Source organism: Devosia aurantiaca (assembly GCF_011058215.1).
In the GTDB taxonomy this organism is placed as follows: domain Bacteria; phylum Pseudomonadota; class Alphaproteobacteria; order Rhizobiales; family Devosiaceae; genus Devosia; species Devosia aurantiaca.
This window is the reverse complement of the sequence record NZ_JAALFG010000002.1, coordinates 1-113,230: the sequence shown is the minus strand read 5'-3', so window position 1 is coordinate 113,230 and position 113,230 is coordinate 1. Positions and strand designations below refer to the sequence as shown.

At 62.0% G+C, this 113,230-nt stretch carries 109 protein-coding genes, 2 tRNA genes and 13 pseudogenes (1 of these 124 cut by a window edge); 28 read left to right on the top strand and 96 right to left on the bottom strand.

The genetic code is table 11. The features are described from left to right. From lpdA to aspS, 11 genes and pseudogenes are all read right to left on the bottom strand, one after another. Window positions 1–1,079: pseudogene (lpdA, locus tag G5575_RS08005) on the bottom strand (dihydrolipoyl dehydrogenase) (it extends 360 nt beyond the left edge of the window). Between the two features lie 3 nt (window positions 1,080–1,082). Beyond that, a complete protein-coding gene (locus G5575_RS08000; RefSeq protein ID WP_164533881.1) occupies window positions 1,083–1,670 on the bottom strand; it encodes a GNAT family N-acetyltransferase in 588 nt (195 codons plus the stop codon). 9 nt (window positions 1,671–1,679) lie between these two features. Beyond that, on the bottom strand, window positions 1,680–3,065 hold the full coding sequence (locus G5575_RS07995; protein WP_164533880.1) for a pyruvate dehydrogenase complex dihydrolipoamide acetyltransferase: 1,386 nt from the start codon (window positions 3,063–3,065) through the stop codon (window positions 1,680–1,682). Window positions 3,066–3,076: 11 nt separating this feature from the next. After that, window positions 3,077–4,465: a pyruvate dehydrogenase complex E1 component subunit beta gene (locus tag G5575_RS07990; protein WP_164533879.1), complete on the bottom strand. Its 1,389-nt coding sequence runs from the start codon at window positions 4,463–4,465 to the stop codon at window positions 3,077–3,079. Window position 4,466: 1 nt separating this feature from the next. After that, entirely contained in the window at window positions 4,467–4,811 is a 345-nt protein-coding gene (locus tag G5575_RS07985) for a hypothetical protein (protein WP_164533878.1), read from the bottom strand. 8 nt (window positions 4,812–4,819) lie between these two features. Beyond that, complete coding sequence (pdhA, locus tag G5575_RS07980) at window positions 4,820–5,839, bottom strand: pyruvate dehydrogenase (acetyl-transferring) E1 component subunit alpha (protein ID WP_164533877.1); 1,020 nt, start codon at window positions 5,837–5,839, stop codon at window positions 4,820–4,822. Between the two features lie 113 nt (window positions 5,840–5,952). Then, window positions 5,953–6,300: an FtsB family cell division protein gene (locus G5575_RS07975; protein WP_164533876.1), complete on the bottom strand. Its 348-nt coding sequence runs from the start codon at window positions 6,298–6,300 to the stop codon at window positions 5,953–5,955. Between the two features lie 112 nt (window positions 6,301–6,412). Next, window positions 6,413–6,703, bottom strand: a complete 291-nt coding sequence (locus G5575_RS07970) for a Dabb family protein (RefSeq protein ID WP_164533875.1) — start codon at window positions 6,701–6,703, stop codon at window positions 6,413–6,415. Further along, on the bottom strand, window positions 6,700–8,985 hold the full coding sequence (locus G5575_RS07965; protein ID WP_164533874.1) for an NADP-dependent malic enzyme: 2,286 nt from the start codon (window positions 8,983–8,985) through the stop codon (window positions 6,700–6,702). Before G5575_RS07965 ends, G5575_RS07970 begins: the two co-directional genes overlap by 4 nt. A gap of 82 nt (window positions 8,986–9,067) precedes the next feature. Next, window positions 9,068–10,669 (bottom strand): EAL domain-containing protein, encoded by a 1,602-nt coding sequence (locus G5575_RS21655; RefSeq protein WP_164533873.1) that lies wholly within the window; start codon window positions 10,667–10,669, stop codon window positions 9,068–9,070. Between the two features lie 121 nt (window positions 10,670–10,790). Then, a complete protein-coding gene (gene aspS / locus G5575_RS07955) occupies window positions 10,791–12,581 on the bottom strand; it encodes an aspartate--tRNA ligase (RefSeq protein WP_164533872.1) in 1,791 nt (596 codons plus the stop codon). A gap of 183 nt (window positions 12,582–12,764) precedes the next feature. Between aspS and rnd the strand changes: the two genes are divergently transcribed. Continuing rightward, entirely contained in the window at window positions 12,765–13,934 is a 1,170-nt protein-coding gene (gene rnd / locus G5575_RS07950; RefSeq protein WP_164533871.1) for a ribonuclease D, read from the top strand. On the opposite strand, the gene G5575_RS21650 is transcribed toward rnd, so the two are convergent. From G5575_RS21650 to G5575_RS07925, 6 genes and pseudogenes are all read right to left on the bottom strand, one after another. Continuing rightward, complete coding sequence (locus G5575_RS21650; RefSeq protein WP_328766068.1) at window positions 13,935–14,498, bottom strand: hypothetical protein; 564 nt, start codon at window positions 14,496–14,498, stop codon at window positions 13,935–13,937. Between the two features lie 39 nt (window positions 14,499–14,537). After that, window positions 14,538–15,323, bottom strand: a pseudogene (locus G5575_RS21645) (Ppx/GppA phosphatase family protein); the annotation flags it as partial. A 147-nt stretch (window positions 15,324–15,470) separates the two neighbouring features. Beyond that, entirely contained in the window at window positions 15,471–17,636 is a 2,166-nt protein-coding gene (locus G5575_RS07940; RefSeq protein WP_164533870.1) for an RNA degradosome polyphosphate kinase, read from the bottom strand. After that, complete coding sequence (locus G5575_RS07935) at window positions 17,629–18,360, bottom strand: P-loop NTPase family protein (RefSeq protein ID WP_164533869.1); 732 nt, start codon at window positions 18,358–18,360, stop codon at window positions 17,629–17,631. The genes G5575_RS07940 and G5575_RS07935 overlap by 8 nt, the downstream gene beginning before the upstream one ends. Beyond that, window positions 18,341–18,568, bottom strand: a complete 228-nt coding sequence (locus tag G5575_RS21045) for an AI-2E family transporter (protein WP_164533868.1) — start codon at window positions 18,566–18,568, stop codon at window positions 18,341–18,343. The genes G5575_RS07935 and G5575_RS21045 overlap by 20 nt, the downstream gene beginning before the upstream one ends. After that, window positions 18,514–19,431, bottom strand: coding sequence for an AI-2E family transporter (locus tag G5575_RS07925; RefSeq protein WP_164533867.1), 918 nt, complete (start codon window positions 19,429–19,431; stop codon window positions 18,514–18,516). Before G5575_RS07925 ends, G5575_RS21045 begins: the two co-directional genes overlap by 55 nt. Window positions 19,432–19,564: 133 nt before the next feature. On the opposite strand from G5575_RS07925, the gene purM reads away from it, so the two are divergent. The 4 genes from purM to G5575_RS07905 all read left to right on the top strand — a co-directional run bounded on the left by purM (window position 19,565) and on the right by G5575_RS07905 (window position 22,479). Further along, window positions 19,565–20,638 (top strand): phosphoribosylformylglycinamidine cyclo-ligase, encoded by a 1,074-nt coding sequence (gene purM / locus G5575_RS07920; RefSeq protein ID WP_164533866.1) that lies wholly within the window; start codon window positions 19,565–19,567, stop codon window positions 20,636–20,638. 44 nt (window positions 20,639–20,682) lie between these two features. Then, window positions 20,683–21,234, top strand: a complete 552-nt coding sequence (gene purN / locus G5575_RS07915; protein ID WP_207633067.1) for a phosphoribosylglycinamide formyltransferase — start codon at window positions 20,683–20,685, stop codon at window positions 21,232–21,234. A gap of 97 nt (window positions 21,235–21,331) precedes the next feature. Further along, complete coding sequence (locus G5575_RS07910; RefSeq protein ID WP_164533864.1) at window positions 21,332–22,222, top strand: DMT family transporter; 891 nt, start codon at window positions 21,332–21,334, stop codon at window positions 22,220–22,222. A 47-nt stretch (window positions 22,223–22,269) separates the two neighbouring features. Beyond that, on the top strand, window positions 22,270–22,479 hold the full coding sequence (locus tag G5575_RS07905; RefSeq protein ID WP_164533863.1) for a hypothetical protein: 210 nt from the start codon (window positions 22,270–22,272) through the stop codon (window positions 22,477–22,479). A gap of 195 nt (window positions 22,480–22,674) precedes the next feature. Here G5575_RS07905 and gatB read toward each other — a convergent pair whose 3' ends face one another. The 3 genes from gatB to G5575_RS07890 form a co-directional block, all read right to left on the bottom strand. Then, window positions 22,675–24,174: an Asp-tRNA(Asn)/Glu-tRNA(Gln) amidotransferase subunit GatB gene (gene gatB, locus G5575_RS07900; RefSeq protein ID WP_164533862.1), complete on the bottom strand. Its 1,500-nt coding sequence runs from the start codon at window positions 24,172–24,174 to the stop codon at window positions 22,675–22,677. A gap of 80 nt (window positions 24,175–24,254) precedes the next feature. Next, entirely contained in the window at window positions 24,255–24,764 is a 510-nt protein-coding gene (locus tag G5575_RS07895; protein ID WP_164533861.1) for a GNAT family N-acetyltransferase, read from the bottom strand. Window positions 24,765–24,774: 10 nt separating this feature from the next. Further along, a complete protein-coding gene (locus tag G5575_RS07890; protein WP_164533860.1) occupies window positions 24,775–25,089 on the bottom strand; it encodes a chorismate mutase in 315 nt (104 codons plus the stop codon). Between the two features lie 115 nt (window positions 25,090–25,204). On the opposite strand from G5575_RS07890, the gene G5575_RS07885 reads away from it, so the two are divergent. Continuing rightward, window positions 25,205–25,864 carry a DUF998 domain-containing protein gene (locus tag G5575_RS07885; RefSeq protein ID WP_164533859.1) on the top strand — a complete coding sequence of 220 codons (660 nt, stop codon included), beginning with the start codon at window positions 25,205–25,207 and terminating at the stop codon, window positions 25,862–25,864. Here G5575_RS07885 and G5575_RS07880 read toward each other — a convergent pair. The 7 genes from G5575_RS07880 to G5575_RS07850 form a co-directional block, all read right to left on the bottom strand. Then, entirely contained in the window at window positions 25,851–26,168 is a 318-nt protein-coding gene (locus G5575_RS07880) for a hypothetical protein (protein ID WP_164533858.1), read from the bottom strand. The genes G5575_RS07885 and G5575_RS07880 overlap by 14 nt on opposite strands. 120 nt (window positions 26,169–26,288) lie before the next feature. Next, on the bottom strand, window positions 26,289–27,773 hold the full coding sequence (gene gatA / locus G5575_RS07875; protein ID WP_164533857.1) for an Asp-tRNA(Asn)/Glu-tRNA(Gln) amidotransferase subunit GatA: 1,485 nt from the start codon (window positions 27,771–27,773) through the stop codon (window positions 26,289–26,291). Window positions 27,774–27,781: 8 nt separating this feature from the next. Continuing rightward, window positions 27,782–28,321: a hypothetical protein gene (locus tag G5575_RS07870; RefSeq protein WP_164533856.1), complete on the bottom strand. Its 540-nt coding sequence runs from the start codon at window positions 28,319–28,321 to the stop codon at window positions 27,782–27,784. Next, window positions 28,318–28,800, bottom strand: coding sequence for a GNAT family N-acetyltransferase (locus tag G5575_RS07865; protein ID WP_164533855.1), 483 nt, complete (start codon window positions 28,798–28,800; stop codon window positions 28,318–28,320). Before G5575_RS07865 ends, G5575_RS07870 begins: the two co-directional genes overlap by 4 nt. Then, window positions 28,801–29,088, bottom strand: coding sequence for an Asp-tRNA(Asn)/Glu-tRNA(Gln) amidotransferase subunit GatC (gatC, locus tag G5575_RS07860; protein WP_164533854.1), 288 nt, complete (start codon window positions 29,086–29,088; stop codon window positions 28,801–28,803). It lies immediately after the preceding gene. A 35-nt stretch (window positions 29,089–29,123) separates the two neighbouring features. Beyond that, window positions 29,124–29,693, bottom strand: a complete 570-nt coding sequence (locus G5575_RS07855) for a hypothetical protein (RefSeq protein ID WP_164533853.1) — start codon at window positions 29,691–29,693, stop codon at window positions 29,124–29,126. Further along, window positions 29,690–30,166: a DUF2442 domain-containing protein gene (locus G5575_RS07850; RefSeq protein WP_235935885.1), complete on the bottom strand. Its 477-nt coding sequence runs from the start codon at window positions 30,164–30,166 to the stop codon at window positions 29,690–29,692. The genes G5575_RS07855 and G5575_RS07850 overlap by 4 nt, the downstream gene beginning before the upstream one ends. A gap of 351 nt (window positions 30,167–30,517) precedes the next feature. Between G5575_RS07850 and ruvX the strand changes: the two genes are divergently transcribed. Together ruvX and G5575_RS07840 are read left to right on the top strand one after the other, a co-directional pair. Next, window positions 30,518–30,973 carry a Holliday junction resolvase RuvX gene (gene ruvX / locus G5575_RS07845; protein ID WP_164533851.1) on the top strand — a complete coding sequence of 152 codons (456 nt, stop codon included), beginning with the start codon at window positions 30,518–30,520 and terminating at the stop codon, window positions 30,971–30,973. A 166-nt stretch (window positions 30,974–31,139) separates the two neighbouring features. Further along, a complete protein-coding gene (locus G5575_RS07840; RefSeq protein WP_207633065.1) occupies window positions 31,140–31,547 on the top strand; it encodes a VOC family protein in 408 nt (135 codons plus the stop codon). A gap of 133 nt (window positions 31,548–31,680) precedes the next feature. Here G5575_RS07840 and G5575_RS07835 read toward each other — a convergent pair whose 3' ends face one another. Then, window positions 31,681–32,076 (bottom strand): pseudouridine synthase, encoded by a 396-nt coding sequence (locus tag G5575_RS07835; RefSeq protein WP_207633064.1) that lies wholly within the window; start codon window positions 32,074–32,076, stop codon window positions 31,681–31,683. A gap of 122 nt (window positions 32,077–32,198) precedes the next feature. On the opposite strand from G5575_RS07835, the pseudogene G5575_RS07830 reads away from it, so the two are divergent. Then, window positions 32,199–33,421: pseudogene (locus G5575_RS07830) on the top strand (MFS transporter). Window positions 33,422–33,443: 22 nt separating this feature from the next. Here G5575_RS07830 and G5575_RS07825 read toward each other — a convergent pair. Continuing rightward, window positions 33,444–34,796: an MFS transporter gene (locus tag G5575_RS07825; RefSeq protein ID WP_164533849.1), complete on the bottom strand. Its 1,353-nt coding sequence runs from the start codon at window positions 34,794–34,796 to the stop codon at window positions 33,444–33,446. A 233-nt stretch (window positions 34,797–35,029) separates the two neighbouring features. On the opposite strand from G5575_RS07825, the gene G5575_RS07820 reads away from it, so the two are divergent. Next, the gene (locus G5575_RS07820) at window positions 35,030–35,200 is read left to right on the top strand and encodes a DUF2934 domain-containing protein (RefSeq protein WP_164533848.1); all 171 of its coding nucleotides are present in this window, start codon (window positions 35,030–35,032) and stop codon (window positions 35,198–35,200) included. A 24-nt stretch (window positions 35,201–35,224) separates the two neighbouring features. On the opposite strand, the gene G5575_RS07815 is transcribed toward G5575_RS07820, so the two are convergent. Further along, window positions 35,225–35,512 carry a hypothetical protein gene (locus tag G5575_RS07815; protein ID WP_164533847.1) on the bottom strand — a complete coding sequence of 96 codons (288 nt, stop codon included), beginning with the start codon at window positions 35,510–35,512 and terminating at the stop codon, window positions 35,225–35,227. 112 nt (window positions 35,513–35,624) lie between these two features. Between G5575_RS07815 and G5575_RS07810 the strand changes: the two genes are divergently transcribed. After that, a complete protein-coding gene (locus tag G5575_RS07810; protein WP_235935883.1) occupies window positions 35,625–36,209 on the top strand; it encodes a 5'-methylthioadenosine/S-adenosylhomocysteine nucleosidase in 585 nt (194 codons plus the stop codon). On the opposite strand, the gene G5575_RS07805 is transcribed toward G5575_RS07810, so the two are convergent. Next, the gene (locus G5575_RS07805) at window positions 36,200–36,529 is read right to left on the bottom strand and encodes a hypothetical protein (protein WP_164533845.1); all 330 of its coding nucleotides are present in this window, start codon (window positions 36,527–36,529) and stop codon (window positions 36,200–36,202) included. The genes G5575_RS07810 and G5575_RS07805 overlap by 10 nt on opposite strands. 104 nt (window positions 36,530–36,633) lie before the next feature. Here G5575_RS07805 and G5575_RS07800 point away from each other — a divergent pair, with 104 nt between their 5' ends. Together G5575_RS07800 and G5575_RS07795 are read left to right on the top strand one after the other, a co-directional pair. Next, window positions 36,634–37,083 carry a hypothetical protein gene (locus tag G5575_RS07800; RefSeq protein WP_164533844.1) on the top strand — a complete coding sequence of 150 codons (450 nt, stop codon included), beginning with the start codon at window positions 36,634–36,636 and terminating at the stop codon, window positions 37,081–37,083. Between the two features lie 203 nt (window positions 37,084–37,286). After that, window positions 37,287–37,640: pseudogene (locus tag G5575_RS07795) on the top strand (cell wall hydrolase); the annotation flags it as partial. A gap of 12 nt (window positions 37,641–37,652) precedes the next feature. Here G5575_RS07795 and G5575_RS07790 read toward each other — a convergent pair. The 7 genes from G5575_RS07790 to G5575_RS07760 form a co-directional block, all read right to left on the bottom strand. Then, a complete protein-coding gene (locus tag G5575_RS07790) occupies window positions 37,653–38,237 on the bottom strand; it encodes a DUF2076 domain-containing protein (RefSeq protein ID WP_207633063.1) in 585 nt (194 codons plus the stop codon). Window positions 38,238–38,293: 56 nt separating this feature from the next. Continuing rightward, window positions 38,294–38,566, bottom strand: a complete 273-nt coding sequence (locus G5575_RS07785; protein WP_164533842.1) for an EscU/YscU/HrcU family type III secretion system export apparatus switch protein — start codon at window positions 38,564–38,566, stop codon at window positions 38,294–38,296. Further along, entirely contained in the window at window positions 38,563–38,958 is a 396-nt protein-coding gene (gene fliK / locus G5575_RS07780; protein ID WP_164533841.1) for a flagellar hook-length control protein FliK, read from the bottom strand. The genes G5575_RS07785 and fliK overlap by 4 nt, the downstream gene beginning before the upstream one ends. A gap of 197 nt (window positions 38,959–39,155) precedes the next feature. Then, window positions 39,156–39,572: a hypothetical protein gene (locus tag G5575_RS07775; RefSeq protein WP_164533840.1), complete on the bottom strand. Its 417-nt coding sequence runs from the start codon at window positions 39,570–39,572 to the stop codon at window positions 39,156–39,158. A gap of 49 nt (window positions 39,573–39,621) precedes the next feature. Next, window positions 39,622–40,272 (bottom strand): exopolysaccharide biosynthesis protein, encoded by a 651-nt coding sequence (locus G5575_RS07770; RefSeq protein WP_235935881.1) that lies wholly within the window; start codon window positions 40,270–40,272, stop codon window positions 39,622–39,624. Window positions 40,273–40,323: 51 nt separating this feature from the next. Then, window positions 40,324–41,067: a glycosyltransferase family 2 protein gene (locus G5575_RS07765; protein WP_164533839.1), complete on the bottom strand. Its 744-nt coding sequence runs from the start codon at window positions 41,065–41,067 to the stop codon at window positions 40,324–40,326. Window positions 41,068–41,145: 78 nt separating this feature from the next. Next, window positions 41,146–41,646, bottom strand: a complete 501-nt coding sequence (locus G5575_RS07760; RefSeq protein WP_164533838.1) for a DUF1993 domain-containing protein — start codon at window positions 41,644–41,646, stop codon at window positions 41,146–41,148. Between the two features lie 74 nt (window positions 41,647–41,720). Between G5575_RS07760 and G5575_RS07755 the strand changes: the two genes are divergently transcribed. Beyond that, window positions 41,721–42,533 carry a potassium channel family protein gene (locus G5575_RS07755; protein WP_164533837.1) on the top strand — a complete coding sequence of 271 codons (813 nt, stop codon included), beginning with the start codon at window positions 41,721–41,723 and terminating at the stop codon, window positions 42,531–42,533. Here G5575_RS07755 and G5575_RS20215 read toward each other — a convergent pair. Genes G5575_RS20215 through G5575_RS07735 form a run of 5 tightly spaced genes read right to left on the bottom strand, consistent with a single transcriptional unit; the run spans window position 42,530 to window position 47,501 of the window. Further along, the gene (locus G5575_RS20215) at window positions 42,530–44,095 is read right to left on the bottom strand and encodes a sensor histidine kinase (RefSeq protein ID WP_328765929.1); all 1,566 of its coding nucleotides are present in this window, start codon (window positions 44,093–44,095) and stop codon (window positions 42,530–42,532) included. The two genes, G5575_RS07755 and G5575_RS20215, sit on opposite strands and share 4 nt — an antisense overlap. After that, window positions 44,092–45,234, bottom strand: a complete 1,143-nt coding sequence (locus G5575_RS20210; RefSeq protein WP_235935879.1) for an SLC5/6 family protein — start codon at window positions 45,232–45,234, stop codon at window positions 44,092–44,094. The genes G5575_RS20215 and G5575_RS20210 overlap by 4 nt, the downstream gene beginning before the upstream one ends. After that, window positions 45,235–45,456 carry a hypothetical protein gene (locus tag G5575_RS07745; protein WP_207633062.1) on the bottom strand — a complete coding sequence of 74 codons (222 nt, stop codon included), beginning with the start codon at window positions 45,454–45,456 and terminating at the stop codon, window positions 45,235–45,237. It lies immediately after the preceding gene. A gap of 1 nt (window position 45,457) precedes the next feature. Further along, entirely contained in the window at window positions 45,458–45,823 is a 366-nt protein-coding gene (locus G5575_RS07740) for a response regulator transcription factor (protein ID WP_164533836.1), read from the bottom strand. Window positions 45,824–45,878: 55 nt separating this feature from the next. Then, a complete protein-coding gene (locus tag G5575_RS07735) occupies window positions 45,879–47,501 on the bottom strand; it encodes a helix-turn-helix transcriptional regulator (protein WP_164533835.1) in 1,623 nt (540 codons plus the stop codon). Window positions 47,502–47,680: 179 nt separating this feature from the next. On the opposite strand from G5575_RS07735, the gene G5575_RS07730 reads away from it, so the two are divergent. The 5 genes from G5575_RS07730 (at window position 47,681) to G5575_RS07710 (ending at window position 52,903) form a co-directional block, all read left to right on the top strand. Further along, on the top strand, window positions 47,681–49,039 hold the full coding sequence (locus G5575_RS07730) for a substrate-binding protein (RefSeq protein WP_164533834.1): 1,359 nt from the start codon (window positions 47,681–47,683) through the stop codon (window positions 49,037–49,039). A gap of 148 nt (window positions 49,040–49,187) precedes the next feature. Beyond that, the gene (locus G5575_RS07725; RefSeq protein ID WP_164533833.1) at window positions 49,188–50,219 is read left to right on the top strand and encodes a branched-chain amino acid ABC transporter permease; all 1,032 of its coding nucleotides are present in this window, start codon (window positions 49,188–49,190) and stop codon (window positions 50,217–50,219) included. A 1-nt stretch (window position 50,220) separates the two neighbouring features. Further along, the gene (locus G5575_RS07720) at window positions 50,221–51,357 is read left to right on the top strand and encodes a branched-chain amino acid ABC transporter permease (RefSeq protein ID WP_164533832.1); all 1,137 of its coding nucleotides are present in this window, start codon (window positions 50,221–50,223) and stop codon (window positions 51,355–51,357) included. A gap of 11 nt (window positions 51,358–51,368) precedes the next feature. Continuing rightward, window positions 51,369–52,133: an ABC transporter ATP-binding protein gene (locus G5575_RS07715; protein ID WP_164533831.1), complete on the top strand. Its 765-nt coding sequence runs from the start codon at window positions 51,369–51,371 to the stop codon at window positions 52,131–52,133. Between the two features lie 14 nt (window positions 52,134–52,147). Further along, complete coding sequence (locus G5575_RS07710) at window positions 52,148–52,903, top strand: ABC transporter ATP-binding protein (RefSeq protein ID WP_207633123.1); 756 nt, start codon at window positions 52,148–52,150, stop codon at window positions 52,901–52,903. A gap of 82 nt (window positions 52,904–52,985) precedes the next feature. Here the strand turns inward: G5575_RS07710 and G5575_RS07705 are convergent, their stop codons facing one another. The 8 genes from G5575_RS07705 to G5575_RS07670 form a co-directional block, all read right to left on the bottom strand. After that, entirely contained in the window at window positions 52,986–53,747 is a 762-nt protein-coding gene (locus tag G5575_RS07705; protein ID WP_268904403.1) for a LamB/YcsF family protein, read from the bottom strand. Next, window positions 53,744–54,640, bottom strand: coding sequence for a 5-oxoprolinase subunit C family protein (locus G5575_RS07700; protein WP_164533829.1), 897 nt, complete (start codon window positions 54,638–54,640; stop codon window positions 53,744–53,746). The genes G5575_RS07705 and G5575_RS07700 overlap by 4 nt, the downstream gene beginning before the upstream one ends. Beyond that, window positions 54,637–55,290, bottom strand: coding sequence for a 5-oxoprolinase subunit B family protein (locus tag G5575_RS07695; protein WP_164533828.1), 654 nt, complete (start codon window positions 55,288–55,290; stop codon window positions 54,637–54,639). Before G5575_RS07695 ends, G5575_RS07700 begins: the two co-directional genes overlap by 4 nt. Window positions 55,291–55,420: 130 nt before the next feature. Continuing rightward, window positions 55,421–55,597, bottom strand: a complete 177-nt coding sequence (locus G5575_RS07690; protein WP_164533827.1) for a hypothetical protein — start codon at window positions 55,595–55,597, stop codon at window positions 55,421–55,423. A gap of 202 nt (window positions 55,598–55,799) precedes the next feature. Then, window positions 55,800–56,036: a hypothetical protein gene (locus G5575_RS07685; protein ID WP_164533826.1), complete on the bottom strand. Its 237-nt coding sequence runs from the start codon at window positions 56,034–56,036 to the stop codon at window positions 55,800–55,802. Window positions 56,037–56,056: 20 nt separating this feature from the next. Next, window positions 56,057–56,145, bottom strand: a tRNA-Ser gene (locus G5575_RS07680). A 54-nt stretch (window positions 56,146–56,199) separates the two neighbouring features. Then, the gene (locus tag G5575_RS07675) at window positions 56,200–57,171 is read right to left on the bottom strand and encodes a quinone oxidoreductase family protein (protein WP_164533825.1); all 972 of its coding nucleotides are present in this window, start codon (window positions 57,169–57,171) and stop codon (window positions 56,200–56,202) included. Next, complete coding sequence (locus G5575_RS07670; protein WP_164533824.1) at window positions 57,168–58,100, bottom strand: TerC family protein; 933 nt, start codon at window positions 58,098–58,100, stop codon at window positions 57,168–57,170. Before G5575_RS07670 ends, G5575_RS07675 begins: the two co-directional genes overlap by 4 nt. A 179-nt stretch (window positions 58,101–58,279) precedes the next feature. On the opposite strand from G5575_RS07670, the gene G5575_RS07665 reads away from it, so the two are divergent. From G5575_RS07665 to G5575_RS07655, 3 genes are read left to right on the top strand one after another with little or no spacing between them, the layout of a single operon-like run. Next, complete coding sequence (locus G5575_RS07665) at window positions 58,280–58,732, top strand: YeeE/YedE family protein (protein ID WP_164533823.1); 453 nt, start codon at window positions 58,280–58,282, stop codon at window positions 58,730–58,732. Beyond that, on the top strand, window positions 58,732–59,184 hold the full coding sequence (locus G5575_RS07660; protein ID WP_164533822.1) for a DUF6691 family protein: 453 nt from the start codon (window positions 58,732–58,734) through the stop codon (window positions 59,182–59,184). The genes G5575_RS07665 and G5575_RS07660 overlap by 1 nt, the downstream gene beginning before the upstream one ends. Further along, window positions 59,181–60,335: an FAD-dependent monooxygenase gene (locus G5575_RS07655; RefSeq protein ID WP_164533821.1), complete on the top strand. Its 1,155-nt coding sequence runs from the start codon at window positions 59,181–59,183 to the stop codon at window positions 60,333–60,335. Before G5575_RS07660 ends, G5575_RS07655 begins: the two co-directional genes overlap by 4 nt. A 57-nt stretch (window positions 60,336–60,392) precedes the next feature. On the opposite strand, the gene G5575_RS07650 is transcribed toward G5575_RS07655, so the two are convergent. The 3 genes and pseudogenes from G5575_RS07650 to G5575_RS07640 form a co-directional block, all read right to left on the bottom strand. Next, window positions 60,393–61,193, bottom strand: coding sequence for an invasion associated locus B family protein (locus tag G5575_RS07650; protein ID WP_164533820.1), 801 nt, complete (start codon window positions 61,191–61,193; stop codon window positions 60,393–60,395). A 145-nt stretch (window positions 61,194–61,338) separates the two neighbouring features. Continuing rightward, a pseudogene (gene mfd, locus G5575_RS07645) lies at window positions 61,339–64,825 on the bottom strand (transcription-repair coupling factor). Next, on the bottom strand, window positions 64,822–65,100 hold the full coding sequence (locus tag G5575_RS07640) for an FAD assembly factor SdhE (protein WP_235935877.1): 279 nt from the start codon (window positions 65,098–65,100) through the stop codon (window positions 64,822–64,824). Before G5575_RS07640 ends, mfd begins: the two are co-directional and overlap by 4 nt. 112 nt (window positions 65,101–65,212) lie before the next feature. On the opposite strand from G5575_RS07640, the pseudogene recG reads away from it, so the two are divergent. Continuing rightward, window positions 65,213–67,319: pseudogene (recG, locus tag G5575_RS07635) on the top strand (ATP-dependent DNA helicase RecG). A 107-nt stretch (window positions 67,320–67,426) separates the two neighbouring features. On the opposite strand, the gene glmS reads toward recG, so the two are convergent. After that, complete coding sequence (gene glmS, locus G5575_RS07630) at window positions 67,427–69,253, bottom strand: glutamine--fructose-6-phosphate transaminase (isomerizing) (RefSeq protein ID WP_164533818.1); 1,827 nt, start codon at window positions 69,251–69,253, stop codon at window positions 67,427–67,429. Between the two features lies 1 nt (window position 69,254). After that, window positions 69,255–70,607, bottom strand: a complete 1,353-nt coding sequence (glmU, locus tag G5575_RS07625; protein WP_164533817.1) for a bifunctional UDP-N-acetylglucosamine diphosphorylase/glucosamine-1-phosphate N-acetyltransferase GlmU — start codon at window positions 70,605–70,607, stop codon at window positions 69,255–69,257. A gap of 139 nt (window positions 70,608–70,746) precedes the next feature. On the opposite strand from glmU, the gene G5575_RS07620 reads away from it, so the two are divergent. The 4 genes from G5575_RS07620 (at window position 70,747) to G5575_RS07605 (ending at window position 72,478) form a co-directional block, all read left to right on the top strand. Continuing rightward, entirely contained in the window at window positions 70,747–71,541 is a 795-nt protein-coding gene (locus tag G5575_RS07620; RefSeq protein WP_164533816.1) for a hypothetical protein, read from the top strand. 75 nt (window positions 71,542–71,616) lie between these two features. Continuing rightward, window positions 71,617–71,691 (top strand) — tRNA-Lys (locus G5575_RS07615). 57 nt (window positions 71,692–71,748) lie between these two features. Next, window positions 71,749–71,898 (top strand): hypothetical protein, encoded by a 150-nt coding sequence (locus G5575_RS07610; RefSeq protein WP_164533815.1) that lies wholly within the window; start codon window positions 71,749–71,751, stop codon window positions 71,896–71,898. Window positions 71,899–71,950: 52 nt separating this feature from the next. Then, window positions 71,951–72,478, top strand: a complete 528-nt coding sequence (locus tag G5575_RS07605; protein ID WP_164533814.1) for a hypothetical protein — start codon at window positions 71,951–71,953, stop codon at window positions 72,476–72,478. On the opposite strand, the gene map is transcribed toward G5575_RS07605, so the two are convergent. The 37 genes and pseudogenes from map to putA all read right to left on the bottom strand — a co-directional run. After that, window positions 72,475–73,230 (bottom strand): type I methionyl aminopeptidase, encoded by a 756-nt coding sequence (gene map / locus G5575_RS07600; protein WP_164533813.1) that lies wholly within the window; start codon window positions 73,228–73,230, stop codon window positions 72,475–72,477. The two genes, G5575_RS07605 and map, sit on opposite strands and share 4 nt — an antisense overlap. 4 nt (window positions 73,231–73,234) lie before the next feature. After that, window positions 73,235–74,875: a glucose-6-phosphate isomerase gene (pgi, locus tag G5575_RS07595; RefSeq protein WP_164533812.1), complete on the bottom strand. Its 1,641-nt coding sequence runs from the start codon at window positions 74,873–74,875 to the stop codon at window positions 73,235–73,237. Between the two features lie 11 nt (window positions 74,876–74,886). Further along, window positions 74,887–76,014 carry a tRNA guanosine(34) transglycosylase Tgt gene (gene tgt, locus G5575_RS07590; protein WP_164533811.1) on the bottom strand — a complete coding sequence of 376 codons (1,128 nt, stop codon included), beginning with the start codon at window positions 76,012–76,014 and terminating at the stop codon, window positions 74,887–74,889. Between the two features lie 42 nt (window positions 76,015–76,056). Then, a complete protein-coding gene (locus tag G5575_RS07585; RefSeq protein WP_328765925.1) occupies window positions 76,057–76,719 on the bottom strand; it encodes a mechanosensitive ion channel family protein in 663 nt (220 codons plus the stop codon). Window positions 76,720–76,898: 179 nt separating this feature from the next. Next, a complete protein-coding gene (locus G5575_RS07580; protein WP_164533809.1) occupies window positions 76,899–77,522 on the bottom strand; it encodes an exopolysaccharide biosynthesis protein in 624 nt (207 codons plus the stop codon). Next, a complete protein-coding gene (gene queA, locus G5575_RS07575; protein WP_164533808.1) occupies window positions 77,519–78,598 on the bottom strand; it encodes a tRNA preQ1(34) S-adenosylmethionine ribosyltransferase-isomerase QueA in 1,080 nt (359 codons plus the stop codon). The genes G5575_RS07580 and queA overlap by 4 nt, the downstream gene beginning before the upstream one ends. A 4-nt stretch (window positions 78,599–78,602) precedes the next feature. After that, the gene (locus G5575_RS07570) at window positions 78,603–79,052 is read right to left on the bottom strand and encodes a DMT family transporter (RefSeq protein ID WP_164533807.1); all 450 of its coding nucleotides are present in this window, start codon (window positions 79,050–79,052) and stop codon (window positions 78,603–78,605) included. 39 nt (window positions 79,053–79,091) lie between these two features. Then, window positions 79,092–79,526 (bottom strand): hypothetical protein, encoded by a 435-nt coding sequence (locus tag G5575_RS07565; RefSeq protein ID WP_164533806.1) that lies wholly within the window; start codon window positions 79,524–79,526, stop codon window positions 79,092–79,094. Then, window positions 79,504–80,016, bottom strand: a complete 513-nt coding sequence (locus tag G5575_RS07560; RefSeq protein WP_164533805.1) for a peptidylprolyl isomerase — start codon at window positions 80,014–80,016, stop codon at window positions 79,504–79,506. The genes G5575_RS07565 and G5575_RS07560 overlap by 23 nt, the downstream gene beginning before the upstream one ends. An 80-nt stretch (window positions 80,017–80,096) precedes the next feature. After that, window positions 80,097–80,681 (bottom strand): peptidylprolyl isomerase, encoded by a 585-nt coding sequence (locus G5575_RS07555; RefSeq protein ID WP_164533804.1) that lies wholly within the window; start codon window positions 80,679–80,681, stop codon window positions 80,097–80,099. Further along, the gene (gene coaD / locus G5575_RS07550; protein WP_164533803.1) at window positions 80,678–81,172 is read right to left on the bottom strand and encodes a pantetheine-phosphate adenylyltransferase; all 495 of its coding nucleotides are present in this window, start codon (window positions 81,170–81,172) and stop codon (window positions 80,678–80,680) included. The genes G5575_RS07555 and coaD overlap by 4 nt, the downstream gene beginning before the upstream one ends. Window positions 81,173–81,742: 570 nt before the next feature. Then, the gene (locus G5575_RS07545) at window positions 81,743–82,429 is read right to left on the bottom strand and encodes an ABC transporter ATP-binding protein (protein ID WP_164533802.1); all 687 of its coding nucleotides are present in this window, start codon (window positions 82,427–82,429) and stop codon (window positions 81,743–81,745) included. After that, window positions 82,422–83,793 (bottom strand): annotated as a pseudogene (locus G5575_RS07540) (ABC transporter permease). The gene G5575_RS07545 and the pseudogene G5575_RS07540 overlap by 8 nt, the downstream one beginning before the upstream one ends. Beyond that, the gene (gene proS / locus G5575_RS07535; protein ID WP_164533801.1) at window positions 83,790–85,139 is read right to left on the bottom strand and encodes a proline--tRNA ligase; all 1,350 of its coding nucleotides are present in this window, start codon (window positions 85,137–85,139) and stop codon (window positions 83,790–83,792) included. Before proS ends, G5575_RS07540 begins: the two are co-directional and overlap by 4 nt. A 281-nt stretch (window positions 85,140–85,420) precedes the next feature. Then, a complete protein-coding gene (locus G5575_RS07530) occupies window positions 85,421–85,672 on the bottom strand; it encodes a DUF1467 family protein (protein ID WP_164533800.1) in 252 nt (83 codons plus the stop codon). Window positions 85,673–85,900: 228 nt separating this feature from the next. Beyond that, window positions 85,901–87,574: a ribonuclease J gene (locus G5575_RS07525; protein ID WP_164533799.1), complete on the bottom strand. Its 1,674-nt coding sequence runs from the start codon at window positions 87,572–87,574 to the stop codon at window positions 85,901–85,903. A 71-nt stretch (window positions 87,575–87,645) separates the two neighbouring features. Continuing rightward, the gene (locus G5575_RS07520; protein ID WP_164533798.1) at window positions 87,646–88,476 is read right to left on the bottom strand and encodes a biotin--[acetyl-CoA-carboxylase] ligase; all 831 of its coding nucleotides are present in this window, start codon (window positions 88,474–88,476) and stop codon (window positions 87,646–87,648) included. After that, window positions 88,477–89,870, bottom strand: a pseudogene (gene nuoN / locus G5575_RS07515) (NADH-quinone oxidoreductase subunit NuoN). It abuts the gene before it with no gap. Between the two features lie 60 nt (window positions 89,871–89,930). Beyond that, on the bottom strand, window positions 89,931–91,514 hold the full coding sequence (locus G5575_RS07510; protein ID WP_164533797.1) for an NADH-quinone oxidoreductase subunit M: 1,584 nt from the start codon (window positions 91,512–91,514) through the stop codon (window positions 89,931–89,933). Continuing rightward, a complete protein-coding gene (gene nuoL, locus G5575_RS07505; protein WP_164533796.1) occupies window positions 91,514–93,640 on the bottom strand; it encodes an NADH-quinone oxidoreductase subunit L in 2,127 nt (708 codons plus the stop codon). The genes G5575_RS07510 and nuoL overlap by 1 nt, the downstream gene beginning before the upstream one ends. Before the next feature lie 12 nt (window positions 93,641–93,652). Continuing rightward, entirely contained in the window at window positions 93,653–93,970 is a 318-nt protein-coding gene (gene nuoK, locus G5575_RS07500) for an NADH-quinone oxidoreductase subunit NuoK (protein WP_164533795.1), read from the bottom strand. Next, complete coding sequence (locus tag G5575_RS07495) at window positions 93,970–94,581, bottom strand: NADH-quinone oxidoreductase subunit J (RefSeq protein WP_164533794.1); 612 nt, start codon at window positions 94,579–94,581, stop codon at window positions 93,970–93,972. The genes nuoK and G5575_RS07495 overlap by 1 nt, the downstream gene beginning before the upstream one ends. A 12-nt stretch (window positions 94,582–94,593) precedes the next feature. Further along, window positions 94,594–95,082, bottom strand: a complete 489-nt coding sequence (nuoI, locus tag G5575_RS07490; RefSeq protein WP_164533793.1) for an NADH-quinone oxidoreductase subunit NuoI — start codon at window positions 95,080–95,082, stop codon at window positions 94,594–94,596. Beyond that, window positions 95,082–96,179: an NADH-quinone oxidoreductase subunit NuoH gene (gene nuoH / locus G5575_RS07485; protein ID WP_164533792.1), complete on the bottom strand. Its 1,098-nt coding sequence runs from the start codon at window positions 96,177–96,179 to the stop codon at window positions 95,082–95,084. The genes nuoI and nuoH overlap by 1 nt, the downstream gene beginning before the upstream one ends. 9 nt (window positions 96,180–96,188) lie before the next feature. Beyond that, entirely contained in the window at window positions 96,189–98,291 is a 2,103-nt protein-coding gene (gene nuoG, locus G5575_RS07480; RefSeq protein WP_164533791.1) for an NADH-quinone oxidoreductase subunit NuoG, read from the bottom strand. Window positions 98,292–98,295: 4 nt separating this feature from the next. Then, the gene (gene nuoF / locus G5575_RS07475; RefSeq protein WP_164533790.1) at window positions 98,296–99,603 is read right to left on the bottom strand and encodes an NADH-quinone oxidoreductase subunit NuoF; all 1,308 of its coding nucleotides are present in this window, start codon (window positions 99,601–99,603) and stop codon (window positions 98,296–98,298) included. After that, window positions 99,603–99,929, bottom strand: a complete 327-nt coding sequence (locus tag G5575_RS21640) for a hypothetical protein (protein ID WP_207633060.1) — start codon at window positions 99,927–99,929, stop codon at window positions 99,603–99,605. Before G5575_RS21640 ends, nuoF begins: the two co-directional genes overlap by 1 nt. Window positions 99,930–100,016: 87 nt before the next feature. Next, a pseudogene (gene nuoE, locus G5575_RS21635) lies at window positions 100,017–100,924 on the bottom strand (NADH-quinone oxidoreductase subunit NuoE); the annotation flags it as partial. Beyond that, window positions 100,924–102,114 (bottom strand): NADH-quinone oxidoreductase subunit D, encoded by a 1,191-nt coding sequence (locus G5575_RS07465; RefSeq protein WP_164533789.1) that lies wholly within the window; start codon window positions 102,112–102,114, stop codon window positions 100,924–100,926. The gene G5575_RS07465 and the pseudogene nuoE, both read right to left, overlap by 1 nt. Further along, the gene (locus G5575_RS07460; RefSeq protein ID WP_164533788.1) at window positions 102,114–102,731 is read right to left on the bottom strand and encodes an NADH-quinone oxidoreductase subunit C; all 618 of its coding nucleotides are present in this window, start codon (window positions 102,729–102,731) and stop codon (window positions 102,114–102,116) included. The genes G5575_RS07465 and G5575_RS07460 overlap by 1 nt, the downstream gene beginning before the upstream one ends. 9 nt (window positions 102,732–102,740) lie before the next feature. After that, a pseudogene (locus G5575_RS07455) lies at window positions 102,741–103,321 on the bottom strand (NuoB/complex I 20 kDa subunit family protein). Then, entirely contained in the window at window positions 103,312–103,677 is a 366-nt protein-coding gene (locus G5575_RS07450; protein ID WP_164533787.1) for an NADH-quinone oxidoreductase subunit A, read from the bottom strand. The pseudogene G5575_RS07455 and the gene G5575_RS07450 overlap by 10 nt, the downstream one beginning before the upstream one ends. 311 nt (window positions 103,678–103,988) lie before the next feature. Continuing rightward, window positions 103,989–104,540, bottom strand: a complete 552-nt coding sequence (locus tag G5575_RS07445) for an outer membrane protein (protein ID WP_164533786.1) — start codon at window positions 104,538–104,540, stop codon at window positions 103,989–103,991. Between the two features lie 208 nt (window positions 104,541–104,748). Further along, complete coding sequence (locus tag G5575_RS07440; protein ID WP_164533785.1) at window positions 104,749–105,090, bottom strand: outer membrane protein; 342 nt, start codon at window positions 105,088–105,090, stop codon at window positions 104,749–104,751. A gap of 510 nt (window positions 105,091–105,600) precedes the next feature. Then, window positions 105,601–106,302 carry a peptide-methionine (S)-S-oxide reductase MsrA gene (msrA, locus tag G5575_RS07435; protein ID WP_164534712.1) on the bottom strand — a complete coding sequence of 234 codons (702 nt, stop codon included), beginning with the start codon at window positions 106,300–106,302 and terminating at the stop codon, window positions 105,601–105,603. A gap of 93 nt (window positions 106,303–106,395) precedes the next feature. Beyond that, window positions 106,396–106,653, bottom strand: coding sequence for a hypothetical protein (locus G5575_RS22485; RefSeq protein ID WP_328765922.1), 258 nt, complete (start codon window positions 106,651–106,653; stop codon window positions 106,396–106,398). Window positions 106,654–106,775: 122 nt separating this feature from the next. After that, window positions 106,776–109,786 (bottom strand): annotated as a pseudogene (gene putA, locus G5575_RS22155) (bifunctional proline dehydrogenase/L-glutamate gamma-semialdehyde dehydrogenase PutA); the annotation flags it as partial. 117 nt (window positions 109,787–109,903) lie between these two features. Here putA and G5575_RS07425 point away from each other — a divergent pair. Further along, entirely contained in the window at window positions 109,904–110,386 is a 483-nt protein-coding gene (locus G5575_RS07425; protein ID WP_207633121.1) for an Lrp/AsnC family transcriptional regulator, read from the top strand. Between the two features lie 336 nt (window positions 110,387–110,722). Here the strand turns inward: G5575_RS07425 and G5575_RS20205 are convergent. From G5575_RS20205 to G5575_RS07410, 3 genes and pseudogenes are all read right to left on the bottom strand, one after another. Continuing rightward, window positions 110,723–111,232, bottom strand: a pseudogene (locus G5575_RS20205) (HpcH/HpaI aldolase/citrate lyase family protein); the annotation flags it as partial. Continuing rightward, window positions 111,229–112,331 (bottom strand): annotated as a pseudogene (locus G5575_RS07415) (CaiB/BaiF CoA transferase family protein). The pseudogenes G5575_RS20205 and G5575_RS07415, both read right to left, overlap by 4 nt. Before the next feature lie 89 nt (window positions 112,332–112,420). Further along, window positions 112,421–112,702, bottom strand: coding sequence for a TOBE domain-containing protein (locus G5575_RS07410; protein ID WP_164533784.1), 282 nt, complete (start codon window positions 112,700–112,702; stop codon window positions 112,421–112,423). Window positions 112,703–113,230: the final 528 nt, after the last annotated feature.

Genomic DNA, 113,230 nt, shown 5'->3' with positions numbered 1-113,230 from the left:
GACCTTGGTCTTATCAAGGCCATGGACGTTGAGGCCGGCGATTCTTTCAACGGTGATGACGGCCTCGTGCTCGGCCTTGTGCGCCAGCATGGGCGGGCCGGCAACGTCGCCGATGGCCCAGATGCCGTCGATATTGGTTTTGCCGTAGTGGTCGATGACAATGGCGCCGCGCTCGGTCTTGACGCCGACCGTCTCGAGGCCGAGGCCTTCAATGTTACACTGAACGCCGACGGCGGAGATCAGTTTGTCGCTGGCGACCTGCTGGGTCTTGCCGTCCTTGGTCTCGACATGCGCAACAATGCCGGAGACGGTTTTCTCGACCTTGGCGACCTTGGCTTCGGTCAGGAACTTGATGCCGCGCTTTTCGAGGCGCTTGCGCGCGAGGCCGGAGATTTCGGCATCTTCGACCGGCAGGATCTGCGGCAGGAGTTCGATGACGGTGACGTCGGCGCCGAGCGAGCGGTAGAAGGAGGCAAATTCGATGCCGATGGCGCCTGAGCCCATGACGACAAGCGACTTGGGCATTTCAGCCGGCTTCAGCGCTTCGAAATAGGTCCAGATCTTGTCTCCGTCCGGCTCGATGCCCGGCAGCACGCGCGGGCGGGCGCCGGTGGCGATGATGATGTTCTTGGCCTTGTAGGTGCCTTCGCCGAGCGCGTTCTTGGGCACGGGACCCTGAGGCTGCACCACCGGCTTCTTGCTGGGCGCGACCTTGATCTCGCCGGGCTTGGTTATGGTAGCTTGCCCCAGATGATGTCGATCTTGTTCTTTTTCATCAGGAACTGAACGCCATTGTTCATTTGCGCCGCGATGGCTCGCGAACGCTTGACGATGCCGTCGAGGTCGAAGCCGAACTGGGTGGCGGTGAGGCCATAATCCTTGGCGTGGCTCATGTGGCCGTAGATTTCGGCCGAGCGCAGCAGCGCCTTGGTGGGAATGCAGCCCCAGTTGGAGCAGATGCCGGCCATGTGCTCGCGCTCTACGATGGCCACCTTCATGCCCAGCTGAGCGCCGCGAATGGCGGCGACGTAACCGCCGGGACCGGCGCCGATGACGAGAAGATCGTATTGGTCAGCCATGGTTTATTCCTTCACCATCAAGAGCCAATTGCTGCCGTCCTGCTTGCTGTCGGGAAAGGGGACGATCGGACGGCTGTCGCGTACAACGAAACCGCGGCCCTCATATAATTTGCGTGCACCGCCGTTGCCGTCGTCGACGACGAGGGCGAGGCCCCGGGCGTTCGTGCGGCGCGCTTGCTGGTCGGCATGTTCGAGGAGGGCCGAGCCCGCACCCTGGCTGCGCCAGTTCTTGTGGACACCGAGCATGGCGACATACCAAAGCCCGGCGCTTTCGGCTTCGAGTTCCTGCAGGGGCACAAGGGGCGCCCAGAGGTTTGGGGGCGCCGGCTGGCGGGCGTCCGGCTTACGGTAGCCGAGGATCATGCCGGCGACTTCGCCATTGGCCTCTGCCATGAAGGCGTCCGACCAGGAAAAAGTACCGTCTTCACTGAGGAGATCGAGACGACCGACCTCGATCGGGCCCGAGACTTCGCCGGCCTGCTCGTCCTTTTCTTCTTCCCACATGTCGCCATGCACCGCGATGCTGATCAGCAGCGCGATCTCGGCGGCGTCGGACTTGCGGGCCGGCCGGATGTCATAGGGGATGGTCATCGCCCTGCCTTAAGCCAGCATCATCACCGGGTTTTCGATCAGGCCTTTGAACACGCCCAGCACCTCGGCACCCAGGGCGCCATCGACGGCGCGGTGGTCGCAGGAGAGCGTGGCGGTCATGAACTGGCCGATCTTGATCTGGCCATTTTCGGGATAAACGCGCTCTTCACCGGCGCCGACCGCAAGGATGGTGCCATGCGGCGGGTTGATCACGGCGGCGAAGTGCTTGATGCCGAACATGCCCAGGTTCGAAACCGAGGTCGATCCGCCCTGGTATTCATGCGGCGCGAGCTTCTTGTTACGGGCGCGGGTGGCGAGGTCTTTTACTTCCTCGGAAATCTCGCGCAGGGTCTTGGTGTCGGCCGATTTCACCACCGGGGTGAAGAGACCACCGGGCACCGAAACGGCGACCGCGACGTCGGAGCGCTTGTGATAGAGGATCGAGTCGCCGGCCCAGGTGGCGTTGGCGGTGGGCACACGCTGCAGCGCGATGGCCCAGGCCTTCATGATGAAGTCGTTGACCGAGAGCTTGTAGGCGGGCTTGCCGTCCTTGGACTTGGGGGCACCGGCATTGATCTGCTCGCGGGCGGCCATCAGCGCGTCGATCTTGCAATCAAGCGTCAGGTAGAAGTGCGGAACGGTCTGCTTGGACTCGGTCAGGCGGGCGGCGACGACCTTGCGCATGCCGTCATTGGGGACGACTTCGTAGGTGCCTTCCTCATAGAGCGCCATGACCTGGTTTTTGCTCATGCCGGTAGCCGGCGTGGCAGAAGTCGCGGCTGCGGAGGCTGGGGCAGATTTGGTTGCGCCCTTGCCGGCCTTTGCCGCTTCGATGTCGGCCTTGACGACGCGGCCCTTAGGACCGGAACCGGCAACGGTCGAGACGTCGATGCCGGCGTCCTTGGCGAGACGACGGGCCAGCGGGGACGCGAAGACACGACCGGCTTCGGCTTTAGCTGGTGCAGGAACAGGCTTGGGAGCGCTCGAACCGCTATTGCTGTTGCCAACAGGGTCGGTGGAGGTTGTCGACGTGCCCTTGTCATATTGCAGCGTGCCGGCATCGCCCTTGGCAGTTTCGGCCGCTGGCGCTTCCGATTTGGCTTCAGGCTTGGGCGTTTCTGCCGGCTTGGAGCCGATAGAGGCAGCATCTTCGCCGTCTTGCAGCAGCACGGCGATGACGGCGTTGACCTTAACGCCTTCCGAGCCTTCGGCGACGAGGATCTTGCCGATCTTGCCTTCGTCGACGGCTTCGACTTCCATCGTGGCCTTGTCGGTTTCGATTTCGGCGATCACGTCACCGGAGGAGACGCTATCTCCTTCCTTGACGTGCCACTTGGCGAGCTTGCCCTCTTCCATCGTCGGGGAGAGCGCCGGCATGGTGATATCGATTGGCATCCCGGATCTCCCTAAGACCGATACGTCACGGCGTTGACGGCCGCGATCACTTCATCAACGTTGGGCAGCGCCAGCTTTTCGAGGTTGGCGGCGTAGGGCATGGGAACGTCCTTGCCGGTGACGCGCAGGACCGGGGCATCGAGATAGTCGAAAGCCTGTTCCATGACGCGGGCTGAGATGTCGGCGCCGATGCCGTTCTGCGGCCAGCCTTCTTCGACGGTCACGAGGCGGCCGGTCTTCTTGACCGAGGCGATGACCGTATCGATGTCGAGCGGGCGCAGGGTGCGCAGGTCGATAAGTTCGACGTCGACGCCGGCGCCAACCAGCTTTTCAGTCGCCTGGGTCGCGTAGCGCATGCCCATGGAGAAGGAGACGATGGTCACGTCCTTGCCTTCGCGAGCAATGCGGGCCTTGCCGATCGGCAGCACGAAATCGTCCATCTTGGGGACAAGGCCGGTGGAGCCGTACAGGATTTCGTTTTCGAGGAAAACGACCGGGTTGGGCGAGCGGATGGCGGCCTTGAGCAGGCCCTTGGCGTCGGCGGCGCTATAGGGCGCAATCACGGTGAGGCCGGGAACCGAGCTGTACCAGGCCGAATAGTCCTGGCTGTGCTGCGCACCGACACGAGCGGCAGCGCCGTTGGGGCCGCGGAACACCATGGGTGCGGTGACCTGGCCGCCGGACATATAGAGCTGCTTGGCGGCCGAGTTGATGATCTGGTCGATTGCCTGCATGGCAAAGTTCCAGGTCATGAATTCGACGATCGGCTTGAGGCCGGCAAAGGCGGCACCCACGGCAAGACCGGCAAAGCCATGCTCGGTGATCGGCGTATCGATGATGCGTTCGGGGCCGAATTCTTCCAGCAGGTTCTGGGTGATCTTATAGGCGCCCTGATACTGGGCGACTTCCTCGCCCATGACGAAGACGTCCTTGTCGCGGCGCAGCTCCTCGGCCATGGCTTCGTTGAGCGCCTGACGGACGGTCATTTCGACCATTTCCACGCCTTCGGGAAGATCGGGATCGCTCTGCGCCGTGAACTTGGGGGCTTCGGCGGACGAAGACTTGGGCTCGGCGTGGGTGGTGGCGACGACCGGCGACTCCTTTTCCGGGTCCGAGGTCGAAACCTGGGCGGCGGGCCGATTGCCTTCGCCCACTTCTTCGCCTTCGCCCTGAATGAAGGCGATCGGGGCGTTGACCTTGACGCCTTCGGTGCCTTCTTCGATCAGGATTTCGCGGACCACGCCTTCATCGACCGACTCGACCTCCATGGTCGCCTTGTCGGTTTCGATTTCGGCCAGGACGTCGCCGGACTTGACGGTGTCGCCGACCTTGACCAGCCACTTGGCGAGCTTGCCTTCTTCCATGGTGGGCGACAAAGCGGGCATCAGGATTTGGGGCATATCAGCTCTCCAGCGAGGTCGCGCCGGGCATGGTGGCCACAGAGCGGAGATTGAGGTTTGTTGCGGCGGCAAGACCGCCATCAGAACGTTGGCTGGTGGCCCAGCCGCTAAGAATCAGGCCGAAGACGACAAAGATCAGGCAGGCGATGACGGCGCGCTTGTAGATGTTAACCCGGCTGGCTTCGGCAGCGCCGGCGCGCTGCTCGATTTCGCCGAAGCGCCACCAGCCCAGAAGCCAGCCCCGCCATTGCCCGGCGGGCACGCGGTTGATCGCCACGGCCTGGGCCGCGGCAACAGCCCCGGACAGAACGGCAAACACCATTACGACGCCAAGCAGAATGCTCATCGAGGCGGCTATGCTTCGATCGTGATATCGGTCCAAAGCTCGGACGGGTTGGGCTCGGGATCGTTGGTGGCGAAATCGGCGGCCTCGGTGACGATGGCGCGGATTTCGGTCTCGATATCCTTGAGCTGTTCCTCGGTGATCTTGCCACCTTCGAGGAGACGAGCACGAACCTGCTCGATCGGATCGCGTTCCTGGCGATACTTGGTCACTTCGTCCTTGGTGCGGTACTTGGCCGGATCGGACATGGAGTGACCGCGATAGCGGTAGGTCAGCATTTCAAGGATGTAGGGACCCTTGCCGGAACGGGCATGTTCGATGGCGCGCTGGGCGGCATCGTAGACCATGCGCACATCCATGCCGTCGACCTGCTCGCCAGGGATATCGAAGGAAGCGCCGCGCATGGAGAAATCAGTCGTCGCAGCGGCGCGTTCGATCGAGGTGCCCATGGCGTATTTATTGTTTTCGATGATGTAGACGACCGGCAGGTTCCAGAGCTTGGCCATGTTGAAGCTCTCGTAGACCTGGCCCTGGTTGGCCGCGCCGTCGCCGAAATAGGCGATCGAAACGGAGCCATCGCCCTTGTACTTGCTGGCAAAGGCAAGGCCGGTGCCGAGCGAGGCCTGGGCGCCGACGATGCCGTTGCCGCCATAAAAGCGATGCTCGTTGGAGAACATGTGCATCGAGCCGCCCTTGCCCTTCGACAAGCCGCCCTGGCGGCCGGTGAGCTCAGCCATGACGCCCTTTGGATCAAGACCCATGACCAGCATGTGGCCGTGGTCGCGATAGCCGGTGATCTGGGCATCCTTGCCCTTTTCGGAGGCCATGGTGATGCCGGTGACGACGGCTTCCTGGCCGATATAGAGGTGGCAGAAGCCGCCGATCAGGCCCATGCCATACATCTGGCCGGCCTTTTCCTCGAAGCGCCGGATCAGCAGCATTTCGCGGAACGCGGCGAGATCCTGCTCCTGGGTGAACTGGGGAACGTTGGGCTGCGTGGTGGCCTTGGTGGCCGTCGCATTGCGCGCCATGATGCACTCCGCTTAAGATCAGGAAACCGCTAGGGGCCAATCAGGCCATGCGGCGCACTATACTGCAAGCTTTGTGGCAATAACATTGCGGCCGCAGCCAGTGCCATAAGCGACTAGAGCGTTGAATCCGCTTGTATTATCTGCATTAACTGATCATCGATTAATTCTTCGAATTGACCAGATATTGGTTTACCGCTCTTTGGGTCGACCATGATCAGCAAATCGTCGGCATGCGCCATATTGAGCAAAGCGCGTGCGCGCTCGGTGACGAGATCAGGATCGAGGTGCTTGGGGTTCATCAGGTTGACCCGATGCTCGAAGGCGTCGATTTCGGCCTGGAGCGCGGAGCTGCGATCCTGCAGAACTTCGATATCGGCTTCGATCTGGGCTCGGTTTTCGATGCCGAACTGCCCGTTGAGCGCCGAATAGCCGAGGTAGCCCTGGCACGCGAGCAAGGTCACCGTCAGAGCCAGCGGTCGCCAGATGGATGGACGTTTAAGACGGGTGGGCATTGGCGAACCAGGTAGAGACGGTTCACTATGGCTGAGAATGGGTTAAGGGCGGGTTGAAGCGCTAGAGCGCGACGTAGTCTATCTCTTGAAAACTTGCCACTTCCGGCACCCAGCGGTCACGCACGAAGCCCACGTGGTCGGGATGATCGTTGTAGGCCGCGTAGGCTGCCTGGTCGGCGAATTCCATGGAGAAGCCGAAGGCGTAATTGGCCTTGGGGCTGACTTGCCGGAGGCGCTCGAACTTCTCGACGCCGGGAATATCGGCCAGCACCAGGGCGGCGTCGAGGAAAGCCTGTTCGTCAGCTGAGCCCGATGCGTGCTTGAGGCTGAAGACGACGGTGTGGCGGATCATGCTTCGGCACCCACGGCTTCATTGGCGGCAATGGCAGCCATGTTGACGATGCCGCGGCTGGTGACGGACGGGGCAAGGATATGGGCCGGCGCGCGGGTGCCCATGAGGATGGGGCCGACGGCGAGAGCGTTGTTCATTTCCTTGAGCAGCGTCATGGAAAGGTTGGCAGCATCGAGATCGGGGAAGATCAGGAGATTGGCTTCGCCTCGGAGTGCTGTGTCCGGGATGTAGCGCTCGCGCAGCGTTTCGTTGAGCGCCAGGTCACCCTGCATTTCCCCTTCGACGATGAGGTCGGGCGCGGCGGCTTTGAGCTTTTCGTAGACCTCGCGCATCTTGTAGGCGCTGTCGCCGTCGCGCGAACCGAAGTTCGAGTAGCTGAGGAGCGCGGCGCGGGCTTCCAGGTTGAAGCGCTTGAGGTGGTCGCGGGCCTGGAGCGCGATGGAGACGATCTCGTCGGCGCTGGGGTTCTGATTGACGTATGTGTCGGTGAGGAAGAAGGCGCCGCGCGGCATGATCAGCATGGAAAGCGCTGACGCGTCGCTGACGCCGTCCTGCAGGCCGATGATCGAGCGGATGTCGCGGACGTGCTTGATGTAGCGACCCTGGAGGCCGCAGATCAGGCCATCGGCTTCGCCGCGCTTGACGGCCAGGGCGCCGATGACGGTGGTGTTCGTGCGAACGATGGTGCGGGCGGTGTCGGGCGTGACGCCGTTGCGGCCGACCAGCGAATGGAAAAGGCTGACATAATCGCGGTAGCGCGGATCGTCTTCGGGGTTGATGACCTCGAAATCGACGCCTGGGCGGATGCCGAGACCGAAGCGTTCGATGCGGGCTTCGAGCACTTGCGGGCGGCCGATCAGGATGGGGCGCGCAATGCGCTCTTCGAGCAATACCTGGGCGGCGCGCAGCACGCGCTCGTCCTCGCCATCGGCAAAGGCGATGCGCTTGCCCTGCCCCTGCGCGCGGTCGATGATCGGCTTCATGACGAGGCCAGAGCGGAAGACGAAGCGGTTGAGGCTATCGAGATAGGCGTCCCAATCTTCGATCGGCTTCTTGGCGACGCCGGACTCCATAGCCGCACGGGCGACGGCCGGCGCGATGCGCAAGATCAGGCGCTGGTCGAAGGGATTGGGAATGATGTGCTCGGGACCATACACGGCCGGCTGGCCGGAGGGCGACACTTCGAGTCCCGGCTCATGCGCCAGCTTGGCGATGGCGCGCACGGCAGCGAGCTTCATTTCTTCATTGATCGTCGTCGCATGCACATCGAGCGCGCCGCGAAAGATGAAGGGGAAGCAGAGGACGTTGTTGACCTGGTTGGCGTAGTCCGAGCGACCGGTGCAGACCATGGCGTCGGGGCGCGTGGCCTTGGCGAGTTCGGGCATGATCTCGGGGTTGGGATTGGCCAGCGCCAGGATCAGCGGCTTGGGCGCCATCTTGGCCAGCATTTCGGGCTTGAGCGCACCGGCAGCGGAAAGGCCGAGGAAGACGTCGGCGCCGTCGATGACTTCCGCCAGCGTCGTCGCTTCGCTGACACGGCGGAATTGACCGCGCCACTTGTCGTTGACGTCATTGCGCTTGTGGGTGACGAGGCCATCCTTATCTGCAACCCAGATGTTTTCGTATTTGGCGCCCAGGGCGACAAGGACGTTGAGGCAGGCAATGGCCGCTGCCCCTGCCCCGGATGTGCAGATCTTGACGTCTTCGATGCGCTTGCCGGAAAGCTCGAGACCGTTGAGGACGGCGGCGCCGACGATGATGGCGGTGCCATGCTGATCATCATGGAAGACCGGGATCGGCATGCGCTCGCGCAAAGCTTCCTCGATCTCGAAGCAGTCGGGCGCGCGGATGTCTTCGAGATTGATGCCGCCGAAGGTGGGCCAGAGCGGCGCCACGGCTTCGATGAACTTGGCCGGATTGATCTCGTCGATTTCGAGATCGAAGACGTCGATGCCGGCGAACTTCTTAAAGAGGACGGCCTTGCCCTCCATCACCGGCTTGGAGGCCAGCGCACCGATATTGCCCAGGCCGAGAACGGCGGTGCCGTTTGAGATGACGGCGACGAGGTTCTGGCGCGAGGTGTAGCGGGCGACTGATTCCGGATTTTCTGCGATTTCCTCGCAGGGCGCAGCGACGCCGGGGGAATAGGCGAGCGCCAGGTCGCGCTGATTGCCGAGCGGCTTCAGCGGCTGGATCTCGAGCTTGCCAGGCTTGGGAAACTCATGGAAATGCAGCGCCGCCTCACGAAGCACCCTGCGCTGTTCGTTGATGTCGCTCGACATGCGAAACCTTCCTCCGGCCTAGTGGTCGCGTACGTGCCACCAAATGCGAGGAATGAAAAGTGCTCGCCAGCGAAATACGACTTTAAGCGGCCTTGGCAGCGGGGGCGACGATGCGCGGCTGCGGGCTGGTGGTAGCATGGAGGGCCAGCGCCAGGTCCTTATAGGCACCGATCCTGAGTGCGGGGGCGAAGATATAGCCCTGGGCATGAAGCACGCCGCGGGAACGCAGGTATAGCGCCTGTTCTTCAGTCTCGACGCCTTCGGCAATGATTTCGCAGTCAAGATCCTTGCCCATGGCGATAAGGCCATCGAGCACCGGGACCTGGGTGGTGCCGGGCTTGATCATGTCGACGAAGATGCGGTCGATCTTGATGACATCGACGCCAAGCGTGGCGAGGTAGGCGAGGTTCGAGTGACCCGTGCCGGCGTCATCCATGGCAAGGCGGGCGCCGAGGGCATGGAGGCCGGAGATGACGCTGGTGGTGACGCTGGAATTGTTGAGCGGGCGGCGCTCGGTGATTTCGAACACGAGCTGACGGAAGCTGATCGGTGAGGAGCCGAAGATTGCCTGCACGTCCTCGACGATGCCGACGTCGCGGAAGTGGCCTTCGAAGAGGTTGATGGAGATCTTCATGTCGGGGATGGTTTTGGAGAGCTCCCCGAGGTCGTTGCGGACTTGCTCCATCAGCGACACGGTCATCGGAATGGCAAGGCCCGTGACTTCGGCATAATCGATGAAGGCGCCCGGTGGGATGACCTGGCCGTTCTTCTTTTCCCAGCGGCAAAGGACTTCGCAGCCGACAAGGCCGCCGGTGCGCAGGTTGATGACCGGCTGGTAGTAGGGCTTGATCTCGTTGCGCTCGATGGCGCGTTCGAGATTGAAGGCCGGCACGCGGGAGCGGCGCACGTAGCGGAGGCTGAAAAGGAGGAAGGCGGCGCTGGCGATGCAGGCAAGGACGGTGAAGGCGACGTCGAGATCGGCATAGCCGGCTCGGGCCATGGCGAAAGGAACGGCTTCTTCGACGCGGATCGGGAATTGGCCGGCGTAACCCTGGGCGCTGATATAGTCGGCATTGCTGTCACGGCGGTCGAAGGCTGCCGGATCGCCGATGGTGACGATGTCGAGCCCGTTGGTCAGCGTCACGCGCATCATGGCGGCGGGGCGCATGGTGGCGGAGATGGCCGCTTCGCTTTGGCCGAGGAGTGGCACGAACGCGGAGATGCGGCGGGTCTCGCCGAAGGTCTGGGTGATCTTGAGCGCTGGCATGGCCATGTCGCCAAATTTTACCACCGAGATGGTTTCGGTGAGGCCCGGTACCGGCAGGGGCTGGCTTAGGGGCGAGTGGCTGACAATGCGGCCATAGGCGTCGCAATACTGCACGCCATCCATGTTCTCGACCAGGAACTGCTTGATGTTGATGCTGCTTTCGATCGCAGCCTGGGCATTGGTAACGAAGGTCGGGGTGCAAAGCGAGGGGCTGTCGGCGATGACCTTGCGCAGCGCCGACACGGCGTCCATCGCCGAGGCGTCGATATGGGCGCTGACCGTCGCCACATACTCCTGGACGACAGCCTTTTCGCGATAGCGGATATAGGTATCGAGCAAATAGTCCACGGCAACGATCGGCGCGAACGCCAGGATGGCGCCGATCAGCATCAGGACATTGGTCAGCTTTGACTTCACGCCGCGAATCCGCCCGGAACTTTGTTTCCGAGGATTAGCGCCGCAGGCTTTAACGGACGATTAATGCTGGTTAATCGCCGCTAACCATGATGGGGCCCGTGGCCCCACCATGTGGTTCAAGTCAGCTCTGGACGTTGAGACGGATGCTCAACTCACGCAGCTGCTTGTTGTCGGCCGGGCTCGGCGCGCCCATCAACAGGTCTTCGGCCTGCTGGTTCATCGGGAAGGCCGTTATTTCGCGCAGGTTCGCGACACCGCAGAGCAGCATGACGATGCGGTCGATACCGAAGGCAGCGCCGCCATGCGGCGGGGCGCCATACTGGAAGGCACGGTAAAGGCCACCGAACTGTTCCTCGACCTCGGCCCGGGACTTGCCGGTGAGCTCGAAAGCCTTGACCATGGTTTCGGGCTCCTGGTTACGGATCGAACCGGAGGCGATTTCAAAGCCGTTGCAGACGGCGTCGTACTGGTAGGCCTTAAGCGAGAGCGGGTCGGGACCGTTGAGGCCTTCTATGCCACCCTGCGGCATGGAGAAGGGGTTGTGCGCAAAATCGATGCGCTTTTCTTCCTCGCTCCATTCGTAGAACGGAAAGTCGACGATCCAGCACAAAGCATACTGTTCGGTGTCGACGACGCCGAGATCAGTACCGACCTTGGTGCGGGCCTCACCAGCAAACTTGTAGAACTTTTCCGGGCGGCCAGCGACGAAGAAGACGGCATCGCCGTCGTCGAGGCCAAGCTGCGCCTTGAGTGCGGCGGTACGCTCTTCACCGATATTCTTGGCAATCGGGCCAGAGCCCTGCCCTTCCTTGAAGAAGATATAGCCAAGGCCGGGCTGTCCTTCGCCCTGCGCCCAGGCGTTCATGCGGTCGCAGAAGGCGCGGCCGATCGGCTCCGCGCCGGGCTTGTTCCTGGCCGGAATGGCCCAGACTTCGACCTTTGGATCGGCTTCGATCTGGTTGGCGAATACCTTGAAGCCGGAGCCGGCAAAATGCTCGGTGACGCCTTCGATCTCGATCGGGTTGCGCAGGTCCGGCTTGTCGGAGCCATACTTGCGGATGGCCGTGTCGTAAGGGATGCGCGGCCAGTTGCGGGTGACGCGCTTGCCTTCGGCAAACTTTTCGAACACCTCGGTCATCACCGGCTCGACCGTGGCCCAGATGTCTTCCTGGGTAACGAAGCTCATTTCGAGGTCGAGCTGATAGAATTCGCCCGGCAGGCGATCGGCGCGCGGGTCTTCGTCTCGGAAGCAGGGCGCAACCTGGAAGTAGCGGTCAAAGCCGGCGACCATCAGAAGCTGCTTATATTGTTGGGGCGCCTGCGGCAGGGCAAAGAACTTGCCGGGATGAATGCGGCTGGGCACAAGAAAGTCGCGCGCGCCCTCGGGCGAAGACGCCGTGAGAATCGGGGTCGAGAACTCGGTAAACCCTGCCCCACCCATGCCAGCGCGCATGGCCGAAATGATCTTGGTGCGTTTGACGATGTTGTTGTGGAGCTTCTCGCGGCGCAGATCGAGGAAGCGATAGCGCAGGCGAATGTCTTCGGGATATTCGGCATCGCCAAAGACCGGCAGCGGCAGTTCCTTGGCGGCGGACAGCACTTCGATGTCGCGGATGAAGACTTCGACGGCGCCGGTCGGGATGTTGGTGTTCACCGCAGCGGCGTCGCGCAGCTTCACCTCGCCATCGATGCGCAGCACCCATTCCGAGCGCACCTTTTCAGCCGCCGAGAAGGCAGCAGAATCAGGGTCGATGACGCATTGGGTAATGCCATAGTGGTCGCGCAGGTCGATAAAGAGCAGGCCGCCATGGTCGCGCACGCGATGCACCCAGCCGGAGAGGCGCACGCTATTGCCAGCATCATTCGCCGTCAGAGCGCCACAGGTGTGGGAACGGTAGCGATGTAGGGTCATGATGTGCTCGAAACGCTAGGAAAAAGGCCAGATTCTCGGGCGGGAAAAGCGCATGGCAGTCCCCGCTTGTCAAGCGAGGCGGCATACCGGCTTTAGGCCGCTAACCGCAAGGGAAATCCGCGGTAGTGCTCGGGCGCGCCACCTGCTAAGGAGAAACTTGACTATTTTGAGACGGTAGACGGTATGGATGTGATTGTTTCCACAGACGCACTCGCCGCTTTCTGCGAGCGCGCTGCACAGTTTGAATTCGTGACGGTCGATACGGAATTCCTGCGCGAAACCACATACTGGCCCCGCCTCTGCCTGATTCAGGTCGCCACCGACGATGAAGCGGTGCTGATCGATCCGCTGTCCCCCGACATAAAGCTCGCGCCGTTCATGGCGCTGCTGGCCAATCCGAACGTCACCAAGGTGTTCCACGCGGCGCGGCAGGACATCGAAATCTTCGTCAAGATGACGGGGGCTGTGCCGCATAATATCTTCGACACCCAGGTGGCCGCGAGCGTCTGCGGCTTTGGCGACAGTGCGTCCTATGACAGCCTGGTGCGGGCGATCTGCAAGGTCGAGCTCGACAAGTCGTCGCGCTTTACCGACTGGTCGGCACGGCCGCTCAGCGAAAAGCAGATGACGTATGCCTTGGCGGACGTCACCTATCTGCGTGACATTTATCGCGAGCTGCGCCAGCAGGTCGAACAGACGCGGCGCTGGGACTGGGTCGAGGACGAACTCGCAATCCTGCGCAGCATCGACACCTATGTGGTGCAGCCCGAGCAGGCCTGGGAACGGCTCAAGATGAAGTTCAACCGGCCGCGCGATCTTGCAGCGGTCAAGGTCCTGGCGCAATGGCGCGAGCGGCGTGCGCAGGAAACCGATCAGCCGCGCAGCCGTATTCTTAAAGACGATGTGCTCAATGAACTGGCGACTCAGCGTCCGCTGACGCCGGACGCCTTCGAGAAGCTTCGCGCCGTACCGCGTGGCTTCGGCCGAAGCGCTGCCGCCGCCGAGATCATCGCGCTGATGAAGGATGTCGAGGCGCTGCCCAAGTCGGCCTTGCCCGACATGCCGGAGCGCTATCGCGGCCCCTCGCCTAAGGGCGCGGTGGGCGATCTCGTGCGTGTTCTGCTGAAGGCCGTCGCCGAGCAGCATGGCGTGGCCGCCCGGATCATCGCCACCTCCGATGAAATCGATGCCTTGGTGCTGGACGACGACGCCGACGTGCCGGCGCTCAAAGGCTGGCGCCGGAAGTTGTTTGGCGAAAAGGCTTTGGCGATCAAGCACGGCCGCATCGGGCTCGTGGCCACCCGCAAGGGCGTGATCGAGTTCGCCGTCGGGCAGACCGAGGCCGCCGAGTAGCTAGCCGACCTGCACCTTTGAAGCGTCGTAGCCGGCTTCTTCTGCGAAGTGGCGGAGGCGGTTGCGGAGGTGGTCGCCGTTGAGAAAGGCGAGATCGGTCGGCAGGTGCAGGAGCAGCGTCTTGCCGTCGATGGAGAAGCGGATGCGCGGCAGGATGCCAGGCATGGCAGCGGTCATCGGATAGGCAACACGGAACATCGCGCCGATCAGGCGGGCGCGTGCAGTTAATGCCGGCGCCCCGAGACCGATGAGATCATGCGCCGATTTGCTCTTCAGCCCGTCGTAGCGAATAGCCATGACCTGGGCGAGAAACGAGCGGCCCGGGTGATCGACGCCGGTCAGCGAGCCATACGCGACATTGTCGACGCTTTGGGGGCCGCGGTAGTCGGGATGGGAGCGCCAGCCGATGTCGGCCAGGAGGCAGGAAACGATGCGCAGCCGACGGTCTGCGCCGGTTTCCTCCAAGCCGGCCACATTGATGTACTGGCCGGTGAATTCGATCAAATCGTGGGCGTGGGCAGGCGAGCGCGAGCGCAGGGTAGAGAGCTCTTCGGCGCCCTGGATCAGGGGGTCGATGTTCTGCTCGCGTTCGTCGAGCAGGCCATAGAGGAAGCCTTCGCGGACCCCAAGCGCTGAGAAGACGACGCTTTCGAACCGACCGGCTTTCAACAGTTCACTCATGGCGGCGGCGCCGAAAGGCACGAGTTCCCGGCGGGAACTGCTGACGTCGCTAGCACCGGCATAGTTCTTGGTAGAGTTGTTCGCGACGATGCTGTCGCAGAACGAGATCATTTCAGCGGCTGGGACGGTGTAGTCCTGCACCATGTGCAGCGGATAGCCGGTCGATATCTGGTGCAGCTTGGCAAGAGAACGCCAAGTGCCGCCGATGGCCGCAAACTGCAGGTCCGGTTCTGCCTTGCTCAGAATGGAGTGCTTGAGCTTGCCGCGCACGAGCTCGGCGGCACGGACAGGCGATGAATCCGAGTCGTCCTGAAGGCGGATGGCGCCGAGTTCGAACGATTCACCGCTAGCGTCGTGGCCCGCATCGATGGCCGAAAACTCAAGGCTGCCGCCGCCCAGGTCGCCGACAATGCCGCTGAAGCCGGGAATGCCGGCGACGGCGCCCAGAGCTGCGAAATGGGCCTCCTGCTCCCCGCTCAACACATTGACGTCGGTTTCCATGATCGCTTCGACTGCGGAAACGAATTCGGCACGGTTGCTGGCGTCACGCACGGCGGAGGTCGCCAGGATATAGACCTTGCCGACGCGCATCATGCGCGCCACGAGTGCGAAGCGTTTGATGGCTTCGATGGCCTGGCTCATGCTGGCTTCGGAGAGCTTGCCGCTCTTGGCGATCCCGCGTCCGAGGGCGCAGGCGGACTTCTCGTTGTAGAGGGGGTGAGCGAACGGGCGTGCCGCTCATAGACTACAAGACGAACCGAGTTGGACCCGATGTCGAGCACGGCAACGGGACGAGCACCTTTGATGCGGCCCTGCGCAGTCGGGTCGGCGTCGACCCCCAAAATTGCGTCAAACTCAGCCCTCGTCGCTTTCATCCGAACCTGCCCGGCCGCGACCGGACAGTGATGGGTTCGTCATGAAATAGTTATGTGCGTTGAAGGGTTCCTCACCCTCGGCCAACCGGACGCGGTGCGAACTTCCATCCGGCAGCACTTCCCAGCTTTGCTGATTGTCCTTGAGATAGGCAACCAGGATTTGATCGAGGATCTGCTTGTGCACGGTCTTATTGAGGATCGGCACCATGACTTCGACGCGGCCATCGAGGTTGCGGCCCATGATGTCGGCTGAGGAAATATAGACCTTGGCACGCGTGGACGGCATGGCCTCGCCATTGCCGAAGCAATAGATGCGACTGTGTTCGAGGAAGCGACCGACCACGGACTTGACCCGGATATTGTCGGAAAAGCCTGGAATTCCGGGGCGCAGGCAGCAAATGCCGCGGACGATAAGATCGACCTTCACACCAGCTTGGCTGGCATCATAGAGCGCGTCGATAACCTGCGGATCAACCAGGGAATTCATCTTGAGCAGGATATGTGCTGGCTGACCGCTGCGGGCGAGTTCAATTTCGCGGGCGATGTTGTCGACCAGTGTCTGGCGCAGGTTGACCGGCGACACGGCAATGGTCTCGAGTTCGGTTGGACGGGCATAGCCGGTGATGAAGTTGAAGACGCGGGCCACGTCACGGGTCACCGAGGGGTCGATGGTGAAGTAGCTGAGGTCAGTATAGATCTTGGCCGTGATCGGGTGGTAGTTGCCGGTGCCGATATGGCAGTAGCTGACGAGCTTGCCCTTTTCGCGCCGCACCACTTGGCTGAGCTTGGCGTGGGTCTTGAGCTCGATGAAGCCGAAGACGACTTGCGCGCCGGCGCGTTCGAGGTCGCGGGCCCAGCGGATATTGGCTTCTTCATCGAAGCGCGCCTTGAGCTCGACGAGGCAGGTCACCGACTTGCCGGCTTCGGCGGCCATGATCAGGGCGCGCACGATCGGGCTATCGGCGGAGGTGCGGTACAGGGTCTGCTTGATGGCGACGACGTCGGGATCGCGCGCCGCCTGCATCAGGAACTGCGCGACGACGTCGAAACTTTCGAACGGATGATGGACGAGGATGTCCTTGGCGCGGATAGCGGCAAAACTGTCGCCATTGTAGTCGCGGATGCGTTCGGGGAACCGGGCGTGATAGGGCGGGAATTTGAGGTCGGCGCGATCGACATCACAAACCTTGCGCGCGTCGGCGAGTCCGAGGAAGCCCTGGACCTCGAAGACGTCGGCTTCTTTGACGCCGAGCTGTTCCCCGATCTGGCGCTTGAGCGCGCGCGGCATGGAGCGTTCGATTTCGAGCCGGATCACCTGTCCGCGGCGGCGCTGGCGCAGGGCCGTCTCGAATTCGACCACGAGATCGGCCGCTTCGTCGTCGATTTCGATTTCGCTGTCGCGGATGATGCGGAAGGCGCCGGAGCCGACGACCTCGTGGCCCGGGAACATCTTGTGGAAGAAGAGCTTGACCAGCGTGTCGATGGTCACAACCTCGCTCCGGCCTTCGGAGACGAGGCTCGAGGGCAGGCTGATGAAGCGGTCAAGATTGCCGGGGATACGCACTAGAGCAGTCAGCGGCAGGTCGCTGTCTGGACGCTTGAGCTCGAAGGCCAGCGCTAGGCCTAAGTTCGGAATGAAGGGGAAAGGATGCGCCGGATCGACGGCGATCGGCGTCAGAACCGGAAAGATTTCTTCGCGGAACAGCTTTTGCAGGTAGGCGATCTGCTCGGTGGTGAGATCGTCGCTTTCATGAATGACGACGTTCTGCGCGAACAGCTCTTCGCGCAGGTTCTGCCAATGGTCCTGCTGCTCGAGCTGGAGGTGCTGGGCCAGCGTCGCGATTTCCTCGAGCTGTTCGGTCGGCGAAAGGCCGTCGGCGCTTTGCTTGGCAAGGCCAGCTCGAATCTGGCCTTTCAGGCCAGCGACGCGGACCATGTAGAATTCGTCGAGATTGTTGGCCGAGATCGAAACGAAACGAAGCCGCTCCAAAAGCGGATGGTTTTCATTTCCGGCTTCTTCGAGCACGCGCATGTTGAACTGAAGCCAGCTGACTTCACGATTGACGAACCGTGCCGGGCTTTTGCGCAGCGCCTCGATATCCGGCACCGCGCCTTCGGCTTCGGCGAATTCGCTCATCTCATTCATCGTCTGCGTCCCAATCCGTTTGCCGGTCAGTCCCCAGCGCATCCTGCCGATGCGCCAAGGCTTCCGCCGCTATAGTGCGGGTAATTGCCCCGCCCTTGGCAAGGGCGAGCTTGTCCATAAGATCGACCAGGGCAGCGGCTTCCTCGGCGCTGCGCTCCATGCGCGGCACCACGTAGCCGATGACCTTGGGATCGACCTTGATCTGCCGATCGGCGAACAATTTCACGAACATCTGTGACAGTTCGATGTCGTCACTGATCTCGAGGCGAAAAACTGGTGCGCGGCGAATGCGTGAACGCACGTCGTCGGTGGCCAGCGGCCAATGCACAACCTCGTCACGCGCTGTCAGCAACAGCGTGCGTTCGCCGCGCAAAGCCTGGTTGAGAAGATGGAAGAGGTGGTGCTCGTCGTAGTCAAGCGCATCTGCATCTTCGATCAGCAGCGGCTGACGCCCCTGCCCCGCTGCAATTTCGGCAATCGATTCTGGCGTGACGGCCAAGGCACTACTGCGCTCGGCGAAGATGCGGCCGAGATGGGATTTGCCTGACGCGGTCGGCCCGATCAGCAGGGTTACGCCGTCGGGCCAATGCGGCCAGGCGAGGATGCGGGCATGCGCCAGGGCGTTGCCGTCACCGACCAGGAAGTCGTCTTCCGCGTGGGAAGGTTGATGGCCGAAGTCCAGCGGTAGCTGGCGGGGGCCGCCTTCAGGCAGCGGCATCGTCATGCGTCGCCGCTTCGTCAGGACCGAGATAGAGCATGCTCTCCTTGTACTTGCGCACGCCATAGCGCACCAGCACCGAAGCGATCGCCGCCATCGGAACGGCCAGCAACAGGCCGACAAAGCCGAAGACGGCGCCGAGGGCCAGGAGGGCAAACATCATCCAGACCGGGTTGATGTTGATCGAGGATCCGACAAGCTTTGGATAAAGCACGTTGCCCTCGATGAACTGCCAAAGAGGAAGATGCCGGCGACGAGCCCCACCATCCACCAATTGGGCGCGAACTGCACGAAGGCGATGCCGACCGACAGGCCCAAACCAACGGCAAATCCCACGAAGGGAATAAAGCTCATCAGCCCGGCGATGAGGCCGACCGCGAGGCCGTAGTTGAGGCCCACGAGGCTCAGCGCCGTTGCATAGAAGGCTGCGTCGATCAGCAGCACGCCGCCCTGCCCGCGGATAACACCGGCCATGGAGCGGTCGATCTCGAGCAGGATGCCCTTGATCTCGCCCTTGTGCACCTTGGGCAGGAGACTATCGATGCCGCGCACCATGCCTTCCCAATCGAGCAGCAGGTAGAAGGCCACGACTGGGGCAAGCACGGTGAAGCCGACGACGGACGCGCCGGTGAGGCCGATGTTCACCAGTTCGGCTGGCAGGGTGGCGATAAAGCCCAGGGCCTGTCGGGTGAGGTCGTTGATGCTGGTCTGCAATTGCGCAGCGCGCTCGGGCCCGAGCCAGGCGTTGATTTCGGGCGAGTAGCGTTCGACGAGCGCCTGAAGATCACGCACCAAGGCTGGAAGACGCTGGATGAGGCCGATGATCTGCTGGCCGATCAGCGGCACCAGCATGAAGAAAAGGCCGACGACGATGGCCAGCATGCACAGCAGGACCACGACGGTCGCCCAGGCGCGACTGAAGCGCCACTTCTGCAACTGGTTGACCAGCGGGTTGAGGAGGTATGCGAGCGCCGCGCCCACCACGAAGGGCAAAAGCACGCCGCGGAATATCCACAAGGCAAGGATCAGGGCGACCAGCAGGGCAATCCAGATCGCGACTTGATTTCTAAGTGTCATGGCGCCGGCCGGCCCTTGCGTCTAGGTATGCGAAAAGCTATCAGGCCGCATAACGGCCAGCACCGAAAAGCTCAATCAACCCGGGTCGCGCGCGTCAGCTTTCGCCCGCAATCCCCAGCATGGCAAGAGGCTCATGTCGGACGCATCACACCTGCCATCAAACGGGCTGTCGTACAAGCAGGCTGGCGTCGACATCGATGCGGGAAATGCACTTGTCGAAGCGATCAAGCCGGCGGTGCGCTCCACCCGCCGTCCCGGCGCAGATGGCGAGATCGGTGGCTTCGGTGGGCTATTCGACCTCAAGGCCGCCGGCTTCAAGGATCCCGTCTTGGTCGCGGCCAATGACGGTGTCGGCACCAAGCTCAAGATCGCGATCGACACGGGCAAGCACGACACGATCGGCCAGGACCTTGTCGCCATGTGTGTCAACGACCTGATCGTCCAGGGCGCCGAGCCGCTGTTCTTTCTCGATTACTTCGCCACCGGCAAGCTCGATGTGGCGCAGGGCACGGCAATCGTTACCGGCATTGCCGATGGTTGCCGCCTCGCCGGCTGCGCCCTGATCGGCGGCGAAACGGCTGAGATGCCGGGCATGTATCACGGCAATGACTATGATCTTGCCGGCTTTGCCGTCGGCGCCGCGGAGCGCGAAAACCTCCTGCCACGCAAGGATATCGCGGCTGGCGACACGCTGGTCGCGATCGCCTCGTCGGGTGTGCATTCCAACGGCTATTCGCTGGTGCGCAAGATCGTCGAACTCTCGGGCCTGGCCTGGACGAACAAGGCGCCGTTTACCGAGGCTTCGCTGGCCGAAGCGCTGCTCGAGCCGACGCGCATTTACGTCAAGCCACTGCTCGCAGCGCTCAAGGCCGGGCTCGGCATCAAAGCCATGGCGCACATCACCGGCGGCGGCTTTATCGACAATATACCTCGCGTGCTACCCGATGACCTGGCAGCCGATGTCGATCTTTCGGCCATCACCGTGCCACCGGTCTTCGGCTGGCTGAGCAAGGTGGGCGGCATGAGCGAGCGCGAAATGCTGCGCACGTTCAATTGCGGCGTGGGCATGCTGGTCGCCGTTGCCCCGGAAGATGCCGAGGCGCTGGTTGCGAGCCTCGTCCAGTCGGGCGAACAGGCCGCCATTGTCGGGCGACTGACCGAACGCAGCGGCGAGCCGGTGACCTTCCGCGGCGCGCTGGCGCTGTGAAGAAGGCAAAGGTCGCGATCCTTATTTCCGGGCGCGGATCCAACATGTCCGCGCTCATTGAGGCCGCCAAGGCACCGGACTATCCGGCCGAAATCGTCGGCGTTTTGTCCAACAAGGCGGCGGCGCCCGGGCTCGACATTGCCGCGTCGCATGGCATCGCCACGGCCTCGCTGGCGCAGAGCAAGTTTCCGATCCGGGAAATGTTCGAAGACACGATGACCCAGATCCTTGAGAGCTGGGGCACGGACATTGTGTGCCTCGCCGGCTTCATGCGAATTCTCGACGAAAGTTTCGTCGATCACTGGCTGGGGCGGATGATCAACATCCACCCTTCCCTGCTGCCGACCTACAAAGGTCTCCATACTCACGAACGGGCTCTTGCCGACGGCGCCACCGAGCATGGTTGCAGCGTCCATTTCGTGACGCCCGGTCTCGATGAGGGACCGGTGATTCTGCAGGCCAAGGTTCCGGTACTGGCTGGCGATACGGCCGCAACGCTTTCGGCGCGCGTCCTGGTCGAAGAACACCGGATCTATCCCGAGGCCCTGCGCATGCTGGCCAATGGCATGGCCAGGATACCGGCGACGCTTCACTAGCGTCCATCACCGCAATTGATGCGGGCCATCGTCAAAATCGGTTCGACCTCTGTTCTCCCCGGGCGTAGCGTGCGGCCTCTTCTGCTTGAGGCCTGCCATGAGTCTGCGCGACTGGTTCTGGATCATCCTTCTCGGTGCGATCTGGGGATGCTCTTTTGTCTTCAACGCCATCCTTATTCGTGAGATCGGCCCGACCTGGGTGACGGCACTTCGTGTGTCCATCGGTGCCCTTGGCTGCTGGCTGGTGATGCTGGCCTTAAAGAAACCGGTGCCGCGCGATCCCAAGCTCTGGCTGCAGTTGGCAGGCCTTGGCGTTATTGCCTACGCCATTCCGTTCGCGCTGTTTCCGCTGGCGCAGGCGCATCTTGCCAGTGGCATTGCGGCGATCATCAACGCGTTGACGCCCATGGTCACCGCGGTCATTTCGCATTTCTGGATCGGCGGGGAAAAGTCGACACCGACAAAATTCACCGGCGTGGCCATCGGTTTCGTGGGAGCGGCAATCCTTGTGTCGCCTGCATTGAGCGGCGGCGGCACTTCGGCTGCCTGGGCGATCGCGGCCTGCCTTAGCGCCACGCTTTGCTACGCGCTGTCGCTCAACATCACACGGTCGTACAAGCATATCGAGCCGACGGCGTTTGCCTCGATGGCGCTGACGGGAGCTGCTGTTGTCGCCGTTCCGCTGGCCTTTCTTACCGAAGGGGTGCCGGTGATGACGCGGCCGGAAACCTACGGTGCGGCGCTTGCCATCGGCTTGCTGTCGACGGCTTTCACCTTCCAGATTATGTACCGCATTCTGCCTCGCGTCGGTGCCACCAACTTTGCCACGACCACGTTTATCGCGCCGATCTCGGCGCTGATCATCGGCGTCACCGTGCTGGGCGAAACAATCCTGCCGATCCAGCTTTTGGGGATGCTGGTGATCTTTTTCGGGCTGCTGTTTATCGACGGGCGCATTCGCCAGGTCTGGCGCCGCTCGCCTGCCTAACCGGAACGATCGCACCCTCCTCCCGTTCAGATGGGAGGAGGTCCATCATGCCCGAACCCACGACGCCCGACATCGACCCGCGCCCGGTGCCCGAGATCACGCCGCAGCCCGAGCCACCCCAGCCACAACCGGTTGATCCCATTCCGCCCCAGCCGGCTGAAGTTCCGACGCCCGATCAGCCGGTCGAAGATCCTGATCCGGTGGTGCCGGAGATCGAGCCTGAGCCAGGGCACGAACTGCCACCGCGGGAGGTTTGAGATGCGCGATCATCTGGAACGCCGCCCCGAAAACCGGGAACTGCCACTCGATCATGCGCCCACCATGCCGGTGCATTTGCCGACGGAAGATACGGACAACCCCCACTCGACGCCATTGCGGCGCGAGCAGGATCCCGATCTGCCCGTCGACCCGGACCTGCCCCCGAGCCGAGCCGCGACCCGGCGCCCTAGCGCTTACTCAATACCAAGCTTGCGCTTCATTAGGTCGTTGAGGGCCTGCGGGTTGGCCTTGCCGCCCGAAGCCTTCATCGCCTGACCGACAAACCAGCCGATCATGGTCGGCTTGGCGAGAACCTTGGCGACCTGGTCCGGATTGGCGGCGATGATCTCGTCGACGATCTTCTCGATGGCGCCAAGGTCGGTGACCTGCTTAAGGCCGCGGCGTTCCACGATCTCCGCCGGGTCGCCTTCGGGCTCTTCGGCGATCATGATCTGCAGCACGTCCTTGCCGCCCTTTGACGAAATCGTGCCGCTGGCGATGAGGTCGACAAGTCCTGCGATCTGGGCTGGCTGCAGGTGCGTTTCCCAGACGGCGAGACCCTGGCTATTGGCGAAGGCGGCGACGTCGGCATTGAGGATATTGGCGACGGCCTTGCCGTCGCGCTTGCTGCCGCCATGGGCAACGCAGGCTTCGAAATAGTCGGCAGTTTCGCGATCCAGCGTCAGCACGTGGGCGTCGTATGCGGTGACGCCATAGTCGCGCACAAAGCGCTGCTGCTTTTCGTCCGGCAGTTCCGGCAGGTTCTCGGCCAGCGAGGCGATGAAGGCGTCGTCGAATTCGAGCGGCAGCAGATCGGGGTCGGGGAAGTAGCGGTAATCGTGCGCTTCTTCCTTGGAGCGCATGGAGCGCGTTTCGCCGTTCTTGGGGTCGAACAGGCGGGTTTCCTGATCGATCGAGCCGCCATCCTCGAGAATGTCGATCTGGCGGCGCGCTTCATACTCGATCGCCTGGCCGGCAAAGCGAATGGAATTGACGTTCTTGATTTCGCAGCGCGTGCCGAACTCGCCACCGGGCTTGCGCACTGAGACGTTGACGTCGGCGCGCATCGAGCCCTGCTCCATGTTGCCGTCGCAGGTGCCCAGATAGCGCAGGATCGTGCGCAGCTTGCCAAGATAGGCCTTGGCCTCTTCGGACGAGCGCAGGTCGGGCTTTGAGACGATTTCCATCAGCGCCACGCCGGAGCGGTTGAGGTCGACGAAGCTCATGTTCGGGTGCTGGTCGTGGATCGACTTGCCGGCATCCTGTTCGAGGTGGAGACGCTCGATGCCGATCTCGATCTCCTCGCCATCGACCGATAGCAGGATCTTGCCCTCGCCGACGATGGGGTCCTTGAACTGCGAGATCTGATAGCCCTGCGGCAGATCGGGATAAAAGTAGTTCTTGCGGTCAAAGACCGAGCGTTTGTTGATCTGCGCCTTGAGGCCCAGGCCGGTGCGAACGGCCTGGCGGACGCATTCCTCGTTGATGGTGGGCAGCATGCCGGGCATGGCCGCATCGACGAAGCTGACATTGGAATTGGGAGGATTGCCGAAGGCGGTCGAGGAGCCGGAGAAAAGCTTCGACTCGCTGGTGACTTGCGCGTGCACTTCCATGCCGATGATCACTTCCCAATCGCCGGTCGAGCCGGAGATCAGGCGTTTCTTGTCGGGGGTGCGGGTATCGACGAGGGTCACTGGGCAGTCCTGAAAGACACATGCAAACTGGCTATGTGCTTAGCCGCCTTGCCCCCATGATGCAACGGTTCGGACGTGCTTCAGTCGTCGTCGCCGATATCGCCGACAAAGGGCGAGAGGCGCTTTTCGAGATGCACGCTCATCAGTGGATGGTGACCGCGGCCATCGGGCTTCATCGCGAGGATCTTGTAGCCCTGCCGCTCATAGAAGCGCACCGCTCGCACGTGGTCTGCGGGTGTTTCGAGATGGATGCGCTCGGCGCCTTCGAGCTCCAGCATCGCTTCCATACGGTTGAGCAGCATGGCCCCGATGCCGTGGCCTTGCATGTCGTGCTCGACGAAGAGGTAGGGAATGTAATTGCGGCCCTTGGCGCGTGAGCACCAGCCGATGACGATGCCCTGCATGTCGGCAACGATGGAGTCCGGCCAGCCGGCGCCGACGGCCTGCGACAGGCGCTGGCGCTCCCGGTCGCGCTGGCCGGGGCGCGGCGTCAGGATCGGCAGGATGCCGGTCGACCAGGCATCGAAGGCAATTGCCGCCATTCGGGGAGCATCGGAGATGGTCGCTTTGCGTATCCGGATGCTCAACATGGTTTGGCTCCTACCTGGCGCGGCGCCGCGCAGCGATGATGCCCTTCTCGTAATTGATGTTCCAATCGATCAGGGTTCGCCAGATAAGTTCGGCCTGATCCTCGTCGAGATCAAGGTCCAAACTGCGCTCCCGCACCTTCTTGATCACGGCCTCGATCCGCACCGGATCGTGGGCCTCATGCGGATCGGTTTTGATCTCGGCCATGCGCGTCACATAGGCGTGCCGCTCCGCAAACAGGGTCAGCAGCGCCTGATCAATCCGGTCGATCTCGGCGCGGACATCTTCCTTGCTCTGGCAGTGTGCGGGCATTTTTGCAGCGGTCACGGGATCGATCCTCGACGATTTGGGTGACTGTGGTGTGCACTGCCCGTCTGGCGATTTCAACCCGCGGAACGCAGCTCGCCCTTGAGGCATTTTAGCGGCGAACAGGGAGAGTTTGATGGGGGACAGCATACGAATTGGGGCGGTCTGCATGATGATGCTGACCGTCTTGTTTTTTCCCGCGCAGTTCGTGACGCAGCTCTTTTCCCCTGGCTACGACATCTTCCTCTACGACATCAGCCTTCTGGGCGTTTCGAGCTGCCAGGTCTGGTCTATCGCGACGTCAGGCGGCAGCGATCCGGTGTGCTCGCCGCTGCATCTGCTGTTCAACATCGGCATCATCATGCATGGCCTGCTCAGCATCGCCGGCATCTGGCTGACCCGCCACCTCTGGCCCACCGGCGGCCTGGCGTCGACGGCGCTGTTCCTGATCGCAGTGGGCGGGGTCGGCGCGATGATGGTCGGCGCCTTTCCGCTCGACGACTACATGCTGATCCACGTCATTGGTGCAGTAATCGCCATTGCGGCGCCCGGCGTCGGCTTCGTGTTGCTCGCTTGGGTATTGCGGGACCTGCGACCGAGGCTAGCCTTCTGGACTGTGCTGACGGGATTTGTGATCCTGTTGTCCGGCCTGGGGCACGCTTTGGGCGGCTTGCCCTTTGGGCGCGGCAGCATGGAGCGGCTCGCGGTCTGGCCGCAGACGATCTGGTTCGTCTGCGTCGGCATCACGCTTTATCGCAAGCCCGGGCCGCTCGGCCGTGCTGTCAGTGGCGCGTGACGTCGCTCAAAGCTGCCGCGATATGTTCCCATTCGGCGGAAACGCTGGCGGTAGCGCGGCGCTTGCCAGCGCGGCGGTACCAGTAATCGGCATTGCCCATGTCGGCTTCGATCCAGTGCATCAGGGCATGGACCCAGTCGAAGGCCTGCACGCCTTCCATGGACTGGACGATGTTGTGCGCCTTTTCCCATTCCGGCCCGATGCGGAACTCGCCTTTCTTGAGCCACCAGAGCGCCTGCAGCGGCTTACTCATATCCTTGGGCGGCTCGGACCAGTCGAGCGAGGAGAAAAGATCAATGGCCATCGGCAGATTTCCTGTTGGCCCGGACGCGGCAACGGGGCGCGTCACTACCAGTTTTAGTTTGTGCATAAGGCGCAAATAGTGCGGATCGGCAGCGCAAGCAAGCGCCGCCGCCCCTCGTGATTACCACCAGCGCTTAGGCGCGAAGTCGCCACCGGCGCTCTTTTCTATGACGCGCGCCGCGGCAAACAGCGTTTCTTCGTCGAATGGCTTGCCGATCAGCTGCAGCCCCAGCGGCAGTCCAGCGGCGTCCTTGCCCGCAGGCACCGCGATGCCCGGCAGGCCTGCCATGTTCACCGTGACGGTGAAGACGTCGTTGAGATACATGGCCACGGGATCCGCCGCCAAAGCCTCGTCACCGATGCCAAAGGCCGCCGATGGCGTCGCCGGGGTCAGGATCGCGTCGACACCGCTGTTAAAGGCGTCTTCGAAATCCTTCTTGATCAGCGTGCGGACCTTTTGTGCCTTGACGTAATAGGCGTCGAAATAGCCAGCGCTCAGCACATAGGTGCCGATCATGATGCGACGCTTCACCTCGCGGCCGAAACCGGCGGCGCGGGTCAGCTCATACATGTCCGTGATGTCTTTGCCCGAAACGCGCAGGCCGTATTTGACGCCATCGTATCGCGCGAGGTTGGACGAGGCTTCAGCAGGAGCCACGATATAATAGGCTGGGAGAGCGTATTTGGTGTGGGGCAGCGAGATGCCCTTGACGGTCGCGCCTTCGGCTTTAAGCCATTCGAGGCCTTCGGTCCAAAGCCGCTCGATCTCGGCCGGCATGCCATCCATCCGGTATTCCTTGGGAACGCCGATGGTGAGACCCTTGACGCCGCGCTCGACGGCCGCCGCAAAGTCCGGCACCGGCAGGTCGACGCTGGTCGAATCCTTGGGATCGAACCCGGACATCGACGTCATCATGATGGCCGCATCTTCAACCGTGCGGGCGATCGGGCCGGCTTGGTCGAGCGAGGACGCAAAGGCGACGGTGCCCCACCGCGAGCAGCGGCCATAGGTGGGCTTGATGCCGACAGTACCGGTAAACGCCGCCGGCTGGCGGATCGAGCCGCCCGTGTCGGTCGCGGTCGCACCCGCACACAGCCATGCCGAAACCGCAGCGGCAGAACCACCGGAGGAGCCCCCAGGCACCAGATTGGCATTGCTGCCTTCGGCGCGAAACGGGCTGACGACGGGCCCGTAATAGGAGGTCTCGTTTGACGAGCCCATGGCAAACTCGTCCATGTTGAGCTTGCCCAGCATGACGGCGCCATCGCGCCAGAGATTGGCGGTGACGCTCGATTCGTATTCCGGCTTGAAGCCATCGAGAATGTGGCTCGCTGCCTGGGTATGCACGCCCTTGGTCGCGAACAAATCCTTGATGCCAAGCGGCACGCCCTCGAGCGGGCCACCCTGCCCTTGCGCGAGCTTTGCGTCGCTGGCTCTGGCCATGTCGCGCGCCTGGTCGGCGGTCACGGCGACATAAGCGTTGAGCGACGGATTGGCGGCCTCAATCGCGCCAAGGTAGGCGTCGGTCAGCTCAAGCGCGGTGAAGCTTTTTTCGGTAAGCCCCTTGCGGGCGTCTGCGAGGCTCAGCTTGGTCAGGTCAGTCAACAGAAAACTCACTTATGCTTTGGCAGGCGCAGATCATGCAGCCGGTCAGTTGGTCGCATCGGCAAAAGGAAGTCGGCCGCCGTCAGCCCTTCGCAGATCGTATAGACGCCGGCATAGCTTTCGGGGTCGCGCTCAGCATCCGTCGACTCGCCATGCAGCACCGAGAGGATTTCAACGCTTGCGGGCGGCTCCCCTTCCTGGTCGCCCCAGGCCAGATTGATGTTGCTCGAGTCCGAGGTGATCGCAACCGGATCGATGAAGGCGCGATAAGGACCATCACAGCGCGCCGTCGCGTAGACTTCTTCGACCTCGCCCCAATTGGACGGGTTCATGCGAACATCGTTGAGGATGCAGTCGAGCTCACCCATCCAGATGCCGACGCGCGGCGACACGGCCGCCGCGCTCAGATCGAAAAGCACATCGCGCACGCTTTCGGTCTTTGCCCGCTCGCACACGACCGGATCAGAAACATAGACGGCATCATACTGATCAGCGCACACGGCACCGGTCGCGAGCAGCAACATCGACGTCGCCAGAATGTTTCTCATGCGTCCTGCTCCACCTTGATCGGCATTTCAAAGAATGCGGACCATTCACTATCCGGGTAATCGAGAAAGGGTCCGCGCGGCATGAAACCGTAGCGGGTGTAAAGGCGGTGCGCTTCCGCCATGCCGTCGCCGGTTCCGGTTTCCAGCATGACAATTGGCAAATTGCGCTGGCGCGCGAGGTCGACGATGCGTTCCAGCAGCTGCCGCCCGACTCGCTGTCCGCGAACTTCGGGTACAGTATACATGCGTTTGACTTCGCCAAGTTCGGGACCGTGCTGCTTTAACGCACCCATGCCAACGGCCTTGCCGCTCTCGTCGCGCGCCACGAAGAGCGTGGTCTCGCTGTCGGCCATCTGCTCGACCGTCATCTTAAACTGAAATTCCAGTGGCGAGAGTGGCAAGAGGTGATCGTTGAGGCGCTCGACCAAAGCTCGGACATCGTCCTGGAGCGGCGTTTCGACCGCAATGGTGACGGCCATTTACTCGACGACCTTCGGCACCATGAAGAAATTGTCTTCGGTAAGCGGCGCGTTGCCGACGATTTTCTCGGCATAGCCGCCATCGCTCACCACATCGTCGCGCCGCCGCAGCTGCATCGGCGTGACCGAGGTCATGGCGTCGACTCCGGTGACATCGACTTCGCTCAGCTGCTCGACAAAACCGAGAATGGCATTGAGTTCATCCTGGTAGCCGGCGACTTCGCCCTCCTCGATGCGGATGCGGGCAAGGCGCCCGATACGCTTGACGGTGGCGGCATCGACGGACATGGCAAACTCAAGGCAAAGGCGTGGCTTTTGGCGTTCTAGCAATGCGCTCGGGCAAAAGACAATGAAAATGGCGGCCGAAGGTCAGACTTCGACGGCAAGGCCGGGCTCGAGGGCGACAAGGCCGGTATTATCGCGCCTGTCGCGAAGGACGGCAAAGCGGCATCGATCTCGGGCTCGGATCCGGCCAATGCGATCAGGGGCGGTGCGAAAGACTCGACCAGCTGGACAGCGCGACCGCCAAGGTCACGGCCGACCAAAATGATCACGGCTTTTCCCGCCCAGCGACCGAGTGCCCCAATGCTCGACGTGAGGATCAGAAGCGGACGCTCGTCTTCCGCATCGATCAGGATCGATCCGTCGCCGACCGACACGATGTCCGCTGGGCGCAGGTCCGCACCCGCATCGAGCAACCTTTGCGGCGCCCGCGGCCGCCATGTGAGGGTATCGGCACTCGGCAAAGCAGTGTCGAAGCCAACCAACACATCGGCTCCACTGGTCAGTTCGGCGCGGTCGACCTGGTGGGGAGCCGAGTCCGCCTCGACCACAACGATCTGACCACCGAGGTGAAAACGGAAGCTGCGATCGCCAAACCAAGTGAGCTTCAAGGCGTCTCGCCATGCTGTTCCAAGCCGCGATGTCGTTGCACCAGAAAACGCGTTGCCATAGCAATCGCTGGCGGAATCGGTTTGTCCTTGCGGTATTCAGCGATCAGCCGCCGAGCGACACCTAGGCGAGCGGCCATACCATCCAATGAAAACCGCAGTTCATCCATGGCGTCGCGGAATTCCGCGTTATCGAGCGCGAGAGGCGCCAACTCCTCAAGCCAATCTGCCGAAAGCTCTTCGCCAGTTGGCCAAATTAAAGAGTCAGATGTCTCGCTGACTTTAAGCGCGGCAAATAAATTTGGATCATTACGAAGCCGCACAAAGTGGCGATGACCCAAGATCGCCGGGCTGATATCGATCATCTGCCGATTACCGTCGGCCCAGTCAACTTCCACCAGCCGATCCTTGATGAACCGAACGGCTGCTATGCGTGGAAACCGTCGCCCCACCACCACACGTTCACTTCCGGTCATTCAGTTCTACCCAGTACTGCTGTAAAAGTTCCAAGTTCTGGGACGCCCATTCGAGAGCCTCCTGCAGATCGCGTCTATCAATGTCTCCTGCCATTATGCTTAATCCATCGATAGCCACTGAATACCTCCCCGTCCGGCGTCCATACGTGAAAGTGCGGGGGGCGGTGATCATCGGCAAACATTCTGATCCTACTCCTCGTAAGTCTCACCAAAGTTGCCAATGACCCTCTCCCAAATAGTGCGCCCAACGCACTATTTCAACTGAAATCGTATGATTCCAGATGGTAGTAGCACTATTGGTGTTACTACGTAGATTTGATCTTGTTTTGTTCTCCTTAAGTAGGCGGTTCTTTGAACAACGACAACCCCCTTGCCAACATTCCCCCGTCCGGCCGCATCATCGGGCTCGACCTTGGCACCAAGACCATTGGTGTCGCGGTGTCCGATGCCATGCGCTATTCGGCGACGCCGCTCGAGACGATCAAGCGTACCAAGTTTACGCAGGATGCGGAACGGATTGTCGAGCTAATCGGACAGAATTATGTGGTGGCGGTTATCCTGGGGCTGCCGCTTAATATGGATGGCTCAGAGGGGCCACGGGTGCAGTCGACGCGGGCTTTTGCGCGCAATCTCGCGCCGAAGGTCGGCCTGCCGATTGCGTTCTGGGACGAGCGGCTTTCGACCTCGGCGGTGACGCGGATGATGATCGAGGCTGATCTTCGGCGCGATCGGCGCGCCGAAGTGGTGGACAAGCTGGCGGCGAGCTACATCCTTCAGGGCGCACTGGATCGTCTGCGGAACAGCTAGCGTCGACGGTAGCGGTCGATACCGACAGCGAGAACGGCGCCAAGAAGAACCGAAGCGTCGATTCCAAGGGACGGCGTGGTCTGCGCCTTTGTGGTTACGCTCCGGGCAACGGCTCGGATGACTTCCAGTTGCCGCACACAAATGAGAGCGCTAGGCTAGCCGAGACATGGAGGATTTCATGAGCGAGTATCGTCCAAAATCTGGCGTCACCCCGTACATCAATGTCGATGGCGCACGCGAGGCGATTGCTTTCTACAAGCAGGCGTTCGGCGCGAAGAGCGCGAGCATGCCGGCGGAAGGTTCAGACAAGCTGATGCACGCGCAGATCGACATCAATGGCAGCCCGATATTTTTGTCGGACTTCTTCCCGGATTACGGGTTCAAGTCCGTGGCGGCGCAGGGCTTCAACCTTCACATCCACGTCGACGATGCGCAAATGTGGTGGGATCGAGCGGTAGGCGCGGGTTGCACAATCGCGCAGCCGCTAAAGACCGAATTCTGGGGCGACATCTACGGTCAGCTGATCGATCCCTTCGGCGTCACCTGGGCAATCGGACAGTCGGTGAAAGCCTAGGCGTCCCGCCACGCGCCAGGTTGCAGACCGTCCAGCGTCCAATCGCCGACTGACCAGCGCACCAGCCGGAGCGTCGGCACGCCGACGGCCGCCGTCATCCGACGCACCTGGCGATTGCGACCCTCGGTGATGGTCAGCCGGATCCAGCTGTCGGGCACGCTCTTGCGGAAGCGCACCGGGGGTCACGGTCCCACAGGGCGGGTGGTTCGATAACGGTAGCCTTGGCGGGGCGCGTCATGCCATCCTTGAGTTCGACGCCCTTGCGCAGCTGTGCCAACTGCGCAGGGTCCGGTATGCCCTCGACCTGCACCAGGTAGGTCTTTTCCTTGTTGAACTTGGGCGACGAAATCTGCGCCTGCAGGCGTCCGTCATCCGTCATTACCAGAAGGCCCTCGCTGTCCTTGTCGAGCCGGCCGGCCGCGTAGACGCCCGGCACCTTGATAAATTCGGCCAGGGTGCGATCTCCCGGCTCACCGGTGAATTGGGTGAGGACGCCATAGGGTTTGTTGAAGAGGATAAGGCGCGACATCATCGATCCGGAGGTGACTGGCTCTTTTGGGCGAGCCGGCTGCAAAAGAAAAGCTTGTCAGTGTCGAAACAGCGGCGCTCCATTCGTCGGGCAGCGAGAACCTGCGAGGAGGAGAGCTCCAAATGGAACGCAATTACGGTTGGGTGATCGTTGCGGCGGGGGCTGTGATCACCTGTCTTGCCATGGGCGCGATGTTCGCCCTGCCCGTTTATCTTCAGCCCATGGCCGATGACACCGGGTGGTCGCGCGCCGGCATTTCCGGAGCCATGACCGTCGGCTTCATCGTCATGGGCGTGGCCGGCTTCCTCTGGGGCACGTTGACCGACCGCATCGGCGCCCGCCCCGTCGTGCTGATCGCCGCGGTGATCCTGGGGCTCGGGCTCTTCGTTGCGAGCCGGGCCAACGACATCCTGGTCTTTCAGATCGCCTATGGCGGGCTGGTGGGTGCTGCAGGTGGTGCATTCTTTGCGCCGCTGATCGCAACGACGCTAGGATGGTTCGACAAGCATCGCAGCCTTGCCGTTTCGCTGGTGTCGCTCGGCGGCGGCATCGCGCCGATGATCATCACGCCGCTTGCGACCGTACTGATTGCGAATTACGGCTGGCGGCAATCGATGCTGATGACGGCCGTCGTCGCCACCGCCTTGATCATCCCGGCTGCCTTCCTGATCCGCCGCGCGCCTGCTGCCTTGGCGGAAGCGCCGAGCCCCGCCAGCGATGTGGTGCCCGCTGAACCAAGGCCCACCAATATGGGCGCGATCTTCCGCACTCCGCAGTTCTTCGTCCTGGCCGGCGTGTTCTTTCTTTGCTGCGCGGCTCATTCCGGACCGATCTTTCACACCGTTAGCTATGCCATGCTGTGCGGCGCCTCGGCGCTGGCGGCGGCGAGCATCTATAGTGTCGAGGGCGTCGCGGGGCTTTTCGGGCGCGTCTTCTTCGGACTTCTGGCCGACCGGATCGGCGTCAAACGCGTGATCGTTGGCGGCCTCGCGCTCCAGGCCATCGGCATCTACAGCTATATCTATGTCAGCCAGTTGCCGCATTTCTACTTGCTGGCCTTGGTGCTGGGGCTGGTTTATGGCGGCGTCATGCCGCTCTATTCGGTGCTGGCTCGCGACTATTTCGGACCCAATGTCATGGGGACGGTGCTGGGGGCATCACCATGACTTCATCGATCGGCATGGCTTTCGGTCCGGTGGGCGGCGGCTATCTCTATGACACCTTTGGCGACTACCACTGGCTCTATGTGGCTTCCGCCGGTGTCGGACTTGCCGGCGCGGCCCTGGCGCTGGCCTTCCCGCCCAAGACGCAGAGCGAACCGCCGGCAGATGCACTGCCGGCGTAAGCGGTAACAACGAGGTTTCCGATCAGGCGGGGTTGGCCACTGCGGCTGCCCCGCCATTTTCGTCGTCATCGTTGGCGCTATTGGCATAGGCGGCCGACAATTGCCTGTAGTAGCGTGAATTGAAGGCGAAGATCGTGACGATCAGGCCGATGAAGCCAGCCACGGTAAAGACCAGGGCGATACCCCGATCCGGTCCCGTGCCGAACCAGGAGCCGATGGCGTCGGCCCCTGCCCCATCGGTCATGAACGGAATGACCACGAACTGCGTCAGCGGCCCGATCAGGAATGCGGTAAGTGGTGAAGCCGATTGCTCGACCGATTGGGCAAAGCCGAAAACGCGGCCCTGGCGCTCCAGCGGCACGACCTTTTGCAGCGTCGTGTGCTCGGCCGCTTCCGCATAGGGCCCGAGCAGCATCCAGATGAAGCAGCCGAAGGCGAGCAGCCAGATGGAGGACTGCAGCGTGAAGACGCAGCAGACCGACCAGGTGATAACGTTGACGAGCAACAGCGTACGGATCGGGTTCTTGCCCAGCCCGGTCTTGGAAATGACGATGCCGCTGATGATGAACGCAGTGGAGAGGCCGCCGAACAACAGCCCCCAGACCTGCACCGAAACCAGCGACAGGCCATAGGCATCGAGCAGCGCCATGAAGACGCCACCAAGAAAATTGTTGAAGCAGGCAAACAGGATCAGCGCGAAGAGGCCCGGCACCGCGCCGATAATGCGGATCGTGCCGGCAAGGTCGACGCGCTTCGGTTCCGCCTTCTCACCGACAGCGGCCTCGGCTCGGCCCTCGTCGACTTTGACGAAGCTGAGATGAATGAAGACGAGAACGGTGAGGCTCAGCGAAAAAGCGAGCACGCCCAGAATGCCAACATAGGCGACGAGGAACCCCGAGATCACCGAGGTGGTGAGAAACCCGATGCCGGTGACCATGCCGACAAGGCCGTTCGCCTTGTCGCGCTCGCTTTCCGGGATCAGGATAGTGACAAGCGTCGCAAGGGCGATCGAGCGAATGTTTCCGGCAATGACGCCGAGCATCACCAGCAGGATGAAGCTCCAAAGGTATGGGCCATAGGGGTTGGTGAAGCCGCCTTCCGGTTCGAGCAGAACCATGACAAGGCTGAGTGCGTAAAATACAGCCGAGACGACGCTCGAGCCCATCATCACCAGGCGTTTGGAATTATGGTCGACGATCGAGCCGAGCCAGATGCCGAGTGCTGCGGTCAGCACGAGGTAAACGCCGGCGATCATACCCGTGGCGAACACCGATTCGGTTTCGATGAAGACCCAGAAGGTGACGGCGAACCACACTGTGTAGTTGGTGATATTAGCGACGAGGTTGTTCGCAAGAAGATGGTGAAATGGCTTCATGGTCGTTTCCTTCCGCGCGCAGGCGCATGAGCCTAAGCGGGTGCGGGCTGATGCTCAATCGATAGCTGCTGACGATGACAGGAGATGTCAGCTTCATCGGGTTTCACCGCCTCGACGAAGCGCTCGTCGTGGCTTCGACATGGCACCCCTGCGCAAAGATGCGCGCGATCTTCACACTGCGTAAACCATAAGCTCGCAGGCTGAGGGCATCCTTGAAGATCGGAGACTTTCGCATGCACGATGAAATTCAGCGCCGCGCCTATGCTCTTTGGGATGCCGATGGGCGTCCTCATGGCCAAGACCAGGCCTATTGGTTCAAGGCTGCCGCCGAGCTTGCTTCAGCTGCCGCAAAGACCATTGCCCAGCCGCGCAAGCGCGCGCCTCGCGCCAAGAAAGCTGCCTAATGTGACTGGCCGGGGTGACCCGGCCTACCACATGCGCGGCCAATAGATGTCGTCGGCAAAGTTCGTTGGGATCGGCGACATGCGCGAAAGAGCTGCCGACGCCAGATCGATCTGCCGGCAAAGCTGCACCAGGCGATCGGGAAGCGGGACGCCGCTGACAAATTCGCGCAACTGCCATTCGTCGATCGCCAGACCCTGTTTACGGCGCCGCGCTTCCTGCTCGACATCGGCCTGCATGACGACGCGAACGGGCTCGCGACGCGGCGGGACTTCGCTCCAATCCAAACTGTCTTCAACTCGGGCAAAACGCATACTGGCCGTCCATGCACCGCCTTCTGCGGTGAAGCGATTAGAATGGTCATGACAAGGTTACCGAAGCGCAAACAAGGGCTTGGCCGGTAGCCAAGTCATGGTAGTTTCCCCCATGACCATTATTTACCTCATGGCCGCGGAGGCCGAGTACGGGCCACACCTGCGGGCGCGCATCCGTCCGACCATTATTGGCGTGGGCCCGGTGGAGGCGGCGGTCAACGCAACCCGCGCGCTTGCGGCCTGCCAGGGAGAATTGCCGAGGCTGGTGGTGTCGCTCGGTTCGGCAGGGTCGCGGGTGTTGACGCAATGCGACGTCTATCAGGCAATCTCGGTGTCTTATCGAGACATGGATGCGTCGGCCTTGGGCTTTGCAAGGGGCGAAACGCCATTCACGGGTCTGCCGGCGACGCTTCCGCTGGAGCCGTTAGTGTCCGGGCTGGACGGGGCGACACTTTCTACCGGTGCGAATGTCGTTTCGGGAGCGGCCTATGATCGCATCGAGGAAGACATGGTCGATATGGAAACCTGGGCCGTGCTGCGGGCCTGCATGGCGTTCGATGTTCCGCTGCTGGCGCTGCGCGGCATCTCCGATGGCAAGGAAGAACTGACCGGCATGGCGAGTTGGACGCAATACCTGCACATCATCGACGAAAAGCTGGCCGAGGTCGTGGACCTGATCGAAAAAGCCTACGGCTGATTTTGCCGATTGCGCTTGTCACGCCGACCACGCTGCCAAGTCGTCCACTTGCGTCCGCCGCGAACGATGGCGGTGTTGACGGGCGCCTGCAGGAAGATCAGGTCAAGCGCCAGTAGCAGCAGGCCCAGAGGCAGCATCCAGATGCCGAGGACCGGCAAGAAGCTGAAAATGCCACCGAGCACGAGCAGGATGCCGAGTGGAATACGCACCAGCCGCGCTTCGGGGCGCCTCATCCAGTTAAGCCAACCGGCAACCACGGGAGGCACGCGTTTTTCCAGCTTGTCGAACAACCGGTTCAAACGGTCGGCACTTTTGCTCATTGGCACCTCCAAGAGCCTAGAAATGGCGCGTGACGAAAACGCTTCAAGAGGGCGCGGGAACTTGCCGAGATTTATTTCCGTTTAGCTGAAAATCGGAGCGTCACATGAACATAGATCAATTGTTGTCCCAGCTTACCGGCCGGCGGCAAGAAAGCCCGTTGGAAGCGCGACTGCGCGAGTTGCGTCGCGAGATCAGCCGCGTCAGCGAAGCCGTGTCCCATCAGGCGGGCCACACAGCCCATGACTGGGGCAAGCAGGCAAGCCATACGGCCAATGACTGGGGCCGCACCGCCGGAACCGCCGCCACCGACTGGAGCCGATCGGCCGGCCATGCCGCCGACGACTGGAGCCACAAGGCAGGCGATCTGGCCAGCGAATGGGGCGACGAGCTTACCGTACTCGGCCGCGAGGCCGCACGGCGTGGGGCCGAGATCGCTGAATTTGCAGCCTACAAGGCTGGCCGCAGTGCCAAGGCGCTGCGAAGCGATCCGCTGCCGGCTATCGTCATCATCGGCACCGCCCTGCTTGCCGCGCAGCTGTTCAAGCGCCGGTAAGACTTCATTCACCCTGCGGCTCAGGGCTTCCTTAAGCCTGTGCAGGCATTTTCGGGACAAGCGGCGTTTTCGCCACAGCCCGGAGTGCCTGCATGTTTTTGTCCGCCAGATCGATCATCCGCTTCGCAGCACTGGCCGTTGCGGCCACGAGCTTGGGCGGGTGCTCCTTCCTGGGCATGAACTTCGCCATGAACCAGATGAGCGAAAAAGAGTGCCTGATGCGGGCGATGTATTTCGAGTCGAACCGCTCGAGCGCGGAGGGAATGCTCGCCGTTGGCACCGTGGTGATGAACCGCATGCATGACAGCCGCTATCCGAAAACCGTTTGCGGTGTGGTCGGGCAGAAAAACCAGTTTGCGCAGGGCGTGCTGAGCAAGCCCATGACGGATAGCGGTGCCGTGCTTGCCTCGCAGGTTGCTGATCAGGTCATGCGGGGGCAGCGCCACCCCGGCGTGCAGAATGCTCAGCATTTCCACACAGCCGGGCTGCGCTTTCCCTACAACAATATGTTCTATGTCCTTGAAGCGGGCGGCAACGAGTTTTACGAGAAGCGCTCGGTACGCTAGGCGCTAAAAGTCGCCGCCCATATCGAAGTCGCCGCCGTCCCCACCGAAATCGCCGCTACTATCGTCCATGGTGTCATCGGCTCCAGTGTCTTGCGGCTCCTCCGCGGGAAGCTCCCCGGCTTCAGCCGGCGTGCTGAACATGCCGGCGATCGCTGACCCAAGCAGCACACCACCGGTCACACCCAGCGCGGTCTGCGCGGCGCCAGCCAGAAAACCACCGCCGCCAGGTTGTCCGCCCCAGGGTCCTCGACGGCCCTCTACAGGCGCCTGCTGCGGCTGCTGGTATTGCCGTGCCGGTTGACGGCGTTGTTCGTCATTGTTGCCGCCGCCGAAAATGCTGTCGAGAAAGCCGCCGCGACCTCGCTCCTGTCGCTGTTCGGCCTGCTCGAGCTGCGCCTGCTGCTCGCGCAACGCTGCTTCCTGGACGATGATGGTCTGCGCCATGAAATAGGCGGCGCCGGGATTTTGCCGAAGCTTTTCGCGGATCAGCGCTTCGGCTTCTTCGTCTCTCGGCGCGCTGTTGCGCTCGACGTTTTCAAGGCGATCGAAGAGGTCTTCGATGGCGCGCTGGTCTTCCTGTCTCATCATTGGCCTTCTCCCTTGCTGTTGCTACGACATGGGAACGCCATTGACCGCGTGCAAGTTCAGCGACCCGTTTGACGCAGCACGTAGCCGATGACGACGGCGACCGCTTCGTAGAGTTCGAGTGGGATAGTGTCGTCCAGATCGACGCCGCTGAGGGCTTCGGCCAGCATTGGATTGGTCTCGATGATCACGCCGTTTTCTTCCGCTAGTGCCACGATCCGGTCGGCCACGAGTCCCCTGCCCTTGGCCACGACCTTGGGCGCCTCGCGCGAGCCTTTTTCATAGGTGAGCGCGACGGCAAGAGCACGAGCCTTGGCGGTGTCATCGCTCATCGGCTTTCGTCCAGGATATGCTGTGTCGCGCGATTCGCCGCCGCGGGTGGAGCGCCGTTGCGCACCAGGACGGAGCCGGGCTGTAGCCCGACTGCCAGGAGGTCCTGTCGCAAACCCGCAAGATTGCCGGTCAGCAGCGATGCCGTGTGCGGATCGTCAGCCCAGATCATGACGCCCGTCGAAGCTCCCCGTTGAGCGATCTGTGCGCTCACCTCGCCCGTGTCGCCAAGGTGGATGGCAAAGCGCATCTGCCAGCCGCGCTCACTCGCCTCAGCAGCGGCGTTTTCGGCATCCCGGTGAATCTGGATGTGCAGGAGATGCTGTTGGCCCGCAATGACTGTGGGCAGGTCAAGGCTCCACTGCGCGTCGTGTGTCTGACCCTCCTCGGGCAAGGAAGCGCTCTGGTGAAGGCGCAACCGTGAAAGGGCGCCTTCAGTTCGCTCCTGCAGCACCTTTCCCGCCTTGATGGGGTCATCGGGAAGGTCGGGTGCCGGTGCATCCGCAGAGCGAGCTCTAGGCGAAGTCCCTCTGAGCGGCGGCGGCAAGGTCGACAAACGACTCTGATGTGTCGGCGGGCCCAGCCAAGCCATCAGACTTTTTGCAAGCCAAGCAGCGTCGCCTTCAGGTCGGTGGCGGCCGAAGGAGCCTGTCCTGCAGCAAGCTTGGCTTCCTGGAAGAGACCCGAATTCAGGATCGCCTGCTTGACGGCGGCTCCGTTTAATTTGCCGCTGTTGAGCTGGAGTTGGTGCGCGATTATTTGCTGGGCTGCCTGCAGAACCGGCTCCGGTAGCGCCGTCTTTCCCGCGGCAGCGGTCAGCGCCGAGGTCAGCCCAACAATGCTGTCCTGTGCGCCCAGCGCCTGTTGGATCATCTGCGCCAAAGCTGTTTGCCGCGATGATGCAGGTGCCGCGCTTTGAACAGGCTGGGCGGGTGAGGCCGCCGTGTTGGGCGCGAGCGCCTTGCCCGTGGTAAGTTGAACGGGCGGAAGGCGCGAGGAGATGCTCATCTGCGCGCCCGGCTCTAGATCGGCAGCGTCCAGTTGAAGACGTTGGAGATCACGAAGAGCGCGCTCCACAACAGCGCCAGCACGACCCCCAGACGATCAGCACCGCCACGATGGAGCAGATGACGCCGATGCTAACCCAGAGCCCGTCGCGCTCCAGCACGCCCAGCGCCAGCACGCAGATGGTGAAAGCCGGCAGCATGTTGCCCAGCGGGATCGGCAGAAACAGGATGATCGAAAGCAGAAGGCAGATCGCGCCCACCACATACTCCATCGGCGGGCGCGCCAAAAAGCTCAAACGCGGCCGCATCAGCCGCTCGGCACGCGCCAGCCAGGGGGCGGTAAGACTCACAACCTTTTCGAACTCGCCGCGCGACAAAGAGCGATTCGTGATGATCTTGGGCAGCCATGGCCGCTGTCCGAGCATCATCTGGAAAGACAGGAAAATCAGCGGTGCGCCAAGCACGGCGGAAACGCCGGGCGGCACCGGTATGGCATTGGGGATGGCGAAGATGAACATGAGCGCGCCGACGGCACGATGTTCGAGCGCCTGCAGCAGATAGCCGATCGAAATCCGGTCGCGCTGCGTATCCGAGGCGATGGCCGTCAAAATATCGGAAAGCCGTTCCGCCGGTTCATCGGGCGCAAAACCAATCGGCGCAGAAGATGCGCTTAGTTCATTCGTCTCGCTTGCGTCTGCCATTGCCACCCCACCACCGCATGACGAGCAGCGGTGCATTGCAGGAGATTACACCTAGTGCGGGCGGATGTCGGTATACTTTTTCGTGGCCGGCTTGCCGCGGAAGGTGACCCAGAAGAAGTTGAGCGTGTAAGTACCGGCGGTGCGGAACACGCCCTCTTGTTCAAGCCGCCTTCCGGAGGTCATCATCTTGAGCGCAAAGGTCCATTTGACCTTGCCGACCTTGCTCAGGCGCACCGCGACGTCGGTATCCTCGCCGAAGAAGTCGATGCTGCGGTCATAGCCGCCTACCGAAGCCCAGGCCTCGCGACGGAACACGAAATTTCCGCCCTGCACCACCGAGCCCACGCGCAGGATGAAGCGGTTGAGCACGTAAATCAGCCAGGTCAGCCCATAGAACATGCCGATCAACAGCCGATTATGCGGCTTCATGTCGTAGTAGACGTAGGGACCGCTGAGGCAGACGAGCTTGGGATCCTTGCCGAACTCGCTCAGCACTGTATCCAGCCAGCCTTCGGGCACGATCGTGTCGCTGTCGATATTAGCGACCAGCTCATAGCCTTCGCTGGCGGCAAAGCCGGCATCGCGGGCGTTCACAAGACCCTTCTTGGGCTCGTCGACGACGCGCACGCCGGCAAAGCTGCGGGCGATCTCACCGGTCCGGTCCTTGGAGGCGTTGTTGACGACGATCACGTCCGCATCGGCGCCGGAGCGCTTGATCTCGGCCAAGACCGAGGTCAGGCATTTGCCGATCAGCGCTTCTTCGTTATACGCCGGAATGACGAAAGCAAGCTTCATGCGGTCCCCTTGCCGATGCGATCCCGGCGCGTCCTGGCGCTGCACATAGCGCGGTCGCCGTTGCGCGGCAACACCGCCTCAGCCGATGAAATCCGACTTGCCCAGCGGCACGCCATTGTGGCGTAGGATGTCATAGGCCGTGGTGACGTGGAAATAAAAGTTCGGCATGGCGCGCTGGTTCACGTAATCGAGGCCGCTGAGCGTCACCTCGCCGGTGCGGGTCTTGAGCGTCACCTCGCGCGTCTCGCTGCCCTGCATAGCCTCTGGCGTGATCGTGACGAGAAGATCGAGCGCCTTCTGCACGCGGGCCCGCAGTTCGTCGAAGGTCTTTTCTTCGTCCGGCCATGACGGCACGGGCTGCCCAGCCAGGCGGCTGACGCAGCCTTTGACGTGATCGGTCGCGATCATCACCTGCCCGCGAAACGGGATCATGTCCGGCGCAAGCCGCGCATCTGCAAGCGCCTCGGTCGAGTACTTGCGTGCAGCCGCATCGGCCTCCGCCTTGTCGAGAAAGACCAAGAGATTGGCCAGCATGCGGGTGAACACCGGCAACGTGACGTCGTAAAGCGACAGGCTCATAGAAGATCCTTCAGCGAGAGCGCGGAACGGTCCATCATCTGTCTCGTTTCTCTGCGACTCGCAGATTGGACTTCATGTCGGACACTCTTAAATCATCGGCAAAGAGCGATAAAGGCCGCAGCTGGTTCGACCATCTCCGATCGAAGCTCCGAATTCTCTACCATGGTCAATCCGCAGGTGCACTGCGCTTCCAGGCAACGATCCTGATCGTCGATCTCGCGATTATTGCTTTCTTCATCGCCTCGCCATTGATCCGGGACACAGAAACCTTCCTTTGGGTCGACTACTCCATTGCCGCCATACTGGCGTTGGATCTGGTCGCTCGAGGCCTGGCAACAAGCCACCCCATGCGCTGGTTGCGTCAAATGCCGGTCCTGATCGACATAGTCATTCTGGCGACGCTGCTCTTTCCCACCTTTTTCTTTAACTTTGGCTTCCTGCGCATCTTGCGCCTCTGGACGCTAACGCGAACGAGCCTCGTTTGGCGACCTTTGGAAAAGAGAGGGCTTGCGTCTAATCGCGATACCATACAGGCGGTCATCAACCTGCTGGTCTTCATCTTCGTCGTCACCGGCTTCGTCTACACCGCCTTCACAGGGCGCGAAGGCATCGACGGTTATGTCGACGCGCTCTACTTCACTGTCACAACGATGACGACGACCGGTTTCGGCGACATCACCCTGCCCGGAACCTTCGGTAAACTGGTGTCGATCGTCATCATGATCATCGGCATTTCGCTCTTCGTTCGCTTGGCGCAGCTGATCTTCCGCCCCAACAAGATCACGTTCCCTTGCCCGCAATGCGGCCTCTCGCGCCACGAGCCTGATGCCGTTCATTGCAAAGCCTGCGGGCACCTGCTCAACATTCCCGACGAGGGCCAGGGCTAAGCGCGACCGGCGAGCGGCAGCTTGACCCGGAAGCACGCCCCGGGAAGCTTGCCGGGCACGAGTTCAAGCGTGCCATCCATTCGGGCAACGATTTGGCGGCTGATCGCAAGGCCAAGTCCCGCCCCGCCCTGGTCGCCACTGCCGGAAACGCCGCGCCAGAACTTTTCGAAGATAAGCTTGCCTTCGCTTTTGCTTATCCCCGGACCGTTGTCGGCGATATCCACGACATAGCTGCCGCTGCGCAGCGCAGAGCTGATCCGCACCACTGGATCGGCAGCATCGTTGTATTTAACGGCATTAGAAATGAGGTTGATGAAGACCTGGCAGAGCCTGTCGGCATCGCCGTCGACCATTGTCGCCCCCGCCCTCTTGCCTGTATCGACCCGCATTCCCTTTTGTCGAAGCAGCGCGTCGCAAACGAGTATGGCGCGGTCGAGGGCTGCCTCGGCGTCAAACGGCGCTGCCTGCCAATTGCGCTCGCCTCGTTCGAGAGCACTAAGATCAAGGATCTCATCGAGTAGCTTGGTGAGCCTCAGGCTCTCCTGGTGAATAGTCGAGACAAAGCGCTGCCGCTGGCCTTGGTCCAAGTCATCAGGCTCGAGCAGGATTTCGGAAAACGACCGGATGGACGTCATCGGCGTGCGCACTTCGTGGCTGACCTGGCTCAGAAATTCGTCCTTCTGGCTGTCGAGTTCGCGCAACTGCGCATTGGCGTCCTCGAGCTTGCGTGCGGTCAGGCGCAATTCGGCGGAGGTCCGCTCGAGCTGCTGGGAATATTCGATGGCCTGCTGGGTCTCGTCGGCCATCTGCATCATTTCTTCTAGCGACACGTCGCTTCCCGCCACAACCTTGGACAGCATGACATGGGCCGATGCGGCGCCAATCGAGCCCGCGAGTTCGCGCTCCAGTCGGCCGATAAAATGCGGCGTCGGATCGAGCACGGCCGGGTCGACACCAGTCTCCAGCGCTTCCGCTTCGAACAAGGCAGCCGCCCGTCGCTCGCCCAGCACGCGTTCGGCGATGAAATAGAGGTCGTTGGCCGTGGCAGAGCCGCGAACGAAATTGTGCTGCGGCGTCGAGCGGCGGAACACATCGACAAAAGCATTGGCCTGGATGCGCTCGAGCGCCGATGGCGTCGTGAGCAACGAGCCAAGCGTCAGGATCAGCACATTGGCGGAAAGGCTCCAGAACGCGGCGTGAGCCAGCGGATCCCAGCCTCCGAGCCCAAACATGGCCTCCGGCCGTAGCCACGAAATGCCCCATGGCCCGGCCTGCAACAGGTCCGACACTGCTGGAGAGACCGATTCGAACGAAGGCAGAAAGCAGCACCAGGCCCAGGCGATGAAACCGACGAGGATCGCCGCCGAAACAGCCTTCAGCGATGCATCGCGCCAGAAGATCGCTGCGAGCAGCGCCGGGAAAAATTGAGCAATGGCGGTGAAGGAGATCAGCCCGATCGGCGCCAGAGCGTCTGAGTCCCGCGTGAAGAAGAAGTAGAAGAAACCGAGCGACAGGATCAGCACGATGGAGATGCGGCGGGCGGTCAGCAGCAGGCGGCTCACCCCCTGCCCCTCGCCCCCTGCGGCGCCGCACTGAAGCGCAGGACCAGCGGCATGATGATGTGGTTTGAAACCATGATCGAGAGCGCGATCGATTCCAGAATGATCATCGAGGTCGCCGAGGAAAAACCGCCGATAAAAGCAAAGAGCGCCAGGCCATTCTGCCCGGCGGCCAGAGGCACGGTCAGCGCGAACATGTCCGGGTTCGATCCCGCCGGCATCACGGTCAGCCCGTAGATGGCGATCGGCAGGATGAAAACGCTCATCAGCATCATGTAGGCTGGAAAAGCCCAGCCGGCGACGCGCAGATGGTTCTCGTCGGAGTTTTCGACCACGGTCACCTGGAACTGGCGTGGCAGGCAGACGATCGCAGCGATCGAGAGCACCAGCGTGGTGATCCAACGGCTGTCAAAGCTCGAGCTTGTGTCGACGGCGATGCCCTGCTCCGCTGCACGGCTGAAGATGGCTTCGAAGCCACCGCCGATGAAGACAACGAAAACGCCGACTGCCACGAGCGCGGCCAGCTTCACCACGGCTTCAAAGGCGATGGCGGCGACGACGCCGTGATGCTGTTCCTTGGCATCCACATGTCTTGTGCCGAAAAGGATAGTGAAGAGCGCCATGCCTGCGGCCACGCCGAAGGCAAGGCCAACATCGTCGATACCTGCAAGCCTTCCCTGGCCAAATTCTGAAAAGCCGGCAATGGCCTGGATCGACGACGTGACGGCTTTGAGCTGCAGTGCGATGTAGGGTGCGATACCGACGACCGCAATGCAGGTGACGAGCACGCCGAGGCGGCTGGATTTGCCGAAGCGCGAGGACAGGAGGTCGGCAACGGAGGTGATGCGATGGAGGTGGCTTATGCGGACCAACCGTCGCAGCAGAAAGTACCAGCCGACGAAGACCAGCGTTGGGCCGAGATAGATGGTGAGGAATTCAAGGCCGCTGCGGGCTGCGTTTCCGACCGCGCCATAAAAGGTCCAACTGGTGCAATAGACCGATATCGATAGCGTATAGACCGCGGGCGAGTTGAGCCAAGATCGGGGATTGGCGCGCGCACGCCGGTCGCCGAAATAGGCCGCCACGAACAGGAGGCACACATAGCCAATTGCTGTGGCGATGACGAAATCTGCCGACAGCATCTATCCTTCATCCTCGGCGCGATCTGGCTCAAGCCGCGCCGTTAGCGCCGCCGTCCCGCCGATCAGCGCCAACCAGACACCGAAGAGGTAGAAGACGATCTGCGGAATGCCGAAGACTGTGCTATCGCGGTTGAAGATGTAGACCACGGGCGGCAGCAGCAGCAGCAGCCCCGCTGCCGTGAGCAGGAACATACCGCCGACGAGCCTGCGACGGTCATGCATTTCAGCCCAGCAGCCGCCGCACGGCCTCGACGACCTCGGCATTGGAATAGGGCTTGGTGACGAAGCCGCTGGCCCCAAGGTCTTCCGCCACGCGCCGATCCTGCTGCTGGCCCTTGGCGGTGAGGATCAGCACCGGCATGTCGCGTGTCGCCGCATCGGCGCGCAATTGCTTGAGCACATCGAAGCCGCTTGCCTTGGGCAGCATGACGTCGAGCACCACCATGCGTGGCTGCAGGCGTCGCGCCTGTTCGAGCGCGGCTGCGCCGTCGGTCACCGCTTCTATGCTCCAGCCGGCGCGCCGCAAGATGAAGTCGAGCGATTCCATGATGCTCGGCTCGTCCTCGGCAATAAGGATGTCGATCGGCAATGTCTCCCCCAGTGCAAGCGGTCTCCCCTCCGCCAGCGCAAGCAATAGAACCCAATCAGCTCAAATCGCCAAGACCGAATTCTTTGGGAAGGAGCGGCAGGCGCGTCACCGAGGCTTCGCCGCCGGGCGTCAGCATTTCCTCCTGGCGTGCAGGACAGGCGCGACGTGGACACAGACGGCAACTTGGGCCAACCGGAACGTCGGCACTCTGATCCATCAGATCGAGCCCGGAGCCATAGACGGTGCGATCGGCGTGTCGGACGTCACAGGCCAGCATGATGGAGATAAGGTTCGGCTGCGCGCGATAGGAACCCGGCCGGTGCTGCAGCGACCGCGCAAGGAACAGATAGCGCGAGCCGTCGGAGAACTGCACCACCTGACGTATGATGGAGTCGGGTTGGCGGAAGGCAGCATAAATCGCCCAAAGCGGACAGGCGTGGCCGGAATTCGGCAGCAACAGTCCAGGCAGCGGGAAATGCTTGGTGAGGCGACCGGCAGGATCGGAGCGCAGGAAGCCAAACGGGATGCCCTCTGCCCCCGGGCGCCGCAGTGACACGAGCCTCTGCGCCACCTGTTCGAAGCTGCCGCCAAATCTTTCTCGCAACTGGTCGATGTCATAGGCAACAGCTTCAGCCGCAGACAAAAATGACGCGTAGGGAAAAACCATGGCGCCCGCGAGGTAAGACGCCAAGGCTCGCGCTGCGAGGCGTCGCGACGCCGGGTTGCTCAGCACTGCGCTGTCGAGCACATCGCGCATCCCATCGGCGGCAGACAGTTCGCCGAGCAATCGTGCCAACTGGAACTGCCGAGTGGCCAGCGTCGTCGTGCCCTGAAACCACATAGTGCGGCTCTCGGCATCGAAGCGATACTGGCCCGGAAAATCCGGAACGGTCGGGCGTCCCCCGACCTGGGTCACGATGCCGAACTGCCGCCCCAGCACCTCCACCAGCACAGCTGGTCCGAAACTCCCATGTGCTTCGACGCTATGCCGGAGATCGTCGGCAGCGGCCTCCAACTGCGGAAAGTAGTTTTGCCGCTCGATGATGAGATCGTCGATCTCGCGCAGGGTCGACACGGTCTTTGCCGCCTGACTGGTAACCTCGAACTGACCGATCAGACTGCGCGCCACGTCGCTCAGCACGCGCGCCTCCCGGCCGATCGCCCTCAAGAATTTTTGCCGCTCGTCTTCCCCAAGATCGGACACATCCTCGAGGATTTCCGCGCTCGACCGCACGGCGGTGATGCCCGAGAGGATTTGATGCAGCATCTGGTTCAGCAGTGGATCGGACCTCAGCCGATGGGCATAAGCATCGGCGCTACTGCGGGCATCGACATAGGCCCGGTGCATGCGCGCGATGGCCATGGCACTTGCCGGATATTGCGCTACCACCTGCCGCCGCTCTTCGTGCTGGAACGGCAGCGACTCGATCATCGGATCGGCATAGGCCTCTTCGAGATCTTGCAGCAGCTTTTGTTCATCCGAGCCGTCCAGGCTGTTGACCTCGATGCCCAGATGCTGCGCCACCCGCTGCAGCAAAGCACCGCCAATATCACGCTTATTGTTCTCGATAAGGTTCAAATAGGATGGCGAAATGCCAACCAGCCGGGCCAGTTCCGCCTGCGAAATCCTGAGCGATTTCCGCCTGTTGCTGATGCGAAAGCCAATCGGCGCACGCATGCTTCACCCTCTCCCATGTCAATGAATTGACGCCTCCACATCAATCCGAGATCAAGAATTTACAGAATTTTCGTTGTTTAACAATGGTCTATTGCCCGCCTTTTCAAATGCATCGAATACTGGACGCGCGGTGAGCCACTGGCAAAGCATCAGCAGCCCCGCGCCAAAGGAGGAAATCGATGACACTTTCCACGCGCGGCCCGACCCGCCGCAGGGTTCTGCAAACCGGCATGGCCGGCATTATCGGCTCGGGCATCGCGCCCATGATTTTCACCAAGGGTGCCTGGGCGCAGGAGTTCTGCAACAACCCCACCGGCGACACCGTCACCTTCGGACTTAATCTCCCACTGACAGGCACTTACGCCGAGGAAGGCGCCGACGAACAAAAGGCCTACGAGCTCGCGATCGCCCACCTCAATGGCGAAGGCGACGGTGGCCTCCTCAACGTGCTGCAGCCGTCAGCGCTCAAGGGCAATGGCATCTTAGGCAAGAAGGTCGCCTTCGTTTCTTCCGATAGCCAGACCAAGTCAGACGTCGCCCGCGCCGGCGCCACTCGCATGATCGAGCGCGATGGCGCCATCATGATCACCGGCGGCTCGTCCTCCGGCGAAGCCATCGCCGTGCAGGGCCTTTGCCAGGAAATGGGCGTCATCTTCATGGCCGGCCTCACCCATTCCAATGACACGACCGGCAAGGACAAGCGCCGCTACGGCTTCCGCCACTTCTTCAACGCCTACCAGTCCGGCATCGGCCTCGCGCCCGTTCTTGGCCAGGAATATGGCAGCGACCGCGTCGCCTATCACCTGACCGCCGACTATACTTGGGGCTGGACCCAGGAAGAATCGATGAAGAATGCCACCGAAGCGCTCGGCTGGCAGACTGCCGCAGCGGTTCGCACGCCCCTGGGCGCGACCGACTATTCGCAGTACCTGACGCCGATCCTCAACTCCGGCGCCGACGTGCTGATCCTCAACCATTACGGCCTCGATATGGTCAACTCGCTGACCCAGGCCGTGCAGTTCGGCATGCGCGACCGCCAGGCCAACGGCAAAGACTTCCAGATCGTCACCCCGCTCATTTCGGAGCTCATGGCAAAGGGCGCCGGCGAAAGCGTCAAGGGCATCTTTGGCACCTCGAACTGGCACTGGAACCTGCAAGACGCCGGCTCCCAGGCTTTTACCAAGTCCTTCGGCGCCGCCTACGGTTCTCCGCCGTCGCAGGCTGCGCACACCGCCTATGTCCAGGCGCTGCTTTATGCCGATGCCGTGGAACGCGCCGGCACCTTCTACCCGCCCGAAGTCATCAAGGCGCTGGAAGGCCATGAGTTCGACGGCATGGGCAATGGCCCAACCATTTACCGCGCCGAAGATCACCAGTGCATCAAGAAGGTGCTTGTGGTGCAGGGTAACGAGAGTCCGACCAGCGAGTTCGACGTCCTCAACGTGGTCCAGGAAATCGACCGCGATACGGTCACCTACGATCCGGCCATTTTCGGCGGCGACCTAGGCCCGGCAGAACCCGTGCCGATGTGCGCATAACGCCGGTTCTTTGAACCAGCCCTATCAATAGACCTCATCCTGAGCCCGTCAAAGGGTGGGGTCGTGCCTCCAGAGCCTGCCGTACCACGCCTCGTGGTTCGACAGGCTCACCATGAGGCTACTGGATGCTCGATTCCCTGGAGCCCCTATGTTCGACGTTATCTTTCTTCAATTTCTGAACGGGCTCGACAAAGGCGCCGCCTATGCCCTGATCGCTCTTGGACTGACCTTGGTCTTCGGCACGCTGGGCGTCGTCAACTTTGCCCATGGCGCGCTCTTCATGCTTGGCGCCTTTTGTGCGGTCACGGTGCGCATGCTGCTCACCATGGAAACGGTGACCATCGATCCCGAACAGCTTTCGCCGTGGGGATCGCCGCTCGAAATCCGGGAGCCGCTGGTGCAAGCCTGGCTCGGCGATTTTGGTGCGGTCCTCGTCAATTATTCCGTCCCGCTCTCGATCCTGATCACCATCCCGATCATGCTCTTGGTGGGCATCGCGCTTGAGCGCGGCATCATCAAGCACTTCTACAAGCGCCCGCATGCCGAGCAGATCCTCGTGACCTTCGGCCTCGCCATCGTGGCGCAGGAAGTCATCAAGTCCGTCTTCGGACCCAATCCCATTCCTCAGCCCATGCCGACCGACCTGCGGGGCGCAGCCGATATCGGCGCTTTCCTCGGCATGCAGGCAAACATAATCACCTACCCGATCTGGCGCCTGATCTATTTCGTCTTCGCTGCGGTCGTCATCGGCGGCGTCTTCGCCTTCCTGCAATTCACGACGTTCGGCATGGTGGTACGCGCCGGCATGGCGGACCGGGAAACGGTTGGTCTCCTCGGCATCAATATCGATCGCCGCTTCACCATCATGTTTGGGCTCGCGGCGGTCGTCGCCGGCATGGCAGGCGTCATGTATACGCCGCTGCTGCCGCCCAATTACCACCTCGGCATGGACTTCCTGGTCCTCAGCTTCGTCGTGGTCGTGGTGGGCGGCATGGGCTCGCTGCCGGGCGCCGTGGCGGCAGGTTTCCTCCTTGGCATCCTCCAGTCCTTCGCCTCGATGAACCAGGTCAAGGCCATCGTCCCGGGCATCGACCAGATCATCATCTACCTGGTCGCCGTCATCATTCTTCTCGTTCGTCCGCGAGGCCTCTTCGGTCGCCGTGGGGTCATGGAGGCCTAAGATGACCAATTTGATGTCCCGTAACGACCTGCTGCTGTTTGCCGGTTTTACCCTGGTCGTCCTCACCATGCCGATCTGGCTGGCGCCCTTTGGCGCCGGCTACCCGGACCTGCTGCAGCGTTTCATGATCTTCGGCATCTTTGCCGTCGGCTTCAACATCCTCTTTGGCCTCACCGGCTATCTGAGCTTCGGCCACGCAGCCTTCTTCGGCGTCGGGTCCTATGCCGCCGTTTGGTCGTTCAAGCTGCTGACGCTCGATGCCATTCCGGCGATCCTTTTCGCCGTGATCATTTCCGGGCTCTTTGCTCTCGTCATCGGCTATCTCTGCCTCCGCCGCTCCGGCATCTATTTCTCGATCCTGACGCTCGCTTTCGCGCAGATGAGCTACAATCTGGCCTATTCGGTTTTGACGCCGATCACCAATGGCGAGACCGGGCTGCAGCTGACCCTCAACGATCCGCGCAGCCTCGACGCCGTTCTCGGCCAGAGCGTTGCCGGCCAGCCGGTACCCAATCTTCTGGGCCAGCCGCTCTCGGGCTATGCCGGCTTCTACTTCTGCGCCGGCTTCCTGATCCTCGCCTTTTTCCTTGCGCAGCGCATTGCCGGTTCGCCCTTCGGCATGATGCTCAAGGCCATCAAGTCGAACCAGACGCGCATGCAGTTCACGGGCTTCAACACGCGGCCCTACGCGCTCTCCGCCTTTGTCATTTCCGGCATGTATGCGGGTCTGGCCGGTGCGCTCCTTGCCGTCACCGATCCGCTTGCCGGCGCCGAGCGCATGCAATGGACCGCCTCGGGTGAGGTCGTGCTGATGACCATTCTCGGTGGTGTGGGTACGCTGATCGGGCCGGTCATCGGTGCCTGGCTGATCAAGTATTTCGAGAACATCCTTTCGGCGCTCAACGACCAGATCCTCGCCCGCTTCTGGAGCTTCCTTCCTGACGGTGCAGCAGACACGATGGTTGCCATCACCGGCAAGTTCGTGGGCGATGGATGGTTCCTGACGCTTGGCCTCGTCTTCGTCATCGTCGTGATTTTCCTGCCTGGTGGCATCATGGAAGGCGTGCGGAGGATCGCGGGCATGTTCCGGCGCCGCTCCGGCAGCTCTCCCGCCACCCGCACGCAGCCGGCAGAATAAGGATCCTCGCGATGACCAATCCAAACGTCGTCCTTCACGTCGCTGACGTCCACAAGCGCTTCGGGGGACTTCATGCCCTGGCCGACATCGATCTTCAGGTCGAAGAAGGCAAGACCCATGCAATCATCGGGCCAAATGGCGCCGGCAAGTCGACGCTGCTCAATGTGATCATCGGCAAGCTGGCACCGTCGAGTGGTCAGGTCGTGTTCGATGGGGCTGTGCTGACGGGGCGGAAGCCGTTTCAGATCAACCAGCTCGGCATTGCCCGCGTGTTCCAGACGCCGGAAATTTTTGCCGACCTCAGCGTGCTGCACAATGTGATGATCCCGGCCCTCGCCAAGCGCGACGGCATGTTCAAGCTCAACATGCTGCGCGCTCTCGATAGCGAAACCGGCATCCGTGCCGAAGCCGAAGACATGCTCGAGGATGTCGGCATGCTTGCCCGCCGCGACATGCTGGCCGGCAGTCTCAGTCGTGGCGACAAGCGCCGGATGGAACTCGCCATGTGCCTGATCCAGCATCCGCGCCTGCTGCTGCTCGATGAGCCAACCGCAGGGATGAGCCGCCATGACACCAACACCACGATCGAGCTGCTACAGAAGATCAAGGCGCGCGGCATGACCAAGGTCATCATCGAGCACGACATGCATGTGGTGTTCTCGCTAGCCGATAAGATTTCCGTACTCGCCCAGGGCCGCATCATCGCCGACGGCAGCCCCGATGAGGTGCGCGGCAATCCCAAGGTCCAGGAAGCCTATCTCGGAGGCACCCACTGATGAGTGCTATCGCCATGACGACCGACCATGCCGGCGTGAGCCAGGCTGCGGAGATCGAAACGACACGCCCGTTCTTTTCCGTGCGCGACATGCACGCCTATTATGGGGAGAGCTATATCGTCCAGGGCGTCTCACTCGATGTGCGCAAGGGCGAGATCCTGGCGCTGCTCGGCCGCAACGGCGCCGGCAAGACCTCGACCCTGCGGACGATCGCGCGCACCGACAATCCTGAAATGCGGCAGGGCGAAATCTGGCTCGACGGTCAGCCCATTCACAAGATGAAGAGTTTTGAAGCCGCGCGCTCCGGCATTCAGCTAGTGCCGGAAGATCGGCGCATCATCCAGGGTCTAACGGTCGAGGAGAACCTTACGCTTGCCAAGGTGGCACCGGGCAATGGCTGGAGTCTTGAGCAAATCTACCAGAGCTTCCCGCGGCTGGCCGAACGACGCAAGCAGGATGGCGTGACGCTTTCCGGCGGCGAACAGCAGATGCTTGCCATTGCCCGAGCGCTGGCGCGTGACCTCAAGCTTTTGCTGCTCGACGAACCCTATGAGGGGCTTGCCCCGGTCATCGTTCACGAGATCGAACGCATTCTCCACTCCATCAAACCGCTGGGCATCACCACGATCATCGTCGAGCAAAATGCAGTCGCTGCGCTGAAATTAGCGGACCGAGCCCTGATCCTCGATACCGGCGAAGTGGTCTTTGCCGGCACCGCCAAGGAAGTGCTCGATAACGCCGAGCTCCGCCACGAATATCTGGCAATTTAATCCGGCCTAGCGCCGCCCAAGTTACTCTGAGACCTTCGTCCTAAAGGCATAATGCCGATCTCACCCTCTCCCTTCGGAGGTCTCAGAGTACGCCTGTTTCCGGGAGGGCCGCAGCGATCGTAATGTCCTCACCCTCGAGTGCGTCGCGAACCTCACGCGCCATGTCGACCGCGCCGGGCGTGTCGCCGTGCAGGCAGATCGACCGCGCCGACGAGCGCAGCACCGTTCCGTCAACGGCGATAATCTCGCCTGTCTTGGCCAGCCGCACGCAGCGCTCGACCACGGCGTCCATATTGTGGATGACGGCTCCTGGCTCGGCTCGAGAAACGAGCATTCCGTCCGCGGTGTATGTCCGGTCTGCATAGGCTTCTCGAATCACGGGCAGCCCGAGCGCTTGCGCGGCGCGCACCTGTTCGCTGTTGTCGAGTGCCAGGATGGCAAGTTTGGGATCGATCGCTTCTATGCCGGCAAAGATGCCAACGGCGAACTCAAGCGACTCTGCGGCCTGATTGGCAAGCGCGCCATGCAGCTTCACATAAGAGATCGGCAGCCCGACTTCTTCGGCAATGAAGCGCACGAGAAAGAGCTGCTCCTGGATCTGGCCCTGCATCTGCTCTTGCGTCAGGTCCAGCCGAAAACGACCAAAGCGTTGGCGGTCGGCGTAGCCGGGATGCGCGCCTGCCTTGACCCCACGCGCCTTGCAGAGTTTGAGCACATGCCGGATCGTCGCCGCATCGCCGGCATGGCCGCCGCAGGCAATTGACGCGCTTGAGACAATGCTGAGCAGGTCATCGTCCGAGCCCATGCCTTCGCCAAGATCAGCGTTGAGATCGATGCTGTTCATAGGGAGCTCCGCAACAACTGATGCGCATGCTCGACCGTCACGGGTGCAAAGGCAACCGAACTGCCGCTGCGCAGCTGTGCGAAACGGTCAAGATCGGCGCTGATGACGGTGCCGATGCGCGGATAACCGCCGGTCGGTTGATGGTCACGCATAAGGACGATCGGCGTGCCGTCGCCAAGAATCTGGATGTCGCCCGGCATGACTGGTTCGGAAACGAGCGAGAGAATGCTGGCGCCCTTAAAGACGTTTTCCGCGTCGATCAGGCGCACGCTCATCCGGTCCATGGCCGCGCTGACCCTGAAGGTCGCGGTGGCAAAGTGTTGCCGGACGTCGCGGCTAAAATGCTCGGAATGTACGCCCCAGATGAAGCGGATGGGCCCATCGGTTCCCGGGTCGTCCGTGATATGTTGCGGCGGCAAACCTTCGCCTATCAAGGTGAGTTCGTTACCCGCCTGCAGCATGCGGCCGCCGAGTCCGCCCAACCTTGATCGTGAACTGGTAGCCCGGCTTCCTAGGACGCTTGGCAGCTCTAGCATCTTGCCGAAACGAAGATAGCCATAGACGCCGCTCGGGCCTGGGATGATCGACAGGCAATCGCCTTTAGAGACCACAGTAGAATGTGGCCACGGCACGTCGAGTCCGTTGATCCGTGCGCGAAAAACGCCGCCATCCCAACCTATACGAACTGGCTCTCCAGCTACGGTCAAGTCCAGCGTTTGCGTGAACTCGATGCCGCTATCGTCGGCAGCTCCCGCGCGGCGGCCGGCGCGATCGAAGGCGCCGCGGTCCATCGGCCCCGAAGCGCTGATGCCGTGCTGCAGCAGGCCAAAGCGGCCATGGTCCTGAATCGTGGTCAGTGGCCCTGCCCGCTCGATTTGCAGCAGCGTGGTCATCCGGCGCTAACGAACTCGACCAGGTCGCCGACCCTCAAGCTCGTGGGCGGCATTCGGGCAGGATCGAAGTTGCGAAAGCTGGTACGGCCGATGACGTGCCAACCAGTGGGAATATCGGTAGCAGCGATGGCTGTTTGCCCCGCCGCAAAGAGAATGCTTCCAGCGGTCACCAGCGGCCGCACACTCGCGCGGCGAGGGACGACCATGTGCTCGGGGTGAAAGCCGCAATAAACGAAGCCGGGCGCAAAACCTGTCGTCAGCACGCGAAGAGACGCTGCGTTATGGTGTTCGACGAAAGCTTGGGTCGATAGGTCCAGCTTGGACGCAACGTCTTCCAGGTCCGGACCATCTTCGCCACCAAAGTGGACGTCGATCCGGTGAAGATGATTATCGCCAACGACCGGGTTTGCGCGCAGGCGAAGAGACAATTCTCCGGCGAGACGCGTTGGATTGGCCTTGCGAGGGTCGTATCGAACCAAAACTGACACAAGGCTGGGCACGACGTCGAGGACGTGCTCGATCGCATCGTTTTCCAGCGCATGCGCAAAACTGACGGCGCGCCGATTAGCCTCGTCATCGAGCGTGTCGCTGAATCGGACCAGCAGCGCACTGTCGCCCAGCGGCATGATCGTGGCGCGATCCTGTGTCACGGACCTTCCGACTTTCTCAATGAAGACTTCGGCATAATAGCTTGATCCAAGGACCTTACCTTCTACGCCGAAGCCTGATCGTCAACCGCACTTAAAATTGCGGGCTATCTGATAATAAAGGTGTGTGGGTTCAATTGGGGTCGCGGCCCTCCTGCTCAACCACGGCCTCGAAGAGAAGGCGGGCTTGGCCGGAACCGATGGTCTCGATGGCCACGGCAGCTATGGCTGCGAACAGCTCGGCAATTTCCTGGGGATCGGTGATTTCTGCGTCGTCTTCGTCGGCGTCGGCGTTGATGAGAGTAAACACGGTAAAACGCGCCTCCACACTAGAGCAGGATGTGAAGACAAGGATTCCTGTCTGCACAGAGTTCCCGCAGCCACACAAGTCCAGGGCCATACGCCCTGAACGAGCCTACAAGGACCAGTGTGGGACGATTCCTGTTACGTTTTAAATAACGTTATCTTGGGCGAGCGGCTGAAGTCGGCCTTGAACAGAAGGTCAGCAACGCTTACGCTTCGCCCGCTTCCAGCTTTTCGAGATAGATCTCGATATCGTCGAGCGACGCGGAAAACGGCTTCGGGATATCGCCATAGACGATCTTGAACGTCTCGTCGTCCCGTAGCTGATGGCCGCCAGGCTGACCCAGCACCTTGAGCTTTTCTGCCGTCAGGATCGTCAGCTTGTGCCGTCCGGCGACCCGCTTCATCCGGCGCATGCGCGATGCATCAAACTCTTTGCGGCTCATCGAAAATGCCTTGGACACTGTGGCGGGCAGGGAGGGATTCGAACCCCGGAAGGCTTTCACCTTCGCCGGTTTTCAAGACCGGAGCAATCAACCGCTCTGCCACCTGCCCGTGTCTGTGCGTTTAGCGGCGACACGCCGAACTGTCTAGGGGTCGCCGTGCCGTTTAGATCGTGAAGACGACCGACCCCGTGGTCTCGCGTGCCTCCAAGGCGCGATGCGCCTTGGCGACGTCGCCGAGGCTATAGGTGCGACCGATTTCGACCTTGATCGCGCCGGACTGAATGGCTCCAAAAAGCGCCGTCGCCCCTTCCAGAAGCGCCGTGCGATCCGGAAAATAGTGCATGCTGGTGGGCCGCGTCACGTAGAGCGAACCCTTGCGGGCGAGAATGCCGAGATCAGGCACCGTTACGGGGCCGGAAGCATTGCCGAAGCTGACCATGAGCCCGCGTGGCCTCAGGCAATCGAGCGAGGGTTCGAAGGTGGCCTGCCCGACCCCGTCATAGACGACATCGACACCCCTGCCCCCGGTGATGTCCTTGACCCGAGCGACAAAGTCTTCGGCCCGGTAGTCGATCACATAGTCGCAGCCATGCGCTTTGGCTAGGGCGACCTTCTGAGGGCCACCTGCCGTACCGATCACCGTCGCACCGAGCGACTTTGCCCACTGCGTCGCGATGAGGCCAGTGCCACCGGCGGCGGCGTGCCAGAGAATGGTTTCACCTGCCTGCAAAGGCCAAGTCTTGAACAGCAGGTAATAGGCAGTCAGCCCCTTGAGCAGAACTGCCGCCGCAATCTGTTCATCGAGACCGTCCGGAATGGGCACCAATTTGGCGGCCGGCGCGAGCCGTTCATCGGCATAAGCACCAGGCGTGCCCTGATAGCAGACGCGGTCGCCGACCTTCACCTCGGTCACGCCTTCGCCGACGGCCGTCACCACGCCGGCGGCTTCATTGCCGGCGACGAAGGGCAGCGGCAGCGGGTAAAGGCCGGTACGCTGATAGTTGTCGATGAAGTTGAGGCCGATTGCCGTCTGCCGTAGCTTCACCTGTCCTGGGCCGGGTTCGCCAACGGTCCAGTCCTCGATACTAAGGACGTCCGGTCCGCCGGTACGGTTGACTGCAACGACCCGTGTCATCGTGGTGCCTTCGGCTTGCGCGGCGCCGACTTCGGTCGCGATTGCGATGGGTTCTTGGGCCGTGCTGGCTGAACGGCGGGCGCGACCGGCGATGTCGTCGCTCGCGTCGCACTCACCGCCGAACCACCGAGGGCGGCCAGCGCTGCGTCGGACGAGACCGAACCGGTATCACCGGTGAAGGGCGTAAAGGTGTTCTTGTGTCCGGCGCGCCTTGCCTTGCGGCTCTTGGCGAAGACGTTGAACGCTTCAACCAGTACCGAGAAGGCCATGGCCGAATAAATGTAGCCCTTGGGAATATAGAAGCCCAGGCCATCGGCTACCAACGTCGTGCCGATGAGCAGGAGGAAGGCCAGCGCCAGCATCTTGGTGGTCGGATGATCGGCGACGAACTTTGCGATCGGGCCAGAGGCGACGAACATCACCGCCACAGCAACGAGCACGGCCGCGACCATGACGAACACCTGGTCTGCCGGCACCATGCCGACTGCAGTGATGATCGAGTCGATGGAGAACACCATGTCGATGACGACGATCTGCAACAGGATTGCCTGCAGCGACGCCTTGACCGCGTCGCCAGGGCCGACCTCATGATCGTCTTCGATCGCGGCATGCATTTCGTGCGTGGCTTTATAGATCAGGAAGCCGCCACCCGCGACGAGGATGATGTCCTTCCACGAAAAACCGCGGCCAAAGGCTTCGAAAACAGGGTCTTGCAGCTGTACGATCCAGCTGATGAGGAACAGCAGAACAATGCGGAATGCGAGGGCCAGGCCGATGCCGAGCTTGCGAGCGAATTCGGCCTGTTCGCGCGGCAGGCGCGACACCAAAACGGAGATGAAGACGATATTGTCGATGCCGAGCACGATCTCCATGATCGTCAGCGTCGCAAACGCGATCCACACATTGGGATCGGCGAGAAGTTCAAGCATCGTAGGCTCCATCCGAGTCTGGTCGTCGACAATCTAGGGGCAGCTCTTCCGCGGTGAAGGGCCTGCAAGAGAATTGTTGGGCCGCGACACTGCGCGCCATCTCCGTTTCCTGGCACTGCTGGCTTCGGGGCAGTTGCGGGTGATAGTCTTGGGGCAACGCAATCGATCCGAGATCGACCATGAACTCTTTTACACCTTTGACTGCGGCGCTTGGCGGCACCCTCGTCGGCCTTGCGGCCGCCGTGTTGTGGCTGGGCAATGGCCGCATCGCCGGCATATCCGGCATTTTTGGTAACTTGCTTCCGCCGGCACATACTACGCTGTGGCGCGCCGTGTTTCTCGTCGCCCTTGTCGCTGCTACCTGGCTGACAGCGCGTGCTTTTCCGCAGCTAGGTGTCGGTGGCGCATTGCCCGCCGAGCTTGTTGCGCCGCCTGCCGGCTGGTCGGTGCCCATGCCAGTCTGGCTTGTAATCGCTGGATTGCTGACCGGCCTGGGAACGCGCATCGGCAATGGCTGCACGTCTGGTCATGGCGTTTGCGGCCTTGCGCGATTGTCGCCGCGATCCATGGTCGCCGTCGCGATCTTTTTCGGTGTCGCCATTTTCACGGTTGCTGTGACGGGGATCGTCTGATGCGCGTGGCCCAGCTTGTTACCGCTGCAGTCAGCGGTGCCCTTTTCGGCGCAGGCCTCTATGTCTCGCAAATGGTCGACCCGCTGAAGGTTCTGCGCTTTCTCGATTTCACCGCAATCCCGACCGGTGGCTGGGATCCGAGCCTAGCCTTCGTCATCGTGCCCGCCATCCTCGTCATGTTCGTTGCGGTGCAGATCGGCAAGCGGTGCCAGGCTCCCGTGTTCGACGCGCGCTTTCACGAGCCGGCACAGACCCGGATCGACGCCCCGCTCATCGGTGGGGCTGCGCTTTTTGGCCTCGGCTGGGGCATGTCCGGCATTTGTCCCGGCCCTGCCCTGTCGCTGATCACCTTTCAACCGGACGGACTGTGGCTTTTCCTGATCGCCATGTTCGTAGGCTCATTCGCCGGCGGCATTATGCTGCGACCACGCCTTAAGGAGCTGCCTGCATGACCCAGGATGCCGATGTCATCGTCGTTGGTGGCGGGCTGGCCGGCCTTGCGGCGGCTGTCGCGCTGGCCCGTGCCGGTCTCGACGTCATTCATCTCGCGCCGGTCGCGCCACCGGATCGCCGGACATCGGCGCTGATGATGCCGAGTGTCGACTTTCTGCGTGACAGTGGCCTCGTCGATGATCCCGCAGCCATCGGCCATCCGCTCAGCGCCATCCGCATCATCGACGCCACACCTCGGTTGATCCGGGCGCCGGAGACTCTATTCGACGCTGCTGAAACAGGTCTGGCAGCCTTCGGCTGGAACTTCGCCAATGCGACGCTGCTGGCCCAGTTTGATGCGGCTGCACCTGAGACCCTTAAGACTCGCAACGCCGCGGTTACCGCTTACATGCGCGAGGACAATGAAGGCCTCGTTACACTCGTCGATGGCTCCGAGCTTCGGGCGCCGCTCGTCGTGGGGGCGGATGGCAAGAAATCCCTGATCCGGGCTGCGGCCAATATCGGCACGCGAGAGCATCATTTCGAGCAGGCGGCGCTGGTCGCTGATCTCGACCTTGGCCGCCCGATCGGCAACACGTCGGTCGAGTTCCACTACCCCAATGGACCATTCACCCTCGTTCCCGCCGGAGGAAAGCGCGCCAATCTGGTGTGGATCGAACAGGAGCAAAGGCTTCGGCAGGTGCAGGCAGAAGGTCCGGAAGCCCTCACCGCCACTTTGAACGAACGATCGCAACGCCTTTTTGGCGCGATAATGCTCGCTTCGCCCAGCTTTGTCTTTCCACTCAGCACCTTAACCGTCGATGAGGCTGGACATGACGGGACGATGCTGGTCGGCGAAGCGGCTCACGCCTTTCCGCCTATCGGCGCGCAGGGTTTGAACCTGGGCCTTCGCGATGTCGCCGATATGCTGGAGGCCGTTATGGCGACCGATCGTAGCCTGCCCAATTGGGCGCTTACCGCGTCAACCGGCTATGCTCAGCGTCGGGCTGGCGATCTTGCTCGCACCGGCGGCATGGTGGACACGCTGTTCCGTTCGTTGCTGGCCGAGATGCTGCCGACGCAGGCGCTTCGCGCCGGAGGCCTTTGGGCACTCAAGCTCCTGCCACCCCTGCGCCGCCAGGCTTTCGCCCTCGGCATGGGACAGCGGTGAGTGGCAAAGAAAAGGGCGCGGTCCCCCGCGCCCTCGATCAAACTATATAAGCCTGGCTTACTGAGCCGGAGCGGCTGGAGCGGCGGCATCAGGAGCAGCCGGCGCGGCGGCGCCGTCAGCGGCCGGAGCCGGCGTTGCTGCACCATCGGCCGGCGGCGTGGCCGCAGTGCCGTCGGTGGAAAGTTCCTGGCGAAGCTGTTCGGCGCGATCCTGAAGGACCTGCTCAAGCGCGTTCTGGCCCGATTCCTGCTGCTGCAGCTGTTCGAAGGTCAGCGCTTCGTCACTGTCATAGCTGGCGGTGAAACCGGAAAGGTTGATCTCGATAGCAAGATCTTGGTTCTGGCGGTTCTTGGCAGTCAGCACCAGCTTACCGCCGCGCTTGAGCGAATTGACATACTGCTCGTTGATCACGAGTTGCGCCGAGCACGACATGGTGTCGCACAGCATGTAGGGCACGCGCACCGGCTTGGCATTGTCGATCTGCCAGGTGAGGCCAAAAGGCAGCAGCACCCCGAGCGGAACCGCGGCAACGGCGAGCAGGCGCGATTCCTGGCCCGGATCGTCGCGCAGGAGGAACGAGCCGAGGAATTGGCCATTGGCGAGCACGACCTGACGCAGAAGGCATGCCTTCTGGCCGTCTTCGAGCGGGTCGCAAACCTTGAGCCAGTTCTGCGAAGCAAGATTGTTGACGGCTGCAGCGACGTCATCCGAAGCGCCTTCGGCAGGCGTTGCGGCAGCTGGGGTTTCAGCGGCAGGCGTCTCAGTGGTGTTGGTGGTTTCCTGGGCGAAAACCGACAGCGGGGACAGCATGAGCGCGGCGGCCGTAAAACCCGCAACGAGAGGTTTGCTGAAGTTCATCAAATGTCCTTGCCTTCCATGGCGGTCGCGGCGGCTCCTCGCCACCTCGAGAAATGTCATGCCCTTCAAGGGCTCAAATCGGGCAATAACATGACCGAGGACCCTTGCTAAAAGATTATGGTCAGACGGCTTTACTCCCGGGCTCTCAAGCCCCGATTTCTGCCAGTCTTGCAAGCTTGGAGAGGATGGCCGCGGCCCCCTTGAGACGCTGTTCCGCCGAGGGCCAATTGCGCACGAACACGAGTTTCTGATCGGGTTTGATGCGAACCTGGTTGGCTGGATCGCTCACCAGCTTCACCAGTCCTGCCGGATTGGGGAACTCGTTATTGCGCAGGGTGAGCACGGCGCCCTTGGGGCCGGCATCGACCTTTTCGACATTGGCCTGGCGGCACAGCGCCTTGACCAGGATGACCTTGAGGAGCGACTCGACTTCCTCCGGCAGCGGCCCGAAGCGGTCGATCAGTTCTGCGCCTGCCGCGTCGATGTCGCGAATATCGTCGAGATCGCCGAGCTTGCGGTAAAGCTGCATGCGCAGCGTCAAGTCAGGCACGTAGTGCTCGGGGATCATCACCGGCATGCCCAGCGAGATCTGCGGGCTCCACTCGTTCTGGTCTTCGTATTCCTCTTCGCCGGACTTAAGGTTTGCCACGGCCTCTTCGAGCATCGACTGATAAAGCTCGTAGCCGACTTCGCGGATGTGGCCGGACTGCTCGTCGCCAAGCAGGTTGCCGGCACCACGAATATCGAGGTCGTGACTGGCCAGCTGGAAGCCAGCGCCAAGTGTTTCCAGCGATTGCAGCACGCCCAGTCTCCGCTCCGCCGTGTCGGTAAGCTTCTTGTCGGCCGGCACGGTGAACAGGGCATAGGCACGCGCCTTGGCACGGCCGATGCGGCCGCGGATCTGGTAAAGCTGGGCCAGGCCGAAATTGTCAGCCCGATGCACGATCAGGGTATTGGCGTTGGGGATATCGAGGCCCGATTCGACGATCGTCGTCGCCAGCAGGACGTCGAATTTGTTGTCGTAGAAGGCGTTCATGATGTCGTCGAGTTCCCCGGCGCCATCTGGCCGTTGGCGGCAACGAACGAAACTTCCGGCACCTGGGTGCGGAGGAACTCGGCAATGTCCGGCTGATCCTTGATCCGCGGCACGACGTAAAAGCTCTGCCCGCCACGATATTTTTCACGCAACAGCGCTTCGCGGATGGAGAGCGGATCGAAGGGCGAGATGAAGGTGCGGATCGCCAGGCGATCGACCGGCGGGGTGGCGAGCAGCGAGAGGTCGCGGACGCCGGTGAGTGCCAGTTGCAGGGTGCGCGGGATGGGCGTTGCGGTGAGCGTCAGCACGTGAACGTTCGCCTTGAGCTCCTTTAGGCGCTCCTTGTGAGTAACGCCGAAATGCTGTTCTTCGTCGATGATGAGGAGGCCCAAGTCCTTGAACTTGATTGTCTTCGACAGCAAAGCATGGGTGCCGACGACGATGTCGACCTGACCATCGGCCAGCCCGTCCTTGGTGGCCTTGAGCTCGGCCGCGGGTACCATGCGGGAGGCATGGCGGACGCGGACCGGGAGGCCCTGGAAGCGCTCGGAAAAAGTCTTAAAATGTTGACGCGCGAGCAGCGTCGTGGGGACCACCACGGCAACCTGCTTGCCCGAAAGTGCGACCGCAAAGGCCGCTCGGAGTGCCACTTCGGTCTTGCCGAAGCCAACATCGCCGCAAACGAGGCGATCCATGACCTTGCCCGAGGTAATGTCGTCAAAAACGGCATCGATCGCGGTCAGCTGGTCCTCGGTTTCTTCGTACGGGAAACGCGCGGCGAACTCGTCATAGGCGCCGGCATTGATGTCCATGACGTCGGCTTTGACCAGCAAGCGTTGCGCAGCAAGCTTGATGAGCTGCTCCGCCATCTCGCGAATGCGCTTCTTGAGCTTGCCCTTCTTGGCCTGCCAGGCGACGCCGCCGAGCTTGTCGAGCGTCACATTGCCGTCGTCCGACCCATAGCGGGTCAGGAGTTCGATATTTTCGACCGGCAGGTAGAGCTTGGTGTCACCGCCATATTCGAGTTCGACGCATTCGTGCGGCGCGCCGCCAGCCTCGATGACCTTGAGCCCGAGGAAGCGGCCGATACCGTGATCGACATGGACCACGAGGTCGCCGGCATTGAGGCTCGCGGCCTCTGTCAGCGCGTCGGAGGCCTTCTTCTTGCGCTGCGGGCGGAGGATACGTTCGCCGAGGATGTCCTGTTCGGAGAGAACAAGGAGGTCTTCGGTTTCGAACCCTGATTCGAGCGGCAAAACCACAAGCGATGTCGTGGCGGCGCTGGTGGTTTCGGCATCGCGCCAGTTTTCGGCAAGGCGCGGATTGGTGAGGCCATGATCCTTGAGAACCTGGGCCATGCGGTCGCGCGTGCCGGCGCTCCAGCAGGCAATGATCGCCCGGCGGCCTGCCTTGCGCTCGGCCAGAAGCCGATCGACTACGGCCTGGAACAGGTTGACGTCGGAGGCGACGCGCTCGGCGGCAAAGCTTGGGGCAATGCGACCCCGGCATCGTCACCCTTTCGCGTCTGCGGCGACAGGAAGGGCGAAAACTGGATGACGGTCGTGCCGGCAAGTTCGGTCGGCTCCACGTCGATGTCATAGAGCAGCTCGGGCTTTATCGGCTTGTATGGGGCCCCTGCCCCGGCCACCGGCGGCGCCAGCCGCGCGGTTTCGCGCGCTTCGTAATAGTCGGCGATCTGGCCGGCGCGGTCGGCGAAGGCTTCCTTGACCTGATCGTCGAAGACGAAGGGCGCGTCGCCCACGTAATCGGCGAGCCGATCCATGTGTTCGTAAAAGAACGGCAGCCAATGCTCCGTGCCGGAATAACGAGAGCCGCCGCTGACCGAGGCATAAAGCGTGTCATCGACGGTATTGCCACCGAAGGCGGCGGTGTAGTTCTGCCGGAAGCGACGGATGGTCTCTTCGGTCAGAACCACTTCGCTCATCGGCGTCAGATCGATGCGTTTCAGCGTTCCGGTCGTGCGCTGCGAGTCGGGATCGAAGGTGCGGATCGTTTCCAGCTGACTGCCAAAGAAATCGAAGCGGAGCGGTGCCTCGGCGCTGGCCGGGTAAAGGTCGACCAAGCCGCCGCGCACAGCATATTCACCGCTTTCCCGAACCGTCGGCACCCGCAGATAGCCGTTGTTGGACGCCCAGGCGATCAGCTTTTCGCTATCCACCACGCGTCCCACGGCAGCCGAGAAACTCATCTTTCCGACGACGTCGCGCGGCGGCAGTTTTTGGATGAAGGCGTTCACCGCCGTCAGCACGACGGCGCCCTTGGCGCCGCTGGTTAACGCGGCCAAGGTGTTCATGCGCGCAGCCAGCGTCACATTGTTGGGCGAGACCCGGTCATAGGGCAGAGAGTCCCAGGCGGGCAGCGTCAGGATCGTGTGTCCCGGCAGCATGGCGCCCAGGATCTCGGCCATGCGCTGCAATCGCCGGCCATCGCGTGCCACGAAGACGACGCTTGCCGGATCATCGGGCGCCGCCTTGATGCGGTCTTCGACCAGCTTCGCCAATGCCATCGGCTGCATGCCATCGGGTACGTTGGAGATGGTGCGGACCGGGGTCTTGATGGGTGATTGTTCGTTCATTTTCCGATCCGGGCCTGGTGATCGGCGATAACGAGGTCGAGGAAGTTGCGATCCACAGACGCCGGCGGCTGTTCCTGGCGCATCACCCATTTAAGCAGAGGCGGATCTTCCTCGTTCATCAGCGCCTCGAGCCGATCGAGTTCAGCGGCGCCATAGCTTTCGATGTTGGCATCGGCAAACGGACCCAGGATCAGGTCCATCTCCTTGGTGCCGCGATGCCAGGCGCGATAGCGCAGGCGCTTGCGCCGAATAGCAATGTCCTCACCGGCCGTCATATCGACTTCCATGATCAAATTTTGTTCTCGATTTGGACATGTCTCTTACGCGGCTTGTTGGGGATTGTCAGCCCTCCCGACGCACGCCACTTTCGCGTCATGAGAATCGCCGGTGTCTAGACCCGAAACGCTTCAACCGCTGTTCCGTTCGCTCCATTCCATCAAAGGCGTGGGCGACAAGCTGGCTGCCCTGCTGACGCGTTTTTTCGGCGCACCCGAGGGTCAGGAGGCAATCGTCCTCGACATCCTGATGCATATGCCCTCCGGCGTCGTCGACCGGCGGCGACAGGTCGGCATTGTCGAAGCCTATATGAACCAGGTGGTGACCCTTCGCCTCCATATCGACCGGCACCAACCGCCGCCGCGCGGCAAACCGCACATTCCGCACCGGGTCTTCGCCCACGATGAGACCGGAGACATCAGCCTCGTCTTCTTTCGTGCACAAGGCGGCTGGGTCGAAAAGGCTCTGCCCGTCGGCGAAGAGCGATGGGTTTCAGGGCAGATCGCCTTCTTCAACGGTGAAAAGCAGATCACGCATCCCGACTACATCGTCGAAGCCGACAAGTTCGCCACCCTGCCCCTCGTAGAGCCGGTTTATCCGCTCACCAATGGCTTAAACTCCAAGGCACTTGCCAAGCTGGTGCGGCAGGCGGTCGATAGCGTCCCGGCGCTGCCCGAGTGGATCCCGGCGGACACATTGTCGGGACGCAAGTGGCCACCCTTTGCCGAGGCCATGCGGCAGGTGCATTTGCCGGACGATCCGGACCAGGGACAGCTCTGGTCCCCAGCCCGGCAGCGGCTGGCGTATGACGAATATCTGGCCGGGCAGATCACGTTGCAGCTTGTTCGCTCGAGCATGGTTTCGGCCCATGGCGTGGCGCGGCAGTTCAGCGGCGAACTCACCGATAAGGTGCGTAGCCTCTTGCCGTTCGAGCTGACCGAGGGGCAAGAACTGGCGCTTGGGGAAATACGCGCCGACCTTGCGGCGCCCGAGCGCATGTCACGCCTGCTGCAGGGCGATGTCGGCTCGGGCAAGACCGTCGTTGCGCTGATGGCGATGGCCGCCATGGCGGAAAGCAGCGCGCAATCGGCATTGATGGCACCAACGGAATTGCTGGCCTCCCAGCATTTCCACACCATCCAGCCGATCGCCGAACAGGCCGGGCTCGGCATTGCGCTGCTCACCGGCAAAATGTCGGCGCCGGAACGGCGCGCCATCCGGGCAGGCCTGGCGGATGGCACGATTCATATCGCCGTCGGCACGCATGCGCTGTTCCAGTCGGATATCGAGTTCAAGGACCTGGGTCTCACCGTGGTCGATGAGCAGCACCGGTTCGGCGTGCACCAGCGCCTGGCGCTCTCCGACAAGGGCCGACACACCGACCTCCTGGTGATGACCGCGACGCCAATACCGCGCACGCTTGTTCTGACGCATTTCGGCGACATGGCCGTCAGCGTGCTTCGGCAAAAACCCAAGGGGCGCCAGCCGATCGACACCGCCGTGCTTTCGATCGGGGACTATTCTCGCGTCGTCTCCCGGTTGCAGGCGCGATTGGCGGAGGGTGCGCAGGCCTATTGGGTTTGCCCCCGTCGAGGAAAGCGAGACTTTGGACGTGGTCAGCGCCGAGGATCGCTTCGCCGAGCTGCGGCAGGTATTCGGCGATCAGGTCGCCCTGGTGCATGGCCGTATGTCGGCAGCGGCCAAGCAGGAGGTCATGGCGCGGTTTAAGGCCAACGAGATCAAGTTGCTGGTCGCGACGACGGTGATCGAGGTCGGGGTCGATGTGCCCAATGCCACGATCATGATCATCGAGCATGCGGAACGCTTTGGCCTCGCGCAATTGCATCAGCTGCGTGGACGGGTGGGCCGTGGATCACAGCGCTCGGCCTGCCTGTTGCTGTTCAAGGACCCGCTGAGCGAAACCGCGCAAGCGCGGCTCGAGACCATCAAGTCGACGGAAGACGGGTTCGAGATCGCCGAGAAGGATCTAGAGCTGCGTGGTCAGGGCGACCTGCTGGGCACGCGCCAGTCCGGCATGCCGGGCTATCGGCTGGCCGTGCCGGATGTCCACCGGCACCTGCTGGAATTTGCCCATGACGACGCCAAGGCCTTGATGGAGCGCAACCCGGCGCTGAAACGACCGGACGGAGAAGCAGCGCGAACGCTGCTTTACCTCTTCCGCAAGGACCTCGCGCTGCCGCTGATCCGGGCCGGGTGACTGGCCTCCAAGACCTCATGGTGAGCTTGTCGAACCATGGGGTCGGGCAAACGATTATGCCACGACCTCTTCCTTCGACAGGCTCAGGATGAGGTCTACTGAAGAAGCTACTCGACCGTCACGGACTTTGCGAGATTCCGCGGCTGGTCGACGTCGGTGCCCATGAACACGGCGGTGTGGTAGGCCAGAAGTTGCACCGGGATGGTGGCGAGGATCGGCGCCACGAAGGGGTGCACGTGCGGAATTTCGATGATGTCGGCGACACCATGCCCGACGGTCTTGGCGCCTTCGGCATCGGTGATCAGGATGATCTTGCCGCCTCGGGCCGCGACTTCCTGCATGTTGGAGAGGGTCTTGTCGACCAGCTCGTTGGAGGGCGCGACGACGATCACCGGCATGGCTTCATCGACAAGCGCGATCGGTCCATGCTTGAGCTCGCCGGCGGCATAGCCTTCGGCATGAATGTAGCTGATTTCCTTAAGCTTCAACGCGCCTTCCATGGCAACCGGGAACATCGGGCCGCGGCCGAGGTAAAGCACATCCTTGGCCTTGGAGAGGCGCTTGGAAATGTCCATGATCTGCGTTTCGGCCGAAAGCGCCTGCGACACGGCTGAAGGAAGTGCCGTCAAGGCACGAACCAGCTCCGCTTCGAGTTCAGCCGTGATGACGCCACGGGCACGCCCGGCGGCAATCGAGAGGCTGGCCAAAGCCGTCAGCTGTGCCGTTAGCGCCTTGGTCGATGCGACGCCAATTTCGGGACCGCACAGGATCGGGAAAACCACGCCGGATTCACGGGCGATCGTGGACTCCAGCGTATTGACGAGGCTCGCGACATGCTGGCCCTGCCCGGCGCAGTAGCGCAGCGCGGCAAGCGTATCTGCAGTCTCGCCCGATTGAGAGATAAAGAGCGAAAGACCGCCCTTTTCCATCGGCGGCTCGCGGTAGCGGAATTCGGACGCCACATCGATGTCGACAGGCAGCCGCGCGTAACGCTCGAACCAATATTTGGCGACAGCCCCGGCATAATAGGCGGTGCCGCAAGCGCTCATGGTGAGACGCGTCAGCTCGGCAAAGTCGAAGGGCAGAACCTCGCGCAGCGAGACCTGCTCGCTGCCCATGTCCACATAGTGGCTGAGCGTGTGCGAGATGGTCTCGGGCTGCTCGTAGATTTCCTTGGCCATGAAGTGGCGGTGATTGCCCTTGTCGACCAGAAGCGCCGAGGCCTGCGACACCATCTGCTCGCGCTGAACAAGCGCATCCTGGCCGTCGCGGATGGTGACGCCATTGGGCGTGATCAGGGCCCAGTCGCCGTCCTCGAGATAGGTCAGACGCGAGGTGAAGGGCGCCAGCGCCATAGCGTCGGAGCCAAGATACATTTCCGTTGCGCCATAGCCGACAGCGAGCGGCGCACCGTGGCGAGCAGCAATCAGCAGCCCATTCTCGCCCTTGAACATGAAGGCCAGCGCGAAGGCACCCTTGAGCACTTTCAGCGTGCGCGCGACCGCCAGTTCGGGATTGGCGCCGCGATCCAGTTCGCGCGTCGCCCAGAGCGCGACGGATTCCGTGTCGGTCTGCGATGTCGGCCGGTAACCGTCCTTGGCAAGGTCGGTCAGCAGCTCGCGAAAGTTTTCGATAATGCCGTTGTGGACGACAGCGACGCGATCGGTGGCATGCGGATGGGCATTGGTTTCCGTCGGGGCGCCGTGGGTGGCCCAGCGGGTATGGCCGATACCGATATGGCCATCGAGCGGCAGCATGCCGAGCTTTGTGGCGAGATTGCCGAGCTTTCCTTCGGCGCGGCGCCGGGCGATGGTGCCGCTTTCGAGAGTTGCGACGCCGGCGCTGTCATAGCCGCGATATTCGAGGCGCTTAAGCGCATCCACCAAACGACCGGCAACGGGTGCATCGCCGACAATGCCAACAATTCCACACATGTTATTTTCCCTTCGCCGCTTTCTTGGCCAGCGCCTTTTCGCGCAGCTTGGGCGCGTAGCCCGTCTTGTTTTCCTGGCGCGCCCGACCCAAAGCCAGGGCATCTGCCGGCACATCCTTGGTGATGACGCTGCCTGAGGCCGTGTAGGCGCCATCGCCGATTGTCACGGGAGCAACCAGAGAAGCGTTCGAGCCGATGAAGACGTTGTCGCCGATCACCGTCTTGTCCTTGTTCACGCCGTCATAGTTACAGGTGATGGTGCCTGCGCCGATATTGGTCTTTTCGCCGATCTCCGCGTCGCCGAGATAGCTTAGGTGCCCGGCTTTGGTCCCGGCGCCGATCTTGGTTTTCTTGACCTCGACAAAATTGCCCAAATGGACGTCGGGGCCGATTTCGGCACCGCCGCGGATGCGGGCGAAGGGGCCGATCGAGGCGCCCTCCCCGATCACCACGTCTTCGATGTCGCAGAAGGCGCGGATTTCGACGTTGGAGGCGATCTTGACGCCTGGGCCGAAGACCACATTGGGGAAGATGGTGACGTCGCGGGCGATCTCGGTGTCCCACGAGAACCAGACGCTTTGCGGATCGCGCAAGGTGACCCCGGCTTTCATGAAGTCGTCGCGGCGCAGCGACTGAAATTGCGCTTCGGCTGCGGCAAGGCGCGAGCGGTCGTCGACGCCCATGACCTCTCCCGCGTCGGCCTCGATGAACTCGACGCGCCTGCCATCGGCATTGGCCAATTCCACGGCATCGGTGAGGTAGTACTCGCCCTTGGCGTTCTTGTTGTCGATGCGGTCGATGATGCCGCGCAGTGTCTCGGCGCGGAAGCCGATAATGCCGGAATTGGCGAGGCCGATCTTGCGCTCTTCCTCAGTGGCGTCGCGGTGTTCGCGTATCGCCAGAAGCCGCCCGCCTTCGGTCAGCAGCCGGCCAAGATTGGTCGGATCTTCTGGCCGGTAGCCGACGACGACGATATCGGCGCCGGCGTCGAGACGGCTGGTGATGGCATCGACCGTGAGGCTCGAAACAAGCGGGTTGTCGGCATAGAGGACGACGACATGGCCTTGAGCCGCTTCATAGGCTTCGCGGGCCTGGCGCACCGCGTGTCCGGTGCCGAGGCGATCCAGCTGGCTGAAGAAGCGCGTCCCCGAACGATGGCGGGAGACCTCCGCCTGCACCGCTTCATGATTGGGTCCGACGACGACGCAGATGTCGGTCGCGCCCGACTTCAGGGCTGTGCGCATCACGTGCCCCACCATCGGTAGTCCACCGACTGGATGGAGCACTTTTGGCAAGGCAGACTGCATTCGCGTCCCCTCGCCGGCGGCGAGAATGATGGAAAGCAGGTCGGCCATAGGTCAGGTCTCCGGGATGGCAGGTCGTGCCGGCAATTTTACAAATTTATGGCAGCCAAGAGTTGGCGAACCGATAACAAAAGGACCACTCTCAGCCCGTGTCGCGCGCGATTCGTGGCCTCTTTACGGGATTATTGGCTTGGCTAAAGCATCCGAACAGTTCCGGCAATCGGACGTCACCCTGTGGGGCGTGGTGGCGTTGCTTCTGGCTGGGCTGGCCGTATTCGGGTCCAACATTTCCCTGCTGGTGCCGCAGTCGATCATTGGCGGCCTCCATCAGCCGCGCGTTGCTGGCTCATCGATCGAAACGCTGCGGCAGGAAGTGGCGCGGCTGCAAAACGAGACCGGGCAGTTGCGGCGCGACAATGACCTCTTGGTCAGCCGCTTCACGCTGCAGGAACGCAGCGGCACCGAACTGGTCAGGCGCGTTGGCGCCCTGGAGGTCAGCGTTCCCAAGCTGCTCGAAGCAATCCCCGAGACGGCCCTGGTGGATCGGCAAAATCTTACCGCTTCGATTGGCACCAATCAGGTGCTGACCTTTGACGCAGATGGCGGCTCGGTGGCGGTCCGCCAGACGCCCCTCCCCGGCCTCCCGCCTTCGCCGAACCTCGACCAGCCGCTGCCAGCACCAGTCGAGCAGGTTGCGGCGCTCGAAACGCCCGAGCGCGTCGGCTATGGTATCGCCATTGGCGCTGCCGTACCGGAGACGGAGACCGCGGCGCTATGGACGGATTTGACCGTCAAGCTCGGGCCGTTGCTGTTCGGCCTTTCGCCGGTCGTTGCCAACGAAACCGATGGCGACGGCAAGCGCATCGTGGTCGGCCCGATCACCGAACTGGCAGAAGCACGGGCGCTTTGCGAGCGCTTCGAGCGCGTCTCCATTGCCTGCATGCCGGCTCCCTATGACGGCGTGCCCTTGAGCCAGCCGGAATAAGCGGGCCAAGGCGGTTGACACCGGACCAAGTCCGGCTATGTTCCGCCGCGACGCCATAGGGCGTGTTCAGCGTGCGCGCCGGTAGCTCAGTGGTAGAGCATTCGACTTTTAATCGAATGGTCCTGGGTTCGAATCCCAGCCGGCGTACCACCTGATTTCCCGTTTCCCGCCATGCATCCGGAATTGGCAGAACCCGTTCCCAGAGCAATGACGCACGACCCCGACCCCTATGCCGATCTCGATTACCGCGCCGATGCGGGCGAACTCTCCGAAGAGTTTCGCAAGCCTGTGCGCGTGCTGCTGGCGCGCCGGCCGACGAAACCCGCGCGGCACAGACCGGCACGCAATAGCGTTTGAGAATCAGCCTGGCCTCGTCATAACGGCTAGGGCCACGCCAGGGGGATAAGGCATGTCAAAGGATACGACGGACCTGCTCAAGGTCCTTGCCGTCACGTTGGTGCTGTTCGCAGCGACGACGCTCGTGATGCTCTACGGCATTGCTTTGCTGGCCCAATATGGTGCCAACCTGCCCATGGTGGGCTCCCTGCCGCTCAACGCGCCGCCAGAGCTGATACCGCTTCTGGCCGACAGCCGGGTTTTTACGACCCTTGCGGCCGTTCATGTCACCGCCACTGGCCTCGCGCTTCTTGTGACGATCGGCATGCTGGACATGGCGCTCCTGATCACCGCCAAGGCCGTGGCTGTCGTGATCGCGGCGCTGCTCGGCTTCGCCCTTGGGCACATGATCTATCTGCAATTGACTGAAAACACTCAGCTTAATCTTAATCCGCTGCTGCCGTCGCTCGTCGCCCTGATCGGCTTTCTGGTGCTGTCGACAGTATTGGCCGTCTCAGCCCTGCGAGGCCTTGGTAATCTGAGGTTCGTCGTTGGCCTGGGTCTTGTGGTCCTCGGGCCAGTGCTTCTGGTCTGGCTCTAGGCCGCCAGGGTCACGACCAGGGCCCCGCGTGGCGTCGCAACGATGGTGTGCTCGTACTGGACGCAAGGGGCCATGGGATCGGCCACCAGCGTCCACTCGTCGTCTTCCGACTTCTGCTCGGCATATTTGCCGCCCAGCGACAGGAAGGGTTCGATGGTGAAGACGAGGCCGTCGGAGATCTTGCGGCGTTCGGAGCGGTCGGGCCAGGTCGGGATTTCACCCGGCTGGTCGTGGAGGCTGTCGCCGACGCCATGGCTGGCAAGGTTCTGGATCAGCGTATAGCCACCGCGCTTGGCGACCTTGCCGATGGCAGTGCCGATATCGGCAAGCGGCGCGCCTGACTTGACGGCGCCGATACCAGCCCACATCGCCTTCTTGCCATCGCGGCAGAGCGTTTCAAGACGGCGATCTACCTTGCCGAGGATAAAAGACGCGCCGCAATCGGCAAAGACGCCGTCCTTGGCGGCGGACACGTCGATATTGACCAGATCGCCGTCATTAAGCACCCGGTCTCCCGGAATGCCATGGGCGATTTCTTCGTTGACCGAAATGCAGGTGTGGCCGGGAAAGTCATAGGTCAGGATCGGCGCCGAGACGGCACCGTTCTCTGCCAGGATCTTTGCGCCGATCTCGTCAAGCTCTGCCGTGGTCATGCCGACGCGCATGGCGGAGGCCATGGTGTCGCGCGCTACGGCGCAGATGCGGCCGATGGCCTTGAGCTTTTCGAGCTGTTCTTCGGTGGTGATGGTCAAGCGATCAGGCCTTATTGGCAAGGTAGTATTTAAGGAGGCCCTGGGTCGAGCTATCGTGGTCTTCGCCACTCGCCTCGCCCTTGACCTTGGGCAGCAAAGCCTTGGCCAACTGCTTGCCGAGTTCCACGCCCCACTGGTCATAAGAATTGACGTTCCAGATGACGCCCTGGACGAAGACCTTGTGCTCGTAGAGCGCGATCAGCGAGCCTAGCACCTCTGGCGTCAGCTGCTTGTAGAACAGAGTGTTGGACGGTCGATTGCCGGGGAACACCTTATGCGGCGCCAGTGCCTTGATATGGTGCTTGTCGAGGCCCTGGGCCTCAAGTTCGGCAACGACCTCGGCCTTTGTCTTGCCCAGCATCAGCGCTTCCGATTGCGCGAGAACATTGGCCACCAGCTTGTCGTGATGCGGCGGCAGCTGTTCGTGCGGCTGCGCGGCGATCAGGAAATCGGCCGGAATGACATCGGTGCCCTGATGGATCAGCTGGTAGAAGGCGTGCTGGCCATTGGTGCCCGGCTCGCCCCAAACGATGGGGCCGGTCGACCACTCGGCCTTCTTGCCGGCTAGGGTCACGGACTTGCCGTTCGATTCCATGTCCTGCTGCTGCAGATAGGCGGCAAAGCGGCTGAGGCGCTGATCGTAGGGCAGGACGGCATGGGTCGAAAAGCCCCAGGCATTGCGATACCAGACGCCCAGGACTGCCATGATGACCGGCAGGTTTTCCTCGAGCGGCGCCGTGAGGAAGTGCCGGTCCATGGCGTCGGCGCCCTGAAGGAACTTCTCGAAATTGTCGTAGCCGACGGCCAGCGCGATCGGCAGGCCGATGGCCGACCATACCGAATAGCGACCCCCGACCCAATCCCAAAAGCCGAAGATGCGGTCTTCGCGGATGCCGAACTTGGCGCAGGCTTCGAGGTTGGTCGAAACCGCCGCGAAGTGGTTGGGCACCGCCTCTTCGCCCAGCGTATCGGCAATCCATTCGCGCGCCGAATGGGCGTTGGTCATGGTTTCGTCGGTGGTGAAGGTCTTGGACGCGACGATAAACAGCGTCTTTTTGGGATCGAGGCGCTTCAGCGTGTCGTGGATGTGCGCGCCATCGACATTGGAGACATAATGCGCGCGCAGGTCGGCGCGGGTATAGGGCTCGAGCGCCAGGGTCACCATTGCGGGGCCGAGGTCCGAACCGCCGATGCCGATATTGACGATGTCGGTGAACTGCTCGCCGCCATGGCCCCGGATCTGGCCGGAACGGACAGCGTCGGTGTAGTTGGCGATGGCCTTGAGCACGGACCGAACGTCGGGCATCACGTCCTTGCCGTCGACCGGCACCGGTTGATTGCCCTGGTAGCGCAGCGCCATATGCATGACGGCGCGATTTTCGGTGATGTTGATGTGCTCGCCCTCGCACATCTGGTCACGCCTCTCCTCGACCCCGGCCGCACGGGCCAAGTCGAACAAGGCGTCCATCACCTCTTCGTCGATGCGGTTCTTAGAATAATCGAGAAGGATGCCGGCACCGCTGGCCGAAAAGCGCTGGAAGCGGTTGGGGTCTTCGGCGAACATTTCGCGCATCGTTGTCTTGTTGATGCGCTTGCGCTGCGCTTCGAGCGGGATGAGTTCGTCGCCGCGTGAGCTCTTGGCCATAGCTATGTTCCCTAAAGCACAGGCAGATCGCCAGCGGCCCAGGCCGCCCGCGTTTCTGCCGCAAAATCGGTCATGCGGCCCGCTTCGATGGCCGCCCGCGCTCTCGCGGTCAGCTCTTGATAGTAGGCCAGGTTGATCTGCGAAAGCACCATCGCGCCCAAAATCTCTTCAGTCTTAACGAGGTGATGGAGATAGGCGCGGCTCCAGCGCCGGCAATTGGGGTTGGGCGATGCCTCGTCCAAGGGCCGGTGATCATCCCTATGACGAGCATTCTTCAGATTGATGACGCCGAAGCGCGTATAGGCGTGGCCGTGCCGGCCGGCACGCGTGGGATGGACGCAGTCGAACATGTCGACGCCACGCTCGATGCCACCCAGGATATCGTCCGGCTTGCCGACGCCCATGAGGTAGCGCGGCTTGTCGGCAGGTAGTTCGGGGGTGATGTCGGAAAGAACGCGGAACATTACCTCCTGCGGCTCGCCGACGGCAAGGCCGCCGATCGAATAGCCGTCAAAGCCGATGGACTGCAGCCCAGCCGCCGATCGGGAGCGCAGCTCGGCATCGTCGCCGCCCTGCACGATACCGAACAGCATGCGGTTCTGCTGGTTGTTGAAGGCAGTCTTGGAGCGATCGGCCCAGCGGATGGAGAGCTCCATGGCCCGTTCCATCTCCTTGCGCTCGGCCGGCAGCGCGATGCACTCGTCGAGCTGCATGATGATGTCGCTGTCGAGCAGCGTCTGGATCTCGATCGAGCGCTCCGGCGTCAGCTCGTAAGCAGAACCGTCGATATGCGACTTGAAGGTCACGCCGCGCTCGGTGAGCTTGCGCAGTTTGGCCAGCGACATCACCTGGAAACCACCGCTATCGGTGAGGATCGGCCGTTCCCAGTTCATGAAGGTGTGGAGGCCGCCCAGCGAGGCGACGCGCTCGGCGCCGGGGCGCAACATCAGGTGATAGGTGTTGCCGAGGAGGATGTCCGCGCCCGTGTCGCGCACCTGCTCGGGATACATGGCCTTGACGGTGCCCGCTGTGCCGACCGGCATGAAGGCGGGCGTGTTGATCTCGCCGCGCGGCGTATCGATACGGCCGCGGCGGGCCATGCCGTCCGTCGCGGAAAGGGTAAAGGTGACCTGTTTCATGGGGCGCGTTCTAGCCCTTCGACAGGCATGATGAAAGAGCGATCACGCAGCCGGCGTAAAGCCATTTGCGCTGTCGACGGCGTTGCGGATGCGCTCCTGGATGATAGAGCGTGCCTCCCACCAGTCGCGGCTTTGAACGGGTACGCGAGCGACGATGACCATGTTCGCGTCGTTGAGCGTATCGACCCAAAATTCAGGCTGTGCCGAGCTATCTGGGAAGTCGCCGCGCACCTGCTGATCGAGCGTCCTGCGCAGTTCGTCGAGATTGGCCGTGCGGGGAACATTGAACTTGACCTCGACGACGCGTGATTGTTCGCGCGTGTAGTTGAGGATTTTGGCGTTAGACAGCTTCGAGTTCGGAGCGAAAAGGTAGACGCCGTCGATGGTGCGGAGCTGGGTGGCGAACAGGCCGACTTCGACTACCGTGCCGACGATGCCATCGGCGTCGATATAGTCGCCGACATTGAAGGGTCGCAGGAAGACCAGCATGATGCCAGCGGCAATGTTGGAAAGCGTGCCCTGCAAGGCCAGGGCTACAGCAAGGCCGGCGGCGCCGAGCACGGCAAGGATCGAGGCGGTCTGAACGCCGAACTGGCCCAGCACGATGATGATGGTTACAAAAAGCACGCCGTAGCGAAGCGCCTGACCAACAAGCGGAGCAATAGTGGCATTTTGTCCGAGCTTCGTCGAAAGAACCGATGTCACCGTTCGCGATGCAAAACCCAACAAACCACCCGATCGCGAGCACGATCACAGCAGTGATGAGCGACCAAAGGTTGGCCAAAAGCCAGGTAGCGGTGATGGACGGGAACATAGAATTCACGAGACTTATCTCCTAAGCAACTACAGTCGAAATTGCTCTATTCATCGAATGTTGCATGGGGCTAGTGCATAGCTCCCATGGCATTTACGGCCAGATACGCCACGCCAAAAATAATGACTGCGTCGATAACGACACCGATCGCTGTGGCAATAAGACCGATGATTACTCCGCCTCCATCCCGGTTAAGCATCGAGAAAGCTACGATGCAAAGACCGACGTTGGGGATGGCGTTGATGAAGGGGATCGGTATTGCCATGATCACGCTCACCAGCATCACTATGACACCGTAAGGCAGGTTCATGCCTGCCCCGGTCAGCCAGCGCATTCTAGGCCGTGAGAAGCGAGCGAGGATATCTGTGACGCGGACGACCTGGTCGCTGGCGCGGATCAGGAGTTTCAGCGGCAGCTTGCGATTGCCGATGATGGGCGGCGGCAGGCGGATCGGGCGGTCGAGCACCATGGCGAGGGCGATCAGGAAGGTCGTCCCTGCTATAGTGCCGCCAAAACCGGGCGGACCCGGAATCATGTTGAAGAGCGCGGCCACCAGAAGCAGCAGTCGGTGCGCCTTGGGGCCGAGCAATTTCACCAAGCCCATGAGGGTCAGGTGCGTTCCGGTTTCAGCAGCCCGGCGCAGGGCCGAGGCGATGCGGCGGGCGTAGCGGTTGATCGGCGCTCGAGCCGTCAAGCCTCATCCTCAGGATGCGGCGCACGATGGAGCAGCGAAGAGTCGCCATAAGAATAGAAGCGATAGCCGTTCTCGATCGCGTGGGCATAGGCCGACTTCATCGTGTCGAGACCGGAAAAGGCGCTGACCAGCATGAAGAGCGTTGACTTGGGCAGGTGGAAATTGGTCATCAGCACGTCCACCGTGCGGAAGCGGAAACCCGGCGTGATGAAGATGTCGGTATCGCCGATAAAGGGCTCGAGCTTGCCGGTGGCGCGCGATGCGGTTTCGAGCAGCCGCAGGCTCGTGGTGCCGACGGCGATCACACGGCCGCCGGCGGCGCGGCGCCTATTGATGCGCTCGACGGTCGCTTGGTCGATATCGCCCCATTCGGAATGCATGACATGGTCTTCGGTGTCGTCGACCTTCATGGGGAGGAAGGTCCCTGCCCCGACGTGAAGCGTCACGCGCTCCATCGCGACGCCAAGGTCGGAAAGGTCCTGCAGCAATTTTTCGGTGAAATGCAGGCCGGCCGTTGGTGCGGCGACGGCGCCGTCTTCTGCCGCGTAGACGGTCTGGTAGTCGGTCTTGTCGCGCTCCTCAACCGGCCGCTTGGCGCCGATATAGGGCGGCAGCGGCATGGCGCCGTGCGACTTGATGGCTTCATCGAGCGCAGCGCCGGCAAGGTCGAAAGTGATGGTCACTTCGCCGCTGTCACCCTTGCCGGTGATACGCGCGGTGAGTGGCTCCATCTCGCCATTGGTGAGCTCGAGCTGATCGTCGACAGCGAGCTTTTTGGCAGGCCGGGCAAAGGCGCGCCAGGAACTGGCATCGACGCGCTTATGGAGGTTGAAGGAGACATTGCCGCGATTTTCGCCGCGCAGGCGGACACCCTTCAACTCAGCTGGCAACACCCGCGTGTCATTGACGACCAGTGTATCGCCGGGCCGAAGCAGTGTCAGAAGATCGGGGATGTGGCCGTCAACCAAAGGCTCGTCGGGGCGGACGACGAGGAGACGCGCGGAGTCGCGAGGTTCGACCGGATGAAGGGCGATCAGGTTTTCGGGCAGGTCAAAATCGAATTCGGTAACGCGCATTTCGCTAAAGTACCCGGATCATGACGGCGCCGATCACCAGCAGGGCCGCGCCGGCAAGGCGGCCGACCGTGAGTTCGCGGACTGCCATGCCCATGAAGCCAACCTTATCGAGCAGCAGGCCGCCGATCAGTTGCCCGGTGACGGACAGCGCCATCACCGCGGCAGCGCCCATGAGCGGCGTGAGGGTTATGTTGGAAAAGACGTAGAAGGCGCCGAGGAGGCCGCCGGCCACGAATGTCCAGGGTGCGGGTGCGCCGAAATTTATCGGCGTGTGGGTGGCGTTGCTGAAGATGAAGGCCAGGGCCCAGAGCACAATGCCGCCCGCAAGGAACGACACCGCTGCTGCGGCAACCGGCACCTGAAGCGCCTTGCCGAGGCTCGCATTGATTGGCGCCTGAGCGGCGATGCACGCACCGGCGATGACGCCCATCAGCGCCCAGAGAACCGTATCCATTTTCAAAGCACTGACCTGTCGAGCCGCCTAGGCTCCCGGTTATTCATCGACGGAAGTGGATTTGCATTCCACGACCCAAAGACCGCCGCCTGCGACGCTGACCACACCGCCGATGATGCTGTGGGCGCCGTGCGAGGTACGGCCGATGCGAAAGCTCATGGCGTGATGGCGTTTGCCATTCTCGTCATTCCACGAGACATCCCCGCCTTCGACATCTCGGCCGATGAAGCCATCAGAGACATATTCGCCGTCGTATTTCGGTTGGTCCGGGTCGGTTGAGAAGCCGAAATCGCCGATCATCTGCATGTCGACGCTGAGGACAGGCTGCACCAAGGCGGGACCGGTGACATAGGTGAAGGCGATCTCGCCTTCCCGATCGGCGCAGGACACGGTGTCGAGCGCCATGGCGGGCATGGCGAAAATGCTGGCGGCCGAAGCCGCCAGCAGAAGCTTATTCAGCGATGTCGGCAGCAACTTTGACCGAGACCATCTTGTCCGGGTTGATCACCGGCTCCCCACGCTTGATCTGATCGACGGCATCCATGCCCTCGATGACATTGCCCCAGACGGTGTACTGCTTGTTGAGGAAGGGCGCGTCGGCAAAGCAGATGAAGAACTGCGAATTGGCCGAGTTCGGATCCTGCGCACGCGCCATCGAGGCGGTGCCGCGCTTGTGGGGCTCGGCGTTGAATTCCTGCTTGAGGTTCGGGTATTTCGAACCGCCGGTGCCGGCGCGGGACGGGTTGAAGTCTGCAAGGTTGGAATTGCCGAACTTGACGTCGCCGGTCTGGGCCATGAAGCCGTCGATCACGCGGTGAAACACCACGCCGTCATAGGCGCCTTCGCGGGCCAACTTCTTGATGTGCTCGACATGGCCGGGCGCCACGTCGGGACGCATGGCAATGACGACCTTGCCCTTGGTGGTTTCGATGACGAGGGTGTTTTCGGGATCGTCGTAGGCCATGGTGGCGCCTCTTGGTTGTTTGCAGGCGGGTTTAGGCGGAATGGGCGGCTGGCGCAAGGCAAGCCGCCGCACTTGCCCTGTTACTTGTACTCGATCGTGGCGGTGACGATCTTGTCCGGATTGGCGACGGCGCCATTCTGTTCCTGCGGGCCCTTTTCGAGGGCATCGACCGCTTCCATACCGGAAACAACCTTGCCGAAGACGGTGTACTGACCGTCGAGGAAGCTGGCGTCAGCGGTGGTGATGAAGAACTGCGAGTTGAAGGAGTTCGGGTCCTGCGATCGGGCTGCGCCGACGGCGCCGCGCTGGAAGCTTTCGGAATTGAACTCGGCTTCGACGTCCGGAAGCTCCGAGCCACCGGTGCCGGCAGCGGCCAGATTGTAGTTCGGGCTGTCGGCATTGCCGTTGGCCACGTCGCCGGTCTGAGCCATGAAGCCGTCGATGACACGATGGAAGACCACGCCGTTATAAGCGCCTTCCTCGGTCAGCGTGACGATGCGCTCGACGTGCTTGGGTGCGATCGCGGGCAGCAGCTCGATGTCGACCGCGCCATCTTCAAGCGTCAGGATCAGGTGGGGCGTGCCCGACTGGGCGAAGGCGGGTGAAGCGAGAAGGGTCGCGCCAAGGGCGAGAGCGGCGAAGCTGCGGCGGTTGATCTTGATCATGAGGACTTCAAAGCCTTGAGGACAATTGGCGGGACGAAGGCGGAAATGTCTCCGCCCATCTCGGCGATCTGGCGCACCAATGTGGCCGAGATATGCCGGACCGGCGGGCTGGAGGGCAGGAAAACAGTCTGCAGTTCGGGCGCCATCTGGGCGTTCATGCCCACCATCTGCATTTCGTAATTGTAGTCGGTGGTGTCGCGCAGGCCGCGAATAATCAGCTTGGCGCCGTGCTGGCGCGCGGCATTGACCATCAGGCCCGAGAAATCGACGATGCGAAATTCGGTAGCCGTTCGCTTACCGATCGCGGGCAGCACCTGCTGGAGGATGGCAATACGATCCTCGTGGGTAAAAAGCGGGCTTTTCTTGGTCGCGCTGATGCCGACCGCAACGACCAGCGTATCCACCAGCTTGCAGGCGCGCTCGATGACATCGAGATGGCCATTGGTCAGCGGGTCGAACGACCCAGGATAGAACCCCACCAACTCGCTCATGCCGTCTCCCCCGTTGTTGGCAGTTTTTTGTCATGCGGCGTTGCGGCTTGGCAAGGGCCGGGACGTGCCGAAGCGCCGGTTGGGTTTGCCACCGGTTGGTGATCGATGATGGAGCCCCGAGACTGCTTTCGCCTCGTGAATAGTTTAGTTTGTGAGACGAAGCTCGCCTCGGGGCGCCGGGTTTTCTGGCAGGCAGCGTCTTAGGGGATGATTACTAAAGCCCCGTCCACGGACCCAGGATCCTCAACGATAAAGACCCCTCCCGGCTGTCGCCGGACGGTTGATCGTTGCAACCCCATCTCCACCCGGCTGATGGGGTGAAGTTAGCGGAAGATTTTACGGAGGGGATAAGCGGGATAGATGAGTTGGAGGAGAGGCCGACACCCCCATCCTAGCTGCGCTAATTCGCGACGCGCCTAAGCTGCGCTTGCCTTCCCCTCAAGGGGGAAGGTGAGATCGGTCGGCGTGGCACTATCGTGGACAATACAGGATGCCCACCTTCTTCCTCAGAGGGGAAGGCAAGCAGAGCTTGGCGAGGCACGAGCCTAGCGGTGCTCGGAAGGGGGTGACTTAGAGCTCGTGCGCGACCACCAGCCCGCCTCGAATCGTGACAATCCGGTCTGCCCGCCGCGCCAGATCGTAGTTGTGCGTCGCGATGAGCGCTGCAGCGCCTTCGTTGCGGATCAGGTCCTTGAGTGCGCCGAAGACGACGTCGCTGGTTTCCGGATCGAGATTGCCCGTGGGCTCGTCGGCAAGGATGACGCGGGGGTGGTTTGCGGCAGCGCGGGCAATGGCGATGCGCTGCTGTTCGCCGCCGGAAAGTTCGGCCGGTCGGTGCGTCGCGCGGTGACCGACGCCAAGCAGGCCAAGCAATTCCATGGCCCTGCCCGCCGACTCCTTATCGGACTTGCCGACGATGAGCTGCGGCATGACGACGTTTTCCAGCGCCGTAAATTCGGGCAGCAGGTGGTGGAACTGATAGACATAACCAACGGTCGAGCGGCGCAACTGGGTTCGTCCGCGATCGCTCAGCTTGCTCGTGGGCTGGCCGACAATCTCGATCTCGCCGGACTGCGGCGATTCGAGGAGGCCGCAAAGATGCAGTAGAGTCGACTTGCCGGCGCCCGAAGGCGCGACCAAGGCGACCATTTCGCCGCTTTCCACCGTGAGGTTAGCGGCTTCGAGCACACGGACGGTGCGATCGCCTTCGCCATAATGGCGGTGGACGTCGGCGAGGCGGAGGTGAGGCTTACTCATAGCGGAGGGCCTCCACCGGGTCATATTGGGCTGCGCGCCATGCCGGGTAGAGCGTGGCAAGGAAGCTCAGGCCCAGGGCCATGCAGACGACGACGGTGACTTCCACCGGGTCGGTGCGGCTCGGCAGCGAGGAAAGGAAGAACACCTCCGGCGGGAAGAGCGTGACGCCCAGCAGATTGGAGATGGACGAGCGCAAGGCCTCGGCATTGGCTGCGACGATGAGGCCGATGATCGTGCCGGCAATGGTGCCGATGACGCCGATGGCGGTGCCGGTCATCGAGAAAATGCGCATGATCGAACCGCGCGTGGCGCCCATGGTGCGCAGCACAGCGATGTCGGCACTTTTGTCCTTCACCAGCATGATGAGGCTGGAGATGATGTTGAAGGCGGCAACCAGGATGATCATCGAGAGGATGGTAAACATCACGACGCGCTCGACCTGCAGGGCCGAAAAGAAGGTCTCGTTGCGCTGCTGCCAATCGGTGAGCACCAGCGGTCGTTTTTCAGGAGCCGACTGCAGGCGCTGCCGCATGAGGCCGACCTGATCGGGGTCATCGATAAAGATTTCGACCGCCGAGGCGCGAGGCACGCGCATATAGGCCGCGTCGATTTCCTCGTCGGTGGCGAGCGGATCAAGCTGGGCCTGGCCGGGCTTGAGCACCTCGTCGACCATCTTGAAATAGTCCTGGGCGGGCTCGAGCGGCATGTACATGAAGTAGCTGTCGAACTCGACCATGCCGAGATTATAGATGACGTTGACCGGATAGGAGCGGATCTGCGGCGTCGACCCGAAGGGCGTCATCGTGCCTTCCGGGTTGATGATCTGCACCTGGTCGCCGAGGTTCACGCCAAGCGTCTGCGCCAGGCGATAACCGATGGCGACGCCGCGGCTCTCATCCCACTGGTCGAACCCCCTGCTCGGCAGCGTTGTAAAGCAGGCTCAGTTTCTTGAGATTTTCCTCGTCCATACCGCGGACGGTAACGCCCGTGGACTGACCCTGCCCCGTTGCCAGCACCTGGCCCTCGACGAAGTAGACGGCAAAATCGACGCCGTCGACGCCTTCAAGAGCGGTGACGGTTTCCTTGTAGTCAGTGAACTGGGACTCGATCGGAAAGCCTGTGAAGTGGCCGTTGAGCCCGAGGATCTTGTCGAGCAGCTCCCCGCGAAACCCGTTCATCACCGACATGACTACGATCAGCGTCGCCACGCCGATGGCGACGCCAACCATGGTGAGGCTGGCGATCACCGAAATGAACGCTTCCTTGCGGCGGGCCCGGAGATAGCGGCCGGCGATCAGCCATTCGAAACGGGAGAACGGCCGGGTGGACCGGCCGGTGCTTGCTGCTGCTGGGCTCTCGCTCAAATGTCGGTCATCCGCTGGGGTTCGATCAGGCTCTTGAGCCGTTCGACGGCCCCCGAAAGCGGCAGCGTCTCGCGCTCGCCGGTCTTTCTATGCTTGATCTCGACTTCGCCGGATTTAAGGCCGCGTGGCCCAAGGATGATCTGGTACGGGATGCCGACGAGATCGGCCGTCGCGAACTTCGAACCCGCAGGCTGGTCGCGATCGTCGTAGAGCATGTCGAGACCGGCGGCGGTCAGCTCGGCATAAAGCTGCTCGCAAGCGGTGTCGGTGTCGGCGTCGCCCGCTTTGAGGTTGATAAGCACCGCTTCGAAGGGCGCGACCGAGACCGGCCATACAATGCCGTTCTCGTCGTGGCTGGCCTCGATGATGGCGGGCACGACGCGGGTCGGGCCGATGCCGTAGGAGCCCATATGGACGGCGATGTTCTTGCCATCCGGGCCGGTGACATTGGCCTTCATAGGATCGGAATATTTGGTGCCGAAATAGAAGATGTGGCCAACTTCGATGCCGCGCGCCATGAGTTGCTTATCTTCCGGCACCTGGGCGCGGAAGGTGGCTTCATCGGTCATCTCGTCGGTCATGGCGAAGAGCGAAGTCCAATCCTTGAAGATCGGATCGAGATCGCCGCGATAGTCGGTGTCCTTGCCCGGAATGGGCTTATCGAGCAAGTCCTTGTCGAGGAAAACGCCGCTTTCGCCCGTATCTGCCAGGACGTGGAATTCATAGGACAGGTTGCCGCCGATCGGGCCGGTATCGGCGCGCATCGGAATGCCGACAAGGCCCATGCGGCGGAAGGTGCGGAGATAGGCGACGAACATGCGCTGGAAGGCGGCGACGGCTGCAGGCTCGTCGAGATCGAAGGAATAGGCATCCTTCATCAAGAATTCGCGGGAGCGCATGGTGCCGAAACGCGGGCGGACCTCGTCGCGGAACTTCCACTGGATGTGGTAGAGATTGAGCGGCAGGTCCTTGTAGGATTTTACATAGGCCCGGAAGATGTCGGTGATCATCTCCTCGTTGGTGGGACCATAAAGGAATTCGCGCTCGTGGCGGTCCTCGATGCGCAGCATTTCCTTGCCATAGGCGTCGTAGCGGCCGGATTCGCGCCATAGGTCGGCGGACTGAATGGTGGGCATCAGGAGCTGGATCGCGCCGGAACGGTTCTGCTCCTCCTCGATGATCTTTTGGACCTTCATCAGGACCTTGTAGCCAAGCGGCAGCCAGGAATAGAGGCCGGAGGCCTGCTGGCGGATCATGCCGGCGCGCAACATCAGGCGATGCGAGACGATTTCGGCTTCCTTGGGGACGTCGCGCAGCACCGGCAGGAAGTAGCGGGAAAGGCGCATGGCAACTCCAGGAAAAGGCTTCGACTCGTAGGGCTTGTTAGTGCCCACTCAAAGCTTAGTCGTCTATTCGATGCAAGCATGCAAGCTATGCAGAATCCGCTTGGCAGACCCAAAAACAGTTGTTAGGTTCCGGCTCAATAAAACAAAGGCGGTCCAAACCGCTGGACGTCGACAACGTCAAGGGAGGAGCGTTGGCAGCCGCTGTATAGCGTGCCTAAGACCAGCGTATTGTCGAACAAACTCAATTCAGCGGGGCCCAGTGCCCCGCTTTTTTATTTGTCTTAGCGATTCCAGTAGGCGTGGAGCGTGGGGTTGTTGATGCCCCAGAGCAGCAGCGCCGTGAGCCCGATCGCGAGCACCGTGGTAATCAGCGCCTTGCGGATCAGCATGGGCTGCACAGGCGCGCCGGGATCATTGCCGACAATAACTTCCGCGCCTGTTTCGTGATGGCTGTGACTGCCGATCGGCAGCACGGCGACAAAGGTCAGCCACCAGACGACGAAATATACAGCGAGGAGAGAACCGATTTGCATGGTGCTGGTGTAGCGCGGAACGGGTGTGGGCGAAAGTGGCGGGGTGTCGCGGCACGGGATCGTGTGAGCGGGCCCCCAGCCAGCCTCACCCGTCAGTCGGGGGAGGAGTTCCGCCGGTGCAACACGCTCGATGTCATCCCCGCGCAGGCGGGGATCAATCCTGAGATCTCAAGATGGGCCCCGGCTCAAGGCCGGGGTGACATCCGGTGGGCTGGACGAGCGCCGGGATCAAACCCGGTGCACGAAGATCGAGACGTTGGGCTTGCGGCCCCAGAAGGCGTTCACTTCGTTGCGGATACCTTTGAACAGCGCGTTGTTGAGCACTTCGGTGTCGCTGCGGCGCTTGGGCGGCATCGACTTGATGATGTTGGCGACCGTGTCTTCGACGATGTCGGAAACCGACTCATCTTCCGTCTCGGGCAGGCCTTCGATCACCATTTCGGGGCCGGAAACGACCTGCCCATTGGAATTGACGCAAAGGCTGACGGTGATCATGCCGCCAAAGGACAGGCGGCGGCGGCCTTTGACGCCCGATTCTTCGGGTGTGCAGAGGACGAGGCCATCGAGATAAAGCTCGCCGGTGCGCACTTCGGCCGGAAAGGCCAAAGGTTCGGGAAAAAGACGGACCATGTCGCCATTACGCGTTTCGACCACGTTGGGGATGCCCTCTTCGCGGCCCAGCTTGGCATGGGCCTCGAGATGCATCGCTTCGCCATGGACCGGCACCAGCACCTGCGGCTTGACCCAGGAATAGAGCTTGCGCAGTTCGCCGCGGCGGGGGTGACCGGTGACGTGAACCATGGCATCGCTGGCGGTGATGACCTCGACGCCGCGATCGATCAAGAGGTTCTGGATGTCGTTGACTTCGCGCTCGTTGCCCGGGATTGCCCACGACGAGAAGATCATGCGGTCGCCGGCATTGAGATCGATGACCGGGTGATCGCCGCGGGCAATGCGGGCGATGGCGGCGCGGGCCTCGCCCTGCGAGCCGGTGCAGATCAGGACGCATTTGTCGCGAGCGATGGTGCGGTAGGCATCCTGGTCATGAAGGGTCGGCAGGCCTTCGAGCATGCCGAGTTCCCGGGCGATGCCCATGATGCGATGGAGCGAACGGCCGGACAGGACGACTTCGCGGCCGGCCTCGTGTGCGGCGCGAACGATGGAGACGACACGGCCGACATTGGACGCAAAGGTCGTGACGGCGACGCGGTTCGGCGCATCGGCAATCAGCTGCGCGAGGTTGCGGCCGATCTCTTCCTCGGAGGGGCTTTCGCCTTCTTTCATCGCATTGGTGGAATCGCAGATCAGCGCCAGCGGCAGGTCGCTCTCGTTACCGATGGCCTCCATGCGCGCGAAGTCGGTCGGACGGCCCAGCGTCGGGGTTGGATCGAGCTTCCAGTCGCCAGTATGGAGCGCACGGCCGATCGGGGTGGTGATCAGCAGGGCGTTCGATTCGGGTATCGAGTGGGCGACGTTGATCGGCTCGATGGTGAAGGGGCCGACGGTGAACGGCTTGCCGGGCGTCATGATGGTGACATCGACATTTTCGACGATCCCGTCCCCTGCCCGCTTGGCAGCCAGCATGGCGGCGGTGAAGGGTGTGGCATAGACGGGCTTGTCGAAGACCGGCCAGAGATCGAGCACCGCGCCATAGTGGTCTTCGTGGCTGTGGGTGAGGATCAGCGCCAGCACGTCGTCGGCATTCTCCTCGAGGAATTCGGGATTGGCCATGATGAGTTCGATGCCCGGCAGGTCGGGGCCGCCGAAGCTGACGCCGCAATCGACCACGATCCACTTGCGCGAGCGCTCGGGGCCGAAGCCATAGGCGGCCATGTTCATGCCGATTTCGCCGACGCCGCCAAGCGGCACAAAGACGAGTTCATCCCTTTGGGTTTGAGCCATGGGTTGTTCCTTTTCTTGCGGTCGGAACGCCGGGCGAACTCAGGTCGCCGGTCGTTTCGACCATGTTGTGGTCAGCTTCGGGCGCTGGCCGTTGCCCCAAAATGCACATCGCCTGCGGTGATCGGAAATCGCGCGCCAGTGTCGTCGCGGATGATCAATCGACCGGAAGAATCGATGGTTTCGAAAATGCCGCGCCGGACAAAACCGTCCTGCGTGACGGCGACTGGCGCACCGATGCCGGCGGCAGAGCCGCGCCAGAGTTCAAGAACGGTGCCGATGCCGCGACCATCGTCCCAAAGGGCAAAGGTCTCGACCCAGGCATCGGTCAACGCTTCAAAGACGTCCTCGGCCGTGCGATCGATACCCAGAGCGCGCAGCGATGTCGCTGGATAAGGCACGCCTTCGGGCGCGGCAACGACGTTGACGCCGCAGCCCACTACGATTGCCGTGTTGCCGGCTGGCGTCTTGCTGGCTTCGAGAAGGATGCCGGCAAGTTTGGCGCCATCGGCGAGAACGTCATTGGGCCATTTTAAAGCGATGCGGGATTGGCCATCGAGGCCGTCCGCCCCATCGATGCCGATGCGGATCATGCCTTGCGGGAGAATGGACGACAACGCGCGATTGAGCGCCACGCCGGCCACGAAGCCGAGGGTCGCGATAGTATCTGGGTCGGCGTCCGGAACAATCAAGAGGCTGGCGGCCAGATTGCCGGGTGGGCTCATCCACTGACGGCCACGACGGCCCCTGCCCTCGGTTTGCTGCAGCGCGGCAAACCAGATGCCGCCCGGATCGCCCGCTGCGGCGGCAGCGAGCGCTTCGGTATTGGTTGAGCCGATGGTGTCAAAGCCGGCCAGCCGGTATCCGGCAGACCGCGCTTTGGCACCAAGAGAGAAATTGCTCACCTAGAACAGGCTTCCAGCGGCGTTGTGCGCCACCTGCGCGAGCGGATTACCCACCGTGAAGAAGTAGGTCACGATGAAGAAGGCCGAGACCGCCATGATGATGTTGAGTTCGTTCGGCACGGCGGCGAATTCACGGACCGGCGGATCGAAGTACATCGTCTTGACGACGCGCAGATAATAGAAGGCGCTAACGGCAGAAGCGAGAACGCCGATGATGGCCAGCACGTAAAGATGGGCTTCCACTGCCGCCAAGAAAACGTGCCATTTGGCAAAGAAGCCGGCGAGTGGCGGCATGCCGATCAGCGAGAACATCAGGATTGCCATGACGGCGGCGACGAAGGGACGGCGCTGTGCGGCGCCGGCTAGGTCGCCGATGGTTTCGACATAGCCGGTTTCGGTGCGTAGCGAGAGGATGCAGGCGAACAAGCCCACAGTCATGGCGACATAGATCGCCATGTAGATGGCGACGCCTTCGACACCAACTTGCGTGCCGGACGATAGACCGACCAAGGCGAATCCGACATGGCCGATGGATGAGTAGGCGATGATGCGCTTGAGCGAATTCTGGCCGATGGCGGCGAAGGCCGCGAGCACCATGGACGCGATCGAGAGGAAGATGACGACCTGCTGCCAATCGGTGGAGATCGGCGAGAAGGTGTCGATCACGAGCCGGATCATCAGCGTCATCGCCGCGACCTTGGGCGCCATGGCCATGAAGGCGGTGACCGGGGTCGGCGCCCCTCGTAAACGTCGGGCGTCCACATGTGGAACGGCACGGCGGAAATCTTGAAGGCAACGCCAGCAAGCAGGAACACCACGCCGAATATCAGGCCGATGGAGCGGCCTTCGCTAGTGATCGCAACGACGATTTCCTGCAGGTTGGTGTGGCCGGTAAAGCCATAGATCAGCGATGCGCCATAGAGCAGCATGCCGGAGCTCAGGGCGCCGAGCACGAAATACTTGAGGCCCGCTTCGGTGGCGCGGCTATCGTCGCGCTTAATAGCGGCCATGACGTAGATCGACAGGGACTGCAGCTCGAGGCCGATATAGAGGGTCATGAGATCGTTGGTCGACACCATGATCATCATGCCCAGCGTCGAGAGCGTGGCGAGGATCGCGTATTCGTATTTGTGGGTGCCGTTCTCGACGTCGTTGGAGACCGAAAGGATCAGCGCCAGGGCAGCGCCGCCAACGACCAGCACCTTCATGTAACGCGAAAAACTATCGGCAATGAAAAGGCCGTTGAAGATGACGCCATCGGCATGCTGGGTGGCGACGAGCACGCCGGTCACGGCCATCAAGATGATGGCGAGCCAGGTGACGAAGCCCGAGCGTTCCTTGTTGACGACGACGCCCACGAGGATGAGCACGAGGACGCCGACGGCCATCAGCATTTCTGGATATGCCGGCGCCAGGCTCGCGAAATCGGTGATGTCAGAGTTCACTTGAGGCTCCTAGTGCGCAGCAGGCTCGGCTGCGTGCTCTTCGGCAGCCGGTTCCGCGCCAGCAACCGGCGCGACATAGTTCAAGGGTGCACGTTCATCGGCAAGATCGACGGCCGGGTTGCGGCCGATGTCCTGCGAATACTGCGCGACAAGGTTGTCGACAGCCGAAGCGGTCGTATCGAGGATCGGCGCCGGATAGAAACCGAAGACGATGGTGAGGACGATCAGCGGGTAGAGAACTACCTTTTCGCGGGTCGTCAGGTCTAGGATGCCTTTGAGGCTGTCCTTGGTCAGCGCGCCGAAGATCACCCGTCGATAAAGCCAGAGAGCGTAGCAGGCCGAGAAGATGACGCCGAAGGCGGCAAAGAAGGCCACCCAGGTGTTGACCTGGAAGACACCCATCATGGTGAGGAATTCACCGACGAAGCCCGATGTCCCCGGCAGGCCGACATTGGCCATGGTGAAGACCATGAAGGCAAAGGCATATTGCGGCATGCGCTCGACGAGGCCGCCATAGGCCGCGATTTCGCGGGTGTGCATGCGGTCATAAATGACGCCAACGCAAAGAAAGAGCGCGCCCGAGACGATGCCGTGGCTGATCATCTGGAACATGGCACCCTGGATGCCCAGGGCGTTGCCCGCAAAGATGCCCATGGTGACGAATCCCATATGGGCGACAGATGAATAGGCGATCAGCTTCTTGATGTCGGTCTGCACCAGGGCGACCAGCGAGGTCAGGATGATGGCGACAACCGAAAGGGTGAAGATGAAGGGCGCAAAGTTCGCCGAGGCTTCGGGGAACATGGGCAGCGAGAAGCGCAGGAAGCCGTAGCCGCCAAGCTTGAGCAGAATTGCGGCAAGGATAACCGAACCGGCGGTCGGCGCTTGCACGTGTGCTTCCGGCAGCCAGCGGTGGAACGGCCACATGGGCATCTTGACCGCCAGCGAGGCAAAGAAGGCGATCCACAGCCAAGGCTGCATGGCCACGGGGAAGTCGTGGGTCAGGAGGCGCGAAATGTCGGTCGTGCCGGCATCCCAATACATCGCCATCATGGCGACGAGCATGAAGACCGAACCAACAAAGGTATAGAAAAAGAACTTATAGGCGGCCTGGATGCGGGCGGAACCGCCCCAGATGCCGATGATCAGGAACATCGGCAGCAGCGTGCCTTCGAAGAAGACATAGAACATCGCCAGGTCGAGCGTCGTGAACACGCCGATCATCAGCGTTTCAAGGACGAGGAAGACAATCATGTATTCCTTGACGCGCAGGTCGACGTCCCAGCTCGCCAGAACGGCGAAGGGCATGAGCAGCGCGGTCAACACGACGAAGAGCACCGAGATGCCGTCGACGCCAACGCGATAGCCGATGCTCTCGCCGATCCAGGGCATGTTGACCACGAACTGGAAGCCGGCATTGGCCGGGTCGAAGCTCTGCCACAGTGCCAGGGAAAGCGCGAGAGTGACCAGCGTCACCGCAAGCGCGATCCAGCGGATGGCGTTGAGGGCGCTTTTGGGCGTCACCAGCAGCAGCGCTGCGCCGAGCGCGGGCAGCCAAGTGAGGATGGTGAGGATCGAATTGTCGAAATTCATCAGATCAATCCCCCGGCCGCGATGGCCCAGGTCAGGAGCGCCGCGATGCCGATCAGCATGGCGAAGGCATAGTGATAAAGATAACCGGACTGGAGCTTGACCACCCAGTTGGTGACGTTCTGGACGCGGCGGCCGAGACCTTCGGTGAAGGTCTGGTCGATGAGCTGGTCATCGAAGCCTTTCCACACCGCGCGGCCGATATAGAGCGCGGGCTTGACGAAGATCGTGTTGTAGAGCTCGTCGAAGTACCACTTGTTGAGCAGGAACTTGTAGAGCCCCGGATTGGTCGCGGCGATGCGGCCCGGCATTTCTGGACGACGGATATACATGATGTAGGCGGCGATGAAGCCGATGATCATGGCAAAGGTCGCGCTCCACTTGACCAGCCACGGCACATGGTGCGCCGCCTCGATGATCTCGTGGTCGACGACAATGGCGCCGGCGAAGAAGTGCTCGATGTGTTCGACCTCGTGGAAGAACATGCCGTAGAAGACCGCGCCGGCAAGCACCGCGCCGACGGCCAGCACATAGAGCGGCACCAGCATGACGTTTGGCGATTCATGGGCGTGGTCATAGGCGGAGCCATGGTGATGCGCATCGTCATGGCTGACGGCGGCATGCACATGGTCGTCGAGATTGCTGTCGTCGATCGGCTCGTGATGGGTTTCCGGATCCGAATGGGCCGGATCGGGATGAGTGGTATGGCTATGCTGCGCGTCGCGCGGCGAGCCGTGGAAGGTCAGGTGCACCAGGCGCCACGAATAGAAGCTCGTGAACATGGCGGCGATGACCAGAAGCCAAAAGGCAAAGCTGCCGATCTGGCCACCATAGGCATAGGCGCTCTCGATGATCGAGTCCTTGGAGAAGAAGCCGGCAAAACCAAAATTGGTGCCCGGAATGCCGACGCCGGTCAGCGCCAGCGTGCCGATCATCATCATCCAATAGGTGATGGGGATCTTCTTGCGGAGGCCACCCATGTTGCGCATGTCCTGCTCGTGGTGCATCGCGTGGATGACCGAGCCGGCGCCCAGGAACAAGAGCGCCTTGAAGAAGGCGTGGGTGAAGAGGTGGAAAACGCCGGCCGAATAGGCACCGGTGCCGAGGGCCACGAACATGTAGCCGAGCTGCGAACAGGTCGAATACGCGATGACGCGCTTGATGTCGTTCTGGACGAGGCCGACGGTTGCGGCAAAGAAAGCAGTGATGGCGCCGATGACGATGACGACGGTCAGCGCCACTTGTGAGGTTTCGAACAGCGGCGACAGGCGGGCGACCATGAAGACGCCGGCGGTCACCATGGTTGCGGCATGGATCAGCGCCGACACGGGCGTCGGGCCTTCCATGGCGTCCGGCAGCCAGGTGTGCAGCAGGAACTGCGCCGACTTGCCCATGGCACCCATGAAGAGCAGCAGGCAGACGACGGTCATGGCATCGACGTTCCAGGAAAGGAACCGGATGGTGGGAAGACCGGTGGTCGCAAAAGCATCGGCCGCTTCGAAGGCACCATCGAAGTCGATGTGACCGAGCACCAGGAAAGCGCCGAAGATGCCGAGGGCGAAGCCGAAGTCACCGACACGGTTGACGACGAAGGCCTTCATCGCGGCGGCGGTGGCCGAGGGACGCGTGTACCAGAAGCCGATCAGGAGATATGACGCGAGACCCACGCCTTCCCAGCCGAAGAACATCTGCAAGAAGTTGTCAGCCGTCACCAGCATCAGCATGGCGAAGGTAAAGAGCGAAAGGTAGGCGAAGAAGCGCGACCGGTGCGGGTCTTCGTTCATGTAGCCGATGGAATAAAGGTGAACGAGGGCCGAGACCGTGTTCACGACGACCAGCATGATGGCGGTGAGCGTATCGACGCGCAGGATCCAGCGCAGGTCCATGTCGCCGACCTGGATCCAGCGCATGACCTCGACCTTGACCACGGCGGCATGGCCGTCGCCGACCGCACCAACCAGGCCATCACCAAAGGCGACAGGCAGGAAGACGACCCAGCTCAGCACCGCAGCGATGATTAGGAGGCCGGTGGTGATGAACTCGGATGGCCGGTGGCCGATGCTGCGGCCGAGCAGGCCTGCGACGAGTGCCCCGACGAGGGGCAGGAAAACAATCGCCTGAATGATCATAGAGGGTGCCCCTTAACCCTTCATCTGGTTGGCGTCTTCAACCGCGATCGTGCCCCGATTGCGATAGAAGGTAACGAGGATGGCGAGACCGATAGCGGCCTCGGCAGCAGCAACGGTGAGGATCATCAGCGCAAAAACCTGACCCTGAAGGTCCTGCAGATGCGAGCTGAAGGCCACGAGGTTGAGGTTGACCGCCAGCAGGATCAATTCCACCGACATCAGGATGACGATGATGTTGCGGCGGTTGAGGAAGATGCCGAACACGCCCAGCGTGAACAGGATCGCCGCAACGGTCAGGTAGTGACCGAGCCCAATAACCGTACCGACCATTATTGCAGCCCCTCGCCGCTTTTGACTTTGACGACCTGGAGCGTGTCGGCCGGCATGCGGCCGAGTTGCGCTGCGGTGCTCTGGCGCTTTACGCCGGTGCGGTGACGCAGGGTCAGGACGATGGCACCGATCATGGCCACCAGGAGGATGGCTGCAGCGCCCTGGAACAGGAAGACATAGCGCGTGTAGAGCACGAGGCCGAGTGCGCGGGTATTGTCCATCGTGCCGTCGATCGGCAGCGACGATCCGCTCGCCGCATCGGGTGCGACGAGGAAACTACCGGCAACCAGCAGAAGCTCGAGCAGCAGCACGATGCCGACGACGATACCGACCGGCGCGTATTGCAGCATGCCGCGGCGCATGTCGGCGAAGTCGACGTCGAGCATCATGACGACGAAGAGGAACAGCACCGCGACGGCGCCGACATAGACGACGATCAGGATCAGCGCCAGGAACTCAGCGCCGGCCAGCATGAAGAGACCGGCGGCGTTGACGAAGGCCAGGATCAGGAACAGCACGGCATGGACGGGATTTCGCGAGGAAATCACCATGAAGGCCGAGGCGACCGTCACTGCCGAGAAGATGTAGAAGAAGAATAGTGGAAGGCTCATCCGTCTTCCCTCTTAGCGGTATGGCGCGTCGGCGGCGAGGTTGGACGCGAGTTCGCGTTCCCACCGGTCGCCGTTGGCCAAGAGCCGCTCTTTGTTGAAGTAGAGCTCTTCGCGCGTTTCGGTCGCAAACTCAAAGTTCGGGCCTTCGACGATGGCGTCTACCGGGCAAGCTTCCTGGCAGAAGCCGCAATAGATGCATTTCACCATGTCGATGTCGTAGCGCACGGTGCGGCGGGTGCCGTCGTTCTGGCGCGGGCCGGCTTCGATGGTGATGGCCTGGGCCGGGCAAATAGCTTCGCAGAGCTTACAGGCAATGCAGCGCTCTTCGCCGTTAGGATACCGGCGGAGGGCGTGTTCACCGCGAAAGCGCGGCGAGACCGGGCCCTTTTCAAAGGGGTAGTTCACCGTAGGCTTGGGGCTGAAGAAGTAGCGCATGGCCAGAAAGAAGGCCGAGACGAACTCGCGCAGCAGGAGGGTATTTACGACTTGTCCGACGCGCATCAGGCAACGCCTCCATGCCAGCCCCAGCCGGTGAGCTGAAGCACGAAAGCAACGATAATGACCATGATCAACGACAGCGGCAGGAAGAGCTTCCAGCCGATTCGCATCAGTTGGTCGTAGCGGTAGCGGGGCACGATGGACTTGGCCATGGCGAACATGAAGAAGACCAGCGTAACCTTGATGAAGAACCAGATGAGCCCCGGAATCCAGGTGAATGGTGGCAGGTCGATCGGCGACGTCCAGCCACCGAGGAACAGCACCGTGGTCATGGCGCACATCAGGAGGATCGAGATGTACTCGCCCAGCATGAACAGCAGGTAAGGCGTGGCCGAATACTCGGTCATGAAGCCGGCGACGAGTTCGGACTCGCCTTCCACCATGTCGAAGGGCGGGCGGTTGGTTTCGGCCAGAGCCGAAATGTAGAACACCACGAACATCGGGAAGAGTGGCAGCCAGAACCAGTTGAGGAAGGTCAGCCACGGCACGCCAATCGCATGGGCAAGGCCCATGTCGCGCTGCGCCAGAATGATGTCGTTGAGGTTGAGAGAGCCGACGCAGAGCAGCACGGTGATGATGACGAGGCCAATCGAGACTTCGTAGCTCACCATCTGCGCCGCAGAGCGGAGGGCGCCAAGGAACGGATATTTCGAGTTCGATGCCCAGCCGCCGATGATGACGCCATAGACGCCAAGCGAGGAGACGCCGAGGAGGTAGAGAATGCCGATATTGATGTTGGCCATGGCGCCGCCATCGAACACAGGCACCACGACCCAGCCAGCAAGCGCCAGCGTTGCGGTGATCAGCGGGGCGGCAAGGAACAGGATCTTGTCGGCTCCGGCCGGAATAATGGCTTCCTTGAAGACGAACTTCAAAAGGTCGGCGAAGGATTGCAGGAGGCCGAACGGACCGACGACGTTAGGTCCGCGACGCAGCTGCACCGCCGCCCAGACCTTGCGGTCGGCCAGGAGGATAAAGGCCGTGAAGATCAGGAGGCCAACAAGGAGAGCGAGCGCCTTATAGACAAACCCGATCTGGGTGCCCAAGCCAATGGCCGGGATCCCGAGCAGGTAGTCGAGGGCAGCGTTGATGAAGTCCATTATGCTCCCCTACTCCGCAGCTTGGCGCATGCCGGAGGCCATCGCAGCGCATTCGGCCATAACGGCAGATGCACGAGCGATCGGATTGCTGAGATAGAAGTCCGAAACCCGCGATTTGTAGGGCGCCGACTGGGTCTTGATCGCAGCGCCGGCCAGAGTCGCGAGATCGCCGACCGAGCCAGGCGTGATCTGATCGATGCGCGCCAGATGCGGGAATTCCGCATAGATGGCGCTGCGCAGCTGCGACAGCGAGTTATAGGGCAGCGGCTGGCCGATGACGCCGGACAGGGCGCGAATGATGGCCCAGTCTTCCTTGGCATCGCCGGGCGGGAATACGGCGCGGGTGGTTACCTGCACGCGACCTTCCGTGTTCACATAGGTGCCGGACTTTTCCGTGTAGGTCGCGCCCGGCAGGATGACATCGGCGCGGTTTGCGCCCTTGTCACCGTGCGAGCCGATATAGACCACAAAGGCATTGCCCATGGCCGAGGTGTCGTATTCGTCGGCGCCCAGCAAGATCAGGACGTCGAGCTCACCCCTGCCCGCCATGGCGATCTGGTCTGCAGAGCAGACGCCGCCATTGTGCGGCACAAAGCCGATATCGAGACCACCGACGCGGCTGGCGGCGTTGTGCAACAGCGCAAAGCCGTTCCAGCCTTCGGCAACATTGGCGCCGCTGGCGAGCTTGGCCGCCAAAGCAATGGTGTCGCGGCCAGCCTGCTTGCCGAGGCTGGCATGCGAGACCGCACCTTCGCCGACGATGATCAGCGGACGCTGGGCATTTGCAAGCGTATTTGCAAAGGCGCCGTTGCCCGCGGCGAGGTCGGCCAGCGTTTCGAAACCGGCGCCGAGATATTCATAAGGATAGGTCAGATCGGCCTGTTCGCCGATGACGGCCACAGGAATGCCCTTGGCGCGCCAAGTCTTGCGGATGCGGGCGTTCAGCACCGCGGCCTCGCGGCGCGGATTGGCGCCGATGATGAGGATGGCGTCGGCTTCTTCGATACCGGCAATGGTCGGATTGAAGAGATAGGCCGAGCGCGGCATGGACGGATCGATGCCGGACATGGCGGGACGCACATCGGTCATGCCCGAGCCGATCGAGGCCAGGAGACCCTTGAGCGCGTACATCTCTTCGACGGCAGAAAGGTCACCGGCGATGGCGCCAACGCGGTTGCCGGCCTGCTTGATGCGGGCGGCGACGGTGGCGAAAGCTTCGTCCCAAGTCGTGGACTGCAGGCGGCCATTCTTGCGCACATAGGGGCGGTCGAGACGCTGAGTCTTGAGGCCATCCCAATGGAAGCGGGTCTTGTCGGAGATCCACTCTTCGTTGATGGCTTCGTTGACGCGCGGCAGCACGCGCATCACTTCGCGGCCACGGGCATCGACGCGCACGGCTGAGCCCACGGCGTCCATGACGTCGATGCTCTCGGTCTTGCTCAATTCCCAAGGGCGAGCGTGGAAGGCATATGGCTTGGAAGTCAGCGCGCCGACCGGGCAAAGGTCGATGACATTGCCCTGGAGTTCGCTGGTGAGTGCGCGCTCGAGATATGGCGTGATCTCGGCATCTTCGCCACGGCCCAGTAGGCCGAGCTCGGAAATACCGGCGACTTCGGTGGTGAAACGGACGCAGCGCGTGCAGTGAATGCAGCGGTTCATCGAGGTCTTGATCAGCGGACCCATATACTTGTCTTCGACGGCGCGCTTGTTCTCGAAGAAACGCGAGCCGGAGACGCCATAGGCCATGGCCTGGTCCTGGAGATCGCATTCGCCGCCCTGATCGCAGATCGGGCAATCGAGCGGATGGTTGATCAGCAGGAATTCCATCACGCCTTCGCGGGCCTTTTTGACCATGGGCGTGTTGGTGAACATTTCAGGCGGCTCGCCGTTGGGGCCGGGACGCAAGTCCTTGACCGACATGGCGCAGGAGGCCTGCGGCTTTGGCGGGCCACCCTTCACTTCAACGAGGCACATGCGGCAATTGCCCGCGACCGACAGGCGATCGTGGTAGCAAAAGCGCGGGATCTCGGCGCCAGCGGCTTCGGCCGCCTGCATCAGGGTATAGTAGTCCGGAACTTCGACGAGCTGGCCGTCGACTTTGATATTGGCCATAAGCCTACTCCGCAGCGATCGACGGCACGGCGCCGTCGCTGGTGGACGAATATGTATACTGGTCGATCCGCTGTTCGATGACGTGGCGGAAGTTGCGGATCAGGCCCTGGATCGGCCATGCCGCAGCGTCGCCGAGGGCGCAGATGGTGTGGCCTTCAATTTGTTTGGTCACTTCGAACAGCATGTCGATTTCGCGCTTCTGGGCGCGGCCTTCGACCATGCGTTCCATGACGCGCATCATCCAGCCGGTGCCCTCGCGGCACGGCGTGCACTGGCCGCAGCTTTCGTGCTTGTAAAAGGCCGACAGGCGCCAGATGGCTTTGATGATGTCGGTGGACTTGTCCATGACGATGATCGCCGCCGTGCCCATCGAAGAGCCGACTTCGCGCAGGCCATCGAAATCATAGACGGCGTTCTGGATCTTTTCGCCTGGCACGCAAGGGACCGACGAACCGCCGGGGATCACGGCCAGGAGGTTATCCCAGCCGCCACGCACGCCGCCGCAATGCTTGTCGATGATGTCCTTGAAGCTTTCGCCCATGGCTTCTTCGAAGGTCGCCGGCCGGTTGACGTGGCCGGAGACGCACATGAGCTTGGTGCCGGTATTGTTGGCGCGGCCGATGGAAGCGAACCAGGCGCCCGAGCGGCGCAGGATCTCCGGGACGACGGCGATCGACTCGACGTTGTTGACGGTGGTCGGGTTGCCGTAAACGCCCATGCCGGCCGGGAATGGCGGCTTGAGGCGCGGTTGGCCCTTCTTGCCTTCAAGTGACTCCATCTGCGCGGTTTCTTCGCCGCAGATATAGGCGCCGGCGCCGTGATGAACGATGATGTCCAGGTCCCAGCCGTGAATATTGTCCTTGCCGATCAGTTTGGCGTCATAGGCTTCCTGGACGGCATGCTCGAGATGCTGGCGCTCGCGGATGAATTCGCCGCGGACATAGATGAAGGCCAGATGCGCATCCATGGCGCGGGCTGCGAGAAGGCAGCCCTCGACCAGATGGTGCGGATCGTGGCGCATGATCTCGCGATCCTTGCACGTGCCGGGCTCGGACTCGTCGGCGTTGACCAACAGATAGTGCGGACGGCCGTCGCTCACCTTGGGCATAAAGGTCCACTTGAGCGCGGTCGGGAAACCGGCGCCGCCGCGGCCTCGCAGGCCGGAGGCCTTGACCTCGTTGGTGATCCAGTCGCGCCCGGAGTCGATGAACTCCCTGGTGCCGGCCCAGGCGCCGCGTTGCCGCGCGCCAGCCAGCGTCCAGTCGTGCCGGCCATAAAGATTGGTGAAGATGCGATCCTTGTCAGCAAGCATCAGCGGGGATCCTTCCCAAATAGGCGGCGGTGTTCTTCGATGCCGCCACGCGCCAGCGCCTCGGCCTGGCCGACCCAGTTGTCACGCGAAACCCGACCGCGAAAATTGAGCGCGGTGTCGAGACGCGTGAGGTCTTCCGGACCGAACTTGGCGATCTGGTCATAGCGCGTGACGCCCAGGGCATTGAGCTTGGCTTCGATCACCGGACCGACGCCGGAAATCAGCTTGAGGTTGTCGGCAGTCCGTTGAGGACGTTCGAACAAGGGCGGCACGGCACCTGCGTCGAGCGTCGGGCTGACTTCCTTGGGATTGGCCTCCGGCGCCACGATTTCGGGCTTTACCGGTTCGGGCGACGTCGAGGTCCCGTCAGCGGCACGAGAAGTTGCCTGCTCCTTGCCGACCGCCTTGCCACCGTCGACCTTGGAGGCATCGGACTCGGCACCGGTGGAGCCTTCACGCATGGCCGTGTTGGGCGTGCCATCAGCCTTCGCAGCGACATCGGCAGCGACGCGTGCTTCTTCGGCCTTCGCCTGGCTGACCTTGGCGTCAGCCGGCGTACCCTTGATCGCAGGAGCGTTTTCCTCGGCGACATCGCGGGGCTTTGCAGCATTGGTGGGCGCCTGCGGAGCAGCGGGGCCGCAGGAGCTGCGGCCGGCGCAGCGGGAGCTTCCGGCGGGGCTGGTGGCACGAACTTTTCGCGCGTTGCAGTCGGGGTTTCCAGCAGCGTCGTCTCGCCGCCCTCGGGACCCGAGAACTGGCGGTCGATCTGTGGCCCCGGCTTGATGCTTGCGCCACTACCAGCGTGGAAAGCATCGATGATTTCTTCGAGGCGGGCCGGCGTCAGGTCTTCATAAGTGTCGTGGAAAATCGCCACCATGGGTGCGTTGACGCAAGCGCCGGCACACTCGACCTCTTCCCAAGACAGGGTGCCATCTTCGTTAAGATGGTGCGGGTCATGATGGATCTTGCTGCGGCAGACATTGATCAGGTCTTCAGCGCCGCGCAACATGCACGGCGTCGTGCCGCAAACCTGGACGTGGGCACGCGTGCCCACCGGCTGCAGTTGGAACTGCGTATAGAAGGTCGCCACTTCCAGCACGCGGATATAGGGCATGCCGAGCATTTCGGCGACCTTTTCAATGGTCGCGCGGGTCACCCAGCCGTCCTGATCCTGCGCGCGCATGAGCAGCGGGATCACGGCGGACTGCTGCCGGCCGGCCGGATAAAGCCCGATGCGCTTTTCGGCCCAGGCGGCGTTTTCAGCAGAAAAAGCGAAACTTGCCGGCTGCACCGACTCGTCTGCAAGGCGTCGCACAGTCATCAGCGATCAACCTCTCCGAACACAATATCGATCGATCCGAGGATCGCAGTGACGTCGGCCAGCATGTGGCCCTTGCAAAGATGGTCCATGGCGCTGAGATGGGCGAAGCCCGGCGCACGGATATGGCAGCGATAGGGCTTGTTGGTGCCATCGGACACGAGATAAACGCCGAACTCACCCTTGGGCGCTTCCACGGCGGCATAGATCTCTCCGGCCGGGACCTTGAAGCCTTCGGTGTAAAGCTTGAAGTGATGGATCAGCGCTTCCATCGACTGCTTCATCTCGCCGCGCTTGGGCGGAGCGACCTTGCCGTCGAGCGTCGCGATCGGGCCCTTGCCGTCTGGTGCGTTGAGCTTGGCGACGCACTGCTTCATGATTTCGTTGGCCTGGCGCATTTCTTCCATGCGGACCAGGTAGCGATCATAACAGTCGCCGTTCTTGCCGGTCGGAATGTCAAATTCCATTTCGGCATAAGCGTCGTAGGGCTGCGATTTGCGCAGGTCCCAGGCAGCGCCCGATGCGCGCACCATGACGCCGGAGAAGCCCCTGCCCCAGGCCTCTTCGAGCGGCACGACGCCAATATCGACATTGCGCTGCTTGAAAATGCGATTGCCGGTCAGCAACTGGTCGATGTCGTCCAAAGCCTTGGGAAACTGGTGGCAGAACGACTCGATGTCGTCGACAAGCGCCTGCGGCAGGTCCTGATGGACGCCACCGGGACGGAAGTAGGCCGCGTGCATGCGGGCGCCGGAAGCGCGCTCGTAGAACACCATGAGCTTTTCGCGCTGTTCGAAACCCCAAAGCGGGGGCGTCAGCGCGCCGATGTCCATGGCCTGCGTGGTCACGTTCATCAGGTGAGCCAAAAGGCGCCCGATTTCGGCATAAAGCACGCGGATCAGCTGCGCACGACGCGGGACTTCGATGCCCAGCATGCGCTCGATAGCGATCGCATAGGCATGTTCCTGGTTCATCGGCGCCACGTAATCGAGACGGTCGAAATATGGCAGGCCCTGGAGATAAGTCTTGGCTTCGATCAGCTTTTCGGTGCCGCGATGCAAGAGGCCGATATGCGGATCGACGCGCTCGACAAGCTCGCCATCCAGTTCAAGGATCATGCGCAGCACACCGTGCGCCGAGGGGTGCACGGGGCCGAAATTGAGAGTGAAGTTGCGAACGTCGACTTCAGCCATCAGTTCTTAGCCTTCTCGTCACCCGGCAGCACGTAATCCGTGCCTTCCCAAGGTGACAGGTAATCGAAAGAGCGGAATTCCTGGGCTAGCGCGACGGGCTCGTAGACCACGCGCCGGCGCTCTTCGTCGTAACGGACTTCGACAAAGCCGGTCATCGGGAAGTCTTTGCGCAGCGGATGCCCGTCAAAGCCGTAGTCGGTAAGGATCCGGCGCAGATCGGGATGACCGGAGAACAGCACGCCGAAGAGGTCGTAGACTTCTCGCTCGAACCAGTTTGCGCCGGGATAGATGTCGCAAATCGACGGAACCGGCGTTTCGTCATCGGCCTGAAGCTTGACGCGAACGCGATGGTTCAGGTGCGGGCTCAGGAAATGGTAGACGACGTCGAAGCGGAATTCGCGCGCCGGATAGTCCGCACCGCAAACATCGAGGAAGGCAATGAAGCGGCACTGCGGATCGTCACGCAGAAAGCGCGCGACCTCGGCAATCGAGTCGCGCTCGATGTTGATCGTGAGGTCACCGAAGGCCACCTCGAAATCAGTGACGGCGCTACCCAGATTGGTGGTGATATGCTCGCCCAGTGCGGTGAGGCGGTCGAGAACTGTGGCCTGATCCATGTCCCTGCCCTAGCGCTCGATGGTGCCGTCGCGGCGGATCTTCTTTGCAGCAACAGAATGCCGTAAAGAAGCGCTTCAGCGGTCGGCGGGCAGCCCGGGACATAGACGTCCACCGGCAGCACGCGGTCGCAACCGCGAACGACGGAATAGGAATAGTGGTAATAGCCGCCGCCGTTGGCGCAGGAGCCCATGGAAATGACGTAGCGCGGCTCCGGCATCTGGTCGTAGACCTTGCGCAGAGCAGGCGCCATCTTGTTGGTCAGCGTGCCAGCCACGATCAAGACGTCGGATTGGCGCGGCGACGCACGCGGCGCAGCACCGAAGCGCTCGACGTCGTAACGCGGCATCGACATCTGCATCATTTCGACGGCGCAACAGGCCAGGCCCGTCTGCATCCACATCAGCGAACCGGTGCGTGCCCAGGTGATGAGCTGTGCCACGGTCGTGACCATGAAGCCCTTGTCGGCCAGTTCATTGTTGACGCCGGTGAAGAACGGATCGTCGGCACCAACGGGCTTACCGGTCGCAGGATCAAGCGCACCGGTGGGGCGCGGCGTGACCAGAGGAGAAGAAGCGGTGCTCAATCCCATTCGAGAGCTCCCTTACGCCATTCATAGATAAAGCCGATGGTCAGCACGCCGAGGAAAATCATCATCGACCAGAAGCCGAACCAGCCCACATCCCGGAATGCGACGGCCCATGGAAACAGGAACGCGACTTCAAGATCGAAGATGATGAAGAGGATAGCGACCAGGTAAAAGCGGACATCGACCTTCATGCGGGCATCGCTGAACGCCTCGAATCCAGCTTCGAAGGCCGAAACCTTTTCCGGATCGGGACGCTTCACGGAAACCAGAAACGGCGCCACCAGCAAAGCCAGGGCGATAACAGCAGCAAGGCCGATAAAGAGGACAATCGGCAGGTAAGCGCTGAGCAAATCGTTCATGCGGCAGCCTAGTTTTCAGACGGCCAGAGCGGCCGATGGGCGTGCGGGAATCGATGCAATTGGGGCATGCGAACCGACACGGCGGTGATGGGCAACGGATTAGACCTAAGCATCAACCGTTTCAAGGGAAAGAAAACATGAGCGAAAACATCATGTAACAAGCTGGCGTGAACAAAGAAGGCAACCTGCCTTTGGCATGAATAACTCTGCTTTTTGCTGTGCCAAAAACCAAAACGGCGAACCGATCGCTCGGTCCGCCGCATTGGGTTGCAAGTTAGATAGTGGCGAGCATAGCCCGCCACACTGCAATCTTAGAAGTGGTAGAAGACGCCGACGGTTGCCTTGGCGGCTTCGAAGAAGTCGTCATCAGCGTCGTCGAACGAGCCAACGCCAACAACTTCACCACGAACCGACACAGCGTCGGTCACAGCGAACTCAACGCCGCCACCGAGCTGGTAGAGGCCAACGCTGTCGTCGCCATCGGTGGCAACGCCAACGCCACCGAGGGCGTAAACGAGGACGGAGTCGGTGACGACTGCGCCAGCGCGGAGGTTAGCGAAGAACTGACCCTGGTCGACGATGTCGTCGCCCCAGACGTAGTCGCCGGTGACTTCAACACCAACCAGGAACGGGTCGGCCGGGATGAAGTTCACGCCAACAGCAGCGCCGATAACGCCAGCGGCGTCAATGTCGTCAGCGAAGAAACCGCCGGCGCGGGCACCGACGTAGAGACCTTCCCAGTCAAAGCCGTACGATTCCATGATCGGCTGCGGAGTGGTCGGGATGATGAGGTCAGCAGCAGAGGCTGCGACCGAACCAATGGCGGCGAGCGAAACGCCGAGAAGAAGCTTGCGAATGATCATTTTTGCCTCACGCTAGATGTTCGATAAATTTGACAGATCAGAACCGGAGTCGCAACGCGCGGATGCCCTGTTTGGCCTTTGCCGATCCGATCTTTCGGGCAAGTGTCGCAAACATGCCACAATAACCAAAACGGCGAACCGATCGCTCGGTCCGCCGCATTGGGTTGCAAGTTAGATATTGGCGAGGCTAGCCCGCCACACTGCAATCTTAGAAGTGGTAGAAGACGCCGACGGTTGCCTTGGCGGCTTCGAAGAAGTCGTCATCAGCGTCGTCGAACGAGCCGATACCAACAACTTCACCACGAACCGACACAGCGTCGGTCACAGCGAACTCAACGCCGCCACCGAGCTGGTAGAGGCCAACGCTGTCGTCGCCATCGGTGGCAACGCCAACGCCACCGAGGGCGTAAACGAGAACGGAGTCGGTGACGACTGCGCCAGCGCGGAGGTTAGCGAAGAACTGACCCTGGTCGACGATGTCGTCGCCCCAAACGTAGTCGCCGGTCACTTCAACACCAACCAGGAACGGGTCGGCCGGGATGAAGTTCACGCCAACAGCGGCACCGATAACGCCAGCGGCGTCGATGTCGTCAGCGAAGAAACCGCCAGCGCGGGCACCAACGTAGAGGCCTTCCCAATCGAAGCCCGAAGCAGATGCGATGATCGGCTGCGGGGTGGTCGGGATGATGAGGTCGCGGCCTGAGCGCCACCAACCATCAGAGCTGCGGCGGAAACGCCGAGAACCAAAGAACGTACAAACATGCTTGCACTCCCAATAGAGTTAACCGTAGTCGAGCCGATAGATGCCTCAAGCTCCTGGGCCTGACAAGAGAGCCAAACGCCAAATTGGGCGGTTCGGCTAACGCACGGTGACCATTTGAAGGCACCTGTTGCAGGAATGTCCCGCAATTGGCTCATTTTGAAACAAATGCCCTTAGAAAGCGTCGGTTTGTTGGTTGTGCCGAGGTCGAATTCGGTCCTTCCGAACGAATAGCGAGTCGATTCTAAGTGCTTTGGTAAGGAGAAGGCCGCGAGCGACTGCCCGCGGCCACAGTAAGAGTCAGGCTGCTGGGAGCGTGCCGACAAGCACAGGGTCGGCGCGGAAGTGGTCCGGGAAGATTTGTTCGAGCGCTGCAACCTTGGGCAGGTCGTGGACGACGATATAGGGCCATTCCGGGTTCAGCGTCAGGAAGTCCTGATGATACTGCTCGGCAGGATAGAACGCCTTGAACTGTTCCAGCGTCGTAACGATCGGCCCTTCGAACAACCCAGCCGAGTCGAGCTGGGCGATATAGGCCTTGGCCACCGCCTCCTGATCCGGGCTCGTCACGAAAATGGTCGAGCGGTACTGCGTGCCGTGATCGGGACCCTGGTAATTAAGCTGCGTCGGGTTGTGAGCGACCGAGAAATAGATCTGCAAGAGCGTGCCGAAGCTGATCTGGCCTGGATCGTAGGTGATCTCGACAGTCTCGGCGTGTCCTGTGTCGCCCCGACCGGTTTGCTCATAGGTAGCCGTCTCGGCCGAACCACCGGAATAGCCCGACACTGCACTGGTCACGCCCTTGACGCGCTGGAACACGCCCTGAACGCCCCAGAAGCAGCCGCCGGCGAGAATGGCCTTTGCCGTGCTGCCGGTTTCGGTCAGGTCCTGCGCGGGCGACGGAATGACGACCGGCGCTTCCTGGGCAATGACTGGCCTCAGGCTTGCGACGAGCGGCAGGGCGGCAAGCCCAAGGAGAAGGGAACGGCGGTGAATGGGCATGATGACCTCGGCGCTGAATTGGCTAACGGCTTGTTCGCCCACTATGCGTCCGAAGTTACAGGCCGACAAACACTGTCACGCCACGGTGAAGCCTCAGCTTGCCTGAGACATCAGGCTGGCATTGCCCCCGGCGGCCGTCGTGTCGATGCAGACATGGCGCTCGAGCAGGAGCAGTCCAGCCTGATCTACCGCGGTTAGCAATGGCACGATCGGGCCGGAACGAGCGGCCAGCGCCGATCGAACGGCCTTGAGCCCTGCCCCGTCGCCAAAATAGGCGACGGCATCGAACGTCTCAACCAAACCATTTTCGAGCGTCGACAGAAGCGGCCGGCAACCGGCTTGCTCGGCCATCGCCTGCTGCGCCTCTAGGTGTTGCTCGGTAGGACCGAGGCACAGCACGACACCACGGCGCCCGAAATGCAGGACATTGCTTCGCCGGTCGGCCCCGGCATCACCATCGCAGCCGGGTCGACAGCGTGTGCGCCTTGCGTGAAGCGCGGGAGATAATGCGGGCCGCCAGCCTTGGGACCGGTGCCGGACAGCCCCTCGCCACCAAAGGGCTGCGATCCGACGACGGCACCGATCTGGTTGCGGTTGACGTAGATATTGCCAGCCCGGACGCTTCTGGAGAGCTGCCGCACGCGCGACGAGATCCGGGTGTGAAGCCCGAAGGTCAGCCCGTAGCCGCTGGCATTGATGGCGGTGACGACCTCATCGAGCTCGGCCGCTTTGAACGTCGCGACATGCAGTACCGGTCCAAAGATTTCCTCGCTGAGCTCCTCGATGCCGGCAATGCGCAACACCGCGGGCGCCACAAACGTGCCCTCTTCCGGCTCCGCCAGCTGATGGATCAGCTTTCCGGCCCGCGCATAGGTCTCGACATGCGTGAGGATTTTGGCGCGCGCCGCGGCGTCGATCACCGGACCGATATCGGTCGCGAGATTCCAAGGATTGCCAAGCCGCAGCTCGTTCATCGCGCCCTTCAGCATGTGCAGGGTGCGCTCGGCGGCGTCTTCCTGCACATAAAGAACGCGCAGCGCCGAACAGCGCTGGCCAGCGGACTGGAAAGCCGAGGCCAGAATATCGCGCACCGCCTGCTCAGGCAGAGCAGTCGAATCCACGATCATCGCGTTGAGACCGCCGGTTTCGGCGATCAAGGGTGCGGTGGGCGCCAGATTAGCGGCCATCGCGCAATCAATGCTGTGCGCGGTCGGCAGCGAGCCGGTGAAGACGACACCATTTACCGCCGGGTTTGAAACCAGTGCCTGCCCTACCTCCCCGCCGCCCGGCAGAAGCTGGACGGCATCGGCGGCGATGCCTGCTTCGTGCATCATCTGCACCGCGCGATAGGCAATCAGCGGCGTTTGCGGCGCCGGCTTGGCGAGCACGGCATTGCCGGCGACCAGAGCGGCAGCGATCTGGCCGGTAAAAATCGCCAGCGGAAAATTCCACGGCGAGATCGCGACGACCACGCCCAGCGGAGCCGCTGGAGCCTGCTGTTCGGCCTGCTCGGCGTAATAACGCAGGAAGTCGACCGCTTCGCGCACCTCGGCCACGGCATCGGCCCAAGTCTTTCCAGCCTCTCGCGCCAGCAGGGCAAACAGTTCGGCGCGGTTGGCCTCGTAGAGGTCGGCCGTGGCGCGCAGCAGGTCGGCACGCTTGCCCACCGGCACGCGTGACCAGTCCGAACCCCTCGCTGCGGCGATGGCCAAACTGACATCCTCGACTGCGGCTTCTGCCACGTTGCCGACATGATCTCGCCGATCAGCCGGGTTAATCACTGGCTTGGCGCCGCGCATCGCTGTCGGTCCGGCGAGGATTGGGCGCGCCTGCCACTGCGCTTTTTCGAAGGCATGACGAGCGTCATCCACCTCGCCAAAAGCGATGGGATCGGTAAGGTCGAGCCCTGCGGAGTTTCGCCGAGGCGCGCAAGATCGCTTGCGGCGCCGGAATGGCCGGATTGGCGATCGCTTCACCGAGAGCAAGGATCTTGCCGATCGGATCCTCGGCGACGGCGGACGCCGGAATGTGCTCGTCGGAGATCTGATAAACGAAGGAACCATTGGCGCCGTTTTCGAGCAGCCGCCGCACGAGATAGGCCAGAAGATCCTTGTGCGCCCCCACCGGCGCATAGATGCGCGTGCGCGTTCCGGCCGTGGTGCGCAGCACATCGTGCAGGCGCTCACCCATGCCGTGGAGGCGCTGGAATTCGTATGTTTCCGGCGTGCGTCCAGCCTCCTTCGCCAGATGCAGAACGGCAGCCGCGGTATGCGCATTGTGCGAGGCAAATTGCGGATAGATGCTCGGCGAGGCAAAGAGGCGACGCGCTGCCGCAAGATAGCTGATGTCGGTCGACGCCTTGCGGGTAAAGACCGGATAGCCATCCAGCCCCATGACCTGCGCACGCTTGATCTCGGCGTCCCAGTAGGCGCCCTTAACCAGCCGCACCATGATCCGCCGGTCAAGAGCGCTGGCGGTGGCCTCGAGCCAATCGATCAGCGGCAAGACGCGTTTGCCATAGGCCTGCACCACGACGCCAAAACCGTCCCAGCCTGCCAGTTCCGGCGTCGTCAGGACTTCGGCGATGATATCGAGCGACAGATCGAGGCGATCGGCCTCTTCGGCATCGATGTTGAAGCCCATATTGGCCTTCTTGGCCGCGATCGCGAGCTGGCGCGTGACCGCCACCAATTCGGTCATGACCCGCTTGCGCTGAGCGACCTCATAGCGCGGGTGGAGTGCAGAAAGCTTGATCGAAATGCCCGGATTGTCGCGCACCGACTTGGCGGTGCAATGCGGCGCCAGTCGCGCGATTGCCGAAGCATAGGCATCGAGATAGCGTGCCGCGTCCTCCGAGGTGCGGGCGGCCTCGCCCAGCATGTCGTAGGAGTAGCGATAGCCCAGCGCTTCGGGCTTGCGGGCATTGCTGGGCTTCCTGGATGGTACGGCCGAAGACGAACTGACTGCCTAAAAGCCGCATGGCTTGCGCAACGGCCGTCCGGATGACGGGCTCGCCGAGCCGAGCCACCGCGCGATGCAGCGCATTCTTTGGCCCGACTTCGGGCTCGCCCAAAACGTCCGATGTCAGGTTCAGCGCCCAGGACGAGAAATTGACCAGCGCGCTCGACGAGCCACCAAAATGGCTTTCCCAGTTGAGGCCACCGACCTTGTCGTGGATCAGCGCATCGACAGTCTGGGCGTCCGGCACGCGCAGAAGCGCTTCCGCCAGGGACATCAGGGCGACGCCTTCATCGGTCGCGAGCCCGTACTCGGCGAGAAACGACTCCATCAGCCCGAGGCGATTGCCGGCGCGCACCGTTTCCACCAGCGTTTCCGCGTGGGTCGAAATGGCCTCGCGATCCGCCTCTGTCAGGCCCGTTTCCGAAATGAGCTGGCGGACCAGACTGGCCTCATCGGCAAGATTCTTGGCGCGAAAAGCGAGACGTGCATCAGCAATGTCGGACAAGGAAGCGCTCCATGGCATGCCTTCTAAGGCACCTGAGCAATGCCAGAACGCTTGCAGGCGTTTCGCCTTTTCAGGCTGCCGCTGGTCACATTTCGCGTTATATTCGGCATGCAATTGCGGACGATCGCCTACACCATGAAGAATAACGACACTTTAGACCAGATCGACCAACACATCCTGGCTGAGCTGGCGCGCGACGCCCGCATCAGCGTGGCGGAACTCAGCCGTCGCGTGAACCTCAGCAAAACGCCCTGCCAGGCGCGGATCAACCGCCTCGAACAGGCAGGCTATATTCTCGGATATCGCGCGATTATCGATCCGGAGCGCCTGGGCAGGCCCCACGTCGCCTTCGTGGAAGTCAAGCTCAGCGATACCCGCAACGCGGCACTGGCGGCCTTCAACAAGGCGGTGCAGGCCATTCCCGAGATCGAACAGGCGCATATGATCGCTTCAAGCTTCGACTACCTGCTCAAGGTTCGCACGCAGGATATCGCCGAATATCGAGAGGTTCTGGGCGAAAAGATCAGCAGCCTGCCCCACATCGCCCATACCAGCACGCATGTTTCGATGGAGGCCGTCAAAGGCGACGCGCCGAGCCTGAAGTCCAAGACGGGCTAGACGCGGCGGGGCTGCCTCTGGGCACTTCAGCTCTTGCCAAGAATCGCGCGAGCCCTGGCAACCACCGGGGCATCGACCATGCGGCCATCGACCTCGAAGGCGCCATCTCTTTCGGCTGCGCGCTGCAGCACGCGATTGGCCCAGTCGCGCTGCGCTGCGCTCGGGCTGAAAGCCGCGTTGAGATGGGAACAAGACTGGGATGGACGCAGGTGGCGCCGTCAAAGCCATGCTGTGCGGCCTCCGCGCCGCGGCTCCGACCCCAGCTTGGTCCGAGTAATCAGCCGTGGATTGGAGCAACCCGAAGGAGAGCAGTCCCTGCTCCTTGGCGGCATAGTGAACCAGCAGTTTTGGCAGCCGCAGCACATCGGGTGTCGGTTCGGCGCCGAGCGACAAAGCCAGGTCTTCGCCGCCCACCGAGAGACCGAGCAGGCGCGGCGCCTTGACGATAACACGCGCATCCAGAACCGCCCCGATATCTTCCAGCAGGGCGACAAAGGTGATCGGCGGCCGTCCGGTCTCTGCACCCACTTTATCCAGGGCAGCGATCAGCTCGACAATGTCTTCGGCTCTTCGCACCTTGGGCACATACAGCGTTGCGGCCCCGGCGCGGCATGCTGCAGCCGCGTCTTCGACAACTCTTTCGCCGCTGTTGATGCGCACGAAGACGCTTGCCCCGTTGCGACCGACAGCTTTGACGGTCTCCAGCAAATGCTCTCGTGCCTGATCCTTGGCATCTTCCGGAACAGCGTCCTCGAGGTCGAGGATGATCGCATCGGCGCCGCGCTCATGCGCCTTGGCAAGAAAGCGCTCGGAATGCGCCGGGACGTAGAGCAGCGAGCGGATCATGGGGCTTCCAAAGTGCGTGGATCGATCCCGGCTTCGCGCAAGATCTCGGCCGTGTGTTCGCCCAGGCCAGGCGCTTGCCGGCGCCAAATGCCGGGCGTTTCGGAAAGGCGCGGGACGATGTCGTGCATGGGCAGGGTGCCGAAGCCATCATCCTCGGCATCGACGATGATTTCACGCTCATGAAAATGCTCATCAGCCATGGCATCGGCGATGTTGTAGACCGGGCCGACCGTGGCGCCCGCTGCACGCATCGTCGACAGAGCCTCTTCGCTGCTGCGGGTGGCAAACCACGCGCCGATCGCCGCGTCGACAAGGCCGCGGTTCTTCACGCGGTCGGAATTGGTGGCAAAGCGGAGATCGCCGTTCATGTCCGAACGGCCGATGACCTCGAAAATGCGCCTGGCCACGGCTGGGGTCGACCCGGACAGTGCCAGATATTTTCCGTCGGCGCACTGGTAGACATTGCGGGGCGAGGCCGTGTTGGAGGCGCTGCCGACCGTTGCTTGATCTTGCCTGTCACGGCATGGATGGCAGCCTCCGGGCCGAGCACGGAGAACATCGGCTCCAGCAAGGACAAGTCGATGACCTGCCCGCGCGCCCTGCCCGTCTGGCGCGCATAAAGCGCCATCATCGTCGCCGACGCCCCATAGATGCCGGCGATCATATCGGCCAGCGCCAGGGGTGGCAGCACCGGCTCGCGATCCGGGAAGCCCGTGCGATCGGCAAAACCGCTCATTGCTTCGACAATGGTGCCAAAGCCCGGCAGCTGAGAATACGGGCCAGTCTGGCCGAAGCCGGAAATCCGGACGACGATCAGGTCGGGGTTGCGCTGCAACAGCTTATCAGGCGCCAGGCCCATCTTCTCCAGCGTGCCGGGCCGGAAATTCTCGATGAAGACATCTGCCGTATCGACCAGCTGCCAAAGCGCTTCCATCGCCGACGGCTGGCGCAGGTTGAGCATGACCGAGCGCTTGTTGCGCCCATAGGTCTTCCAGAACAGAGAGTGCCCGTCGTCCTTCCAGTCGCGCAATGGGTCGCCCTCGGGAGGCTCGATCTTGACGACGTCTGCGCCAAAATCAGCCAGCTGGAGGCTCAGCATATTGCCAGCCATCAGCCGCGACAGGTCAAGCACGCGAATGCCGTCAAGGGGTCCGGTAGCGGTGGGATCAAAGCGCCTCGTCGCAAAACTCACCGCAGCCGAAGCCCCGTTGCCTTGTCGAAGACGAAGAGCTTTTGCGGGTCGATCACGAGGTTGATCTGTTCACCCGGCGACAACAGCGCGTGGTCGCGCACGACAATGGAAATGTCCTCGCCGCCGACACGGGCCAGCACTTCCTGTGCGTCGCCGGTGGGCTCGACCACGACCACTTCCGCAGGCACGCCCTCGGACCCGAGCGTGATGTGCTGCGGGCGCACGCCGTAGACGATCTCGGTGCCCGCAGCAGTGTCGAGCGGCGTACCGAGCGGCATCGACTGGCCACCCTTCAGCGCGACCGCTGTCTTGCAGCAGGCGCACAGGTCGGCCCGGTCTACAACATCGCGATGCCATGGCTGATGAGCATTTTCATGAGCGTGAATCATCGTCGATGCCGAGGATGATGGCTTCGGCACCCTGCCCATGCGGCCTGCCCTTTCCGAAACGCCCGGCATTTGGCGCCGGCAAGCGCCTGGGCTGGGCCGAAGATCTTGCGCGAAGTCGATCCACGCGCTGGAAGCCCCGCGGTCCGCTCGCTGCGTCCCGGCGATCCAGAAGCATGGTGACCTCGGGCGATGCCAGGACACGAAGGCGACCGTCGTCTGGCTAAGCATCTGCGTGCGCATCAGCTGGCGCGTGTCAGGCTGCGACTGCAGCATCGCGCCAGCCCAGGTGAAACCAGCGATCGCTGCCCTGGATGGTGCAAGCCGGAACGTCCTGCTGCGCGATCAGGCTGCGCCTCTGAACGCGACTGCCGCAAAACTCTGCTGATTCCGCCAGTTTCTTCATTGCTCAATCACGGC

Coding starts and splice junctions, on each gene's coding strand:
- G5575_RS08000 (WP_164533881.1), bottom strand. CDS start 1,670: ATGACCATCCCCTATGACATCCGGCCGGCCCGCAAGTCCGACGCCGCC.
- G5575_RS07995 (WP_164533880.1), bottom strand. CDS start 3,065: ATGCCAATCGATATCACCATGCCGGCGCTCTCCCCGACGATGGAAGAG.
- G5575_RS07990 (WP_164533879.1), bottom strand. CDS start 4,465: ATGCCCCAAATCCTGATGCCCGCTTTGTCGCCCACCATGGAAGAAGGC.
- G5575_RS07985 (WP_164533878.1), bottom strand. CDS start 4,811: ATGAGCATTCTGCTTGGCGTCGTAATGGTGTTTGCCGTTCTGTCCGGG.
- pdhA (WP_164533877.1), bottom strand. CDS start 5,839: ATGGCGCGCAATGCGACGGCCACCAAGGCCACCACGCAGCCCAACGTT.
- G5575_RS07970 (WP_164533875.1), bottom strand. CDS start 6,703: ATGATCCGCCACACCGTCGTCTTCAGCCTCAAGCACGCATCGGGCTCA.
- G5575_RS07965 (WP_164533874.1), bottom strand. CDS start 8,985: ATGTCGAGCGACATCAACGAACAGCGCAGGGTGCTTCGTGAGGCGGCG.
- aspS (WP_164533872.1), bottom strand. CDS start 12,581: ATGACCCTACATCGCTACCGTTCCCACACCTGTGGCGCTCTGACGGCG.
- rnd (WP_164533871.1), top strand. CDS start 12,765: ATGGATGTGATTGTTTCCACAGACGCACTCGCCGCTTTCTGCGAGCGC.
- G5575_RS07940 (WP_164533870.1), bottom strand. CDS start 17,636: ATGAATGAGATGAGCGAATTCGCCGAAGCCGAAGGCGCGGTGCCGGAT.
- G5575_RS07935 (WP_164533869.1), bottom strand. CDS start 18,360: ATGACGATGCCGCTGCCTGAAGGCGGCCCCCGCCAGCTACCGCTGGAC.
- G5575_RS07925 (WP_164533867.1), bottom strand. CDS start 19,431: ATGACACTTAGAAATCAAGTCGCGATCTGGATTGCCCTGCTGGTCGCC.
- purM (WP_164533866.1), top strand. CDS start 19,565: ATGTCGGACGCATCACACCTGCCATCAAACGGGCTGTCGTACAAGCAG.
- purN (WP_207633067.1), top strand. CDS start 20,683: ATGTCCGCGCTCATTGAGGCCGCCAAGGCACCGGACTATCCGGCCGAA.
- G5575_RS07910 (WP_164533864.1), top strand. CDS start 21,332: ATGAGTCTGCGCGACTGGTTCTGGATCATCCTTCTCGGTGCGATCTGG.
- G5575_RS07905 (WP_164533863.1), top strand. CDS start 22,270: ATGCCCGAACCCACGACGCCCGACATCGACCCGCGCCCGGTGCCCGAG.
- G5575_RS07895 (WP_164533861.1), bottom strand. CDS start 24,764: ATGTTGAGCATCCGGATACGCAAAGCGACCATCTCCGATGCTCCCCGA.
- G5575_RS07885 (WP_164533859.1), top strand. CDS start 25,205: ATGGGGGACAGCATACGAATTGGGGCGGTCTGCATGATGATGCTGACC.
- G5575_RS07880 (WP_164533858.1), bottom strand. CDS start 26,168: ATGGCCATTGATCTTTTCTCCTCGCTCGACTGGTCCGAGCCGCCCAAG.
- G5575_RS07870 (WP_164533856.1), bottom strand. CDS start 28,321: ATGAGAAACATTCTGGCGACGTCGATGTTGCTGCTCGCGACCGGTGCC.
- G5575_RS07865 (WP_164533855.1), bottom strand. CDS start 28,800: ATGGCCGTCACCATTGCGGTCGAAACGCCGCTCCAGGACGATGTCCGA.
- gatC (WP_164533854.1), bottom strand. CDS start 29,088: ATGTCCGTCGATGCCGCCACCGTCAAGCGTATCGGGCGCCTTGCCCGC.
- G5575_RS07850 (WP_235935885.1), bottom strand. CDS start 30,166: ATGACCGGAAGTGAACGTGTGGTGGTGGGGCGACGGTTTCCACGCATA.
- G5575_RS07840 (WP_207633065.1), top strand. CDS start 31,140: ATGGAGGATTTCATGAGCGAGTATCGTCCAAAATCTGGCGTCACCCCG.
- G5575_RS07835 (WP_207633064.1), bottom strand. CDS start 32,076: ATGTCGCGCCTTATCCTCTTCAACAAACCCTATGGCGTCCTCACCCAA.
- G5575_RS07825 (WP_164533849.1), bottom strand. CDS start 34,796: ATGAAGCCATTTCACCATCTTCTTGCGAACAACCTCGTCGCTAATATC.
- G5575_RS07820 (WP_164533848.1), top strand. CDS start 35,030: ATGCACGATGAAATTCAGCGCCGCGCCTATGCTCTTTGGGATGCCGAT.
- G5575_RS07815 (WP_164533847.1), bottom strand. CDS start 35,512: ATGCGTTTTGCCCGAGTTGAAGACAGTTTGGATTGGAGCGAAGTCCCG.
- G5575_RS07810 (WP_235935883.1), top strand. CDS start 35,625: ATGACCATTATTTACCTCATGGCCGCGGAGGCCGAGTACGGGCCACAC.
- G5575_RS07805 (WP_164533845.1), bottom strand. CDS start 36,529: ATGAGCAAAAGTGCCGACCGTTTGAACCGGTTGTTCGACAAGCTGGAA.
- G5575_RS07800 (WP_164533844.1), top strand. CDS start 36,634: ATGAACATAGATCAATTGTTGTCCCAGCTTACCGGCCGGCGGCAAGAA.
- G5575_RS07790 (WP_207633063.1), bottom strand. CDS start 38,237: ATGATGAGACAGGAAGACCAGCGCGCCATCGAAGACCTCTTCGATCGC.
- G5575_RS07785 (WP_164533842.1), bottom strand. CDS start 38,566: ATGAGCGATGACACCGCCAAGGCTCGTGCTCTTGCCGTCGCGCTCACC.
- G5575_RS07775 (WP_164533840.1), bottom strand. CDS start 39,572: ATGAGCATCTCCTCGCGCCTTCCGCCCGTTCAACTTACCACGGGCAAG.
- G5575_RS07770 (WP_235935881.1), bottom strand. CDS start 40,272: ATGGCAGACGCAAGCGAGACGAATGAACTAAGCGCATCTTCTGCGCCG.
- G5575_RS07765 (WP_164533839.1), bottom strand. CDS start 41,067: ATGAAGCTTGCTTTCGTCATTCCGGCGTATAACGAAGAAGCGCTGATC.
- G5575_RS07760 (WP_164533838.1), bottom strand. CDS start 41,646: ATGAGCCTGTCGCTTTACGACGTCACGTTGCCGGTGTTCACCCGCATG.
- G5575_RS07755 (WP_164533837.1), top strand. CDS start 41,721: ATGTCGGACACTCTTAAATCATCGGCAAAGAGCGATAAAGGCCGCAGC.
- G5575_RS20210 (WP_235935879.1), bottom strand. CDS start 45,234: ATGCTGTCGGCAGATTTCGTCATCGCCACAGCAATTGGCTATGTGTGC.
- G5575_RS07745 (WP_207633062.1), bottom strand. CDS start 45,456: ATGCATGACCGTCGCAGGCTCGTCGGCGGTATGTTCCTGCTCACGGCA.
- G5575_RS07735 (WP_164533835.1), bottom strand. CDS start 47,501: ATGCGTGCGCCGATTGGCTTTCGCATCAGCAACAGGCGGAAATCGCTC.
- G5575_RS07730 (WP_164533834.1), top strand. CDS start 47,681: ATGACACTTTCCACGCGCGGCCCGACCCGCCGCAGGGTTCTGCAAACC.
- G5575_RS07725 (WP_164533833.1), top strand. CDS start 49,188: ATGTTCGACGTTATCTTTCTTCAATTTCTGAACGGGCTCGACAAAGGC.
- G5575_RS07720 (WP_164533832.1), top strand. CDS start 50,221: ATGACCAATTTGATGTCCCGTAACGACCTGCTGCTGTTTGCCGGTTTT.
- G5575_RS07715 (WP_164533831.1), top strand. CDS start 51,369: ATGACCAATCCAAACGTCGTCCTTCACGTCGCTGACGTCCACAAGCGC.
- G5575_RS07710 (WP_207633123.1), top strand. CDS start 52,148: ATGACGACCGACCATGCCGGCGTGAGCCAGGCTGCGGAGATCGAAACG.
- G5575_RS07705 (WP_268904403.1), bottom strand. CDS start 53,747: ATGAACAGCATCGATCTCAACGCTGATCTTGGCGAAGGCATGGGCTCG.
- G5575_RS07700 (WP_164533829.1), bottom strand. CDS start 54,640: ATGACCACGCTGCTGCAAATCGAGCGGGCAGGGCCACTGACCACGATT.
- G5575_RS07685 (WP_164533826.1), bottom strand. CDS start 56,036: ATGAGCCGCAAAGAGTTTGATGCATCGCGCATGCGCCGGATGAAGCGG.
- G5575_RS07675 (WP_164533825.1), bottom strand. CDS start 57,171: ATGACACGGGTCGTTGCAGTCAACCGTACCGGCGGACCGGACGTCCTT.
- G5575_RS07670 (WP_164533824.1), bottom strand. CDS start 58,100: ATGCTTGAACTTCTCGCCGATCCCAATGTGTGGATCGCGTTTGCGACG.
- G5575_RS07665 (WP_164533823.1), top strand. CDS start 58,280: ATGAACTCTTTTACACCTTTGACTGCGGCGCTTGGCGGCACCCTCGTC.
- G5575_RS07660 (WP_164533822.1), top strand. CDS start 58,732: ATGCGCGTGGCCCAGCTTGTTACCGCTGCAGTCAGCGGTGCCCTTTTC.
- G5575_RS07655 (WP_164533821.1), top strand. CDS start 59,181: ATGACCCAGGATGCCGATGTCATCGTCGTTGGTGGCGGGCTGGCCGGC.
- G5575_RS07650 (WP_164533820.1), bottom strand. CDS start 61,193: ATGAACTTCAGCAAACCTCTCGTTGCGGGTTTTACGGCCGCCGCGCTC.
- G5575_RS07640 (WP_235935877.1), bottom strand. CDS start 65,100: ATGACGGCCGGTGAGGACATTGCTATTCGGCGCAAGCGCCTGCGCTAT.
- glmS (WP_164533818.1), bottom strand. CDS start 69,253: ATGTGTGGAATTGTTGGCATTGTCGGCGATGCACCCGTTGCCGGTCGT.
- glmU (WP_164533817.1), bottom strand. CDS start 70,607: ATGGCCGACCTGCTTTCCATCATTCTCGCCGCCGGCGAGGGGACGCGA.
- G5575_RS07610 (WP_164533815.1), top strand. CDS start 71,749: ATGACGCACGACCCCGACCCCTATGCCGATCTCGATTACCGCGCCGAT.
- G5575_RS07605 (WP_164533814.1), top strand. CDS start 71,951: ATGTCAAAGGATACGACGGACCTGCTCAAGGTCCTTGCCGTCACGTTG.
- pgi (WP_164533812.1), bottom strand. CDS start 74,875: ATGGCCAAGAGCTCACGCGGCGACGAACTCATCCCGCTCGAAGCGCAG.
- tgt (WP_164533811.1), bottom strand. CDS start 76,014: ATGAAACAGGTCACCTTTACCCTTTCCGCGACGGACGGCATGGCCCGC.
- queA (WP_164533808.1), bottom strand. CDS start 78,598: ATGCGCGTTACCGAATTCGATTTTGACCTGCCCGAAAACCTGATCGCC.
- G5575_RS07570 (WP_164533807.1), bottom strand. CDS start 79,052: ATGGATACGGTTCTCTGGGCGCTGATGGGCGTCATCGCCGGTGCGTGC.
- G5575_RS07560 (WP_164533805.1), bottom strand. CDS start 80,016: ATGGCCTACGACGATCCCGAAAACACCCTCGTCATCGAAACCACCAAG.
- G5575_RS07555 (WP_164533804.1), bottom strand. CDS start 80,681: ATGATCAAGATCAACCGCCGCAGCTTCGCCGCTCTCGCCCTTGGCGCG.
- coaD (WP_164533803.1), bottom strand. CDS start 81,172: ATGAGCGAGTTGGTGGGGTTCTATCCTGGGTCGTTCGACCCGCTGACC.
- G5575_RS07545 (WP_164533802.1), bottom strand. CDS start 82,429: ATGAGTAAGCCTCACCTCCGCCTCGCCGACGTCCACCGCCATTATGGC.
- proS (WP_164533801.1), bottom strand. CDS start 85,139: ATGCGCCTTTCCCGCTACTTCCTGCCGGTGCTGCGCGACGTCCCCAAG.
- G5575_RS07530 (WP_164533800.1), bottom strand. CDS start 85,672: ATGCAAATCGGTTCTCTCCTCGCTGTATATTTCGTCGTCTGGTGGCTG.
- G5575_RS07525 (WP_164533799.1), bottom strand. CDS start 87,574: ATGGCTCAAACCCAAAGGGATGAACTCGTCTTTGTGCCGCTTGGCGGC.
- G5575_RS07510 (WP_164533797.1), bottom strand. CDS start 91,514: ATGAATTTCGACAATTCGATCCTCACCATCCTCACTTGGCTGCCCGCG.
- nuoL (WP_164533796.1), bottom strand. CDS start 93,640: ATGATCATTCAGGCGATTGTTTTCCTGCCCCTCGTCGGGGCACTCGTC.
- nuoK (WP_164533795.1), bottom strand. CDS start 93,970: ATGGTCGGTACGGTTATTGGGCTCGGTCACTACCTGACCGTTGCGGCG.
- G5575_RS07495 (WP_164533794.1), bottom strand. CDS start 94,581: ATGAGCCTTCCACTATTCTTCTTCTACATCTTCTCGGCAGTGACGGTC.
- nuoI (WP_164533793.1), bottom strand. CDS start 95,082: ATGCGCGTCGGACAAGTCGTAAATACCCTCCTGCTGCGCGAGTTCGTC.
- nuoH (WP_164533792.1), bottom strand. CDS start 96,179: ATGGACTTCATCAACGCTGCCCTCGACTACCTGCTCGGGATCCCGGCC.
- nuoG (WP_164533791.1), bottom strand. CDS start 98,291: ATGGCCAATATCAAAGTCGACGGCCAGCTCGTCGAAGTTCCGGACTAC.
- nuoF (WP_164533790.1), bottom strand. CDS start 99,603: ATGCTTGCTGACAAGGATCGCATCTTCACCAATCTTTATGGCCGGCAC.
- G5575_RS07465 (WP_164533789.1), bottom strand. CDS start 102,114: ATGGCTGAAGTCGACGTTCGCAACTTCACTCTCAATTTCGGCCCCGTG.
- G5575_RS07460 (WP_164533788.1), bottom strand. CDS start 102,731: ATGGATCAGGCCACAGTTCTCGACCGCCTCACCGCACTGGGCGAGCAT.
- G5575_RS07450 (WP_164533787.1), bottom strand. CDS start 103,677: ATGAACGATTTGCTCAGCGCTTACCTGCCGATTGTCCTCTTTATCGGC.
- G5575_RS07445 (WP_164533786.1), bottom strand. CDS start 104,540: ATGATCATTCGCAAGCTTCTTCTCGGCGTTTCGCTCGCCGCCATTGGT.
- msrA (WP_164534712.1), bottom strand. CDS start 106,302: ATGCCCATTCACCGCCGTTCCCTTCTCCTTGGGCTTGCCGCCCTGCCG.
- G5575_RS22485 (WP_328765922.1), bottom strand. CDS start 106,653: ATGGCCGAGCAAGCCGGTTGCCGGCCGCTTCTGTCGACGCTCGAAAAT.
- G5575_RS07425 (WP_207633121.1), top strand. CDS start 109,904: ATGAAGAATAACGACACTTTAGACCAGATCGACCAACACATCCTGGCT.
- G5575_RS07410 (WP_164533784.1), bottom strand. CDS start 112,702: ATGCCGCTCGGTACGCCGCTCGACACTGCTGCGGGCACCGAGATCGTC.